89 protein-coding genes, 2 tRNA genes and 5 pseudogenes (1 of these 96 running past the window's edge) are annotated in these 115,343 nt (G+C 68.5%); 56 read left to right on the plus strand and 40 right to left on the minus strand.

Features of this window, described 5'->3' with window-relative positions; all coding sequences use genetic code 11:
* Window positions 1-77: 77 nt before the first annotated feature.
* The 6 genes from OV427_RS35435 to OV427_RS35460 form a co-directional block, all read right to left on the minus strand.
* Window positions 78-932 (minus strand): transporter, encoded by an 855-nt coding sequence (locus tag OV427_RS35435; protein WP_267860643.1) that lies wholly within the window; start codon window positions 930-932, stop codon window positions 78-80.
* A gap of 542 nt (window positions 933-1,474) precedes the next feature.
* Complete coding sequence (locus OV427_RS35440) at window positions 1,475-1,897, minus strand: acyl-CoA thioesterase (RefSeq protein WP_267860644.1); 423 nt, start codon at window positions 1,895-1,897, stop codon at window positions 1,475-1,477.
* Window positions 1,884-7,724 (minus strand): type I polyketide synthase, encoded by a 5,841-nt coding sequence (locus OV427_RS35445; protein ID WP_267860645.1) that lies wholly within the window; start codon window positions 7,722-7,724, stop codon window positions 1,884-1,886. The genes OV427_RS35440 and OV427_RS35445 overlap by 14 nt, the downstream gene beginning before the upstream one ends.
* On the minus strand, window positions 7,721-8,656 hold the full coding sequence (locus OV427_RS35450) for an RnfABCDGE type electron transport complex subunit D (protein WP_267860646.1): 936 nt from the start codon (window positions 8,654-8,656) through the stop codon (window positions 7,721-7,723). The genes OV427_RS35445 and OV427_RS35450 overlap by 4 nt, the downstream gene beginning before the upstream one ends.
* A complete protein-coding gene (locus OV427_RS35455) occupies window positions 8,653-10,653 on the minus strand; it encodes a CRTAC1 family protein (RefSeq protein WP_267860647.1) in 2,001 nt (666 codons plus the stop codon). The genes OV427_RS35450 and OV427_RS35455 overlap by 4 nt, the downstream gene beginning before the upstream one ends.
* The gene (locus OV427_RS35460; protein ID WP_267860648.1) at window positions 10,650-11,585 is read right to left on the minus strand and encodes a DUF1702 family protein; all 936 of its coding nucleotides are present in this window, start codon (window positions 11,583-11,585) and stop codon (window positions 10,650-10,652) included. The genes OV427_RS35455 and OV427_RS35460 overlap by 4 nt, the downstream gene beginning before the upstream one ends.
* A gap of 442 nt (window positions 11,586-12,027) precedes the next feature.
* Here OV427_RS35460 and OV427_RS35465 point away from each other — a divergent pair.
* From OV427_RS35465 to OV427_RS35495, 7 genes and pseudogenes are all read left to right on the plus strand, one after another.
* Window positions 12,028-12,942, plus strand: a pseudogene (locus tag OV427_RS35465) (ABC transporter substrate-binding protein); the annotation flags it as partial.
* The gene (locus tag OV427_RS35470; RefSeq protein ID WP_267860649.1) at window positions 12,942-13,712 is read left to right on the plus strand and encodes an ABC transporter permease; all 771 of its coding nucleotides are present in this window, start codon (window positions 12,942-12,944) and stop codon (window positions 13,710-13,712) included. The pseudogene OV427_RS35465 and the gene OV427_RS35470, both read left to right, overlap by 1 nt.
* A gap of 10 nt (window positions 13,713-13,722) precedes the next feature.
* A complete protein-coding gene (locus tag OV427_RS35475) occupies window positions 13,723-14,469 on the plus strand; it encodes an ABC transporter ATP-binding protein (protein WP_267860650.1) in 747 nt (248 codons plus the stop codon).
* Window positions 14,470-14,523: 54 nt separating this feature from the next.
* The gene (locus OV427_RS35480) at window positions 14,524-16,860 is read left to right on the plus strand and encodes an efflux RND transporter permease subunit (RefSeq protein WP_267860651.1); all 2,337 of its coding nucleotides are present in this window, start codon (window positions 14,524-14,526) and stop codon (window positions 16,858-16,860) included.
* A 105-nt stretch (window positions 16,861-16,965) separates the two neighbouring features.
* Window positions 16,966-17,724 (plus strand): hypothetical protein, encoded by a 759-nt coding sequence (locus tag OV427_RS35485; protein WP_267860652.1) that lies wholly within the window; start codon window positions 16,966-16,968, stop codon window positions 17,722-17,724.
* Window positions 17,725-17,733: 9 nt separating this feature from the next.
* A complete protein-coding gene (locus OV427_RS35490) occupies window positions 17,734-19,149 on the plus strand; it encodes a DUF6265 family protein (RefSeq protein WP_267860653.1) in 1,416 nt (471 codons plus the stop codon).
* 188 nt (window positions 19,150-19,337) lie between these two features.
* Entirely contained in the window at window positions 19,338-20,099 is a 762-nt protein-coding gene (locus tag OV427_RS35495) for a hypothetical protein (protein ID WP_267860654.1), read from the plus strand.
* 254 nt (window positions 20,100-20,353) lie between these two features.
* Here the strand turns inward: OV427_RS35495 and OV427_RS35500 are convergent, their stop codons facing one another.
* The 5 genes and pseudogenes from OV427_RS35500 to OV427_RS35510 form a co-directional block, all read right to left on the minus strand.
* Window positions 20,354-20,596 (minus strand): hypothetical protein, encoded by a 243-nt coding sequence (locus OV427_RS35500; RefSeq protein ID WP_267860655.1) that lies wholly within the window; start codon window positions 20,594-20,596, stop codon window positions 20,354-20,356.
* A gap of 31 nt (window positions 20,597-20,627) precedes the next feature.
* Window positions 20,628-20,906 (minus strand): annotated as a pseudogene (locus OV427_RS50875) (hypothetical protein); the annotation flags it as partial.
* 239 nt (window positions 20,907-21,145) lie between these two features.
* Window positions 21,146-21,307 (minus strand): annotated as a pseudogene (locus tag OV427_RS50880) (phosphopantetheine-binding protein); the annotation flags it as partial.
* Window positions 21,229-22,211 (minus strand): annotated as a pseudogene (locus tag OV427_RS50885) (AMP-binding protein). The pseudogenes OV427_RS50880 and OV427_RS50885, both read right to left, overlap by 79 nt.
* Window positions 22,106-23,032, minus strand: a complete 927-nt coding sequence (locus OV427_RS35510) for an aminoglycoside phosphotransferase family protein (RefSeq protein WP_267860657.1) — start codon at window positions 23,030-23,032, stop codon at window positions 22,106-22,108. Before OV427_RS35510 ends, OV427_RS50885 begins: the two are co-directional and overlap by 106 nt.
* A gap of 263 nt (window positions 23,033-23,295) precedes the next feature.
* Here OV427_RS35510 and OV427_RS35515 point away from each other — a divergent pair, with 263 nt between their 5' ends.
* The 5 genes from OV427_RS35515 (at window position 23,296) to OV427_RS35535 (ending at window position 27,584) form a co-directional block, all read left to right on the plus strand.
* Window positions 23,296-23,841, plus strand: a complete 546-nt coding sequence (locus OV427_RS35515) for a peptidase M23 (protein ID WP_267860658.1) — start codon at window positions 23,296-23,298, stop codon at window positions 23,839-23,841.
* A gap of 119 nt (window positions 23,842-23,960) precedes the next feature.
* Window positions 23,961-25,136: a HEAT repeat domain-containing protein gene (locus OV427_RS35520; protein ID WP_267860659.1), complete on the plus strand. Its 1,176-nt coding sequence runs from the start codon at window positions 23,961-23,963 to the stop codon at window positions 25,134-25,136.
* The gene (locus OV427_RS35525) at window positions 25,133-26,164 is read left to right on the plus strand and encodes a HEAT repeat domain-containing protein (RefSeq protein WP_267860660.1); all 1,032 of its coding nucleotides are present in this window, start codon (window positions 25,133-25,135) and stop codon (window positions 26,162-26,164) included. The genes OV427_RS35520 and OV427_RS35525 overlap by 4 nt, the downstream gene beginning before the upstream one ends.
* Before the next feature lie 49 nt (window positions 26,165-26,213).
* Complete coding sequence (locus tag OV427_RS35530; protein WP_267860661.1) at window positions 26,214-26,900, plus strand: hypothetical protein; 687 nt, start codon at window positions 26,214-26,216, stop codon at window positions 26,898-26,900.
* 12 nt (window positions 26,901-26,912) lie between these two features.
* Window positions 26,913-27,584, plus strand: a complete 672-nt coding sequence (locus tag OV427_RS35535) for a hypothetical protein (RefSeq protein WP_267860662.1) — start codon at window positions 26,913-26,915, stop codon at window positions 27,582-27,584.
* A 101-nt stretch (window positions 27,585-27,685) separates the two neighbouring features.
* Here the strand turns inward: OV427_RS35535 and OV427_RS35540 are convergent.
* The 3 genes from OV427_RS35540 to OV427_RS35550 all read right to left on the minus strand — a co-directional run bounded on the left by OV427_RS35540 (window position 27,686) and on the right by OV427_RS35550 (window position 28,635).
* A tRNA-Asp gene (locus OV427_RS35540) sits at window positions 27,686-27,762 on the minus strand.
* 7 nt (window positions 27,763-27,769) lie between these two features.
* Window positions 27,770-27,841 (minus strand) — tRNA-Val (locus OV427_RS35545).
* A gap of 182 nt (window positions 27,842-28,023) precedes the next feature.
* Window positions 28,024-28,635, minus strand: coding sequence for a TetR/AcrR family transcriptional regulator (locus OV427_RS35550; RefSeq protein ID WP_267860663.1), 612 nt, complete (start codon window positions 28,633-28,635; stop codon window positions 28,024-28,026).
* Between the two features lie 91 nt (window positions 28,636-28,726).
* On the opposite strand from OV427_RS35550, the gene OV427_RS35555 reads away from it, so the two are divergent.
* Window positions 28,727-29,635 (plus strand): oxidoreductase, encoded by a 909-nt coding sequence (locus OV427_RS35555; RefSeq protein WP_267860664.1) that lies wholly within the window; start codon window positions 28,727-28,729, stop codon window positions 29,633-29,635.
* Window positions 29,636-29,727: 92 nt separating this feature from the next.
* On the opposite strand, the gene OV427_RS35560 is transcribed toward OV427_RS35555, so the two are convergent.
* Window positions 29,728-30,633: a hypothetical protein gene (locus tag OV427_RS35560; RefSeq protein WP_267860665.1), complete on the minus strand. Its 906-nt coding sequence runs from the start codon at window positions 30,631-30,633 to the stop codon at window positions 29,728-29,730.
* 117 nt (window positions 30,634-30,750) lie between these two features.
* Here OV427_RS35560 and OV427_RS35565 point away from each other — a divergent pair, with 117 nt between their 5' ends.
* From OV427_RS35565 to OV427_RS35575, 3 genes are all read left to right on the plus strand, one after another.
* Window positions 30,751-30,888, plus strand: coding sequence for a hypothetical protein (locus tag OV427_RS35565; protein ID WP_267860666.1), 138 nt, complete (start codon window positions 30,751-30,753; stop codon window positions 30,886-30,888).
* A 623-nt stretch (window positions 30,889-31,511) separates the two neighbouring features.
* The gene (locus OV427_RS35570; RefSeq protein WP_267860667.1) at window positions 31,512-32,012 is read left to right on the plus strand and encodes a hypothetical protein; all 501 of its coding nucleotides are present in this window, start codon (window positions 31,512-31,514) and stop codon (window positions 32,010-32,012) included.
* Window positions 32,013-32,182: 170 nt separating this feature from the next.
* Entirely contained in the window at window positions 32,183-32,425 is a 243-nt protein-coding gene (locus tag OV427_RS35575) for a hypothetical protein (RefSeq protein ID WP_267860668.1), read from the plus strand.
* A 200-nt stretch (window positions 32,426-32,625) separates the two neighbouring features.
* Here OV427_RS35575 and OV427_RS35580 read toward each other — a convergent pair whose 3' ends face one another.
* Window positions 32,626-33,105: a LysR substrate-binding domain-containing protein gene (locus tag OV427_RS35580; protein ID WP_267860669.1), complete on the minus strand. Its 480-nt coding sequence runs from the start codon at window positions 33,103-33,105 to the stop codon at window positions 32,626-32,628.
* Between the two features lie 121 nt (window positions 33,106-33,226).
* Between OV427_RS35580 and OV427_RS35585 the strand changes: the two genes are divergently transcribed.
* A complete protein-coding gene (locus OV427_RS35585) occupies window positions 33,227-34,015 on the plus strand; it encodes a DUF4261 domain-containing protein (protein WP_267860670.1) in 789 nt (262 codons plus the stop codon).
* A gap of 99 nt (window positions 34,016-34,114) precedes the next feature.
* Window positions 34,115-35,263, plus strand: coding sequence for a DNA gyrase subunit B (locus OV427_RS35590; protein WP_267860671.1), 1,149 nt, complete (start codon window positions 34,115-34,117; stop codon window positions 35,261-35,263).
* Window positions 35,264-35,335: 72 nt separating this feature from the next.
* Here the strand turns inward: OV427_RS35590 and OV427_RS35595 are convergent, their stop codons facing one another.
* A complete protein-coding gene (locus OV427_RS35595) occupies window positions 35,336-35,914 on the minus strand; it encodes a TMEM175 family protein (RefSeq protein ID WP_267860672.1) in 579 nt (192 codons plus the stop codon).
* Between the two features lie 307 nt (window positions 35,915-36,221).
* Between OV427_RS35595 and OV427_RS35600 the strand changes: the two genes are divergently transcribed.
* Window positions 36,222-36,650 (plus strand): hypothetical protein, encoded by a 429-nt coding sequence (locus tag OV427_RS35600; protein WP_267860673.1) that lies wholly within the window; start codon window positions 36,222-36,224, stop codon window positions 36,648-36,650.
* A gap of 140 nt (window positions 36,651-36,790) precedes the next feature.
* On the opposite strand, the gene OV427_RS35605 is transcribed toward OV427_RS35600, so the two are convergent.
* The 3 genes from OV427_RS35605 to OV427_RS35615 all read right to left on the minus strand — a co-directional run bounded on the left by OV427_RS35605 (window position 36,791) and on the right by OV427_RS35615 (window position 41,177).
* Window positions 36,791-38,152: an MIR domain-containing protein gene (locus OV427_RS35605; protein ID WP_267860674.1), complete on the minus strand. Its 1,362-nt coding sequence runs from the start codon at window positions 38,150-38,152 to the stop codon at window positions 36,791-36,793.
* A gap of 146 nt (window positions 38,153-38,298) precedes the next feature.
* A complete protein-coding gene (locus tag OV427_RS35610; protein ID WP_267860675.1) occupies window positions 38,299-40,290 on the minus strand; it encodes a PAS domain S-box protein in 1,992 nt (663 codons plus the stop codon).
* Between the two features lie 317 nt (window positions 40,291-40,607).
* A complete protein-coding gene (locus OV427_RS35615; RefSeq protein ID WP_267860676.1) occupies window positions 40,608-41,177 on the minus strand; it encodes a cysteine hydrolase family protein in 570 nt (189 codons plus the stop codon).
* A 112-nt stretch (window positions 41,178-41,289) separates the two neighbouring features.
* On the opposite strand from OV427_RS35615, the gene OV427_RS35620 reads away from it, so the two are divergent.
* The 3 genes from OV427_RS35620 to OV427_RS35630 all read left to right on the plus strand — a co-directional run bounded on the left by OV427_RS35620 (window position 41,290) and on the right by OV427_RS35630 (window position 45,603).
* The gene (locus OV427_RS35620; protein ID WP_267860677.1) at window positions 41,290-42,273 is read left to right on the plus strand and encodes a GlxA family transcriptional regulator; all 984 of its coding nucleotides are present in this window, start codon (window positions 41,290-41,292) and stop codon (window positions 42,271-42,273) included.
* A 139-nt stretch (window positions 42,274-42,412) separates the two neighbouring features.
* A complete protein-coding gene (locus OV427_RS35625; RefSeq protein ID WP_267860678.1) occupies window positions 42,413-43,192 on the plus strand; it encodes a hypothetical protein in 780 nt (259 codons plus the stop codon).
* A gap of 968 nt (window positions 43,193-44,160) precedes the next feature.
* A complete protein-coding gene (locus OV427_RS35630; RefSeq protein ID WP_267860679.1) occupies window positions 44,161-45,603 on the plus strand; it encodes a serine/threonine protein kinase in 1,443 nt (480 codons plus the stop codon).
* 147 nt (window positions 45,604-45,750) lie between these two features.
* On the opposite strand, the gene OV427_RS35635 is transcribed toward OV427_RS35630, so the two are convergent.
* Both OV427_RS35635 and OV427_RS35640 read right to left on the minus strand, forming a co-directional pair.
* Window positions 45,751-46,629 (minus strand): glycoside hydrolase family 25 protein, encoded by an 879-nt coding sequence (locus OV427_RS35635; protein WP_267860680.1) that lies wholly within the window; start codon window positions 46,627-46,629, stop codon window positions 45,751-45,753.
* Between the two features lie 11 nt (window positions 46,630-46,640).
* Window positions 46,641-47,651: a hypothetical protein gene (locus tag OV427_RS35640; RefSeq protein ID WP_267860681.1), complete on the minus strand. Its 1,011-nt coding sequence runs from the start codon at window positions 47,649-47,651 to the stop codon at window positions 46,641-46,643.
* 452 nt (window positions 47,652-48,103) lie between these two features.
* On the opposite strand from OV427_RS35640, the gene OV427_RS35645 reads away from it, so the two are divergent.
* The 5 genes from OV427_RS35645 (at window position 48,104) to OV427_RS35665 (ending at window position 52,512) form a co-directional block, all read left to right on the plus strand.
* Window positions 48,104-48,889, plus strand: a complete 786-nt coding sequence (locus OV427_RS35645) for an endonuclease/exonuclease/phosphatase family protein (protein WP_267860682.1) — start codon at window positions 48,104-48,106, stop codon at window positions 48,887-48,889.
* 222 nt (window positions 48,890-49,111) lie between these two features.
* Complete coding sequence (locus tag OV427_RS35650; protein ID WP_267860683.1) at window positions 49,112-49,885, plus strand: SDR family NAD(P)-dependent oxidoreductase; 774 nt, start codon at window positions 49,112-49,114, stop codon at window positions 49,883-49,885.
* A 28-nt stretch (window positions 49,886-49,913) separates the two neighbouring features.
* Window positions 49,914-51,113: an acyl-CoA dehydrogenase family protein gene (locus OV427_RS35655; protein ID WP_267860684.1), complete on the plus strand. Its 1,200-nt coding sequence runs from the start codon at window positions 49,914-49,916 to the stop codon at window positions 51,111-51,113.
* Window positions 51,114-51,116: 3 nt separating this feature from the next.
* Window positions 51,117-52,133 (plus strand): phosphotransferase family protein, encoded by a 1,017-nt coding sequence (locus OV427_RS35660; RefSeq protein WP_267860685.1) that lies wholly within the window; start codon window positions 51,117-51,119, stop codon window positions 52,131-52,133.
* A complete protein-coding gene (locus OV427_RS35665; protein ID WP_267860686.1) occupies window positions 52,126-52,512 on the plus strand; it encodes a DUF6285 domain-containing protein in 387 nt (128 codons plus the stop codon). The genes OV427_RS35660 and OV427_RS35665 overlap by 8 nt, the downstream gene beginning before the upstream one ends.
* Window positions 52,513-52,726: 214 nt before the next feature.
* Here the strand turns inward: OV427_RS35665 and OV427_RS35670 are convergent, their stop codons facing one another.
* Genes OV427_RS35670 through OV427_RS35685 form a run of 4 tightly spaced genes read right to left on the minus strand, consistent with a single transcriptional unit; the run spans window position 52,727 to window position 61,451 of the window.
* Window positions 52,727-57,334, minus strand: coding sequence for an IPT/TIG domain-containing protein (locus OV427_RS35670; RefSeq protein WP_267860687.1), 4,608 nt, complete (start codon window positions 57,332-57,334; stop codon window positions 52,727-52,729).
* 6 nt (window positions 57,335-57,340) lie between these two features.
* Window positions 57,341-58,189: a sugar ABC transporter permease gene (locus tag OV427_RS35675; RefSeq protein ID WP_267860688.1), complete on the minus strand. Its 849-nt coding sequence runs from the start codon at window positions 58,187-58,189 to the stop codon at window positions 57,341-57,343.
* Window positions 58,186-60,366 (minus strand): extracellular solute-binding protein, encoded by a 2,181-nt coding sequence (locus OV427_RS35680; protein ID WP_267860689.1) that lies wholly within the window; start codon window positions 60,364-60,366, stop codon window positions 58,186-58,188. The genes OV427_RS35675 and OV427_RS35680 overlap by 4 nt, the downstream gene beginning before the upstream one ends.
* Entirely contained in the window at window positions 60,363-61,451 is a 1,089-nt protein-coding gene (locus OV427_RS35685) for an ABC transporter ATP-binding protein (protein WP_267860690.1), read from the minus strand. Before OV427_RS35685 ends, OV427_RS35680 begins: the two co-directional genes overlap by 4 nt.
* Window positions 61,452-61,704: 253 nt before the next feature.
* Between OV427_RS35685 and OV427_RS35690 the strand changes: the two genes are divergently transcribed.
* The 4 genes from OV427_RS35690 to hemE are packed head-to-tail and all read left to right on the plus strand — an operon-like array spanning window position 61,705 to window position 69,147.
* Window positions 61,705-64,134, plus strand: coding sequence for a glycogen debranching protein (locus tag OV427_RS35690; RefSeq protein WP_267860691.1), 2,430 nt, complete (start codon window positions 61,705-61,707; stop codon window positions 64,132-64,134).
* A gap of 39 nt (window positions 64,135-64,173) precedes the next feature.
* A complete protein-coding gene (locus OV427_RS35695) occupies window positions 64,174-65,673 on the plus strand; it encodes a hypothetical protein (protein WP_267860692.1) in 1,500 nt (499 codons plus the stop codon).
* Window positions 65,664-68,045, plus strand: a complete 2,382-nt coding sequence (locus tag OV427_RS35700) for an alpha-amylase family glycosyl hydrolase (protein ID WP_267860693.1) — start codon at window positions 65,664-65,666, stop codon at window positions 68,043-68,045. Before OV427_RS35695 ends, OV427_RS35700 begins: the two co-directional genes overlap by 10 nt.
* Window positions 68,046-68,100: 55 nt before the next feature.
* A complete protein-coding gene (gene hemE / locus OV427_RS35705) occupies window positions 68,101-69,147 on the plus strand; it encodes a uroporphyrinogen decarboxylase (protein WP_267860694.1) in 1,047 nt (348 codons plus the stop codon).
* A 4-nt stretch (window positions 69,148-69,151) separates the two neighbouring features.
* Here the strand turns inward: hemE and OV427_RS35710 are convergent, their stop codons facing one another.
* Window positions 69,152-69,511 carry a hypothetical protein gene (locus OV427_RS35710; protein WP_267860695.1) on the minus strand — a complete coding sequence of 120 codons (360 nt, stop codon included), beginning with the start codon at window positions 69,509-69,511 and terminating at the stop codon, window positions 69,152-69,154.
* A gap of 179 nt (window positions 69,512-69,690) precedes the next feature.
* On the opposite strand from OV427_RS35710, the gene OV427_RS35715 reads away from it, so the two are divergent.
* The 8 genes and pseudogenes from OV427_RS35715 (at window position 69,691) to OV427_RS35745 (ending at window position 77,750) form a co-directional block, all read left to right on the plus strand.
* A complete protein-coding gene (locus OV427_RS35715) occupies window positions 69,691-70,929 on the plus strand; it encodes a radical SAM/SPASM domain-containing protein (protein ID WP_267863524.1) in 1,239 nt (412 codons plus the stop codon).
* Window positions 70,930-71,065: 136 nt separating this feature from the next.
* Complete coding sequence (locus OV427_RS35720; protein ID WP_267860696.1) at window positions 71,066-71,572, plus strand: hypothetical protein; 507 nt, start codon at window positions 71,066-71,068, stop codon at window positions 71,570-71,572.
* Between the two features lie 12 nt (window positions 71,573-71,584).
* The gene (locus OV427_RS35725; RefSeq protein ID WP_267860697.1) at window positions 71,585-72,160 is read left to right on the plus strand and encodes a hypothetical protein; all 576 of its coding nucleotides are present in this window, start codon (window positions 71,585-71,587) and stop codon (window positions 72,158-72,160) included.
* 153 nt (window positions 72,161-72,313) lie between these two features.
* Entirely contained in the window at window positions 72,314-73,615 is a 1,302-nt protein-coding gene (gene fadI / locus OV427_RS35730; protein WP_267860698.1) for an acetyl-CoA C-acyltransferase FadI, read from the plus strand.
* A pseudogene (locus OV427_RS35735) lies at window positions 73,615-75,431 on the plus strand (3-hydroxyacyl-CoA dehydrogenase NAD-binding domain-containing protein); the annotation flags it as partial. The gene fadI and the pseudogene OV427_RS35735, both read left to right, overlap by 1 nt.
* Window positions 75,432-75,512: 81 nt before the next feature.
* A complete protein-coding gene (locus tag OV427_RS50890) occupies window positions 75,513-75,854 on the plus strand; it encodes a 3-hydroxyacyl-CoA dehydrogenase family protein (RefSeq protein WP_420718378.1) in 342 nt (113 codons plus the stop codon).
* Between the two features lie 94 nt (window positions 75,855-75,948).
* The gene (locus OV427_RS35740) at window positions 75,949-77,082 is read left to right on the plus strand and encodes a mannosyltransferase family protein (protein WP_267860699.1); all 1,134 of its coding nucleotides are present in this window, start codon (window positions 75,949-75,951) and stop codon (window positions 77,080-77,082) included.
* Window positions 77,079-77,750 (plus strand): class I SAM-dependent methyltransferase, encoded by a 672-nt coding sequence (locus OV427_RS35745; RefSeq protein ID WP_267860700.1) that lies wholly within the window; start codon window positions 77,079-77,081, stop codon window positions 77,748-77,750. Before OV427_RS35740 ends, OV427_RS35745 begins: the two co-directional genes overlap by 4 nt.
* Window positions 77,751-77,761: 11 nt before the next feature.
* Here OV427_RS35745 and OV427_RS35750 read toward each other — a convergent pair whose 3' ends face one another.
* A complete protein-coding gene (locus tag OV427_RS35750) occupies window positions 77,762-78,610 on the minus strand; it encodes a carbohydrate deacetylase (protein ID WP_267860701.1) in 849 nt (282 codons plus the stop codon).
* 11 nt (window positions 78,611-78,621) lie between these two features.
* Window positions 78,622-79,416, minus strand: a complete 795-nt coding sequence (locus tag OV427_RS35755) for a glycosyltransferase family 2 protein (protein WP_267860702.1) — start codon at window positions 79,414-79,416, stop codon at window positions 78,622-78,624.
* A gap of 132 nt (window positions 79,417-79,548) precedes the next feature.
* On the opposite strand from OV427_RS35755, the gene OV427_RS35760 reads away from it, so the two are divergent.
* From OV427_RS35760 to OV427_RS35770, 3 genes are all read left to right on the plus strand, one after another.
* Window positions 79,549-80,481 carry a diguanylate cyclase gene (locus tag OV427_RS35760; protein ID WP_267860703.1) on the plus strand — a complete coding sequence of 311 codons (933 nt, stop codon included), beginning with the start codon at window positions 79,549-79,551 and terminating at the stop codon, window positions 80,479-80,481.
* Window positions 80,482-80,663: 182 nt separating this feature from the next.
* A complete protein-coding gene (locus OV427_RS35765; protein ID WP_267860704.1) occupies window positions 80,664-82,244 on the plus strand; it encodes an ATP-binding protein in 1,581 nt (526 codons plus the stop codon).
* Window positions 82,241-83,698, plus strand: a complete 1,458-nt coding sequence (locus tag OV427_RS35770) for a sigma-54-dependent transcriptional regulator (RefSeq protein WP_267860705.1) — start codon at window positions 82,241-82,243, stop codon at window positions 83,696-83,698. Before OV427_RS35765 ends, OV427_RS35770 begins: the two co-directional genes overlap by 4 nt.
* Before the next feature lies 1 nt (window position 83,699).
* Here OV427_RS35770 and OV427_RS35775 read toward each other — a convergent pair whose 3' ends face one another.
* A complete protein-coding gene (locus tag OV427_RS35775; protein WP_267860706.1) occupies window positions 83,700-85,037 on the minus strand; it encodes a replication-associated recombination protein A in 1,338 nt (445 codons plus the stop codon).
* A gap of 114 nt (window positions 85,038-85,151) precedes the next feature.
* Here OV427_RS35775 and OV427_RS35780 point away from each other — a divergent pair, with 114 nt between their 5' ends.
* The 3 genes from OV427_RS35780 to OV427_RS35790 are packed head-to-tail and all read left to right on the plus strand — an operon-like array spanning window position 85,152 to window position 89,487.
* Window positions 85,152-85,997 (plus strand): NAD(+)/NADH kinase, encoded by an 846-nt coding sequence (locus tag OV427_RS35780; protein ID WP_267860707.1) that lies wholly within the window; start codon window positions 85,152-85,154, stop codon window positions 85,995-85,997.
* Window positions 85,998-86,046: 49 nt separating this feature from the next.
* Window positions 86,047-88,704, plus strand: a complete 2,658-nt coding sequence (locus OV427_RS35785; protein ID WP_267860708.1) for a protein kinase domain-containing protein — start codon at window positions 86,047-86,049, stop codon at window positions 88,702-88,704.
* A gap of 9 nt (window positions 88,705-88,713) precedes the next feature.
* Complete coding sequence (locus OV427_RS35790) at window positions 88,714-89,487, plus strand: YdcF family protein (RefSeq protein WP_267860709.1); 774 nt, start codon at window positions 88,714-88,716, stop codon at window positions 89,485-89,487.
* A 3-nt stretch (window positions 89,488-89,490) separates the two neighbouring features.
* Here OV427_RS35790 and OV427_RS35795 read toward each other — a convergent pair whose 3' ends face one another.
* Window positions 89,491-91,110, minus strand: a complete 1,620-nt coding sequence (locus tag OV427_RS35795) for a bifunctional metallophosphatase/5'-nucleotidase (protein WP_267860710.1) — start codon at window positions 91,108-91,110, stop codon at window positions 89,491-89,493.
* A gap of 238 nt (window positions 91,111-91,348) precedes the next feature.
* On the opposite strand from OV427_RS35795, the gene OV427_RS35800 reads away from it, so the two are divergent.
* Window positions 91,349-93,283, plus strand: a complete 1,935-nt coding sequence (locus OV427_RS35800; protein ID WP_267860711.1) for an alpha-amylase family glycosyl hydrolase — start codon at window positions 91,349-91,351, stop codon at window positions 93,281-93,283.
* A 54-nt stretch (window positions 93,284-93,337) separates the two neighbouring features.
* On the opposite strand, the gene OV427_RS35805 is transcribed toward OV427_RS35800, so the two are convergent.
* The 7 genes from OV427_RS35805 to OV427_RS35835 all read right to left on the minus strand — a co-directional run bounded on the left by OV427_RS35805 (window position 93,338) and on the right by OV427_RS35835 (window position 99,033).
* On the minus strand, window positions 93,338-94,084 hold the full coding sequence (locus OV427_RS35805; protein WP_267860712.1) for an MBL fold metallo-hydrolase: 747 nt from the start codon (window positions 94,082-94,084) through the stop codon (window positions 93,338-93,340).
* On the minus strand, window positions 94,081-94,578 hold the full coding sequence (gene coaD, locus OV427_RS35810; protein WP_267860713.1) for a pantetheine-phosphate adenylyltransferase: 498 nt from the start codon (window positions 94,576-94,578) through the stop codon (window positions 94,081-94,083). The genes OV427_RS35805 and coaD overlap by 4 nt, the downstream gene beginning before the upstream one ends.
* Window positions 94,575-95,789 carry an MFS transporter gene (locus OV427_RS35815; RefSeq protein ID WP_267860714.1) on the minus strand — a complete coding sequence of 405 codons (1,215 nt, stop codon included), beginning with the start codon at window positions 95,787-95,789 and terminating at the stop codon, window positions 94,575-94,577. The genes coaD and OV427_RS35815 overlap by 4 nt, the downstream gene beginning before the upstream one ends.
* The gene (locus tag OV427_RS35820) at window positions 95,786-96,394 is read right to left on the minus strand and encodes a TetR family transcriptional regulator (RefSeq protein WP_267860715.1); all 609 of its coding nucleotides are present in this window, start codon (window positions 96,392-96,394) and stop codon (window positions 95,786-95,788) included. The genes OV427_RS35815 and OV427_RS35820 overlap by 4 nt, the downstream gene beginning before the upstream one ends.
* 128 nt (window positions 96,395-96,522) lie before the next feature.
* The gene (locus tag OV427_RS35825; RefSeq protein ID WP_267860716.1) at window positions 96,523-97,368 is read right to left on the minus strand and encodes an alpha/beta fold hydrolase; all 846 of its coding nucleotides are present in this window, start codon (window positions 97,366-97,368) and stop codon (window positions 96,523-96,525) included.
* A gap of 127 nt (window positions 97,369-97,495) precedes the next feature.
* Window positions 97,496-98,050: an adenine phosphoribosyltransferase gene (locus tag OV427_RS35830; protein WP_164000122.1), complete on the minus strand. Its 555-nt coding sequence runs from the start codon at window positions 98,048-98,050 to the stop codon at window positions 97,496-97,498.
* Window positions 98,047-99,033, minus strand: coding sequence for a 2-hydroxyacid dehydrogenase (locus tag OV427_RS35835; RefSeq protein ID WP_267860717.1), 987 nt, complete (start codon window positions 99,031-99,033; stop codon window positions 98,047-98,049). Before OV427_RS35835 ends, OV427_RS35830 begins: the two co-directional genes overlap by 4 nt.
* A gap of 145 nt (window positions 99,034-99,178) precedes the next feature.
* On the opposite strand from OV427_RS35835, the gene OV427_RS35840 reads away from it, so the two are divergent.
* The 4 genes from OV427_RS35840 to OV427_RS35855 all read left to right on the plus strand — a co-directional run bounded on the left by OV427_RS35840 (window position 99,179) and on the right by OV427_RS35855 (window position 106,330).
* The gene (locus OV427_RS35840; protein ID WP_267860718.1) at window positions 99,179-102,433 is read left to right on the plus strand and encodes an SNF2-related protein; all 3,255 of its coding nucleotides are present in this window, start codon (window positions 99,179-99,181) and stop codon (window positions 102,431-102,433) included.
* Between the two features lie 144 nt (window positions 102,434-102,577).
* Window positions 102,578-104,326, plus strand: a complete 1,749-nt coding sequence (gene recN / locus OV427_RS35845; RefSeq protein ID WP_267860719.1) for a DNA repair protein RecN — start codon at window positions 102,578-102,580, stop codon at window positions 104,324-104,326.
* A 67-nt stretch (window positions 104,327-104,393) separates the two neighbouring features.
* Window positions 104,394-105,191, plus strand: a complete 798-nt coding sequence (locus OV427_RS35850; protein ID WP_267860720.1) for a Stp1/IreP family PP2C-type Ser/Thr phosphatase — start codon at window positions 104,394-104,396, stop codon at window positions 105,189-105,191.
* A gap of 221 nt (window positions 105,192-105,412) precedes the next feature.
* Window positions 105,413-106,330 (plus strand): M23 family metallopeptidase, encoded by a 918-nt coding sequence (locus tag OV427_RS35855; RefSeq protein WP_267860721.1) that lies wholly within the window; start codon window positions 105,413-105,415, stop codon window positions 106,328-106,330.
* Window positions 106,331-106,429: 99 nt separating this feature from the next.
* Here OV427_RS35855 and OV427_RS35860 read toward each other — a convergent pair whose 3' ends face one another.
* Together OV427_RS35860 and rlmM are read right to left on the minus strand one after the other, a co-directional pair.
* Window positions 106,430-107,134 carry a GGDEF domain-containing protein gene (locus tag OV427_RS35860; protein ID WP_267860722.1) on the minus strand — a complete coding sequence of 235 codons (705 nt, stop codon included), beginning with the start codon at window positions 107,132-107,134 and terminating at the stop codon, window positions 106,430-106,432.
* A 43-nt stretch (window positions 107,135-107,177) separates the two neighbouring features.
* Window positions 107,178-108,200 carry a 23S rRNA (cytidine(2498)-2'-O)-methyltransferase RlmM gene (gene rlmM / locus OV427_RS35865; RefSeq protein WP_267860723.1) on the minus strand — a complete coding sequence of 341 codons (1,023 nt, stop codon included), beginning with the start codon at window positions 108,198-108,200 and terminating at the stop codon, window positions 107,178-107,180.
* Between the two features lie 503 nt (window positions 108,201-108,703).
* Here rlmM and secA point away from each other — a divergent pair.
* The 6 genes from secA to OV427_RS35895 all read left to right on the plus strand — a co-directional run.
* A complete protein-coding gene (gene secA / locus OV427_RS35870) occupies window positions 108,704-111,535 on the plus strand; it encodes a preprotein translocase subunit SecA (protein WP_267860724.1) in 2,832 nt (943 codons plus the stop codon).
* 388 nt (window positions 111,536-111,923) lie between these two features.
* Complete coding sequence (gene rpsB / locus OV427_RS35875) at window positions 111,924-112,919, plus strand: 30S ribosomal protein S2 (protein WP_267860725.1); 996 nt, start codon at window positions 111,924-111,926, stop codon at window positions 112,917-112,919.
* Between the two features lie 151 nt (window positions 112,920-113,070).
* Entirely contained in the window at window positions 113,071-113,724 is a 654-nt protein-coding gene (gene tsf, locus OV427_RS35880) for a translation elongation factor Ts (protein ID WP_267860726.1), read from the plus strand.
* A gap of 199 nt (window positions 113,725-113,923) precedes the next feature.
* A complete protein-coding gene (gene pyrH, locus OV427_RS35885) occupies window positions 113,924-114,676 on the plus strand; it encodes a UMP kinase (protein ID WP_267860727.1) in 753 nt (250 codons plus the stop codon).
* 44 nt (window positions 114,677-114,720) lie between these two features.
* Window positions 114,721-115,278, plus strand: a complete 558-nt coding sequence (gene frr / locus OV427_RS35890; protein ID WP_267860728.1) for a ribosome recycling factor — start codon at window positions 114,721-114,723, stop codon at window positions 115,276-115,278.
* On the plus strand, window positions 115,278-115,343 hold the 5' end (the start) of the coding sequence (locus OV427_RS35895; RefSeq protein ID WP_267860729.1) for a diguanylate cyclase. The gene runs 1,191 nt beyond the window's last position; 66 of the gene's 1,257 nt are visible here — the first part of the coding sequence; the start codon lies at window positions 115,278-115,280; its stop codon lies beyond the right edge, outside the window. The genes frr and OV427_RS35895 overlap by 1 nt, the downstream gene beginning before the upstream one ends.

The raw sequence follows: 115,343 nt of genomic DNA on the forward strand, positions 1-115,343 counted from the left end.
CTTGCTACAGCTGAGACCCAGGAAGGCGAGGAGCCCAGCCGTCAACAACACCACCGACCGGAGAGTAGATTGTGGTTTCATGGCGAACCCGGGTTGCCAGCGTTTGAGGAGAGATGGAAGGTGTAGAGAAGTCCGGCCGTCAGCGCGGTCGAGGCACCGACATTTCGTCCCGACACGGTAAGGTCCGCGCCGCCGCGCAACGCGAGGCCCGACAGCCCAGGCAGGAAATAGGAGATCATGGCGCCGACCTTCGAAAAGTTCATGCGGTTGGAGACGAACGGCATGTCCTGCCGACGGATGTCTCCCCCACCCAGGGTGTTCTGCCGTAGGTAGTGAAGCTCCACCTGCAAGCCATTCTGGAGGTATCCAACGCTGGCAACGAAATCGACCATGTCAGGCATCTGCACGTCGTCGGTCAGGAAGAGTTGGCCGTCGGTGTAGTATGCGGCCCGGTCGAGCGAGGTGTTGCTGCGCCACGTGTACGCCCCCGAGCCCGTCAGATACCAGCCCTGAGCAAGTCTAAGGCTCGCGGTCAGTCGCCCCGACAGGTTGTATGTACTCGTGCCAAGCGACAACGGGTAGAAGTCGGGCGCGTAATCACTCATGGGCATGGAGAATGCCGCACCGGCGAATGCGTTGAACCAGCCCCCCTCGAACTGCTGTTTGAAGAAGTTGCCCTTCACCGCCAGCGAGAAGTCCTGAAGTCCCTCCATACCGTGGAGCGTGCCCTGGCTGGCCCTTGTCCATACATACGGTACCGCGGCGATGACGTTGACGCGGTCATGAAGGCCATAGTTGCCGATCCACATCAGGTTTCGGGTAGTGAGCCGGCCGATATTTTCATTGTCGCGCTTGAGCTCCCCTTCCCAGTAGCTGCTCCACTGTTCGTGCGTGTACATGAAGCCCGTACAGAAATCGTTCTTGGGCATCATGATGCCGTCTGAAATTGTCTGGGAGAGCGCCGCAGTTGGCAGTAGGAGTGTGAATATTGTGAAAATTGTTTTCATGAGACCGTATTGGGTTGCGGGGGGCGAAAACAGTTTCAGGAGCGGCGGGCGCCGCGTTCCAATGCATTCATAGTCCTTCACGGAGAGTGAGATCAAGTCCGGGCGATGGGCTCTGTGCGTGGAGCCCGGACGCGTCGCGGTTCTACGCTGGCGTGCCCTTGGGAGGCACTGCTTCAGCGTTGCCGGTGCGTCACCAAATCGCGCGTTGCTCCTCTGAGAGCCTCTCGCCGAAGCGGCCAGGCCTGCGCCAGCGGCGCGGCCTGCCATCGTCTTTGCGTCGGGAATGGCGATGGACTCATGAATCCACCTGCCGCTATTCAAATATTCCTGTGGACGGGGCATTCAAGATGCACTCGCCGTGAAGATAGAAGGCGACGGACGCATGGCTTCCACGCTGCCGCTTCTCATAAGCGTGCGGCAGGGTCGCGGCGCGCGGTGCTTCGCGTGCGCGCTGGAGGGGCCAGCCGTCAGCCCGCGTAGGCCTCGAAGGCCTTGCGCAGCGCGAGAGGGAAGGGCTCGGGAACCATTCCCTCCTCCTTTTTAGCCATGCACGCTATCTGCTGTTCACCTCGGGCGACCAGCTCGCGGCGTCCGTCCTTGAGCCGGTAGTAGTCGAAGCGCATGGCCACGCGGTTCTGTGAGAGTCCGCCCAGGCGCATCTCGATGAGCAGGTCGTCAAAGGCGCGCAATTCGTCGAGGTACTCGCACGAGCAACGTGTCGTCACCAGGGAGAGGCTCCGCCCTAGTTCCTCAATGATGGAGGGCACGTGCTCGCGCAGGAACATCTCCCGGCAGCGGCCCTGCCAGCGCAGATGGTTCACGTAATAGACATTGCCCACGAGATTCGTCTCCTCGAACCCCACGGTGTGCTTGAACTCAAACGCCTGCATCCGTCACCCCCGGCAGTGCCGCGAGCACCAAGGAGGTCCCGGCACCCCGCACGTCCACCCGCAGGGTGGTCAGCTTTCTTCCCCCGGCCCGGAAGAGCCCCCAGTCACCTTCCAGCGCGGCGCCCAGCATCAGGGGAGTCGTCTCCGGAAGGCCCGCCTTCTTGAGACACTCCAGCGCGGCCCATACCCGCGTGGCGGCGATGTCCAATGGCTCGCCATGCTCGCGGGCCACCAACTCCGCCAGCGCCGCGCGGTCCGCCCCGAGCAGTTGCTGCCAGAGGGCGGGCGGGCGAGGCTCCACGGCCTGTAGATCGCACCCCACTTGACCTGGCCCGGTGATGGCGAGCGTCAGGTCCCCAGCATGCGCCGCCGACACGCCGACCCCGTCCTGCACGGGCTTGCCGTCAGGCCGACGTGGGACCTCTCCTGTTCCGCCTAGCAGCATGCGCAGCGCGCGGTCGCTGCGCGCCCGGCGGTCCGCCCTGGCATCCTGGTCGACCGCCACATGGAGTCTGGCCCCCTTGAGCAGCTCGCCGAGGCGCCGCTCCGTATAGGGTGCGAGCAAGGATGCGGGCCAGGCTTCGAGCTTCGGTGCGGCCTCCATCACCTGGAGCCGGAGCCCTTCCCAGCGTTCAATGAGTCCCCCCTCCGTGCCACGGATCTCCACGTCGTAAACGAAGGCCCGCTCCGTCCGACTTCGCTCCTTCGCAACGATGAAGCGTGGCGTGCCGGGCGTTCCGGGGCGCACGGAATCGACGCCGCTCGGGATGAGCACTTCATGCGGGATGCACGCCTGAATGCCATGGATCGCCGCGTCCCGGGCGGACGGGTCACCCATCACCATTTGCTGCGGAAGGAATCGGGCGAACCAGGGCGCGTTATTGGCCGGGGTCAGCTCGGCAATGCACTCGGTGGCACGAAGCCGGTGGTAGTGGCCGATGCGGCGGAAGCGGCCTCCGTGGAAGAAGAGACCGCCATAGAAGTCGCCCAGCGGCTCAGGTGGCTGGGGCGCAGCGAGGTCCACGCCGAGCGGCAGTAGAGGCGCGCTATCTGCAGGGAGGGGCGCGGTGTCAACGCGACAGGTCGCCCGGAAGTGGTCCACCTGGAACCCGGTCTCGTCAGAGCGCAGTGCCACGTCCACGATGCCGGGCCCTCGTACGAGCGCGGCCACGCGGATGAGCCGCTTCCGGCCGGGAGGCACCACCACGGGGCGCTCGAAGGCGGCGCGCTCGAAGGCGGGGGGCGCGTCCACGCCCGTCAGTGCCATCACCGCCTGGGCCATGGCCTCCAGTCCGAGCACGGCCGGCAGCAGTCGCGCACCCCGGAAGATGTGGTCGTCCAGCGAGAGGTCCGCTTCCGAGGCCAGTTCCGCCTCCACCACCAGCTCAATGCCCGGGTAGTGGACGCGCGCTCGTTCCAGGAAGCGCAGGAAGGGCAGGGGCGGGCTCTCCACGGTGAGCGGGAGGTGCTCACCCACGCGCCCGCTGACCACCACCGCTACGGGGAGTGACGGGCGCGCCAGCAGGTCGCGAAGCACGGCGAGGCCCTGGTCTGGAGGGATGGCGCTGATTCCCTGCCGAGCGAGCGCCTCCACACGGCCTAGCTTCTCGCCCATTCCCACACCGGACCAGATGGACCACTCCATCGACACGCACCGGCATGCCGGGCTCACCGCGCTCAGGTGCTCGGTGAGCCGCGTCAGCCACTCGTTGGAGAGCGCATAGTCCGCCTCGCCCGCCATGCCCAGGCGCCCGATGATGGAGCCGAACGCGACGAAGAGGCGCAGTCGCTCCGGTACCACCGCCGCGAGGACGTTGCGCGCTCCGAGGTACTTGGGGTTGAGCGTTGCCAGCAAAGCCCGTTCGTCCAGTTGTGCGACCAGTCGGGGCACGTTGGTGCCCGCGCCGTGGAGGATGGCGGTCACCGGACCCAGCTCGGCCTCCACCGTCAGCACGGCCTGCTTTACCGCCTTCGCATCAGTGACGTCTGTAGACACGTAGCGGACCTTCACCCCGGCCTTCTGGATGCGGGCGAGGTTGGCGGACAGCTCCGCGTCTTTCTCGGGGCGAGAGCGTCCGAGCAGGCCCAGGCTTGTGCCCGTGCGCTGGGCGAGGTCTAGGGCGCACTCGGCGGCAATCCCCTTGCCGCCGCCCGTGACAAGCAGCACGTCGTCCGGGCCCAGGGGAAGGTCTCCCCCCATATGGGGAGGGATGAGTCGCAGCCGGGGAACTCGGCGCACGCCGGCAGAGTCGTAGCGGCACTCGATGAAGCCCCGGGTGGCTGCCACGGCTTCGGCGTGGATCCACTCCTCGGCGCGAGGATGCTCCGGTGGAACGTCCACCACAGCTACCGCGAGGTGCGGGGCCTCCTGATGCAGCGTCCGGGCGAAGGCTGAGCCACCCCCGCCGTGTTGCACCACGAGGAACCTCGGTGCCCCCGGCGCAGCGAGTGCCGCGTGCGTGGCCTTCAGCAGAAGTAGCGCGTGCTCGGGGTTGAGCTCGGCGGGCAGGCATACCGCGATGCCTCCACCTTCCACGGTGGGCGGCTTCGCGCGGAGCGCGTCGGCCAGTGGGTGGCCTCGGGGTGCAAAGACGTGCCACGCGCCTTCGGTCGGGGTGGATCGGCTGCACGGCGCCGGTTGCTCCACCCAATCGATGGCGAAGGGACGTACCCAGGCGTCGATCCCTGGGGGCAGTAACGGCTCCGGCGTGGCCACCACACGGCTCGTGGCGCGCAGTTCCTCCAGCGCCTGGGCGACGGTGCGGACCCGCGCGTGGGCGTACTCCAGGGGGGCCGTATGGGTGGACATGCCCAGACGCCGTGCGGCCTCCATGACAATCTGTCCTACGCTGATGGAGTTGAGGTGCAGGTCGCCCAGCAGCCGGTCCTCATCACCGATGGCACTCGCGGGCAACTCGGCCCGGGCTGCGACGAGCTCGCGGACGATGGCGAGCGCCGACTCCTCCATCGCACCCTCTGGGACCGTCCCGGACGTGCCTGCCGACGGGGCCACCGTGGCGATGCCGGACTCGGGGCGGGGGGCGGCCAGGGCCGACTCGGGGCGGATTCGGGGCGAGGCGGCAATATTTTCCCCGGGCAGGTCAGGCACCAGCTCACAGGGGTTCTCGAAGAAGGAGGGTTTGCGCTCGAGCGACAGCGAGCGGGTAAAGCGGCCCGTGAAGAGGGCCTCGGGCTGACAGGGCGCGCCGAGCGTGTAGGCCACGGCCACGGCGTGGAGCAGACCCCGGAGCGAGTCTCCACCTGCATCGAGCGGCACCACGGGCGTGCCCGAGCCCTCGCTCACGAGCCCCGACAGCACGTGGCCCGGCCCTACCTCAATCCACAGGTCCACCCGCGGCGAGGCGGCGAGCGCATCCGTGAAGCGCACGGGCGAGGTCACTTGCCTCGATAGCAGCGCGCGCAGATCCTCGTCCGCTCCCAGCATGCCTCCGGAGACGCTGGAGGCCACCGGGCGCAGCACGGGCCCTGGCGCGTGTTTCTCGAGGTGCTCTTCCAGCAGCACGGCGGCGCGTGCCACCAGCGGGGAGTGGAAGGCGTGAGAGACCTCCAGGCGAACCCCCGCGAGCCCTGCCGCGCGGGCGCGAGCAAGCACCGTGTTCACTGCGGGTGACTCGCCGGATACCACCGTCTGCCGCCGCGAGTTGCACGCTGCCACCACGACGGGGAGCCCCGCTAGCAGCGGCTCCACTTCGGCGGACCCGGTCCCGATGCTCGCCATGGCCCCGCTCGAGGCCCCCAGGTCGGCCATCGCCTGGCCCCGCACGCGCGCCAGCCGCTGCAGCCCCGCCTCGTCGAACGCGCCGGCCCAGTGCAGGGAAACCAGCTCGCCCAGGCTATGGCCTAGGGCTACCGAGGCCTCGATGCCCACCTCCGCGAGCATTCGGAGCCCCGCCAGCGAGGCCTGGACGATGGCCCTCTGGGCTACGTCCGTGGATACCAAGTTCGCCCCCTCGGGGATGGGATTGGAGGTGTAAAGCTCACTCACTGGAGTGAAGCGGCGCTGCCAGGCCCCGCCGGTCCGGCGCGAGGGAGAGCCCTGCCCGGGGAAGAGGAATCCCACGCGGGGAGGCCGCATGCCCATGCCCAGGCACACGCCTTTCTCCAGGTCCAACCGGGCCGTGACGCCCTCATCGAGCCATGCGGCGAGCATGTCCAGCCGCTCTACGAGTTCCGCGGGGGTGGAGGCCACGAGCGAGGCGCGCGTGCGGCCACCGGAGAGCCGGCGCTGCACCTCGAAGGCCGCGTCCCCCAGCTCCGCTCGCGACAGGGTGCGGGCCACCTCGCGGAGCCGCCGTGCCTCGCCGGCCAATGCCTCGCCACTGGAGGCGGCCAGCAGGAACAACTCGCAGTCCTGTGCGGAGGATGCCAGCCGCCGCTCCCGGTCCGCAAGTCCCTGCCTCCGCGCACCCGGGGCGCCCTCGAGCACGACGTGAGTATTGATGCCGCCAAAGCCCATGGCACTCACCGAGGCGCGCAGGGGGCGGCCCGCGGGCCACAGCTCCGCCTCCGAGAGGACGCGCAGCATGGCGTTGTCCCCAGTGAGCAATGCGTGGGGCCGGGAGGTGCCGGTGGTGGGCGGCAGCGTCTGCGCCCGGAGCGCCTGCACTGCCTTGATGATGCCGGCGATGCCTGCGGCGGCCTTGGTGTGGCCGATGTTGGCCTTCACCGAGCCGATTGCGGTGGGGGTTGCGCGAGGGCCCGCCTCGCGTAGGGCGGTGGACAAGGCTTCCAGTTCCGTGGTGTCGCCCACGGTGGTTCCCGTCCCGTGTCCCTCGAAGTAGCCGACTGTATCGATGCCAAAGCCCGCACGCTGGTACGCGCGGCGCAGTGCCAGCAGCTGGCCGGCCACCTCGGGGCGGGTGATGCCGCCATGGCCATCCGACGATACGCCCCAGCCACGTACGAGCGCATGGATGCGGAGGTCTCGGGCGCGTGCATCCTCGGCGCGCATGAGCACCACGAAGCCGCAGCCCTCACCTGGCCAGAATCCGGCCGAGCGCTGGTCATAGACGCGCATTTCCTCTGGAGCCAGCGCGCCCGTCTTAGCGAAGCCCACCAACTCGAACGGGTCCAGGCTGAGGTCCACACCGCCCGCGAGGGCGACGTCCAGGTCGCCTGACACGAGAGCAGCGCAGGCCTGAGTGACGGCGAGAAGGGACGAGGCGCACGCGCCATCCACCGTGAAGCCGCCGCCCTTCAGGTCGAAGTAGTTGCAGATGCGCCCGGCAATGGTGTTGGACAGGCCACCCGCTAGCGTTTCCTCACCCACGGGCGCAAAGGGCGCCTTGTAGCGCTCCTCCAGCTCCCCAAGAAAAAGCGCAACTCGCTGGGTGTCCCATCCAGAGCGTCGCAGCGAGTCCTCCACCATTCGGCGCACGTAGGGCCAGCGCAACCGCATCAACTGCGCGCGCGAGAACTCGCCGGTGAGGGTGTTGCCAAGGACCACGCCCGTCGTCTCGCGAGGCAGCCCCTCACCCTCGTCGAAGCCCGCGTCCCGCAGCGCTTCTGAGGCCATGTCCAGGGCCAGCCAGTGCGTCAGGTCCGCAGACCGGTAGGTGCTGCCCGCCACCCGGAAGCGGACGCGGTCAAAGGCATATCCCTCGATGACGGCTGCCTCCTCGACGTAGGTCAGGTCCCGAGCGGTCCTGTCGCGCGAGGCGTAGTCCTCCAGGCGCAGGCGGACGGAAGGAATGCGCCTGAAGGCCCGGCGCTGAGCCATGACCGTCTCCCAGAGCTCCGCCGGGGACCTCGCGTCCGGATACTGGCACGCGAGCCCCACGACGGCGAGGACAGTCTCTCGACTCATGTACGCGGCTCTCCCTGCACGGAGAGGGTGGTAACCCCAGGCAGGGGCTCGGCTCGGCGGGCTAGCATTGCCTGAACGTACAAGGCCCCTCCGCGTGCGGCGCAGATGAGCGTAAGTGAGAAGAATAGGTCGAAGACAACATGCACGGCGACCAACATCCCGTAGGCCGCAGCCACACCCGCGCCGAAGCACACCTGCATGGCGGGGCGCTGCGGCGTCGTTCCCGGGTCCGTCACCATGTAGAAGGTGTAGAGGACGAAGGCCACACCCGTCATCGGTACCAGGGCCGCTGTCAGCGGAGTGCCCGCCACCGCACTGCGCACCGCCGCCTGCACCAAGAAGCCTCCCAGCCACCCCAGGATGAGCGGGATGCGACGGGTGAACCGCGCGTTGAGAAACGTGCCTGTGCACACGATGATGGCAGGAAGGACCCAATCAGCCGGGCCGCGCAGGTTCTCCGTGAAGTGATAGGGCGGCGCGATGCCGATGTGCGGGAACAGCAGGAGTGTTGCCGTGATGCCGAAGTTGGACGGGTTGAGGTAGTGACGCGGCTGGCCCCCTACCGGGACTCGGAAGAGGGTCTTCGAAGCGATTGCCGTTGCCGATGCGAATGCCACCGGCAAGAGCTGCGCGTTGGCGTACAGCAGCATGGCCACCGCTAAGCCGGTGATGTGAGCCGGCAGCAGAAAGTCGATGAATGTGCCCGCGCCGCCGAGAAAGCGCGGCGCCCGGCCCTGGCTGCGTGCCCCCGCCCACTCCAACAGCAGTTCTGCGGAGTAGGCCGCCAGGAGCGAGACGAGCGGATGCGCCCAGGCCTGCTCAAAGCCCAGCACCGTGTGACCCAGCACGTTGAGGAGCGTGATGGCCACAGCAAAGCGTCGAAGACCCGCCACTCGCAGATCACCACTCCACGTCTTCATCGCTTCATTCATCGCGAAGCCTCCGTGACGCCTTCGTCGCCCAGCACGATGGTGTGCCAGCCAAGGGTGAGGTTCAGGCTCTGGTGGTGGGGGCGGCCGGTACCATCACGCCAAGCCACTTCCACATTCAACTTCGCGCTCGCGTCCTGCCGGCCCAGTCCGAAATGCAGCTCTGGGCTGCGCTTACCGGAGTGGCCGTTTCCGCCGTCCACCTGGCCCACCAGATGACGTCCGCCAGGCAGGCGCACCTTCACCGAGGCGCCCAGGGCGGGGGTTCCCTTGCCGCCATAGGGCGCGCGCCCCGCCTCCACTCGTAGCGGGGAGGCGGGCGTGCCAGCCACCGGATGCAGCAAGCGCAGGCCCAGGAAGGCGCCCGGAGACGCCGCGCGGTTGCGGTAGGCGAAAGAAGGCTCCCACTGATTGCCCACCGCGAAGTCGAGAGCGCCGTCCCCGTCCACGTCGGCGGTGGCGATGCCGCGCGTCACTTCGGGCGTGGCGATGCCCAGTTCGGGGGCCAGGTCATGAAAGCGTCCGCTCGAGTCCTGCACCCAGAAGGGATTGTGCTGATGGCCGCTCAGGTCGTCACCGCCCTGGAAGCGGGGCCAGCTCTCCGGGAGGGACAGCATCTGGTCATTGCCGGTGGCCAGTTCCTGCAATTCCGGCCAGCTATTGCGGTTGCCCTTGAGGAAGCCGGTGGCCTGCAATGCCTCCAGCACGCCGTCATTGTCGAAGTCGGCCAGCCGGGCCTCCCAACCCCAGCCACTGCGCGCCACGCCACGCGGCTCACTGCGGTCCACGTACGGGGCCACGCCGTCCTTCATTCGGGCCACCTCACCGGTGCTCTCCCAGAGAAAGTGGCTCTCCAGCAACGAGTACTCTGCCGAGATGTTGCTTACGTAGAGGTCCAGCAGCCCATCTCCATTGACGTCCCCGAAGTCCACGCCCATTCCCTTGAAGGAATCGCGGCCGAGCACCTTCGAGTTGGGCGTGGCCAGGCCCTTCTCGCCGGACAGCGACGCAAAGCGGAACCGTCCCCGCTCGGAGCGGTTGTGCAGCATCCGGTCGGGACCGAAGTCATTGGCGAAGTACACCTCCGGCAGCAGGTCCCCATCCAGGTCCGCCGCGCCCACCGCCAGCGTCCATCCGTGCTCGATCTGCTCCTCCAGCGCAGGGTCCTCCAGCACGCTGCGCATTTCCTGGAAGGTGACGGAAGGTGCAGCGCCGGAGGTGGCGCCCGTCCAGCGCAGCCAGCGGTTGCGCCCGCCATTGAAGGCGCGCGTCATGGAATCCTGCATCCCATCTGGCACTGGCGCGTTCTCGTCGATGATGTGCGAGCCGTCCGGGAAGTAGTTGGTGATGATGAAGTCTGGATGGCCGTCACCGTCCACGTCCGCGAAGGTGGCCGCGTTGCTGTACCAGCGCTCCACCACCGGGTTCACCTCCTGGCGCGTGAATGCGTCCGCGCCCAGGGCCACGGATTGCCCCGGCATGCCCGGCTTCTGGAGGAAGGCCACCGGCGTGCGGCCCCAGTAGTAGACGACCACGTCCGCCCAACCGTCCTCGTTAAGGTCCCTCGGGAGACACCCCATGGGAGCCATGGTGGCGCCATCCCATGGCAGCGGCGATGCGTCCAAGGTGAAGGGCGCATAGCGCGAGGGAGTGCCTGGCACGGGGGCCACGATGACCTGGTCCGTGCGCGTTTCCACGTAGCACACGTCATTGGGCAGGCCATCCGAATCCAGGTCGTGCAGCGCCACCGCGCCGCCGACCGCGGATATCCACCCCTGGATGTGCTTCAGTGACGGATTGACAGGCCGCAGTGATCGAGGAGGGGGCCCGGCCACCGAGGGAAGCTCGTGCCGCTCGAAGCCGAACCGCGAAGCCATGGCCGCGCGCGCTGCCTCATCCTTCGCGGGTGGCCGTGCGAAGCCGTAGAGGCCCAGGACCATGGTGGCCGCCAGGATTTGCGGCAGATAGGCCTGGAACCACATCCTCTTCTGTTCACTCATGCTGCTCCCGAAATAGCGGCGGTCAGCCGCTGGATGTGCTGTCTCCAGAGCTCAAAGCGCGGAGTGTCGCCCTGCGCTCCGGTCACCGCCCGTTCCGCCTGGTCCGCTAGCGGCGCAACCACCGACGCGGGCTTCCCGAAGAGGACATCGCAGGCCAGTTCCACGTGGGGTGCCAGGTTGCCCGCGCGCTCCCGGGCCCGCGCCGCGAACACACTGCCTTGGCGCAACTGCGGGAGGTGCGGGCCCGTGGCGCGCGCGAGCTCCTCCAGGGCCTCACGGTCCACACCGCCCGCGTACGTGCAAGCCAGGCCCACGCCCGCCCAAAGGTCCGGCCACCGCGCCTCCGGGAACGAGCGCACCCGGTCGATGATGCGCCCGACGCCCGCGCCCTCTACGAACCAGAGGCTGCGGCCGAGCCCCTGATCGAACACTCGGGCCGCGTAGCCGGAAAGGGGCTGCTGCCGCCGCTGCTCCACGTAGCGCGCGCCGTGGAAGAAGCCCTCGTGGAAGCCGTAGCCGTCCACCGCGAGCCAGCCGAGCAGCGGGTCCACCCGCATCAGTTTCGGCTCCACGCTTCGCCCCAGGCGTGCCCACGCCCAGCCCATGCCCACGTATGTCATATAGACATGGCGGTAATCGCTACCTTCCAGGAAGCGCTGCACCCGAGAGCGGTCCCACGGTGCCAGCATGTCCAGCAGGGCGAGTGCCATGGCTGCGCCCTCGTACGCGAAGCCGCGGACCTCCGTGTCCACTGCCTCCACTGCCGGCAACAGCGATTCGGGCTCTGGGTCGTCCAGCGCAGCCATGTAGCCGACGATGAACGTGGAGCCGATGCGCTCCAACCGCGCCTGCGCGGGCTCGCCCGCCCCTCGGAAACCACGCTTCGTGAAGCTCGCCTCATCTGGAGCCAGCCCGAAGATGCGCCTGCGCACGGAACGCGCCAGTCCTCGCGGCGCGGCGTTGCGTTGCGTCAGGCGTGCTCTCGCCTTGCCAGTCGATGACCAAAACATGGAGTGGATATCTATACCACAACCTGTGTAGGCTCTAAATGCCGGACGTTGAGGTTTCTTCGTGAGAGGCGGAACAGCGGAATCTCCGGCTCTTTTCTTTGTCTGGGGTCGCCGCCATGAGCGGTGGGGAGCGACAATGATGAGCAGCGCCATGCGCGGTGGACGCACGGGACTGGCGGTATTGACCGTCGTCTGGGTAGCGGTACTGGCGTTGGTGAGCGGGCTCCACCTGGGCCTGAATCGCCAGGAGTTGCTGGCCCGACGCGCCAAGCTACAGGTAGGGCACCTACCCGTCACGTGACACCTCACGTGTCCGGTCACCAGTTGGGCGACCCGAAATTCGAATAGGGGCACCGTCTTCGAGTCGAGACGGTTCACGAACTTCGCTGCCATCACGGAGGCATTCCAGGCTGGCGAGCTCCAGGCGTCCTTCATCCTCGCTCCGCTGGCGATGACGATGAAGCGCCGGGGCCTGCCCATCCGCATCGTTTACTTGGGACATCGTGACGGCACGGTGCTCATGGTGCGCAAGGACGCGCCCATCCAGTCTTTCGCGGACCTGCGCGGCAAGCGCATCGCCATCCCGCATCGCTATTCCAACCAGCGGATCCTCATCCAGAAGTTGATGGACCGGTTCGCCATGACGGACGACGACGTGACGCTCATCGAGTTCCCTCCGCCGGAGATGCCAGCCGGACTGCGCACCGGACAGTTCGACGCGTACATCGTGGGGGAGCCGTTCGGTGCGGCAGCGGAGCTGTCGGACATCGCGCGACCGCTCTATTTCACCAAGGACGTGTGGCCGGACTTCATCTCCTGCGTGCTGGCGGTCCATGAAAAGCTCATCGCCGACCGGCCGGACTTGGTGCAGGAACTGGTGAATGGCATTGCGGCCTCTGGCGAGTGGATCGACTCACCCGGCGAGGACCTGGCTCCGGGGGTGGCGGTGGAAGGAGAGGGGCCCGCAGACCCGTCCCTGGCCATGGTGCCAAAAGGTTGGCCCCGCACGCACCGCATGCAGGCGGCGGCCATCGCCGCGAGACCCGAGCACTTCAATCAGCGCGTCGAGCTGCTTCGCTACGTGCTTACGCAACCGCCAGACCGGGTGCGCTACGTGGACCTGGAACCGGCGCGCGCGGACTTCGAGGAGATTCAGCGCTACGCCGAGCGTCTGGGCTTCTTTCCTCCGTCCTCGCCGGAGAGCCCGTTCGGGTTCGACGACTATACGGATACGCGCTTTGCCCGGCGCAAGCCGGCGGTGGGAGACGTCGCGCCGTGATGCGCAAGGTGCGGTTCGAACAGGTAGCGCTGGGGGTGGTGGGCACGGCCGTGTTCCTGCTAGCGTGGGAGCTGGCCACCCACGACGCGCCGCGCGGGGGAATGCCGGGTCCCCTGGGGACGGCACAGGGCCTCTTTGAACTGGCCGGCACCGGCGCGCTGCTACGCAACGTGGTGGCCTCGGTGTTCCGTGTCTCCTACGGCTTCACACTGGCGGTCATCATCGGCATTCCGCTAGGCGTTTGGGTCGGCTGGTACGCGCGCGCGCACTACGCGCTCAACCCATTCCTGCAGCTCCTGAGGCCCATCTCGCCCATTGCCTGGCTGCCTGTCGCGACGCTGTGGTTCGGCAGTGGGGACGTGTCAGCCGTCTTCCTCATCTTCATGGCGGCGTTCTTCCCCATGGTGGTGTCCACGTCCTCGGCGGTGCGGGCCATCGAGAACCGCTACCTGAAGGCGGCTGAGAACTTCGAAGTGCGCGGAGTGAGGCTGGCCACGCGCGTTATCTTCCCGGCCATCCTCCCGCAGGTCGTCTCCGGCATGCGGCTGGCGCTGGGCATCGCCTGGGTGGTGGTCGTGGCGGCGGAGATGCTCGGCGTGCGCTCCGGGTTGGGCTACCAGGTCAACGACGCACGCAACAACCTGCGCTTCGAACTGGTCACCGCGGCCATGGTGGTCATCGGGGTGATTGGCTTCGGGCTGGATGGAATCTTCCGCGCACTCGAGCGGCAGCAGGTGCTTCAGAGAGGAGCGCGCCCTGGCGACTTCTGAGAATGCGGTGGTGAAGATCCGGCTGAAGCAGGCGCTGAAGCAATTCGGCGCCGGGGCGAAAGCCCTGACGGTTCTGGACCACGTGGACCTGGAGGTGCGCGAGCACGAGTTCGTCGTGCTGGTCGGGCCCTCGGGCTGTGGCAAGACGACGTTGCTGGGCGCCATCGCTGGCTTCGTGGCGTTGGATGCGGGCACGCTGGAGATCGACGGACAGCGCGTGCGGGGCCCGTCCCGGCGGCGCATCTATGTGTCCCAGGAGCCCAGCGTCTTCCCCTGGTTGACGGTGGAGGAGAATGTCGCCTTCCCGCTGGCGGACCTGCCCGCCGAGGCCCGTGAGGCCGAGGTGGCGCGCCAGCTATCGCGCGTGGGGCTCGCGGATTTCCGCAATCACTATCCAGTGCAGCTGTCCGGCGGAATGAAGCAGCGGCTGGAGTTCGCAAGGGCCCTGGCTGCCGAGCCAGAGATGCTCCTGCTGGACGAGCCCTTCGGCGCGCTCGACCCGTTCACGCGACATGAGCACTGCCGCGAGCTGGCTCGCCTGTGGCTGGAGACTCGCAAGACGTGTGTCATGGTGACGCACGACATCGAGGAGGCTTGCGCATTGGCCACGCGCATCGTGGTGATGTCCACGCGGCCCGCGCGCATCATCGACATCTTGGACAACCCGCTGCCCCGGCCAAGGGACCTCACCGGCGATGGCTTCCATGCGCTCAAGACGCGCATCCACAGGCTGCTCCAGCTCGTGCCGAGCATCTGAGCCGCTTCCAGCAAGAACGGTACAAAACACATTCGTCCTTCGTGGAGTCAATAGATGCCGGTGCTGGAACGATTGACGCAGGCCTGCCTGGCCAGGCCGAGACTCGTGTTGCTGGCTGGCCTCTTGGTGACGCTGTTCTTCGTGAGCGGCATCCCGCGACTCAACCTTCGTACGGACGGAATGGCCATCTACCCGTCCGATAATCCAGTCGTCGAACAGTCCGAGGTTGATGCGGAGACCTTCCGGGACCCCGATCAGGTCATCGTCCTGGTGAACTCCCGTGTGGCCGGGCCGCGCGTCGCCAGCCTCGCCGGCCTGCGTTTCCTGAGGGAGCTGGACCGCCAGGTTCGTCGGCTCCCCATCGCGGATGCTGACAAGGTTCGTTCCCTGGCCAGTCTGGTAGACCCCGACCCGAACCTGTCTGCCCTGCAGTACGCCAGGGAGTATCTGGAAGAAGCCCCAACGTCGGAAGCGGAGGCCACGGCGCTACTTGAGCGTGTCGACCGCCATCCACTGGCCCGAGGCCTGTTCCTTTCCCGGGACGGCTCCGCCGCGGCCCTCTACGTTCCCCTGGCCAGGGGCATCGAGCGCCGAGATGCCGTCAGTGTTCTGGAGCGCTGGCTCGCCACCTACTCAGGCTCGGAATTCGAACTGCGGGTCACCGGCCCGGTGGTGGCGGAGGTCCTGCTCGGCCGGCTCGTCCTGCGCGACCTGTTCTGGATGGTTCCCATCATGGTCACGGTGATGGTCCTGCTGCTGTACTGGTACATGCGCACCGTGGCGGCCGTGGTCGCCGTCATGACGGAGGTCCTGGTCGTCATGGCGTGCGTGCTGGGGACCATGGGGTACCTGGGAATCCCGGTCACGCTGATTACCACCATCCTCCCCATCGTCCTGATGGTCATGGGGGCCGCGGATGAGATCCACTTCATGGAGCGGCTGCAGACCCTTCATGACTCGAACCCGGCGGCTTCGCCCGAGCAGCGTCGGGCGCATGTGCGGGCGGCGCTGAGGGAAATAGGGGCTCCGCTGGTGCTCACTTCCCTGGCCACCGCAGCCGGATTCCTGGCCTATCCCTCATCCACCATCCTGCCCCTCCGCGACTTCGGGGTGCTCGCGGCCATGGGGATGGTTCTGGCGATGCTGTCGAGCTTCACCCTCATCCCCGCCTTGGTCGTCGCCATGCCCGGCGCATGGTGGAGGAGGCGACAGCCGAAGCAAGCTCCGGAGCTTTCACCCCTGTCCTCGTTCGAGGCATGGATATGCCGTCACGAAACGGCCTCGTTCCGCCTCGGCGTATTTCTCATCGCTGTGATGCTCCCTGGCAGCTTCTTCCTCTCCATCCAGGACTCATGGCTCGAGAACTTTGACAGGGCGTCGCCGGTCGTGGCCGCGGATGAAATCTTCAATTCCCAGTTCTGGGGGACGTACCGCTTCGACGTCGTCCTCGAGAGCCCGGAGCCGCATTTCTTTCGCCATGCCGACGGACTGGCCTTGGTGGAGGAGGTCTCCCGGCTTGCATCAACCGCGCCTCATGCCGCAGGGGTCATCAGCCATCTGACCCCGCTGGGTGTGCTCGCAAGGATGACGGGCAAGTCGGACGAGGTCTCGCGGTTGCCAGGGGAGGCCCTCCGGACCCTGAGCGCGCTGTCCATACTCCTCAGGAGCCGTATCGACCTGGACCAGTATCAGACGCGGGATGCACAGATGGCTCGCGTGCGCATCATGGTCAGGGCTCCCGACTTCCTCCAGGGCACCGAGCTGCGGGAGCATCTTGAGCGAAGCCTCCCGCGCATCCTGGAAGCTCGCGGAGTGAAGGCTCATTTCAGCGGGGAACTGCCGATCGCCGTCGAGGTCGTTCGAGCCATCATCTCAAGCCAGCTCTACTCCATCGTCTGGAGCCTGATAGGCATCGGCCTGATTCTCTTGATAGGCCTCAGGAACCTCATCCAGGCCGTCGTCGTACTGGTCCCCGTGCTGGCTGGCTCGATACTCGTGTTCGGTGTGCTCGGCTACCTTGGGCTGCCGCTGGGAATCGCCAGCAGCATGTTCCTGGCGCTCTCCGTCGGTTGCGGCACTGACTTCGCCCTGCACTTCGTCCACGCACACAAGGAGGGCCAGAGAGCCGGCCTGGCTCATGCCGACGCTGTTCGCAACAGCTTCGCCTCCGCTGGGAAGGCGGCCCGCTGGAACGCCATGGTCCTGGGGCTCGGTTTCCTGAGTCTGACCTTGTCCTCGTTGAGACCCAATCGCGTCCTGGGCCTGCTGTTGGGAATGGCCATGTTCTCCGCGTACCTCATGACCCTCCTGCTGCTTCCCCGGCTTCTGGGGCTGGCGCGAAGACTGCGCCCAAACCCAATCTCAGATCAGAAAATCGCAGTAAACGTTTGACCCGCACTTCTAGAGCTTGGTACTCTCTGGGTTGTTGTCTGTTTCGCCGTCGGTGAAGTGTGCCCGGCGGCTTACCGGCGTGTTCTCACGTCAAGGGAGAAGCGAATGAACCACAAATCAGGTCTGCGCATCATCGGGGCACTCTTGGGGCTTCTCCTGTCAGGTGGCGCAACGCAAGCCCATGCCGGTGATGTGCAGACCGGCTTTCCCGAGTACGCGGAAGTGGAGTTCGAGCACTCCATCATCACCATCCCCATCATCCTGAAGGGGGAGACCGTCCCAGCGGAGGTGCTCAAGGTCGATGCATTCATGAGGTTGAACCGGGAGAAGCCGGCCCGCAACGGCCTCGGGTATCGCCAGTTCGAGTTCATTATTGATGCGTGGGAACTCTATGGCTACAGCAAGGTCCTGGATGCGTACATCACCATCAAGCTCTCGGAGACAATCAAGCCGAAGAGCCTGGGTGTGTCTCTGCAGAAGGACAAAGACTACCCGGCGATGATTGTCTACAACGCCATCTACGATATCTATGTGAATGAGGTTCGAGTGGGGCAGGGGCGCGCCGGTGTCGCCTTCGCGACCGGCGTGATGGAGATTCCGCCCCGGAACATCACGGTGGCCTTCCACAAGCCGTATTCTTTCTCCCGTACGGGCGGGTCCGTTCCCGATGGCTCTATCTGTGTGACCGAGCCGTGCCCCTGTTCGGGCAACTTCTGCTTCGGGGACGGGACGTGCGAGGATATGGAGCAGATCCCCGAGGCGACCTTCAATGAGGGCGTGGCCAAGGCCGCGAGCTATCGGGTAGCCGCCGCGCTGCAGCCCAAGACGCCCCCGCCCGCTCCGACCAAGAAGAAGGGCAACTGAGGGATGGTCATGCTTTCGAGATTCTTGATTGTGTTGTGCGGCGTGTGCGTGGGAGTGGTGAACGAGGCCCAGGCCCAGCCTCAGGCGAAGTCGTTATCCGAGTTGTCGTTCATGGCCGGTTGCTGGCGTGGTGGAGAGACCGGGAAGAACGAGATTCTCGAGGAGCGCTTCAGCCCACCTGCTGGCGACCTGATGCTGGGAACGTCTCAGGTCGTCGCCAGCGGGAAGACGGCTTTCTTCGAGTTCATCAAGATCGAAGCCTCGGCAGATGGCATCACCATGACTCCCTCGCCGATGGGGAAGCCCTCGGTAGCCTTCAAGATGGTGAGCCTCGACGGGAAGAAGGCCGTCTTCGAGAATCTCAAGCATGACTTCCCGAAGCGGATCATCTACGAGCTTCGGGACGACGGCTCGCTGGCCGCCAGGATCGAGGGCGACAAGCCGAAGCAGACGCAGGAGTTCGCGATGAAGCCCATTCCCTGCGGAACGGGAAGCCTCGCGAACTACCGGCTGAAGTGGGGCATGCCAGGCCGGGGCGTGGGCCAGTATTCGAACCCCACGGCCATTGCCCAATTCAAGGACCCGTTCGGCATGTCGACGCTCGTCTTCGCGGACACGAACAATCACCGGGTCCGTTTGTCAACCTGGAATGGGATGTTCATCGAGAAGTGGGGAGAGGAGGGGAGCGGCCCCGGGCAGTTCCGATACCCACAGGGAGTCGCCGTCAACAACCAGGGTGACATCGTCATCGCGGACTCCGGCAACAACCGCATCCAGGTTACCGCCGGGGCTCCGGAGAACATGCGTGAGCTGCCCGGAAAGTTCCGGTTCACGTTCGGCCGCCGGGGCACCGGGAAGGGCGAGTTCGAGGAGCCTTCCGGTGTCGCTGTGGATCAGGATGGAAACATCTATGTCTCTGATGCAGGCAACCATCGAATTCAGAAATTCGATGACCAGGGACGCTTCCTCGCCACCTGGGGGGCGCGGGGGCGCAAGACGGGGGAGTTCGACCGTCCCATGGGGTTGGCCGTCGACCGTGCCAACAAGTGGCTCTACGTCACGGATACGGACAATGGCCGCGTCCAGAAGTTCGATCTGGGCGGGAAGTTCCTGCACGCCTGGGGCGATTCAGGCGTGAAGCTTGGTCAGATGTACCGGCCGAAGGGAATCACCGTCGACCCGCGCAGCAGCAATGTCTACGTGGTGGATTCAAACAATCACCGCATTCAGAAGTTCACCTCTGACGGGGCCTCGCTGGGCATCTTTGGACGCAACGGCACCGCGGATGGTGAATTGTGGTTCCCGTTTGGCGTGGCCGTAGACGAGAAGGGACAGATTTTCATCACCGACTCCGAGAACGGTCGCATCCAGATGTTCCAGGAGAACCACAAGGTCGCTGAGCTCTACACCCAGAGGGTCAAGTGACCAATGCCTTCAAGCTATACGGAGCCGCCGTGCTGGTCTCGACGGTGGCAATGGCTGCCCCGCCTTCAACAGAGCGTTCTCTCGTAGTGGAGGTTGATGGCTCCAACCCGAGATGCGCCAAGGGGGGGAGTTCACCTCAATGTAGCTTGAGGGCAGCGCTCGAGGCGGTGAACGGGGCGGGTGGAGGTGTGATCCGGCTGCGCCGGGAAAGCCTCCACTCGCTGACCAGCATTGCCACCGTTAATGGGCTCGAAGGCGGAAGCGGGTTGCCGACTGTGACGGCAGCAGTCGTCATCGAAGGTAATGGCGCCATCGTTGAGCGGAGTACGGCTCCCAACACACCCGCATTCCGCCTCTTCCACATCGCATCGCAGGGACAGCTGACGGTGCGCGACCTCACCATTCGTAATGGAGCGACTGAGGGCTATACGGATGGAGCAGGCCTTTGGAACACCGGGACACTCGTGCTTGAGCGTGTGACGGTCACGGGAAACTCCGCTGGCGACGATGGTGGTGGTATTCGCAACGACGGCGTCCTGAAGCTCGTGAGCAGCAACGTGGTTGGCAATCGTGCCCGTGGAGAGGGAGGGGTGGGGGGAGGGGTGTATAATCTGCCGGTCGCGGGTGCCGGAGAGGCCACACTCATCGACACCAACATTCGTGACAACCAAGCGGGAGACCGTGGTGGAGGGCTCTGGAACAACGGCACCCTCGTCGCGGAGACCTCGACCTTCAAGGGAAACACCGCGCGCGTCGAGGGAGGCGCCATCCGCAACAATGGGGTGATGCGTCTGTCTCAATGCCAAGTGGTGGGAAACCGCTCCGAGGGCCGGGCCGGTGGCATTAGCGCCTTGCGCACCGTAGAGATGACCAAGACGACCGTGTCTGGCAACACTGCCCCAGTCAAGCCGGACGTCGAAGGCACGCTCGTGATGGGGGGCTCGCGCTGAGTCCCCGTTCGGGGAACTGAAGTTGGCTCGTTCTAGCTGCACTCTCGTAGCTCGCGCGGTTCTAAGGGACGGGGTGAGGCGTCCACGGGCGCGGCGACCCCTGCTCCACATCGAACCCACGGCCGAGTTCTCGGGTGCCGAGGCCGGGTGGGCGATGGACTTCGACGAGAGCCGAAAGCGCCCATCCTGCCCCCGGATGTAGCTCTGCTGCATCGTGGTCGCTCGCTCGAAGGTCGTCCGCAGGAACTCGTCGTTCAGCTGCTGCTCCGTCTTGCGTGGGGCCCGCGCGTCCTGGGGTGGCGCTTGGCGACCGCGTAGTCGTTGGACGACAGCCCCTGCGTCATGAGCCGGATGGCCTTCTGGAAGGCGCTGGTGATGCTCAGGTGGAAGCTGTTGTAGACGAGGTGCGCCATCAAGCCGTCGCGCTTGAGGGCCCGGGACAGCCTCGCCAGTGCATGGGCCGGCTCGTAGGTGTGGTGAATCCCCCGTGCACACAATGAAGTCGAACTGCTCCACGTAGGGCGCGTCGTTGATGCTCTCCATCTTCAACTTGAGGTGCTTCACGCCGAGGTCGGCGGCATTGGCCGCGCAGATTTCAGTCGACTTCGTCGAGAGGTCCGTGCCGAGCACCTTCGCGTTCGGGAACAGCAGCGCCGTGAGGAGGGCTTGGTTCGTTCCACAGCCCGCCACCCAGATGTTGGCCTCACGGGGGGCACAGCCGTGTGGCTGAAGTCTTCCACCTCCTGGCTCACCAGCGTGCGCTCGAAGTCGGGGTCCTGGAGCGAGGCGAACATGGAGGAGTTCCACGGCCAGGGGAAGCGGCTGTGGAACTCGCCGATCTTCTCATCCATGGAGGTGATGGACTCCGCCAGGACGAGGTTCTCCTCGTCGCTCTTCTTGGAGACGGCTCCGGGTGTGGGCTGCACCTCGCAGGCCGTGGCGAGCCCGGGAATGAACCGGGGAAGCGGCACGTTCTTGGTCCTCGCTCCCGTGGCCACGCGCAGCTTCGCGCTGGCCCTTGCCTGCTCGATGCTCCGGGCCAGCGTCGCGACGGTCCGGTGCTCGAAGATGCTGCGCATGTTCAGGTCCACCCCGAGGGCCTCGCGAGGCCTCAGGATGATTTGATTGGTTAGCAGCGAGTGGCCGGCAATCTCGAAGAAGTCATCGTCGACGCCAACCTCCGAGAGCTCAATTGACTTGCGCCAGATGGCCGCGAGCTCCAACTTCGTGGGCGTGCGAGGCGGAGCCGACATGCTCCGCATCCGCCCCTTCGCCTCCTCCATCCGGGGCAGCGCCTTCGTATCGACCTTGCATTTGGGCGTGAGCGGAAGCTGGGGGAGGGGAACGAAGTACTGGGGAAGCAGTTCCTGGACGCGGTGGCCGTTGAACTTGAGCTGCGTGTCGTTCCGGCCCTCGAAGCCCAGGAGCCCGCCGGGCAGCCAGCGCGCGAGGTCTCCCGTCCGGTACACCACTTCGCCCTTCGCGAAGGGGCTGGGATGAACCGCTCCCGGGTCGCCTCCGGATTGTCGAGATAGTCCAGCGCCAGGCACTCTCCGCCCAGGTACAGCTCGCCCGTGACGCCCTCGGCCACCGGAGCCAGTCGCTCATCCAGCACGTGGACCCGTGCGTTCGGCGCAGGCCGGCCGATGGGAACGAAGTCCTGGACGTCCTTGCGAGCGTCGAACCGGTGCACGAGGCACCACACCGTCGCCTCCGTGGGCCGTACTCGTTGAAGAGCTCCAAGTGGGGGCCGAAGGTCTCCAGCGCTCGCAGCGCTCGTCGGGTCTCCAGGCCCTCTCCGCCAACGATGAGCCGCCGCACCTTGCTGCCGGTATGCTTGCGCGAGACGAGGAGGGGCAGGTGGCTCGGCGTGAGCGGCACGCTGTCGACGCGGTTGTCTTCGAGGGCATCCATCAGCGCCGCGCCCGCAGAGGAACCCGTGTAGGCGACAATCCTCCCGCCCGAGAGCAGCGGCACGAAGATGGACGTCACCGCGTGCCCATGGCTCAATCGAGAATCAACTCGGCGGTCACGAGATGGGGCCGCCCGAGTTCCTCGGCGCCGAAGGCCAACGCGTAGAGGCCACTCGAAACGCGCTCGAGGAAGCCCCACTCCCAGATGGCCTGCTCATCGACGCCGGTGTGGCTCGCCAGCAGATGGCAATACCGCCGGGCCACTGTGACGGCGTCTCCCGCGAGTAGCTCGGAACACCAGCTGCGCAGGACCACACCCAGGTCGTACGCCGGCTCGGCGAGAAAACCGTCCGGGTCGACGAAGACGAAGCCCGTTTCCGCGCCTGCTCTCGGCGTCAGTACCTGCAGCGCGTTGGCGGGGTGCGGATCGCCGTGGACGAGCACGGCCCGCCCAGGCTCAGCCGCGGCAGCCCGTCGCTCGGCGAACCGCAGCGCCTGGCTGAACACCGCGTGCTGGCAGGGCCGGTCGAGCTCCACCCACAGCCGGCTCACCAGCGCGTACAGCTCGCGCGCCTTCGCTTCCACGGCCGTCTGCGTCGGCTCCACCAGGGGCGGCACTTCCCACGCCCGCGTGAGCAGGGTGCCCAGCGTTTCGAGCTGACGCTCCACCGGCATCCCGAGCTGCTCCATCGAAGGCCCCAGGGCCTCGAGCAGGATTGCGTACTGCTCGAGGTCTGCCCCGAGCAGACGCGCGTAGCCACGGCCTTGCGCGCGTTCGAGCACCTGCGCCTGTATCCGGAAGAGCGGGTCGGGAAGCGCGACCTTGAGGACGACGTCTCCACCGTCGGCCGTCCGCGCCCGCGCGACGAATGCCGCGGTCCCGCCCTCGAGCGCTTCGCCGACCGTCATCGACCATCGCTTCTCGAGGCCGGCGATGACCTCGGGCAGTCCCGCCAACCACGCTTCGCCAGCCTGGCCGAGGCTGGCGGCCTTCTGTCGAACCAACGCCGGCACCTTCATCGCTCGGTCCCTGCCGTCGACACGCTCGCCTCACTGTGCCGGATGGGCCATCGCGTCGAGGGTATCGCGGGGCCACCCCTCCGCCGAGTCTCTTTTCTTGACTATTGATAATTCAAGACTCTAAAGAGGATTTTCAGGTATTCTCGTTTGCCATGTTTCACCTGGGTTCAAGAATGCCCCTGTCGCGCGGGGCCGCAGGGAGTCGCGCGGGCAGGAGCTGGCAGCAGCAGTCCACGCAGCGCAACCCCCGGAGGAAGCACCGCATGAATCGGAAGTCCTTGATGTTCGCCGTGGTGGCAATGGTGGCGGCAGGCTGGGCCAGCACGGTCACCGCCGCGACCGCGAACGGGCCCATCTGTGAGACGTCGGCCTGGGTGAATTCGACTACGTATTACAACTGCAACGGCGGCAGTCACACCGCGCTCGACATCGGCAACGCGAGCTGCAACGAGTGGAACCACCGCGGCATGCTGGTGGGCAACTACTACTACTCGTACGCGGGCGGCTGTGCGGCCGCGTGCAACGGCTCTACCTGCAACGGCGGCGCCGGCAACTACTACACGGTGACGGGCGGCAGCGGCTGGAACTTCCGCCAGCTGCACTTCATCAACAACGTGAGCTCCGGCTCGAAGACGTGCGACCGCTGCGCGCTGGGTCTGGTGGGCGGCACGGGCAGCGCCACCGGCCCGCACTCGCACTCCGACAACCGCAACGGCACCACGCGCCACTCGGCCTGGTACACCAGCGTCGGCACCACCTGCGGCAGCAGCGGCTACTGCAACAACCGGGTGGGCGTCCCCACGCTGTGATTCGTTGAGCTGTTCCCCTCCCGCCCTGGGCTCCAGGGCGGGAGTCGGGATTCCCTCTTCCCCTTCCATCCCGTCTTCGAGCCCGGGGCAGACGCGTCCCGGAGTGGGCTCCTTCCGACATGACTTCCCGTCACCTTCCCAGAGCCGCCATCGCGGGCTTCGTCCTCGCCGTCCTCGTCGCGGCTGGCGTGGTGCTGCTGCGGCGCGATGCCTCCTCGTCCCAGGACGCCCCACCCATGGCGGTCTCCGGTGCCTCGGCCCAGGCCGTGTCCCCGGCGCCTGGCGGCCCGGGCCAGCCCGCTCCGTCCGCGAAGAAGGACGGGCCCCGGGAGCAGATTCCCATGCCGGGGTGCTGGGAGGGACTGCTGGAGCTCGACAAGACCGCCTCGCTGGACTCGCTGCGCGCTGCACTGGCGGAAGCCATCTCGGCCAATGACCGCTTCCTGGCCGAGTACCTGAAGGAGCGGCTCACCGAGGTGGTGGGCAATGACGCCGAGCGCGGCCTCAAGCTGGTGGAGTGGGCGGCCCAGGCCAACGGGCCGGAGACGACCCTGTACCTGGAGGCCCTCAAGGCCGCGCCGGCCGTGCGCAACCCCGCGGTCTCCGAGCGCCTGCTGAAGCTGGGCGAGGACAAGAGCGCCCAGATTGCCACCCGCGCCGCGGCCCTGGACACCCTGGAGACGCAGCACCGCTTCACACCCGAGAGCATCCAGCGGCTCAAGGCCATCGCCATGGACGTCGACGCGGACTCCGCTGCGTGGCTGGCGACCCGCACCATGGGCCGGGTGATGAAGGAGGACTACGAGCGCACCGGCTCCTATTCCTCCTATTGGAAGGAACTGCTCGACATTGGCCAGACGTCCAAGGACCTGGCGGTGCGGCAGCTCGCGCTGGAGATGCCCTCGTACTCCAACCCGCTGCTGGACAGCGCTTCCATTGACCAGTTGGCCGAGCTGATGAAGACGGACCCGGACCGGCAGGTGCGGGAGATGTCCGCCTTCCGGCTGGCGCGGACCGAGGACCCGAAGAGGGCACTGGAGGCCTACCGCGCGGCCTTCGACGGAGAGTCCAGCATCTGCGTGCGCTTCGCGATGATGCTCTACGCGCTGCGGGCCGCCGGGGCGGACGCGCTCCCCCTGGCGGCGGAGTTCGCGAAGAAGGACCCGCGGCTCCAGCAGGACTACCTGGACTTCAAGGAGCTGTACGCGGCGGGCACGGTGGACTGGAGCCGCATCTGGATGAACAAGAAGGAGTACCACGAGTGTGTCGTCGAGGAAGGAGCGCCGCACGAATGAGCACGCCAGGACTGAGGAGCGGAGCGGTTGGCGGAGGCGTGCGTCTGGCGACGCTGCGCGCGGCGTTGCTGGCCGTGGGGCTCGGGCTGGGGCTGACACCGGGCCTGGCCCTGGCGCAGGACGCGGCGCCCCGGCCCCGGCAGACGGCCTGCACCGTCGAGGGTATGTTGGAGGACGTCCGGCTCGCGCTGAAGGAGGGCTCTCCGGCCTACAAGCGCTACGTGCGCTTCCGGCTCAAGGAGGCGGCCATCGCCATGGCGCCGGAGCGGCTGAGCAATGCGGTCATCGAGGAGAGGGATCCTGCGGTGCTGGAGGTGGTGGGCTCGGCCCTGGCCACCAAGGCCAGCAACGCGCAGACGCCCGAGCTCATCCAGCCGTTGCTGTCGCGGGCCGTCCAGGACGCGGACCCGGGCCTGCGCGCCGCCGCGGTGAAGGCGCTGCGCGGCGCGCCCTCGGTGGAGTTCATGGCGCAGAACGGTGACGTCGTCACCTACGAGCAGCTCGTCCGCGACTCCTCCCCGGAGGTTCGCCGGGCCGGGGCGGAGAACCTGGTGACCGAGAGCGCGGAAATCTACTTCGGCCACCACAAGCCCGTCTCCGAGGCGGCGGTGAAGGCGGCGACGGCCACGAAGGACCCCGAGGTGGCCGCGAGGCTGCTGGGCGAGGTCTCCATGGAGGCCGTGGGACACGAGGCGGTGATGGACGTCACCCGGCAGCTGCGCTCGGACGACGTGGGCGTGCGCGCGGCGGCGGCTCGGGCGCTGGGTGGAGTGTCAGGGCCCGAGGCGGCGGGCGCGCGCCGCTCGTTGGTGGAGCTGTTCCGCGGGGACACGGACCCGGCGGTGCGCAAGGCGGCGCTGGAGTCGCTGGCCCGGCTGGGGCAGTCCAGCGCACGGCCGCTGCTGCAGTCCTTGCGTGGGGTGGATGCGCGCATGGACCCGGAGATCGACGCCTGGCTGGGCGCCATGCAGTACAACCTCCAGGAGTGGGACCTGCTGCTGCGCGAGAAGCAGCGGCTGCGGAGGTAGCCCGCGCTTCCGAACGCGAACACCAGGCGAATCACCCACGAGGGCGCGCATGGGGCTCGACCTGAGGTTGCAAGTCACGGAGTCCGGTGGAAGGCCCAGGCCCGATGCGCCCCCCGTCCCGGACCAGACCCATGAGGTACAGGTCCGGCTGCGGCGCGGCTGGATTGGATATCGCGAGTCCGAGATTCACGACGTCCTCCTGGACTTCGCTCGCCGGCGTCGCGTCATGGTTGATGAAGGTGCGCGGACGTACGTCGAGTCGTCGCTGTACGCCCCCGTTTGTGCGCGGCACTTCGAGCTGTCCAACATCGAGCATGTGCGCTCCGTCATCGCAGCCGGGAAGGGCGACACGTCGGACTTCGAACCCATCATCATGGAGCATCAGCTCGCGGTGTTCGACAAGGCGCGGAGACGGACGCTCACGGAGTCGGCGGCTCCGAAGAAAACCGGGCTCGGCGGACTCCTGCGGTCCGTCTTCTCCGGGTCGAAGAAGCCGGGCGACCTCACCGTGCAATCGGACTCGGGACAGACGGTGTATGCCACCGCTGAGGGACGCCGGCTGCTCGCGCACTCGACTGACGGAACCGACGTCGAGCCCGACATGGGCAGACAGTTCGTCAAGTTCCTGGGCTACCGCTACGGTGGCCATCCGCTCATCCTCGAGCGGCTCGCCTCGGCGAGCCGGGTGCCGAGCGAAATCCAATACAGCGCCCGGATGATGAGCGGCCTTCCCTGAAACAACGTCACGTTGAGGCTCCTGTCCGCCAACGTCGTGCCGGACAGCGGGACTCCACTCGACGGCTATCGCCGCGTGGTGCAAGGCGGACCGGGTCTGCCGGATGATTCCATCCTGGAGCGCGTGACTCTCGGTGCCGCCCCTGACCCCAATGCGGTACGGGAGCGGCGGCAGGCGGAGGCGGAGGCATCCGTGGACGCCGGTCGCATGCTCGAAAGCGTGCTCGCGTTCTTCGAGCTGACGCTGGAGACCGGTGAAACGATGCCGGGGCTGGGAGAGGCCGTGCAGTCCATCCCGGACGCGGACGTGCGCCGCTTCCGCGAGGTCATGTCTCAGCCTCCCAGCACCCGGGAAATCGCCAGCGCCATGGCCCCGGCGCTCGTCGAGCTCCGGACCGCGGCGGGACGCCACGCGCATGTCCTCATGAGCTTCGAGGCCGGTGCCCGCCGTGCCCTGGGGGGGGCCCAGGAGGCGCGGGCGCTCCTGCTCGAGGTCATCGAGGCCAACCCGTTCTTCACGGGAGCCTACAAGGACCTGGGAGACCTCTGCGCCGCGGACTCGGACCTGGCCGCGGCCTGGCTGTGCTGGGATGCGGCGCGCAACATCGCGCCAGGCCACAAGCTGTTGAACGACGTGAGTGCGTTGGAGGAGATGCTGGCCACCGAGCATCCCGAGTTCTTCTGAGCACGCAGTTGCTGGCTCGCTCGCCAGACCAGAGACCGCCGCTTCAGCAGTGCCCGGAAAGACGAAGGGCCCGGAACCTTTCGATTCCGGGCCCTTCAATTTGGCGAGGAGTACGGGACTTGAACCCGTGGCCTCCGGCGTGACAGGCCGGCGTTCTAACCAACTGAACTAACTCCCCACAACCTTGGGCGGAACAGGGATTGAACCTGTGACCCTCGCCTTGTAAGGGCGACGCTCTACCGCTGAGCTATCCGCCCCGAAGGCGTCCGCCGCGCTGCAACGAGGGGGGCTTTTATAGAGCGTGCTCCCCACTGTCAAGCATACGTTTTTGGGGTCCTGATCATTCCACCGCGGCTCATTCGTAGAGTGAAGACGCCCGGACAGGCCGTGGCCTGACTGACTGCCCAGCCAGGGGCCGACGGCTCCATCCGGAGCGCGTCTAGCCGCCGTCGACGAGGTCCTGGAGCATGGCGGCGAGCTTCGCGTCCGTCGCCGCGTCCAGGGTGCCCGTGAAGGGCTTGATCGGCAGCGTGCTCCGGAAGACCCAGACCCCGCAGAAGAGCGCGAGCATCAGCGCCGCGCGCGACTCCGCCCTCGGGGGCCCCAGCCACTGGGCGAGCGGTCGCGTCAGTCGCTCCTCCAGCAGCGTCGTCACGAGGTCTCGTACCTCCTCGTCACCCGCCGACAGGAGCATCATCGCCAGTGCGTCCGCCTCGGGCACGGGCTTGTTCATCAGGTACTGCACCACGTGGCGGCCGAAGTCCTTCCGACCGGCCGCGAAGAAGCCCGACAACCCCATGTCGTGCCCCAGCGCTTCCCGGAACAGCTCCTTCTTGGAGCCGAAGTACCGGACGACCAGCGCGGGCGTGACACCCGCCTCCGCGGCGATCTCCCGCATGCCCGCCTGCGCATAGCCCCGCGTCGCGAAGGCCCTTCGCGACGCTCGCAGCAGGTCCGCCCGCGTCTGCTCCGCATCCCGCTGTCTCGGCCGGCCGCTCGACGCCGGACGACGGGTAGGGGACTTGCTCGTGGGGCGACGTTTCGCGGTCATGGGGCACGAAGTAAACGAGTGTTGACAAAAAATACCCCGGTCCACAGTCTTGGCAAGTAAACCGACGTTTACTTGTCGCGAGGTCGAGACCATGAAGACGGACTGGAGCACCCGGGACATTCCCCGGCTCGAAGGGAAGAAGGCCATCGTCACAGGGGCGAACAGCGGCATCGGGTACTTCACCGCCCTGGAGTTGGGGCGGGCGGGAGTCGAGGTGCTGGTCGGATGCCGGGACGTCCAGAAGGGGCAGGCCGCGGTGGAGCGGATGCGGGCGGAGGTGCCCGGGGCGCGCTTCTCCCTGGAGGCGCTGGACCTGGCGAGCCTCGCCTCCGTGCGCGCGTTCGCCGAGCGGGCGCGGGCCGCGATGCCGACGCTCGACCTGCTGGTGAACAACGCGGGGTTGATGGCCGTGCCGAAGCGGCAGACGACGGTGGATGGCTTCGAGGTCCAGTTCGGCACCAACCACCTGGGCCACTTCGCGCTGACGGGGCTGTTGATGCCGGCACTGGGCGCCAGCCGCTCGCCCCGCGTCGTCACGGTGAGCAGCACCGCGGCGTACTGGGGGAAAGTCGACCTGACGAACCTCCAGAGCGAGAAGCGCTACTCGCCCATGGGGACGTATGGGAATTCCAAGCTGGCGAATCTCCTGTTCATGCGGGAGCTGGACCGGCGCTTCGGTGGAACGGGGCTGCTCAGCGTGGCGGCGGAGCCGGGGGCGAGCGCGACGGGATTGCAGAAGCAGGACCTCGCCGCTCGGCTCACGAAGCTCATCGGGCAGTCGGCGGCGGAGGGCGCGCTGCCCTCGCTCTACGCGGCGACGATGCCGGACGTGAAGGGAGGCGACTACTTCCACCCGGGAAGACGCTTCGGCCTGGTCGGGCCTCCGGCGCCCTCGAAGTTCCCCAAGCGCGCCCGCGACACGGAGATGGCGCGTGTGCTGTGGGAGGCGTCGGAGCGACTGACGGGCGTTTCGTATCCGGTGCTCGCGAAGGCGGCATAGGAAATGCGCCGCGCTCGTGTCATCCGGTCGGGTTGGGACGGGCGGGTCGGACCCCTTCACGAGGAGTCCGACCTCTCACTGCGACGTCGGGACTACTTCTGTGCGCCGTTGGAGTCGGTGGGGGTGGTGGTGCCGCCCGTGCCACTCCCGTTCTTCGCGAGCCGCACGAGCTCGGAGACGGAGACCTGGGCGACGCCGCGGTTCAGGTTGCTCGGGTCCTTGGGGTCCTCTGCCCAGAAGCGGAAGACGATGTGCCGCGGATCATCCGACGAGAACTGGGCGTCCACCGGGAACTCGAGGACGGACGGCGCTTCGTTGGTGCCCGAGGCCAGCTCGCCCTCGCCCCCCACCTGCTGCCACGGGAGCTGGTCCGCCAGCCCGTCCCACATCAGTTCATTGAGGGCAATGGCCTTGTCAGAGATCGCCCAGTCGAGCTGCCGGACGCGGATGGGCGTGCCGGTGTGGTTGCTCAGGTCGATGACCGGCCGGATGCCGCCGTCGGCCGCCAGCTCCACCTTCCACTTGTGACCCACCGCGATGACGTCGCCGACAGGCCGGGTGTTGCGCGTCCAGTAGAACGCGGGCAGATGGTCCGGGTTGTTGGAGTGACTCACCACACCGATGGCGGCCGAGTCGGAGCAGAAGCCGATGTGGGCGTAGTTGCCGCGAGTCACGCTCTTGCCCGGCGCCGCGAAGTTGAGCGTCGAGGTGGTGCCGTTCGTGGTGACGGTCGGCACGCCGAACGGGTTCAGCGAGCCTGTGTAGTAGCTGCAGAAGGACGTGGGGCCCTGCACCGTGACGTGCAGGTCGTTCGCGTCGAAGTTGGTGTTGTTGTAGATGTCGACGTTGTAGCAGTAGGCGGAACACGGCGGCGGATTGCCACCACCGGGGGGCACCTGCGCCTGTTGCACATACGTGGTGGCAGCTCCACCGATGCCGCTCATGACCATGGCGACGGCCAGGGTGTGCTTGACGCCAATCTGACGGAAGACGTTCATCACTGCTTCCTCTGCCTCGTGTCCGAGGCCGCTGGGGGGAGGGTTGCACTTCCCCTGAGAGCAGGATTCGAGCCGAAGGCTTCACGCCCCGTGCGACCTGCCCGGAAGCGATGGAATGTGACTCCGAACGTCACGACTCCCGAGGTCGGTGTGACGCCCGGCGCTACAACGCACCGCGCGGTACTGCCGCCGGTGCGGGGCGCGAGCCTGGGCAACGCGCTGGACGTCTGGATGAACGACGGAGAAACGTCATGACCACGTCGATTCGGAATCGCGCGAGCAATTCGCGCTCTGGCTTCTCGGCCGCGCGCACGTCTTCCGAGCCTGTCCGTCCCGGGCGCGACAATCACACGCACCGGGGTGCCGGCCAGCTCGCCCCGGCGTCGCAGGCCCGCCGCTTCCGACCGGTCGATGACTTCACCCGGCAGGGCTGCAAGCCCCAGACTCCTTGATGTGGCACTGGTGGTGCCCAGAGGGGCGCGTCGCCGGACGTCACGTTCAACACGAACTACAACCCGGACGACATGGGCTCCAGGTTCACGCGCGGTTGAGTCTCCGGCCGGGGATCGAGGGGGCCCTCCCGCCGTCCGTGAAGCTGGCATCATCCCGGACCGAGCCCCTCGCTCCGTCTGCACTTCCTTGTCGGTGGGACATCCGGGCCCCTGGATTCGGTGTCCCCCCTCAACATGGAGGCGCTCGGCCTGCGGCACCGCCGGGGCCATGACCTGCGCCGCTCTACGACCGAGGGCTTCTCCCCACGCCGGCCCCCCCGAAGTCGCCGAACCGGGGCCCCGTGCAGCGGAGTGCCGACGTGCCCATGCATTCAAGGCCTGACGACAGCGCACCGGGTCCGCGCCCGGCCCTGAAGGAGGAACATCATGAGCAGGCAGACCCCGCGTCTTCTGTGGGTGGGAGGGCCGCTCCTCGTCGTCCTCGCGGTCAGCAGCGGGTCGGCTGTCGCCCAGCCGACCCAGGTGACGAACCCCTCGCCGGCTGCGACCGCCACAGCTGCCGAACCGGTCAATGCATTCAAGCAGGTCTCCAGCGCGAGCAACCAGACTGACAACCATGTCTTTACAATCCCCGCCGGCAAACGCCTGGTCATTGATTACGTGTCGGCCGAGGGCGAGGTGCCAGCCGGAGACTCGGTATCAGGTATCCACATCAACAACCCGGTCGTTCACTTCTTCGTCGTGAGTGACCAGGGGACCGATATCAACGGCAAGAGCGTCTTTGCGGCCGCGCAAAGCTTCCAGGCCACGCTGGGTCCTTTTCCCCGTCCGACCGACGTCGTCATCCGAATGGAGCGGAGAACGTTCGGACCCGGGAATGAGGCCACACTTGCTGTTTCTCTCGCCGGGCGGCTGCTGACTCCATGACTTCGACGTCCCACCGCGTGGACACGGTCGAGTCCGTCCAGCCAGGCTTCAAACCATCCGTAATACGGTTGCATTCTTGAGTGTGTTCACTCCGGGTGCTGATTTTGATGGGGCGCCAAGGCCTTTCATGTTCCGCTGCCTGGCATCACCCCACCAAGGAGTGGTTATCCATGAAGCGCATCCTGCCATGCATTCTCGCCGCCTTCGCCCTGGCCTGCTCGGGCGCGGACCCCCTGGAGCCGGAGGCGGGTTCCTCCGACGGGACGTCGGCTGACACGCAGTCGGACGCTCGCGTGTACGAGGTCGACCACGGCGGCACCTACCTGGCGGCTCTGACTTGCGGTCCCTGCAACCCGGGCCTCACCTGCCGCTGTGGAGATCATTGCCGGCCCCAGGGCACGCCCTGCCCATAAAGGCGGAACAGCAGTCCCGCCGCGCCCCGGGACGTCCCGGGGCGTGTGGGGCCTCACGGACAGCTCCCGTTGCTCGGGGCGGTGCTCTCGGGCTCGCGCGGCTTCGCAGCCTCGGGCATGTGTCGTCCTCCGCAGTGGCAAGGCCGCCGACCGCCCGGGGAGGGGACACACCTTGCCCTCGTGGTCGCCCGTTGAGACGCTCAGCGCTTGCTGCGACGTTTTCGCCTGGCGGTCTTGGAGGAGCGCGTGCGGTCCGCAGCGCCTTGCAGGATCGGGCTCACTTCTCGTGCGCTCTCGATCAGCGCTCGCCCTACGGGCGCGTCGGTGTCCTCCGCGCGCCATGTGACGAACTCACTCAGATGGGTGTGGAGGTCTTCAACGGGCCGCCACGGCAACGAGGCCTGCGAAGCGGGTTCCCAGAACTTCTCCGTGAGGAAGGTGATCGCGTCGCCGATCACGACCAGGGCCAGGAGCGCCTCCAGGTCGAGCACCTCCGCCGTCACGTGCAGCGTCACGCCCTGTGTGCGCGCCGCCGTGAGGATGTCCGCGTGGAGCCGCGGATGGAGCTGACGTGGCTGGAGTAGCACGCGCCCGCTCGCGAGGTCTCGACGCCAGATCTTCACGAGCCGTGCGAGTCGATGCTCAGGGGAGAGAAGCAGCCCGAGTCGGTCACGGCTCATCCCGGGGCATTCCTCCCGCGCCGAAGTAGGAGCCGAGCAGGGTGCTGGAGGAGTTGACGGTCCTCCGCGCCAGCCCACGTTGCTCGCGTCAGCCGAGCCTGGCCGGGGTTAGAGTCGCCACATGCGTGTCTCCTTCGTCCTTCTCTCCATGGCAGTGCCCCTGGATGGCGAGGCCATCTCTCGCAGCCACCTCGAGCTGTCTTCCGAAGCCACGCGGCTCGTCCCGGAGGAGACGCTGGAGGACGGCATCACGAGCCTGCGCCTGCAGGACGGCTCGGGAGACGTCATCCTCGCGCCCGTCCCGGTCCCCATCCCGACGGGCGAGGTCGAGGCGTCAGCGGCCCTGAGCCTCGCGTCCTTCGCGTCGATGCCCGGGCTCGCGCCGCATGCCGCGCACGTCATCGTGACGTTCAGGGACGAGGCCCGGCGCGCACCGGCCGCCGAGGCGCTGGTACTTGCCCAGGTGACGGCGGCCGTGGCGCACGCCACCGGAGCGGTCGGGGTGTACTGGGGCATGGGCCACGTGGCGCATCCCGCCGAGTTCTTCATCGATGCCGTGCGTGACCTGGACCTCCCCTTGCCCGCGCTCATTGGCCTGAGCATCGTGCGCGACGGAAAGGGACTGAGCGTCCTGAGCGTGGGGATGGAGCAGTTCGAACTGCCGAACATGCTCGTGCTCGCCGACAAGGCCCAGGGCGGCGAGGTCATCAAGTTCCTTTTCGACATGCAGGGCTACGTCCTCAAGCGCGGGAAGGCGCTGCCGGATGGCGACACGGTGGGCCGCACCGCCGAGGAGCGCTTGCGGGTGCGCTATGTGCCGTCCCCCACCGACGCCTCCGCGCAGGTGGTCCAGGTGGACATGCGAAAGCCCGGGCTCTGGGCGCGCGCCCGCCAGTTCCTGCACAACTGAGATGCCGTACAGCTCCATGCCAGCATCAAGGACCTGCTGGTGCGGCACGAAGACGCCGTCCGGTACCCGTGGGTAGACTGGTGTCAGGAGCGGATACGGGTGACGGAGGGCAATGTGCTGGAACACTCCAACATTCTTTCCACCCGCATGCGGCCGGGGATGTCCGTCGGGGACACGGGCGCCCGTGGGTTGCACCAGCTCGTCCACTTCATGCTGGATGGGGTCTACTCGGACGCGCGACGAGGGACCTGCCGGGACTTCACGCTGGAGGTGGACTCGGATGGCGCCCTCTCCGTCTTCGCCACCGGCCGCTTCGCGCCCCCGGCGGAGCTGGCCGAGGTGGTGCTGGGACGCGTCGGGCAAAAGATGTTCCGATGGATGGATTGGGGCCGGGACAGCATGATTCATGACTGGGGCTGGGGCGTCGGCCTGCCCGTCGCCCTCGCGCTTTCGTCCCGCTACGAGATGGACAGTTGGGACGGAGCGCGACAGTGGCACCTGTCCGGAGTCGAGGGCCGTCCGTCGGGTGAGCCCCGGGAGGTCCAGCCGCCGGAGCCGCTGCCCATCGCCACCGAGAAGGGCGTCCGCATCCGCCTCGTCCCCGATGCCACCCTCTTCGACACGACGGTGTTCGACGCGGAGAAGCTCTCGCGCCGCTGCAGGGAGCTGGCGTTCCTGGCCCCCGGGGTGCGCGCCCGGTTCACGGACCACCGGACGGGAGAGAGCACGCGGCTGCACTATGCAGGAGGCATCTCCGAGCGGCTCCTGGAGCTCACCGCGGACGTGCCGCGCCGCCATCCCGAGCCGCTGGCCTTCGACGTCGAGTGGGAGGGTTTCCGAGTTCGGTGTTCGCTCCAGTGGTGTGAGGCCGAGAGCGGCCTGTGGTCCTACGCCAACACGGCGCGGACGCGCGGGGACGGCGTGCACGTGGACGGTGTCATCCTGGCCCTCCGGGAGGCCCTCTCCGTGCTCACGGGAGAGCCGGTCCACGTCTTCTCCCGGGCCAGACTCGAGCGCGAGCTGCGAGCCATCATCGCCGTGGATGGCTCGGAGGACCGGCTGAACTTCGAGGGGGCCACCAGGGACCGGCTGCTCGCCATCGACGGCCTGGGGGAGGCCGTGAACGACCTGCTCCGTCCCCGGATGGTGGAGGCCCTGCGGGAACACCCCCTGACATCCTGGCTCGTGACACACGGGCGGGTCCGGCCCCGGCCCGCCGTCGTGACGAAGCGCCGGCCGCGCGACTGAAGCCACGGGGATGGGACAGTCCGGCCTGCGCGCCTCGGAGCGTCGCCGCACCAGGCTCGGTGCCCGGCGGACTCATGTTCCATGGCTTGCCCTCTCGAAACGACGATCGGGCACCAGCCACATCAGTGCAACCAGCACATAGACTGCCTCGGAAAAATGTTCATTGAAGAAGGCGCTGACGATGCCGACAACATAGAGCACCGGCGAAATCTTGCCTTTGATGTCGCGCCCGACCGCCACCGCCAGGGGGGATTTCCTGTCGTGCGTTTTGACCATGGAGCGTTGCAGCAGCAACCAGGCGACGGCGCACATCAGCAGCATGAAACCGTAGAGCGCCAGCGGCACGGACGAGAAATGGTTCTCGCCCATCCAGCCGGTGGCGAAGGGAATCAGCGACAGCCAGAACAGCAGGTGCAGGTTCGCCCACAGCATGCCGCCGCTGACATGGTCGATGGTGTGCAGGAGGTGATGGTGGTTGTTCCAGTAGATGCCGACGTAGATGAAGCTGAGCACATAGCTGAAGAAGACCGGAATCAGCGGCTGCAGATCGGCCAGCTCGGTGCCGTGCGGAACCTTGAGCTCGAGCACCATGATGGTGATGATGATGGCGATGACGCCGTCGCTGAAGGCTTCGAGTCTGTTTTTGACCATGCTTTCCCATATCACGCCCAGTATTTGTTTGCTTGTGTTCAGGGGGGCATGGACCGGGTGATGTCTGTTGCTGATTACAGGGTTGGAAGGAGACAGGTTCGTGAGTCTCGTCCATCTCGGGGCTGTGCGCCCTTCATGAATTGGCTAGCGTCGCCCCATGCGCTCCTCCCTGACTCCGCTTCTCCTCGTCGCCCTCGCCGCTGGCTGCAGCTCCTCGACCCCGAAGGCCCCCGACGAAGCAGCAGGCGCCACGGCTGACGGCCCCTGCGACCCCGAGTTCAGGTCCGTCCTGGCGAAGCAAACAGACATGGACGCCGAAACCCTCGCGCGGCTCACGCTGACTGGCATTGGCGAGTCCTGCAGCGGGCTGCCCGGAGACATCCAGAAGACCCTCGAGGCGGTGACCCAGGTCGATCCCGCCGACGGAGCCACCCTCGTGATGGCCGGTCTGGACGAAGAGAGCTCCTTCGCGCGACTGGGGTGCCCGGGCTTCGAGGCGGCGAAGAGCGCGATGCTCGCGGCCCCCGGCCCGGAGCGGGCGCGAGCCTTCTTCAAGAGCTGCGAACTCGGGCGTCTGAACCTGGTGAGTGAGGCGGAGGTGGACACGGCGTGGAAGACCGGTGCCTTCGCCTCGGGTGTCCTCGCCGCTCCGTCGCTGTACGTGTGGCTCGTGGAACACCGCATGACGAAGGCCGAGGCAAGAAAGCTCACGCGCCAGCTGATGGGCCTGCGCTGAGCACGCGAAGGCGTCCGGCCTCGAGCGGCCCACTCGGAAACGCCGTCGCGACCTGGATTCGCTCGGACCCGGACACGAGCACCGCTTCCCTGGCCGCGGCCGTCTTCGAGTAGGGCCCACTCGATGCTCGCCCCCGGACTCTAGAAGGGGTCGTTGCCGTCCAGCGCGACGGCGGAGAACACCGACCACCAGTCGTTCTCGTCGCGCCCGTCGTAGCAGGTCACCTCCTGCTGGCCCCGCGTCCAGGTGGTGTGCGAGTTCCCGAAGTGCGAGTGCAGCGCGTGGTTGGTGCCCACGTGGATGAGCCGCACCCGCTTGCCGCCGGTCCACGCGCCTCCGCCCTCCACCTCGACGCGCCAGTTGTCATTCCCGTCGCCGTTGCCGTTGTCCCCGAAGCAGGTGACCTCCTGCTGCCCGGTGACGGGCGAGGGATGCCCGCTGTGGCTGTGCAGGTTGCGCCCCGTGCCCCGGTGGTTCAGCCGGATGATTTGACCATGAGACACCGGCATCGTCCGCTGGTAGTCGTTCGCGGTGCCGTGCGGCCCCCGGATGCGCCACCAGTCGTTGTCGTCGTAGCCCTCGTAGGCCGTCACCTGCTGCTGGCCCGACGTGCCCGTGTGCACGTAGTTGTACGGATGCGAGTGCAGCGCCCGGCCCCCCGCGCAATGCCGCAGCTTGACGAGGCTGCCATACGTGACGGTGAAGCCCTGCGGCGGCGACTGCAATTCCGCCAGCACATAGGGGTGGTCCGTCGGGTTGTTCGGCGGATTCCTGCGCGCCACCGTCCTCACGGAGAACGGCCCCCGGTAGTAGATGAAGTCGGGGGTGCCCGGGGCCTCGTCCTGCGGATGCGTCGCCGGGGGCCGGGGCACGGGCAGGGTGTTGGTCAGCGAGCTGTGCGCCATGAAGTGGTCGTACTGCGCCGTGTGGAAGTCATCGTTCTCTTCTGGCCACGCGTTGAAGTCGCCCCCGAAGATGATGGGGATGTTCGGGGCGCGCCCGGCCGTCATCGCGGCGGCCTGATGGTGGCCTGCGATGTTCTCCACGTGCTCCTGCTCCCACTCGAACTCCGGGTCGCCACGATGAACCGGGCTGAAGCGCGTGGAGAAGATCTGGATGTTCATGCTGTCCACGGTGAAGTGGCTCTCCACCGTCCCGAAGTGTGTCGCGTCATTACCCATCATCACCGGGTGATAGGTGGCCGCTCCGAGCGGGAAGCGCGACAGGATGCCCACCGCCTTGTGCCCTCGAAGCCCGAGCTCGGTGGTGTTCGCCCAGTGCCGGTACGGCAGCCCCGTCAGCTCCGAGAGGCGAATCACCTGGTTGACGCCATTGCCGAAGGGGAAGCCCTTCTCGTTCCGCACCTCGTTGAGGAAGACGACGTCGGGTGCCAGCGCGCGAATCTCCTCCGCCAGCCGGGGAATCGTCGCGTTGCCCTCCAGGTTGCCCGTCATGCTTCCTTCCGCGATGTTCCAGCACATCACTCGCAACAGCACTGCCATGGCCTGTCCCCCTTCTTGAATGTCGAAACCTGAGATGGATTGCGGCCGGCCCGGCCCATCAACTCCTGTCGACATCCTGGATACGAAGCCCGCCGCTGCTCCTGGCTGTTCGAGTCCGTACCCGCCCGATGGGCGCGCGGTAACGCCTAGCCCGTGGGTCGCGAGAGGGGCAGGCGCACCGTGAAGGTGGCGCCCTGGCCGGGGCTGGACTCCACCTGGATGGAGCCGTTCATCGCGTCGACTATCTGCCGGGTGATGTAGAGCCCCAGCCCGAGCCCGCCGTAGTGCCGCTCCGACACGGCGCGCTCGAACTTGCCGAAGATGCGCGACAGGTCGTCCTGGGAGATGCCGATGCCCTGGTCCTTCACCGTCACCATGGCCATGTCCCCCTCCCGCCCGAGCCGCACCTCCACCGGCGTGCCCGCGCCGTAGCGCACGGCGTTGCTCAGCAGGTTCCCCACCACCTGTTCCACCCGCAGCGGGTCCCACAACCCCACCAGCGGCTGCCCGGCGTCCCGCACGGTGAGGGTGATGCCCATCCGCTGGAACTCGTCGCGGAAGGCCTGTGAGACCTGCTCCACCAGGAGGCCCAGGTCGACCTCCCTCGGCTCCAGGGTCAGCCGCCCCGCCGTCAGCCGGGACACGTCCAGCAGCGTGTAGATGAGCCCGGCGAGCCGGCCGACCTGCCGCTCCAGGGCCTCGGAGCGGGAGGCGAGCTTCGTGGCCAGCTCGGGGCTGCCGAGGGCGAGCTGCCGCAGCAGGAGCTGCAGTTGCAGTCGCAGGCTCGTCAGCGGCGTGCGCAGCTCGTGCGCGGCCACGGTGAGGAACTCGTCCCGCACCCGCACGGCCTCCTCGGCCTCCCGCAACAGGCGCACGCGCTCGCTCTCCGCCTGCCTTGCCTCGCTGATGTCCGTGTACGCGCCAATCCACTCCCGCAGGGAGCCATCCGGGGCGAACACCGGCACGGCCCGCACCAGGAACTGGCGGTACTCGCCGTCGTGGCGGCGTACGCGGTTCTCCATCCGCAGGGGCTCCCTGCGCGCCACCGCCCGCCGCCACTGTTCCAGGGTCTGCAGCCGGTCATCGGGGTGCACGGCCTCGAGCCAGCCCAGGGGGGACGTGGCCTTCTTCGGGTCCTGCCCGGTGTAGGCCATCCAGCTCCGGGATTCCTGCCGGACCACGCCGTCGGCGTCCGTCGTCCACACCATCTGCGTGGTGGCCTCCACCAGCGAGCGGAAGCGCTGCTCGCTCAGGTAGATGCTCTGCATCACCCTCTTGAACTCGGAGACGTCGAAGAAGGAGGCGACCGCCATGGCGGGTTCCTCCTCTCCAGGGTGGTGCAGCGGCTGGGCATTGATGGAAAGCCAGATGAGCGTGCCGTCGGGCCGATGAACCCCCATGGAGACACTCCTCACCGGCTCGCCGGTGCGCAGTGCCACCATGGCCGGATGCTCGTCCCCAGCGAAGGGCGAGCCGTCCTCGTGGATGGCCCGCCACCGCGGGTCCATGGAGGTGCGGCCCGTCAGCTGGTCCAACGTCAGCCCGAGGATGCGCTCGGCGCTCGCGTTGGCGGTGATGATGTCCCCCTGCCGGCCCTGCACGACGATGCCCTCGTCGAGCGCGGCCAGGATGGCCCGGTAGCGTGCCTCGCTCTCGCCGAGCGCCTGGGCCGCGGCCTCCGCGTGAGCCCGGGCGGCGCGCTCGCTCACCAGCAGCTCCCGCTGCTGCTCCTGGAGCTGGTGCCGCTCGGTGACGTCCTCCACGAAGGAGTACAGCTCGGTGGCGGCGCCCTCACGGCGCACCGGGTGGAAGCTGATGCAGTAGATGTTCCGTCTCTCCGGCCGCGCCGGAGATTCGAAGGCCAGCACCTCGTGCTCCACGGACTGGCCCGTGTCGAGCACCTGGCGTGCGCGGCGGATGAACTGCTCGGCGGCGGGCGAGGGCCGGAGCACTTCGTGTGCGCGCCTGCCCAGGTAGGCCTTGCGAAGCTGGCCGGTGGTGGCCATCAGCTGCATGGCCACCAGCCGGTCATTGAGCTCCACGAAGCGCAGCTCCGAGTCCAGGACCGCGATGCCCAGCGGAGCCCATGACAGCAGCCCCTCGAGCCTCTCCCTGCCGTCTCGCGGTTCCAGCGACATGTGGTCAGCCTCCACCCTCGACGCGCGGGGTCCTCCCTCGAACACTTGTATAGAATTGCAATCCATGGCCCGGGGGGGAGCCGAAAGAAGCAGTAGCCAGGGGCTCGGTGCGCCTGTCCTCCGGTACACGCCAGCCCAGGCCGCGCATCGCGCGCCTGCTCAACATGCTCGGCGGTGATGAGGGACTGCCGCTTCCGGTGCTCGCGGCGCGCCTGAAGCTGTCCGCAAGACATGTCTCCACCCTGTGCCACGAGCAGTGGCGCGGAGCGGCGGGCGTGAGCCTGTCGCCCCGAGAAGTTGGGGTGTGGGCGTGCGGGTCAGTCTCCGGCCTGGGCCACGAAGTCGGCGGTGGAGACCACCTGGGCATAGGCCATGCCGAGCGCGGCGAGGAACGCGGCGTGGACCTGCGGCGCGGGCACGCTCTGGCCGTTGTGTTCCAGGCTCCGGGCCGCGCACGCATCGTGGAGCACCGTGACGGCGTAGCCCAGGTCCGCCGCCGCGCGCACCGTGGCGTCCACGCACATGAGCGTCATCATGCCCGTCACCACCAGGCGCTTCACTCCCAGCGCCCGCAGGCGCTCCTGGAGGTCCGTCTCCCGGAAGCTGTTGGGGAAGTGCTTGAGCACCACCGCCTCACCCGGCCGGGGCTCGACCCGGGGATGAATCTCCGCGCCCGGCGTTCCCGGGAGGAAGAACGTCGCCCCCGGCTGCATCGAGATGTGCTGCACGTGGATGACCGGCAGGTTTCGCTCCCGGAAGAAGTCCAGGGCCGCTCGGGCCTGGACCGCCGCGGCGTCGGAGCGGTCCAGCTCGAACCGCCCTCCCGGGAAGTAGTCATTCTGGATGTCGATGAGCAGCAGCGCGGTGTTCTCCAAGGTCTTCTCCATGGGGGCTCCTCCAAGTGCGCCGGATGGGGCGGCGATGGAATGAATACCCAGGGCGGGGGCTCGGCAGGAGTGTCCGGATTGACAAAGTCCGGGCAGAAAACGACAAGCGGCCATGCCCTCGGAGCCTTCGGTGACTCGCATCGCGGTGCTGGCCCTGGACGGGTGTGTCGCCTCCAGCGTGACGGGCCCCCTGGACGTGTTCGCCATGGCGAACATGCTGAGCCGGGAGCAGGGTCAGGGGCCCCGCTTCGCCGCGGAGCTCGTGTCGCCGCGCCCCGGCCCCATCCGGAGCTTCCATGGGCTGGAGCTGGCGGCGGCGCGGGTGCCGGACCCCGCGGAGCACTTCGACGTCGTCCTCGTCCCCGCGGCGGTGGGCCACGTGGAGGGACTCGTGGCCGAGCACGCCGCCGCGAAATGGATGGTGGACCAGCACGCGCGAGGCGCGAAGCTGGCCGCCGTGTGCGCTGGGGCCTTCCTGCTCGCGGAGACGGGGCTCCTGGAGGGGCGGGAGGCCACCACCCACTGGGGCCTCGCCCAGCGATTCGTGGCGAGCTATCCGCGCGTGTCGCTCAAGCCCGAGCTGCTCCTGGTGGACCTCGGCGACGTGCTCACCGCGGGCGGAGTCACCGCCTACCTGGACCTCTGTCTTCATCTGGTTTCGAAGCAGGCCTCACCGGAGCTGGCCGCGCTCTGCGCCAAGATGCTCCTGGTGGAGCCCGGCCGCAGGTTCCAGGCGCCCGACGCGGTGCATGCCGCGCCCCGAGACCACGGAGACGCCGCCGTGCTGCGCGCGCAGGAGTGGCTGGAGTCCCACCTGGAAGGGCCGGTGACGCTGGCGGGGGCGGCAGGCGCCGCGAGCCTGGGGGAGAGGACCCTGCTGCGCCGCTTCCGCAAGGCCACCGGCGACACGCCCCTGGACTATGTCCAGCGCCTGCGAATCGAGGCCGCCCGCCGCCTGCTGGAGACCACCCCGCGCACCGTGGAGGACATCTCCCAGGCCGTAGGCTACGCGGACACCACTGCGTTCCGCCGCCGCTTCAAGGCGCGCACGGGCCTGACACCCGATGCGTACCGGCGGCGCTTCGCGCTGCGGTGAGCGCGCTCCACCGCGACGCCCCCGCTGATGCAAGGAGACCGCTGAAGGAGCCCACCGCACCCGGGGGCTTTCGTGGGCGGCCCGGCCCCTTTATAGGCTCTTTCGTCGACGCTTCACCCCGCTGTCCTCGGAGCCGCCCATGCGCCTGGGATTCACCGGAGTCGTCTCCCTTTGCGTCCTCGTGACTGGCTGTGCGACCTCGCCGAAGCACACCGCGCTCCTCCAGCGCCGGGAAGACATCCGGGAAGCGCAGGCGGGCCGCGACGCGCAATTCTACGAGCGCTACCGCAGCGACGACGGCTTCCAGTCGACGCGGTGGGGCATGACGGTGGACGAGGTGCGTGCCCAGGTCCCCAATGCGGTGGCCTCCGCGCGGGGAAACCTGACGGCCGCCCTCCAGGTCGCGGACCGCCCGGCGCTCGTGCACTACGTCTTCGCCCAGGGCAGGCTCGCGGCCGTCACGCTCCACTTCGTCACGCGGGCGGACGTCCGGCAGGAGCACGGCTCGCTGTCGGAGCTGCTGACGCTGAAGTACGGCAAGCCCCTGTCCCAGCAGGACACCGCCTTCGACGCGGAGCAACGGCTCGGGCTGCAGGAGTCGGTCAACTTCCTGGCGCGCGCCACCGAGAGCTACCAGGCGTCGAAGTACGGCGTTGCCGCCACGCCGAACGCCCTGGTCTACGCGGACACGCAGCGCGAGGCGCGCGCGCGGCAGGCGGCCCTGCTGGCCCAGGATGACTTCGCCCTCGTGTCCAGGTGGAAGAACACCGAGACGGAAGTCGCCCTCTTCGGACGCCAGTCCCCCGGGCACCAGGGCGTCACCCTCCACTACCTGAGCAGCACCTTCTCCCAGCGCCTGCAGCAGGAACTCCAGGCCCAGGAGCAGGAGCGCAATCAGGAGCGAGCGCGGGGGCTGTAGCGCACCGCCGGGTCCTTGACGCTCTCGGAGCGCGCGCGGGCCTCGGACGGGTGAAGGGGCGCGAGCAGCCCGGGAGTGTCGCTACGAGCGCTTGCGCTTCGCGTACTCCAGCGGCTCGGGCTGGGAGTCGCTGGTCCTCGTGCGCACCATCGCCAGTGGGGCTGGTCCGGCTCGTGGGACGGCTATGCCTTCGGGGTGGATGCGCGCGGTCGCGGGGTGCTGGTGTGGTCCGAGTTCAACAGCCCGCTCTACTACTCGCGCCAGGGGGGAGGCGGGGCCTGGAGCCAGCCTACGAGTGGCGAAGGCATGGGGGCCAGACGCCCCGAATGGCCCTGAGCGCGGATGGGACGGGCTTTGCCGGCAATGCATTCGTCATCTGGGACCAGGATGGCTCCGAGCTGTGGTCTGCCCGCTCGAGCATCAGACGGAAAGAGGCACAGCGGCAGCGGGCGCTTCATCCGCCATGCGGCCGTCCTCCGCTCGCGAGAAACGCTCCAGCGCCAACGCCTCAAGGCTCTGAAGGCAAGGGGCTCCATCCGAAGCGCGTGTTGAAGAGAATGTCGACGTCCAGTTCAGCGACCTCCCACCGACGGCCACACTCCTTGCAGCGCACGTTGTAGAAGTTGGCGTAGTGCTCGTGGTCGACCCGAGAGGACTCGGTCACCAGACCCGCCTCACGATTGTGGGCGTCATGCTTCGCATGGACCTGACACACGCCTGGTTCAGGCGTTCATGCAGCGCGACGGTGTCGTGCATCGACGAAACGCACCCCATCGTGGCAATCCGTCCGACTGCGGCCGCGCTCCCTGCGGCGGCGGTGAAACCCGCGCTTTCACCTGTGGCTGTCCGGACTCCCCACGTCAGTCGGGTGTGGATGGCTGTCGTCTACCTGCCGGATGGCGTTGGAGTCCAACTACCTCGGGAGTAGTCTGCTCGTGCGCGGTGCGGCCCGCCTCACGAGGGACCTGATGGAGTCTGAAGACCTCAATCCGGGAAGCCTGCCCCCTGGGACGCAAATCGGTCCGTGGCGACTGCTGGAGCCGCGCGGCCGGGGCACCTACGGCGTCGTCTACCGCGCCGAGCCCGCCGAACCGCGGGCCGCGGACTCCGTGGCCCTCAAGCTGGCCCTGTACCCAGGGGATGGGCGCTTCGCACGTGAGGCCGAGCTGCTCTTCCGCATCCGCCACCCCGCCGTCCCCCGCCTGATAGACAATGGCCACTGGCAGCCCCGGGAGGGCGTGACGTACGCTTGGTTCGTCATGGAGTGGGTGGAGGGCCTGCCGCTTTATGAGTGGGCCCAGGCACAGCGCCCGTCTTCACGGCAGGTGCTTCAGCTTCTTGCAAGGCTGGCTCGAGCCCTGGACGCCACTCATGCGGCCGGAGGCCTCCACCGAGATGTGAAGGGTGACAACGTCCGCGTCCGGCGGGCAGACGGCCTGGCCTTCCTCATGGACTTCGGCTCCGGACACCACCTTGGGGCCGCCACGCTGACGTGGCAGATATTTCCTCCCGGCACTCCGGCCTACCGCGCGCCCGAGGCGTGGCGCTTCGTGCTCCGCTCCGGCACGCCCCCGGCTGACCCGTATCCGCCGGGGCCCGCGGATGACCTCTTCGCCCTGGGAGTGACGGCCTATCGACTGGTGACGGGGAAGTACCCACCGTCGACGCACCCGGATGATGAGGATGCCTGGCTCTGGCGCCCCAAGGAGCTGGAGCTCTGGGCGGCGCGAGTCTGCAACCCCCGCTGCATTCCGGAACTGAGCGCGCTGGTGTCACGGATGCTCTCGCCCCGCCCGGAGGTACGAGGGAGCGCTCGGGAGATGGCGGAAGCGCTCGAACAGGCCGCGCGCAGCGCAGGACGCGAGGCGGATGAGCCTCTCTTCACAGGAGAAGAGCCGCGGCCCGCGGGCCTCATTCCCATCTTTCAGCGCGTCACGGTGCGGCGCCCGCCTCGCATGCGGAGGTGGCCCTGGTTCGCGGCAGCTGGCCTCGGAGGCACACTGGCGCTGAGCGCCGGGGGGCTGCTGAGCGTGAGTCGCCCTGAGGAGCCCGCGACGTCCCACGTTGCGGAGCAGGAAGAGTCAAAAGATGCCGGCACCGTGGCCGTCGGGGACGCGGCACTGACGGCGCCGGTGGCACCCGAGAAAGCCCCTTCCGTGTGGACATCCATCGCGGTGGACATCCCACCGAAGCCCTTCCAAGGGCAGCGGCGTCCGGACGCCAATGGCCGCTGTCCCAAAAAGGAGCAGGTCGCGATCAACGGCGGTTGTTGGAGGAAGCTGCCCACGGACGTGCAGGACTGTGCTGATGAGGACGGCTTTTTTGAATACAGAGGCGCGTGCTACATCCCAGTCATGGCCAAGCCACGCCCTGCCACCTCCGGCCCGGCGGAGCGAGACGACAGTCCATAGCCAGCTGCTCCAGCGTTCGATTCACCTCGTCGACCCGCTTCAGGAAGGCGCCAGGGTCGAGGGGGCTTCTCCAGCACGGAGAGAGGGGAGCGGACGACGAAGTCGCGCGCCTCCGTGGTCGTCACGCCCCCCGGGAACAGTCCGGGGCTAATTCGCCTTCGCCATGGCGAAGAGACCCTTGAGCTCCTCCGCGTTGCCGTTGAAGTAGCTCTGGTCGACCTGCCCGTCGATGCCCTCCACCTGGCCTTTCTCCGTGAACTGCCAGAACTGCCAGCGCGTCCACCCCTTGGGGAGCCGGGGCTCGGCCTGGTTCGTGTACGCGGCGAGCCAGAGCGGGTGGTCCACGAAGTACGGGTGGTCGCAGAAGTTGGTGCTCCACGTCACGTGGTTTGTGTAGATCATCGGCTTGCGGCCGAGCTCCTTCTCCACGCCCTGGGAGAAGTGCTGGAGCTTCTCCGCGAGCTGCGCGCAGGTGAAGCCGTCGTACTCCTTCTTGAACTCCTCCACGTCCACGACGGGAGGCAGCTCACCGGGGTCGGGCTTCAGGTGCCGCGTGAAGTTGGCCACCTGCTTGTCCACGTCCTCCTTCGGGTGGAAGAAGTGGTAGGCGCCCCGGGGCAGCCCCGCCTTCTTGGCCCCACTCCAGTGCGTCTTGAAGCGCGGGTCCACCTCGCCCGTCGTCTCCGTCGCCTTCACGAAGACGAAGGCGGCCTTGCCCTTGAGCTCGTTCCACTTCACCGTCGGCTGATAGCGGGAGACGTCGACTCCCTGCACCCAGGCCTTGGCCACCTGGCCCTTCGCGGGCTCGGCGGTGGGCGTGGCGACAAGAGCAGCGGCTTCGGGCGCCGTCGCTTCGGGAGTCTTCGCTTCAGGAGTCTTCGCTTCAGGAGCCTTCGCTTCGGGAGCCGGTGCCACGGAGGGCGCCTGCGCCTCCAGGGATTCGCGCGCGGGGGCGCTCGGTGAGGTGCAGGCCGCGAGCACCAGGGTGCTCAGCATCAGTCCCAGGGGTCTTGTCACGTGGTTCATTGCGGTGCTCCTCAGTAGACGATGAAGTTGAGGGTGAGGTTGGGGCGGATGCGCTGCGTGCCGCCCAGGGGAAGGTGGACTCCGCCGCCCAGGGCCACGCCCAGCTGCTTTCCCTTGTAGGTCGGGCTGTAGGTGACGAAGGCGTCCCCGCCGCTACCCTCCAGGGAGTCGAAGTCGGAGGAGAGGCCGCCCGCGAGGCCGACGTCTCCCAGCCGCACCACGCTGGCCGAAGCGCCGAAGCGCAGCAGGTGCTCCGAGCGGAACGAAGTCGCCATGGTGGCCATCCACCCCGGGCCCCACTTCATCCACCCGTCGCGCGGCGGCCCTTCCTGGGGAGGATTGGCGTAGGTGAAGTTCGCATCCACCAGGCTGGCCTCGGCCAGCTCGCGGTATTGCCCCGCCCCCTGGCCGTCGGCGGAGACTTCCATGAGCTGGATGCGCTCGGCCATCAGCGAGCCGTCCTTCTGCTGGACGACGGTGCCCCTCACGCGGAAGAGCTGCTTCATCTCCAGGTCCTCATCGCCCTGGACCCAGATGTCGGGGTCGTTGAGGTGGATGCGGCCGTCCTTGTCCGCGAACGCGTAGGAGATGACCGGCTTCGCGGAGGGCGTGGTGTCGCCAGGCCCGGACGGAGGCGAGGGCTCTTCGTGTGCCTCCTCCGTCCCATCCGGCGCGCGCTGCTTCAGCTCGAGGATGGAGTCGGAGAGGCTCTTCACGACGAGGGCGTGGTCGCGGCGGAACTTCTCGAAGTCCGCGTCCCTCGCGGTGAGCAGCGCGTTGTATTTCTTCTCCAGGTCCGCTGGCGTCACCAACTGGGAGCGCATCATCCCGAGCTGCGCGTTGAAGGCTTCAATCTCCTTCTCGTGCTCGGTGAGGTGGCCCGAGAGCTGGCGCTGGTACTCGGCCTCGCGCTTCTCGTAGTCCGCGTCGCGATAGCGGTGGTAGAGGTACGCGCCGCCCGCGGCAGAGCCGAGCACGAGCAGTGGCACTCCCAGCAACCATCCTGACTTGAGCAGCGACATGGGCACTCCCCCGCGGCTCCGGCTTCTCGGGGGAGAAGGCCGGGTGCGTGCGCAGGGGTATTGCGGGTCGCATGCCAGCGCCGTGTATCGCTCCCGTGAGAGGGAAGGAGGGGCGTCACCCGTGAGCCTTGGCCGGCCTCCGCGTCCCGCCAGGACGCGGGCCGATCATGGAGGGACGCAGGAGGGGCTCGCGATGGAGCCGTTACCCGCACGAGCGCTCGGATGCCAGGCCGCGAGTCGGACCAGGTGACGCCCGACCCACGTCGCGGGATGGTGCGCCCAGGGCCAGGAGCCCTGGACGGACCGTGCGCTGACGACCTACGGGGCGATGGTGTCCAGCGTGTCCGGAGACACGCCGTTGGACGAGCCGCCCGACTGGCCACGCTCGTGTCTCCCTCCGGCCACACTTCCGAGGAAATCCACCCGGCCCTGGCCTTGCACCCAGGCCGCGCATGCGACTCCAACGTCTCGCGGTGCTCCTGCTGCTCGCCGCCTGTGGGAGCCACACCCCTGCGTCCCCGCCACCGCTGAAGGCCATGGCGTACAACGTGCTCTACTCGTCCTCGGAGGAGGACGTGCGGAAGTCTCTGGACGTCATCGCGAAGGAGCAGCCGGACATCCTCTGCCTGCGCGAGCTGACGCCCCGCTTCGCCCGCGCCTTCCAGCAGCGGCTCGGGAAGGAGTACCCCCACAGCCAGCTCCTGCCCCGCAAGGGCACCTGGGGCGTGGGCATCGCCAGCCGGCACCGGTTGCTGCGCACGGAGCAGTTCTCCCAGCGGCCGCACCGCATGCCCGCCTTGGAGGCGGACGTGCGTGTCGGCAAGCAGAAGCTGAAGGTGGTGTGCGTGCACCTGATGGCGCCGGGCTCCACCCACCGCAAGGGGGACGGCCTGCTGGAGTCCATCCCGAAGAACGCGGTGCTGCGCGAGAAGCAGGGCAGGGCCCTGGTGAAGCGCTACGCCAGGGAGCAGGGACCGCTGCTGCTGCTCGGGGACATGAACGAGGACCGCTCGGGCGCGGCGATGCAGGCCCTCGCTGCGGCGGACTTCGCCCACGCCTGTGACGGGCCGGGCGCGAGCTGCGGCGCCACCTGGCCCGGAGCCACCTCCGTGCTTCCCTCCATCGTGGAGATCGACCACATCCTGGGCAGGCGGCTCACCCTGGCCGGAGCGAAGGTGCTGCGCGAGGGAGGCTCGGACCACTACCCTGTCCGCGCCTCCTTCGGCTTCGCGCCTTGAGACGCTGGAGCGCGCCACGGTGCAAGGCTTCCGGTGAGCGCGCTCCCCACGAAGCGCTTCGAGGGTGGCTCCCGACGCTGACGCCATCTTCTTCCAATCTTATTGGCGGAGTGCCAATAATGTCGTGGGCGGCCATGGATGGCTCTCCCAGGCTCCACCCACGGGTACCGGCGGGTACCGAGGCATCGCCCTGATTGGCCTGGGGGTTTCGAAAGGTCTTCCATGTCGCCGTCTGCCTTTCACCTGGAGGGCCACCGTGCGCTGATTACCGGTGCCTCCGGAGGCCTGGGGTTGCACTTCGCGGAGGTGTTGGCCCGGGCGGGCGCCGAGGTCGTCCTGGCGGCTCGCCGCGCGGACAAGCTGGCCGCCGAGGTCGACCGGCTGCGGAGCCTGGGTGCGCGGGCCCACGCCGTGGCGCTGGACGTGACGAGCGCCGGCTCGGTGCGCACGGCGGTGGCCGAGGCCGAGTCGCTGGCGGGCGGCGTGGTGGACGTGCTGGTGAACAACGCAGGCGTGTCCGGGCAGAGCTTCTTCCTCCAACTGGAAGAGGCCGAGTGGGACCTGGTGATGGACACCAACCTCAAGGGGGCCTACCTGGTGGCGCGCGAGGTGGCTCGCCGGCTGACGGAGCGCAAGACGCGCGGCAGCATCATCAACATCGCGTCCATCCTGGGCCTGCGCGTGAGTGGCTCGGTGTCGCCGTACTGCGCGTCCAAGGCGGGCCTGATTCAGCTCACCAAGGCCATGGCGCTGGAGCTGGCGCGCCATGGAATTCGCGTGAATGCCCTGGCGCCGGGCTACATCGAGACCGACTTCAACCGCGAGTTCTTCGAGGGGGAGGCCGCGAAGAAGCTGGTGGCGCGCATCCCCTTCCGCCGGCTGGGGCACCTGCGGGAGCTGGACGGTCCATTGCTGCTCCTGGCCTCGGAGGCAGGCAGCTACATGAGTGGCAGCGTGCTGGAGGTGGACGGCGGCCACCTCTGCTCCACGTTGTGAATCCCACGCCGTTTCCCTGGAGCTCGAATTGGATTTCTCCCTGTCGCCCGAGGTCGAGGACTATCGCCTGCGCGTGAGGGCCTTCGTCGAGCAGCACGTGCTGCCGCTCGAGAAGCAGCCCGACGCTTTCGACGCGCACGAGAACATCCGCGAGGACGTGGTGGCCCGGGTGCGCGCCCGCGCACGAGCGGAAGGGCTGTGGGCCCTCCAGATGCCGAAGTCACGGGGAGGGCAGGGCCTGGGCGTGGTGGGCATGGCGGCCTGCTACGAGGAAGCGGCGCGCTCGCCCTTCGGGCCGGTGATGTTCAACGCCGCGCCGCCCGATGACGGCAACATGATTGTCCTGGAGAAGGTCCTCCGGACCGAGGACCTGAAGCAGCGCTGGCTGCAGCCCATCATCGACGGCAAGGTCCGTTCGGCCTTCGCCATGACGGAGCCGCGGGGTTGTGGCTCCGACCCGTCCCTCACGTACACGAAGGCCACACGGCGTGGCGACACGTGGGTCATCACCGGGCGCAAGTGGTTCATCACGGGCGCGGAAGGGGCCCAGCACTTCATCCTGATTGCGCGCACGTCCGACGACGAGCGCAAGGGCCTCAGCGCCTTCCTGTTCGACGCGAGCCAGCCGGGTTGGCGCATCGAGCGGCGCATTCCCATCATGGGGCCGGAGGAGCACGGTGGGCACTGTGAAATCGTGTTCGATGGCCTGGAGATTCCGGACGCCCACCGGCTGCTGGAGCTGGGGGACGGCCTCAAGGTGACGCAGATTCGCCTGGGCACGGCGCGCCTCACGCATTGCATGCGCTGGCTGGGACTGGCGAAGCGGTGCCTGGAAGAAGCGGGCGGGTACGTGTCGGAGCGCATGAGCTTCGGTTCGACGCTGGCGCAGCATGAAGGCGTGCAGTGGATGCTGGGCGACGCCGCCAAGGACATCCATATCGGCCGGCTGCTCACCATGAGCGCCGCGTGGAAGCTGGACCAGGGCGACTTCGCCCGTACGGACATCTCCATCGCGAAGATTCACGTCGCGGACACGCTGCACAAGGCGGCGGACACGGCCATCCAGTTGCTGGGAGCGCGTGGCTACTCCAAGGACACGTTGGTCGAGTGGATATACCGCTACGCCCGGCAGGCCCGGCTGGTGGACGGCGCCAGCGAGGTGCACAAGCAGGTGCTGTCGCGCGCGTACCTGGCGGAGGGGCCGGGCTTCTTCAAGTGGGGCGTGTGAGCCATGCAAGACGCGCAGCGAACGGCACTGGAGCGCTTCCTGGCGGAGAGGTCCGGCGCCCGCGCGGTGCGAATCGACGGTGCGCGCCTGCTCTCGGGAGGCGCCATCCAGGAGAACTGGCTGCTCGAGGCCACCATCACCGGCGGCGTGCATGATGGCGTACTGGAGTGCGTCCTGCGCGCGGACGCGCCCTCTGGCGTCTCGGTATCGCACAGCCGCGCCCGGGAGTTCGCGCTGCTCCAGGAGGCCTTTCGCGTGGGAGTGACGGTTCCCGAGCCCCTGTGGCTGGGCGACACCGCTGTGTTCGGCCGGGACTTCTTCGTGATGCGCAAGGCCCGCGGCACGGCCGCGGCGCACCGACTGATGAAGGAGCCGGGTCTGGGCGGGGACCGCGAGCGGCTGACGGAGCGTATCGGTGAGGAGATGGCGCGGCTGCACACCCTTCGTCCGCCGTCGGAGCGGTTGTCCTTCCTGCCACCGCCGGTGCGCTCGCCCGCGCTGAAGGGCGTGGAGGAGTTCAGGGCCTTCCTGGACGGACACCACACGCCCTTCCCGGCGCTGGAGTGGGGCATCCGCTGGTTGGAGCTGCACGCGCCACGGACGCGGGAATGGGTGCTGGCGCATCGTGACTTCCGCACGGGCAATTACATGGTGGATGAGGCGGGGCTCACGGCCGTGCTGGACTGGGAGTTCGCGGCGTGGTCGGACCCGCTGGAGGACCTGGGCTGGTTCTGCGCGCGCTGCTGGCGCTTTGGCCAGTTCGACAAGGAGGCGGGCGGCATCGGCTCCCGCGAGGCGCTGTTCCGGGGCTACGAGCGCGTGAGTGGTCTCCGGCTCGAGCGCGAGGCGGTGTTCTACTGGGAAGTGTATGCCCACGTGCGGTGGGCGGTGATTGCGCTCCAACAGGGGGAGCGCCATGTGTCCGGTCAGGAGCCCTCCCTGGAGCTGGCGCTGACGGCGCACATCGTGCCGGAGCTGGAGCTGGAGCTTCTCCGGATGACGGGGGTGGGCAATGCGTGAGCGTCCCGATGGCGCCGATTTGCTGGCGATTGCCCGTGAGGTGCTGCGCAAGGAGTTGCTGCCCCTGCTGCCCGAGGACAAGGCCTATGGCGCGCTGATGATTGCCAACGCCATGGGCATCGCCGAGCGCCAGCTTCGCAACGGCACGGAGCCTCAAGAAGCGGAGCGGCGGGCGTTGTCCATGTTGCTCCAGCGTGACGGTGAGCTGATGGCGCTGAACCGTGAGCTCGCGGCGCGAATTCGCCAGGGTGTGCTCGACGACAGCGCCGAGGCCCGCGGGCTGCTGTGGGCAGCGACGGTGCAGCGGGTACGGGAGAGTGCGCCGAAAGCGCTGGCAGGGGGAGCGGGCGGCAGCCGAACGAGAGGTGAGGGCCGCTGACGGCTACCCGATGAGCCCCAGCCCCAGGGCGGCTGCGCGCGGCGCGACACCTGTGGTGGTTTCTTCGCGTCGGCGGCCTTGAAGCGGAGCCGGGGCATCCAGCCGTTCCGTGACTGAGCCCCTTCGGCTCCGCCCCGCTCGAGGGAACAAGAATGGCCGAGGACCGGCCGCCCGGGGTCAGGAACCCCGGGCGGTCACGAGTCCAGCGCTGCGCTCAGGGAGCGACGACGGTGCCCATGTTGCCGCCGGAGAAGCCGTCGCCGAACCTACCGCCGCCACCGCGGTCGTTGCGGTCGCCGTAGCAGTACGGCCCACCATTGAGCGAGTACCGGTAGATGTAGGACGTGCCGACGGGCAGGTCCGGCAGGTTCACGGAGAACTGGTCGTTGCTGCCCTCATCGCTGAGGAACGGCGCTGAGACCCAGGTCCACCCCGAGACGCCCGGGTCGTTGCTCGCGCTGCCATGGCCGAACTCCGCGACGATGCCCGTGCCCGCGCCACCCTGGTTGGTGACGCCATCCTCGTACACCTGACCGTAGACGATCCGGGCATCGCCGGTGTCACTCGTCTTGATGGAGAACGGCCACTGCAGGTTGCAGTAGTCGATGTCCATGTGCTTGCCCACGGTGAGGGCATGCTGCTGCCCCATCGTGTAGCCGCCCACGTCGTTGCCGTCCTTGTCGCAGTACGTCCACGTGGAGCCGTCCGTCGTGTAGCGCAGGCTCACCGCGCGGTTGCCCTCATAGGCCGGGTGGACGGTCGTGCCGAACTCGTCCGTGTTCGCCTCGCCTGACGCCTCGCCCGTGTACGGCGCGACCTTCCAGGTGAAGGCCGCCGGATTGGCCGAGGCATCCACATCGCTGGCCCCCACGCCCACCTGCACCTGGAGGTTGCCGGCCGGAGCGCCCGAGCCGTCGGTGACACCCGCGATGCGCACGCGACCCGTGGCCGTGACGGCATCACCGCTGCCCACCGTGGTGCCGCTCACGCTCTGCAGACGGCAGACCGCGGCGGGAGCGGGAGGCGCCTCGACCACCAGCGTGCCCGTCTTCGTCGCATCGAAGTCCGTGGCGCTGCTGCCGCCGTCCGCATCGCAGTACAGGAACGCGCCGCCGTTCACCTGGAAGCGGTAGGCGAAGCGGTAGGTGCCCACCACGCCCGGGTTGGGCAGCGTGGCGTCGTACTCGTCGTTGTTGCCGATGTCGCCCTTGAACTGGGCGGCCGACCAGCTCCAGTTGGCGGAGGTGGTGGGGTCCTCACCTGTCGGGCCCCAGCCGAGCTGCCCCACGACTCCGGCGCCCGCGCCCGTCCCGGCCGTCACGCCATCCACCCACAACTGCCCGACCACCTTGCGGTCGGCCGTCGCGGTGGTGATGTACGTCACCGACTCCGGCGTGGTGTTCCCATCCGGCCCCAGCTTGCAGTAGCCGACGGTGGTGGGGGCCTGCGGCGCGCTCACGGTGAGCGTGCCCATCTTCGCCGTGTCGAAGCCCGAGGCGCCGCTGTTGCCGTCCGCGTCGCAGTACAGGAACGCGCCGCCATTGACCTGGAAGCGGTAGGCGAAGCCGAAGCTGCCCACCGCGCCCGGGTTGGGCAGGGTGGCCTCGTACTCGTCGTTGTCTCCGATGTCGCCCTTGTACGCGGCCGACGTCGCCCAGCTCCAGTTCGCCGAGGTGGTCGGGTTCTCTCCCGCCGGTCCCCAGCCGAGCTGGGCCACGACGTTGTCGCCCTTGCCCGTGCCAGCGGTCACGCTCGCCACGTACACCTGTCCCACCACCTTGCGGTCGCCCGTCGCGGTGGTGACGTACGTCACCGTCTCCGGCGTGGTGTTCCCATCCGGCCCCAGCTTGCAGTAGCCGATGGTGGTGGGAGGCTGCGGCGCGCTCACGGTGAGCGTCCCGAGCTTCGCCGTGTCGAAGTCCGTGGCGCTGCCGCCGCCGTCCGCGTCGCAGTAGAGGAGCGCGCCGCCGTTCACCTGGAAGCGGTACGCGAAGCGGTAGCTGCCCGCCACGCCCGGGTTGGGCAGCGTGGCGTCGTACTCGTCGTTGTTGCCGATGTCGCCCTTGAACTGGGCGGCCGACCAGCTCCAGTTCGCCGAGGTCGTCGGGTCCTCTCCCGTGGGGCCCCAGCCGAGCTGGGCGACGACTCCGGTGCCCGCGCCCGTCCCGGCCGTCACACCGTCCACCCAGACCTGGCCAACCACCTTCCGGTCTCCCGTCGCGGTGGTGGTGTACGTCACCGTCTCCGGCGTGGAGTTCCCATCCGGCCCCAGCTTGCAGTAGCCGATGACCTTGGGCACCACGACCTCACTGGCGACATGGAGCGTGCCCAACTGGTTCAGCTCGAACTCCTGGCCACCGTCATCGACGCCGTTGCCGTCGCACACGCGCACCGGGCCACCGTTGGCGCTGAAGCGCACCGCGTAGCGGTACTCGCCATTGACGCCGGGGTTGGGGAGCGTGGCCTTCCACTCGTCGTTGACCCCGAACTGGTCCTTGTTGAACGCCAGGTTCGTGGACCAGTTCCAGTTCGTCGAGGTGCGCGGGTCCTCGCCCGCGGGCCCCCAGCCGAGCTGGCCGGAGAGACCCGCGCCCGCGCCCACGCTGTCCGTGACGCCCGGCATGTTGACCTGGGCGAACACCGTCTTCAGGTCGGTCGTCTGCGGGGTCAGGTAGCTGATGGTCTCCGGAGCCTTCTGGTCCTCGCCCAGCTTGCACCACGTCACCGGCAGCTTCACCGGCTCGGTGCTCACGGTGAGGGTACCCATCTTGGCCAGGCTGAAGGTCAGGTTGCCCTCGGTGCTGTCGTTGACGCCGTCCGAGTCGCAGTAGCGGAACGCGCCGCCATTCACCTGGAAGCGGTACACGAAGCTGTAGTTGCCCGTCACGCCCGGGTTGGGCAGCGAGACTTCGTGCTGGTCGTTGTCGGAGAGGTCGCTCTTGTACGGCGCATCCGTCCAGCTCCACCCCGCGGCGGTCCTCGGGTCCGAGCCCGTCGGGCCCCAGCCCAACTGCCCCACGACTCCGGCGCCCGCGCCCGTCCCGGACGTCACGCCGTTCACCCAGACCTGCGCAATCACCTTCCGGTCGCCGGCCGCGCTGGGGGTGTACGCCACCGTCTCCGGCGCGGCGTTCCCATCCGGCCCCAGCTTGCAGTAGCCGATGACCTTGGGCACGACGACTTCACCGGTGACGTTGAGCGTGCCCAACTGGTTCAGCTCGAAGTCCTGGCCGCCGTCGTCGACGCCGTTGCCGTCACACACGCGCACCGGACCGCCGTTGGCGGCGAAGCGCACCGCGTAGCGGTACTCGCCATTGACGCCCGGGTTGGGGAGCGTGGCCTTCCACTCGTCGTTGACGGTGAAGTTGTCCTTGTTCCACGCCAGATTCGTCGACCAGTTCCACAGCGCCGAGGTGCGCGGGTCCTCGTTCGCGGGACCCCAGCCGAGCTGGCCGGTGAGGCCCGGGCCCGCGCCGACCTTGTCCGTCACGCCCGTCATGAAGACCTGGGCGTAGACAGTCTTCTGTCCGGACGTCTGCGTGGTCAGGTAGTTGATGGTCTCCGGAGCCTTCTGGTCCTCGCCAATCTTGCACCAGCCCACCTGCGGCTTCGGCGCCTCGTTGCCCACGGTGAGGGTGCCCAGCTTGCCCAGGCTGAAGGTCAGGTTGCCCTCGGTGCTGTCATTGACGCCGTCCGCGTCGCACACGCGCCAGGCGTTCTCACTGATGCTGAAGCGGAAGGCGACGCGGTACTTGCCCTCGGTGCCCGGGTTGGGCAGGTCCGCTTCAAACTCGTCGTTGTTGCCGTGCTCGGCCTTGTACGTGGCGTTGATCCACGTCCACCCGGTGGCGTCGCGCGGGTCCGAGTCCGCCGGGCCGATGCCCAGCTGCGCCACCACGCCCGAGCCCGCACCGGCGCCCTGGGTGATGCCCGCCGCGTACACCTGGCCCGCGACCTTGATGAGCGTCGTATCCGTCGGCCTGTAGAACAGCTCCGGGTTGGCGCCATTACCGTCCGGGCCCAGCTTGCAGTAGTCCACGCGCGGCCGGGCGATGAACACCCGACGCATCATCTGCGCGCTGACGCCGTTGGCGATGCCGTCGCCGTCCGCCATCACCCACGTCTTCCCGCCGTCGATGGAGAAGCGGATGCTGACGACCCACTCGCGGTTCTCGCCACCAATCGGCGGCTGCAGGAGCACGTTGCCCTTGTAGACGTCCGCCTCGCCGCTGTCCGAGTCCGTCTCGTAGGTGGCCGCCTCCCAGGTGTAGCTGTCCATCTTGAGCAGCTCCGAGTCGCCCGGAGCGAAGCCCACCTCGGCGCGCACGCCGCCGGCCTGGCCCACGCCGCGCGTGAGGCCGGCCACGGTGATGGCGCCTCTCACGGTGATGCCCACCGGCTGCCCGCCGCTCACCGCGTCGGTGTTGCCGTTGAGCACCTCGGCCTGGTCGATGTTGGGCGCCGGCGGGCCCTCGTAGGTGAAGCCCTTCACGAGCACGCCGTACGCGCCATCCGGGTTCACCACCCGCACGTCCACCTGCGCCGACGTGGCCGTGGGCGTGTAGCCGTAGATGCGGAAGGCGTTGACCACCACCGTGCGCTGCAGCTCCGTTTCGCCCAGGAACACCTTCGCGCCGTCCTGGAAGCCGGAGCCATAGACGTTGAGGAGGGTGTTGCCGGCGATGGGGCCGCCCGTGGGCTGGATTTCGCGCACGGTGGGCGGCGTCAGCTCGGGCGGGGTGCCTCCATCGGAGTCGTCACCACACGCCACGGCGAGCAACGGCAATACGAGCAGCAGGGTCCTGAGACAACGCGACGACATCGGCCATCACCCCTTGACGCCGCCAGCGGTGAGACCGCCGACGAGGTGCTTCTGGAGAGCGAAGAACAAAGCCATGACCGGTGCGGAAATCACGAGTGCACCGGCGGCGAACTTGCCCCACTCCACCTTGTATTCGCCCACGTACCGCTGGAGGGCGACGGGCAGGGTGAAGCGGGTCGGGTCATTGAGCAGCGTGGCGGCGAGGATGAACTCGTTCCACGCCGTCATGAAGGAAAACAGCGCCGTCACGGCCAGCGCGGGGCGGGCCAGCGGCAGCACCACCTTGATGAACACCTGGGCGGGGGAGGCCCCGTCCATCACCGCCGCCTCCTCCAATTCGCGCGGCAGCGTGTCGAAGTAGCCCTTCAGGTTCCAGATGCAGAAGGGCAGGGCGGTGGTGGCGTACACGAGGACCAGCCCCGTGAGGCTGTCCAGCAGGTGGAGCTTCTCGAGGATGCCGTAGATGGGCACCAGCATCAGCGTCGCCGGGAACATCTGCGTAATCAGCAGCGTCTGCATTCCGCCTTCCTTGCCGGGAAAGCGGAACCGGGACAGCGCGTACGCCGCGGACACCGCCAGCGCCAGGCCCACCAGCGTGGTGGCGCCGGACACGACGAGGCTCGACAGGAGCTGCCGGCCGAACAGCCAGCGCCCGGAGGCGTCCGTGCCCAGCAGCACCTCGCGGAAGTGCTCCAGGGTGATGGACTCCGGGAAGGGGTTCACGGTGAGCGTCAGGCTGTCGGAGGGCGACAGCGCCATCTTCACCACCCACAGCACCGGGTAGAGCGTGGCCATGCACGTGAGCATCAGCCCGGCGTGGATGGCGGCCATCTTCAGCTTCGACGGGCGGTTCATCCCATCACCTCCGACGACGCACGCATCAGGCGCTTGGTGAAGCTGGACCAGGCCAGCAGCACCACGAAGATGAGGACCGAGTACGCCGCGGCGAAGCCATACTGCTGGTTGCGCTGGAAGGCCCAGCGGAAGGCCTCGGACACCAGGATGTCCGTGCCACCGCCCGGCTCACCGCCGGAGACCAGGTAGATGATGTTGAACATGTTGAACGTCCACACGCTGCCCAGGATGACGGCGGGCAGCATGGCGGGCCTGAGCAGCGGCAGGGTGATGTGCCGGAACTGCGTCCACTTGCTCGCGCCGTCCACCTCCGCCGCCTCGTAGAGCTCCTGGGGGATGGACTGGAGCGCGCCCAGCGCCACCACCATCATGAAGGGGAAGCCCAGCCAGGTGTTGGTGGCCACGTTGGCCGCGAAGGCGGTGGAGAACTTCGTGAACCAGCTCACCGGCTCCATCCCCAGCGCCACCAGCAGGCCGTTGATGGCGCCGAACTGCTGGTGGAACATGCCCTTCCACATCAGCGCGGTGATGTAGTTGGGCACCGCCCACGGGATGATGAGCAGCACCCGGTACACGCCCTTGAGCTTCAGGAGCGGGTCCTTGAGCAAGAGCGCCAGGAACAGGCCGATGCTCACGTGGAGCACCACGTTGACCAGCGCCCACAGCAGCGTCACCGCCAGCGTGAAGTAGAACGACAGCGGCTCGCTGATGCTGTAGCCGCGGCTGGCCAGGATGTCGACGAAGTTGGCCAGGCCCACGAAGGAGTACTGGCCCGGCTCGTAGTGGAAGAGCGACAGGCTCAGGCCCACCACGAAGGGGATGAACACCAGCACCAGGATGCCGGCCGACGCGGGCGCGAGGTACGTCGCCGCCAGCGCCACGTCCGGGTAGCGCCGCTTGAAGGGCAGCGCCGGCGCGGGCCGGCGCATCACCCACACCGTGCCGCCCAGCGCCATGACGCCCACCAGCCCCAGCCAGGGCAGGGGGCTCGCGTCGGGAGGACGCTCGCGGTGCAGCGCGCGGTAGCGGCGGTCGGCGAGCGCGCCCACGTCCTGGGGCTCGGTGCCACCCTGGAGCACCGCGCGCAACGCGAGCTTCATGGGCTCCCAGACCCGGAGCATCTCCAGGGTGTTGGGCATGGGCGTGGCGTTCTTCGCGGCCTCGCGGAAGGAGGAGATGAGCACGTCGTCCTTCACCGCCTGCAGCTGGTACGCGGCCACGTCCGCCGGAATCTGCCGGCCCACCATGGTACGCACGAGCGACGCCTCGCCCAGGGACAGGAAGCGCGCCAGCGCCTGTGCCTGCCCGGCATGCTTCGACTGGGATGAAACGAAGGCCGCCTCCACGCCGAGGAAGGGCTTCAGGGGGATGCCCGTCTCGCTCACCACCGGCAGCGCCACCACGCGGTAGTTCACGTTCGGCGCCACCTCCCCCGCGAACCAGGGGCCGCTGATGATCATGGCCGCACGGTCGTCGTTGAAGAGGCTCTTCACCAGGGCGCCGGTGATTTCCTGCGGGATGAAGCGGTCGTCCTGCAGCTTCTTCACGAAGGCCAGCGAGCGCGCCATGCCCTCCGTGTTGAAGCTCGCCTTGCCGGACGCGTCGAACAGCTCGCCGCCGAAGCCGAAGAGGAAGGGCGCATGGAAGTAGAAGTCGCCGTTCTCGTAGGCGAGCCCGAAGCGGCCTGCGTTCGCGTCCGACAGGGCCGGCAGCATCGCCAGGAGCTCCGCCGTGGTGGTCGGCGGGGTGGGCACCAGCTTCGTGTTGACGTAGAGCGCCAGGGACTTCAGCGACATGGGATAGCCGTACACTTGGCCATCCACCTCCAGCGCTTCCAGGGCGTTGGGGAAGTAGTCGTCGCGCGCGAGCGTGCTGGCGGGGGCCAGCAGGCGCTGGGCGTGGAAGTTGCGCAGCCGCTCGTGGTTGAAGATGAAGACGTCCGGGCCCGCGCCGTGCGGAATCCCGTTGGTCAGCTTGTCGGCGTACGCGTTGTACGGCACGGCGAGCAATTCCACCGGGACGCCCGTCTTCGCGGTGAACTGCTGCGTCACCTGGATCAGCGCGGTCTCTTCACCGCCGCGGTACGCATGCCACAGCTTCAAAGGCACGGCCGCGTCGCCGGCCGCCTGCGCGCTCCACGCCGTGGCGAGGAGCACGAGCGCCAGCCACTTCCTCACGACGCCACCTCCAGCGAGTCGCGGTCCACCGGGTGCCGCAGCGCGCGCGAGCCGTCCTCGGTGAAGACGTGCAGCGAGTCCGCGACGGGCGCGAGGGAGACCCTGTCCCCGACGGTGACGTTCGTCCCCTTCTCGAAGCGCGCCGCCACCGGGCCCGCCTCGGTGGTGAGGAAGGCGTACCCGTCGAAGCCCAGCCGCTCCACCGCGTCCACCGTGCCCGCCAGCGGCCCCTGTGCCGCGACGCGCAGGTCTTGAGGCCGCAGGCCCACCAGCACCTTCCCGGCGTCCGCCGGCACGTCCACGGGGCAGGGCAGGGTGAAGCCCCTGCCCGCGAAGCCGGTGCCCTCGCGCCGCGCCTCCAGGAAGTTCATCGCCGGGGAGCCGAGGAACCCCGCCACGAAGCGGTTCGCCGGGCGGTTGTAGAGCTCCAGCGGCGGCCCCACCTGCTGGAGGATGCCCCCGTTGAAGACGGCCACGCGGGTGGCCAGCGTCATCGCCTCCACCTGGTCGTGGGTGACGTAGATCATCGTGGCGCTCAGCCGCCGGTGCAGCCGCGCCAATTCGCCGCGCATCTGCACGCGCAGGGCGGTGTCCAGGTTGGACAGGGGCTCGTCGAAGAGGAACACCTTGGGGCGCCGGACGATGGCGCGGCCCATGGCCACGCGCTGCCGTTGGCCACCGGACAGCGCCTTGGGCTTGCGATCCAACAGGTGGCCCAGCTCCAGCATCCCCGCGACTTCCTGCACCCGCGAGGCGATCTCCGCCTCCGGGAACTTCCGCAGCGTCAGGCCGAAGGCCAGGTTCTCCCGCACCGTCATGTGCGGGTAGAGCGCGTACGACTGGAACACCATCGCCACGTCGCGATCACGCGGGGGGACGTCGTTCACCCGCGCTCCGCCAATCTTCACCTCTCCCGAGTCCACCTGCTCCAGCCCCGCGATGAGGCGCAGCAGCGTGGTCTTTCCGCAGCCGGAGGGCCCCACCATGACGAGGAATTCGCCTTCCCTCACCTGAAGGTCCACGCCCTTCACGATGAGGTTCTGGCCAAACGACTTCTTGATCCCGCTCAGGATGACTTCGGACAAGACGCGCTCGGAAAATGTGTGGGTAGGACGGCGGCGAACCTTACCCTTCCGGCGTCATTTACCTCAAACCTGCGAGGTTGGGCGCACTGCGTCATGCACGAGCCACCCATCCAGGCGAGGATGCGGGCCGTATGGGCTTCCTGGGGCTGCCTTGTCAGCGCTGGAAGCCGCTTGTTATGGAAGCGTGGTTCGTTCCCGGGCCGAAGTCCGTCCGGAATGCCGAGGGCAGCCTACCCGTATGAGCACTCCCCGTATGACCCGCCTCAAGGGCGCGGCCCTGGCCAGCGTCCTGTTCGCCTTCGGCTGCAGTGAGAGCGATTACGTCCGGCTCTACCACAGCGAAGCGAGGGCCCCGAGCTACTCGGTCGACGACGTGGAGACCATGAAGCACATGGGTGCCACCTTCGCGGACCGCGGCGTCAACTTCGCCCTCTACTCGGAGAACGCCACCCGGCTGGAGCTGCTGCTCTTCGACGACCCGGAAGTGAATCGCCCCACGCGCACGTACGAGATGACGCGCTACGGGGACGTGTGGAGCGTCTACGTGGAGGGCGTGGGGCTGGGCCAGCACTACGGCTTCCGCGCCTGGGGCCCCAACTGGGAGTACGACCCCGCGTGGTTCCCCGGCGCCATCCACGGCTTCAAGGCGGACGTGGACGCCTACGGCAACCGCTTCAACCCCAACAAGCTGTTGACGGACCCGTACTCGAAGGCGCTCCACCGCGATCACGACTGGGGCAAGGGCAGCACCGCCAGCGGGCCGGCGCGCACGGAAGTGACGTACGCGGCCTCGGCCAAGAGCGTCATCGTCCAGAGCGGCTATCAGTGGGGCGAGGTGGAAGAGCAGTGGCGCGCCAACCGCCAGGACGAGAACTGGAAGGGCCACTCCTGGAATGACCTCGTCGTCTACGAGGTCCACGCCAAGGGCTTCACCGCGGACCCCGCCAGCGGCGTGCGCTTCCCGGGCACCTACCGCGGCATGGGCGAGAAGGCGGACTACTTCAAGGACCTGGGCATCACCGCCGTGGAGCTGCTGCCCATCCACGAGAAGCCGCTGGACGGTGGCTACTGGGGCTACCAGACCATCAACTTCTTCGCGCCCGAGCTGTCCTACGCGGCCATGAAGCGGCCGCACGAGGTGGTGGACGAGTTCAAGTGGATGGTGGAGGAGTTCCACAAGCGCGGCATCGAGGTCATCGTCGACGTGGTCTTCAACCACACCGGCGAGGGCGGCCTGTGGCGCGAGAAGCTGGAGACGGACGACGTCCTGCCCGGTGAGCCGCTGGAGTCCCTGGACCCGGCGGAAGTCGCGGGCCTCTACTCGTTCCGCGGCATCGACAATCAGGCGTACTACGCGCTCAACCCGGACCGCCGCACGTACTGGAACAACACCGGCGTGGGCAACCAGACGCGGCCCAACCACCGGCCCATGCGCAAGCTCACCATCGACAGCCTCCGCTTCTACGCGGAGGAGCTGCACGTGGACGGCTTCCGCTTCGACCTGGCGCCCATCCTGGGAGAGCGCGACGGCGACTTCAACCGCTGGGACGACCCGCGCAACACGGTGCTCCAGGAGATTGTCGACGACCCCGTCCTCCAGAAGTACAACACCCGCATCATCGCCGAGCCCTGGAGCGCGGGCGGCTGGTACTGCCTGCCCATGGGCGAGTTCCCCAACTCGCTCACCCAGCCGGGCGCCGGCTGGTACGAGTGGAACGGCCGCTTCCGCGACTGGTGGCGCGCCTTCATCAACCGCGACGACTGGAAGCTCAACTCCAACGAGGGCTCGCTGTGCGGCAAGCCCGGCGCGGCGGATGGCCCCTTCCTGATGTACGGCAGCCGGGACTGGTACGCGCGCAATGACCGGCGCCCGTACCACTCGATGAACTTCATCACCGTGCACGACGGCTTCACGATGTACGACCTGTTCGCCTACGACAAGAAGGAGAACAAGTGCGGGCCGCTCAACCCGGTGTGCTGCGACACGCCCAACAGCCCCTTCTGCGACAAGGTCAGCGGCGAGGACAACAACCGCTCGCGCAACTGGGGCGCGGTGGGGGATGCCCGCGGTGAGAGCCTGCGCCGGCAGATGATGCGCAACGCCTTCATGTCGCTGATGATCAGCCACGGCACGCCGATGATTCTCGGCGGCGACGAGTGGATGCGCACGCAGCTGGGCAACAACAACGCCTACTCCACGCGCGCTGACAACCCGTTCAACTGGTACCAGTGGGGCGCGTACCTGGCGCGGGACGAGCGGCACCGCATGCACGACTTCGTCAAGGCGGCCATCCGCCTGCGCAAGGAGCACTCCTACGCCTTCGCCCCTTCGGACTACGAGAAGGGCGCGCCGCTGGCCTGGAAGAGCGCCCAGAACACCGAGGCGGTCTGGGACAGCAAGCAGCTGATGATCCACTACTACGACGTATCCTTCGGGCCGGAGCTGGTGGTGCTCATCAACATGGAGCCCCGCGCGGTGGAGTTCACCCTGCCGCAGGTGCCGGGCCGGACGTGGAAGCGGCTCATCGACACGCAGGCCTACTTCGACAGCCCCGAGTACCTCACGGCCACGGGACTGAGCAGCCGCGCCACGGGCAACTCGTGGCTGAACGCGCCGTCACCCGTGACGGGCACGACGTACGGCGTCCCGGAGCGCACCATCGTCGTCCTGCGCGCGGAGTAGGGCAGGCAGCCAGAGGTGCGCTATAAGCGGGGCTCGCCCATGCGAGTCCCGCCCGCGCGCCTCGGCGCATTCCTGCTGCTTCTCCTCAGCCCGCTCCTGGCCCTGGCCGACGCTCCCCGAGACCGTTTCGGGGCCGCGGGTTACTTCCGCATCATGACCCGCCCGGACTTCTCGGGTGGCTCCGGCCAGCTGGGCTACTACTGGCTCTACGGCCGGCTCCTCAACGAGAGCCCCTACGCCGAGCTCAACCTGAAGCTGGACGTGCTCCAGGCCACGCCGGGCTCCGACGAGGTCTGGGCGGAGGTGCACACGCGCTTCTCCGGCACCTCCATCCGCTCGGCGGACCCGGGCAACGGCTCGTTCGTCAACTTCCGTGCGGACTACCTCTTCGTGCGCGCCGGCAACATCCTGCTCGACAGGGTGACGTGGCAGCTGGGCACGCTGGAGAACCGCTGGAACGACCTGCACATCTACGACCAGCGGCCCGGCACGCTGCTCTACAACACGGTGGGCCTGTCCGGCACGTACCAGGGTGACCGTTACGACGTGCTCCTGGCCGTGGGTGACAGCGGCTACTCGCTGCGGCCGCAGAAGTACAACACCGTGCTCACCGGCGCCGCGCACTTCCGCTACCGGCTGATTCCGGGGCACCTGGAGGCCGGCGTGCGCGGGCAGTTGGGCTACGAGCCCTCCGTGCGCGGCAACCGCAACGCGCTCTACGCGTCGCCCGGCATCAACTACGAGGACTACGTCCGCCGCCAGGTGGTGCAGCGCTACTTCGAGGCCAACCCCGGCCTGGAGGACCTGGTGCCCGACCTGAAGCCGCGCAGCGCGGTGTCCTATATGGCCGCCGGCTACCTGGGCTTCGGCAACTGGGGCCCGCTCATCTGGGACAACTTCTACGTCACCTTCGAGCGCAAGCACCCGGACCAGTCGTACACGGAGAACTACCGGGGCCGCGATTGGACGGTCTACATCGCGGACCAGACGGACCAGCGCTACGAGGCGAACCTCGGCAACGAGGCGTACATCAAGATCATCCCCGACAAGCTGGAGGCGCTCTGGGGCGTCTGGGTGGGCTACGCCTTCAACAAGGACAACGCCATCAAGCCGGGGGAGGACGACCGCTTCGTGGCCTCCACGGTGCTGCGGCTCCAGTACTTCCTCACCGAGCGGGTCCACCTGCTGGCGGAGACGAGCATCGCCCGGGAGAAGAGCGAGAACGGCAACCTCTTCCGCAACCACGTGGACTCGGTGTTCACCAACACGGGTGGCATGCCGGACGCGCGCGGGCTGGAGTTCGGCGACAGCGACACGCGCGACACGTGGCAGGGCAAGGTGGGCGTGGTGCTCAACCCCACGGGCAGGGGCATCTACGCGCGCCCCAGCCTGCGCCTGCTCTACGGCATCCAGTACTCCTCGCAGCACGCGGCGTTCGGCAACTCCTTCGTGGATAGCCTGGACCAGTACAACCTGTACGTCGGCCCCGAGCGCCACTGGCACTCGGTGGTCGCCATCGAGGCCGAAGGATGGTTCTGAGACAGCGGTGGGCCCTGGCGGCCCTCTTCCTCGCGGTGGGCGCGGCGGGATGTCTGCTGAAGCAGTCCACCGCGCCCGTGCTGGCGCCCAACGGCACGGTGGTGGCGGTGGCCTACGTGCGCGACGACAAGCTCAAGCGCGGCGTCGTGGCGGACGTGCCGCAGGGCGTGAAGCAGCGCGTGGCGGAGGCGCTGGCGAAGCGCAACCTCCAGGTGCAGGAGGTGCCGTACGAGCAGTACGCGGCCGAGTTCGCGAGGGTGTCGGAGTCACAGCGCCGCTACGCCATGCTGAAGGCCCATGCGCCGAACGCGCCGCTGTACCTGCTGGTGGAGACGCGCGTCTCCTTCTTCGGCGAGGTGAGCGGGCGCTTCTCGTGGGAGGTCTACGTCCGCACGACGGCGGGGCGCGCCGAATCCACGCTGGAGCCCACGAGCGTCAGCCAGGACTACTCCGCCGCGCTCCAGTACGACCAGCAGCGGGAGAACGACGCGCAACTGGAGGTGTCGCGTCAGATTGCGGGGCAGGCCGCGGGCCTGTTCGACTCGTTCCTCGCGTCGCCCCTCTCGGTGCCCGTGACGGACGGGGGCCCGTCCGTGGTGCCCGGCCTGAGCGCGCCGGCCGGCGAGGGCATCGAGCCCGGGACGAGCACGCCGTCCCGGCCTCCCAAGCCACCGGAGGATGGTGCGGCGGACGGCGGCACGTCGTGGGTGCCGCCCGCGGGGGACGCCATCTACTTCGTGATGGTGGACCGCTTCGCCAATGGCGACGCGCGCAATGACGGGAAGGTGGACCTGAAGGATGCGCAGGCGTTCCATGGGGGCGACCTGCAGGGTGTCATCTCGCGGTTGGACGGGCTGAAGCAGCTCGGTGTCCGCACGGTGTGGCTTTCACCCGTCTTCCAGATGCGGACGGAGAAGTTCTACGGGTACGGCGCCTTCCACGGTTACTGGGTAGAGGACTTCGGGAAGGTGGAGCCGCGCTTCGGTGACGAGGCGCTGCTGGCGAAGCTGTCGGAGGAGTTGCGCCGCCGGGACATGCGGCTGGTGCTGGACGTGGTGCTCAACCACGTGGGCCCCGAGACGAAGCTGGTGCGCGAGAAGCCCCAGTGGTTCCACGGCCTGGGCCCCATCGACAACTGGAACGACACGCGCGAGTTGGTGATGCGCGACGTGCACGGGCTGCCGGACCTGGCGGTGGAGAAGGACGAGGTCTACGAGCATCTGCTGTCGCACTCGGAGCGGTGGGTGGACGCGGTGAAGCCCGCGGGCTTCCGGCTGGACGCGGTGAAGCACATGCCGCTGAAGTTCTGGGCCCGCTACAACGACGACCTGCGGGCCCACGCGGGGAAGGACTTCCTGCTGCTGGGGGAGATGCTGGACGGGGACCCGGTGCTGCTGGCGGACACGATGACGAAGGGCCACTTCGGGACGATGTTCGACTTCCCGCTGGCCTTCGCGCTGGTGGACGTCTTCTGCCGTGACAGGTCGCCCTCTCACCTGGGCGCGGTGCTGTCCAATGACAGGCTGTACCCGGCGCCGGGCTCGTTGGTGACGCTGGTGGACAATCACGATTTGCCCCGGGTGATGAGCGAGTGCGGCGGGGACGTGGAGCGGGTGAAGCGGGCCCTGGCGGTGCAGCTCACCGCGCGCGGGGTGCCGGCGCTCACGTACGGGACGGAGGAGGGGCTGGCGGGGAAGAAGGAGCCGGAGAATCGCGGGGACATGCGCTTCACGGAGGACCATCCGCTGCGCGGCTGGATTTCGAAGCTGCTGGAGCTGCGGCGGGGCAGTGAGGCCCTCCAGGGTGGCGAGACGCTCGTGCTCGCCGCCCGGGAGGACCTCTTTGCCTACGCCCGCGTGACGCCGGACGAGGCCGTGGTGATTGCCGTGAATCGGGGCAGGGGGCTTGTGGACGTGGCGCTTCCGGCGGGGCTCGCGGGAGCACGCGTCTCCGAGCTGTTCGCGGGCACCCCGTTTCCGGGCACCGTTTCCATTCCCGTGCTGCCCGGCCCGGTGACGCTCTTCCGGCTCAAGCCGAGCGAGGCCGGCGGATTCGGCGCGCTGGTGACGCAGGCCCGTACGCGGTGGCGGGGGCAGGGCGAGCGGCGCACGGTGGAGTTGATGGTGGACGACGCGGCCGCGCGACTGGTGGGCAGTGGACCGGAGCTGGGTGGCTGGAAGCCGGAGCGCTCGCTGCGTCCGGAATCGGGCGGATTCAAGCTGTCGCTGCCCGTGGGCGCCGTCTTCGAGTACAAGCTCGTGCGCGACGGCACCCCGGGGAAGTTCGACTGGGAAGGCGGGGACAACCGCCTGTTGTACGTGCCCGAAGGCCGCGAGCCCCTGCGCCTGAGTCTGGCGTGGGGCAAACGCTGAAGGACATCCTCCACTTGCCCCCTCGCCATGAGCGGGGCCGACACCGAGGCCTGAAGTGAACGACCGACTCCTCCGCGCGGCGCGCCGCCAGCCCACCGACACGACGCCCGTGTGGCTGATGCGCCAGGCCGGCCGCTACCTGCCCGAGTACCGGGCCATCCGCGGCAACATCGCCTTCCTGGACCTCTGCAAGCACCCGGACCTGGCGGCCGAGGTGACGGTGCAGCCGGTGACACGCCTGGGCGTGGATGCGGCCATCATCTTCTCGGACATCCTCATCCCCGTGGAGGCCATGGGGATTACGTTGGAGCTGGGCGACAAGGGGCCGCACTTCCCCACCCCGGTGCGCACCGCGGCGGACATCGACAAGCTCGGCGTGCCGGACCCGGTGCAGGGCACGGGCTTCGTGGCCGAGGCCATCCGCCGCACGCGCACGGCGCTGAATGACTCGGTGCCCGTCATCGGCTTCGCGGGCGCGCCCTTCACGCTGGCCGCGTACATGGTCGAGGGCGGCGGCTCGAAGAGCTACATCCTCATCAAGCGGCTGATGTTCGAGCAGCCCGAGCTGGCGCACCGCCTCTTCGGGAAGCTCACGGACACGCTGATTCCGTACCTCAAGATGCAGGTCGAGGCGGGCGCGAGCATCGTCCAGATTTTCGACTCGTGGGGCGGCGAGCTGTCGCCGTGGGACTACGAGCGCTTCTGCATCCCGTACCTGAAGCGGATGGTGTCCGAGCTGAAGGCGACGGGCGTGCCCGTCATCGTGTTCGGCGTCGGCATGTCCACGCACCTGCCGCTCTTGAAGAGCACGGGCGCGGACGTGGTGGGGCTGGACTGGACGATGCCCATGGACGAGGGCCGCAAGGTGCTGGGCCCGGACGTGGCGGTGCAGGGCAACCTGGACCCGCTGCACCTGTTCCTGCCGCGCGAGGAGCTGGATGGGCGCGTGAGGGACATCCTCCAGCGCGCCGGGCCCGTGGGGCACATCTTCAACCTGGGCCACGGCATCCTTCCGCCCACGGACCCGGACTCGGCGAAGTTCCTCGTGGACGCCGTGCACAAGCACGGCGTCGCACTGAGGCAGGGGACGCTGGGGAAGTAGCGGCTCAGCCGCCGGTGCCGGCATCACCCAGGGTGCCGGCATCACTCTGGGTGCCGGCATCCACGGGAATGCAGTTCATGCCTCCGCCGTCCGGGCTGCCCGCATCCATGCCGCCATCCGTCAGGTCGCACTGCGGCAGGTCTTCGATGCAGTCGAACGTGCCGTCGTCGCACGGCGGCATGCCGTAGCAGGCCATCAACGTGAGGCCGACCGCGCTGGCCCCCGCGAGCGTCCACAGCGAGGCCACCCAGGACAGCGCCAGGCGTGTGGGCCCTCCGTCGAGCGGGTTGCGGCAGTGCAGGCACGCTTTGGCGGTGGGCGGGTTGAATCCCTGGCAGGACGGACAGCCGGACAGCTCGGGCACGGAGGGCATCCTTGTCGGAGTGGGGTGTGAGGACGGTGGTGACGTTGCAGGGCTCGTGCCCGAGGTAAGTGCCGGATGTCCCGAGCACGGACCCGTGCTTCGCGGACCGCTTCCCGCACGGACCTGACAGCGGTGTCGCGGGTGCTCGCGCCGGGGCACGTCCATTAGGCTCCGTGCGCATGGTGAATCGGCGCATCGACGTGAGCCCCACGGACTACCACCCCGCCTACGTGGTGTGGGAGCTGACCCTCGCGTGCGACCAGCCCTGCACGCACTGTGGCTCTCGGGCCGGCACCGCGCGTGAGGGGGAGCTGGGCACGGAGGAGGCGCTCGGGGTGGTGGCCCAGCTCGCGGCGATGCGCGCACGGGAGGTGGTGCTCATCGGCGGGGAGGCGTACCTGCACCCGGGGTTCCTCCGCATCATCCAGGCGTTGAAGGCCGCGGGAATTCGTCCGGGCCTGACGACGGGCGGGCGCGGAGTCACCGCGGAGCTGGCCTCGGAGATGGCGCGCGCGGGCCTGTACGCGGCCTCGGTGAGCATCGACGGGCTGGAGCCCACGCACGACATCATGCGCGCAGCCCGGGGCAGCTTCGCTTCCGCCACCGCGGCCCTCGGGCATCTGAAGGCCGTGGGCGTGCGCACCGCCGCCAACACCAACCTCAACCGGCTCAACCAGGGAGACCTGGAGGCGCTCTATGCGCACTTGAGGGCGCAGGGCATTGGCGCGTGGCAGGTGCAGATTACGGCGCCGCTCGGGCGCGCGGCGGACCGTCCGGACCTGCTGCTGCAGCCGTGGGACTTGATGGACCTGATGCCGCGCATCGCCCGGCTGAAGGAGCAGGCGCGGCAGGACCGCATCACGGTGATGCCGGGCAACAACCTGGGTTACTTCGGGCCGGAGGAGGCGCTGCTGCGCTCGGTGCACGCGGGCGGGAGGGACCACTGGCGGGGCTGTCAGGCGGGGCGCTACGTGATGGGCATCGAGTCGAATGGCGCGGTGAAGGGCTGCCCCTCGCTCCAGACGGCGCACTACGTGGGCGGCAACCTGCGCGAGCAGTCGCTGGAGACCATCTGGAAGGACACGCCTCAGCTCGCCTTCACGCGGACGCGCACGGTGGAGGACCTGTGGGGCTTCTGCCGCACGTGCCCCTTCGCGGAGACGTGCATGGCGGGGTGCAGCTTCACGGCGCATGCGCTGTTCGGCCGGCCGGGGAACAACCCCTACTGTCACTTCCGCGCGAAGACGCGCGCGGCGGAAGGGACGCGGGAGCGGCTCGTGCCGAAGGCGCCCGCGCCGGGCCGGCCGTTCGACAACGGTCTGTATGAAATCGTCGAGGAGCCCTTCGACGCGCCGGACCCCAAGCCCCAGCTTGCGCGCGAGTACGTGAAGACGAAGCGCTGGCCGAAGCCCGCTTGATGAAGGGTCCCCCGCCATCACCCCGTGTTCAATCCATGTCAGACCCGCCGGGTAGGTAGGAGTCTTGCGGGCAGCCTGTTCGTGGCGGAGGGGCGGGATGGATGAGGCGGGGAAGGCGGCAGAGTACCGAGCAAGGATGCTGGCACTCGACGCTGTGGGCATTCAGAGGATGTGGCAGGTTGTCCATGCGGGAGACAATCTGGTAGGGTGGCCTCCGGGAAAGGCGCTGGAGTACCTCATCCTGAGGGCCTTTCAGCTGGAAGGTGCGGAGGTGACCTGGCCCTACGAGGTTCGCAGGGGCGGCCTGTTGCTGGAGCAGATCGACGGAGCGGTCTACTTCGACGGGCTGGCGTGCCTGGTCGAGGCCAAGGCCTGGAGCACGCCACTCGACTTCTCGGTCATCGCCAAGATGAAGGCCCAGCTCCTTCGCCGCCCGACGATGACCTTGGGTGCGGTGTTCCTGCTTGGCGAAGCATCAGATGCGGCCATCAGCCTGACCCATCTGCTTCCGCCCCCGAACGTCCAGTTGTGGAATGGGACGGACCTTGCCTGGGCCATGGAGCGCGGAGCCCTCCGGGAGGGACTGAAGCGCAAGCTGCGCCACGCCATCGAGCAGGGCTTCGCAGACCTGATGCTCTCGTAAGGAGGAAACGGCATGAGGACGTACATCGTGACCGAGGGGAAGCTGGAGTCCGCGCTCCTGGAGCGGTTGGTGCAGTGTCACCCCGTCCTGCGGGAGCGCGTCATCCAGATGCACCCGATGGAAAACCGGACGTCGGCACACATGGCCGCGCGGACGCTGCTCATCCTTCGTCACGAGCCTGTGGCCATGATCAACAGTCCGGAGACGCTGAGCCCGCGGCTTCTGGCGGAACAGCGCGCCTTTCTGGAGTGGCGTCTGGGTGAAGCCGGTGCTCCGGAGGACTGGCTGGTGGTCCTGGTGCCTCCCAACGTGGCCGTGCTGCTCTTCCGGGACGACGCCATCATGAGCGCGGTTCTGCCGGGCAGGTTGTCAATCGAGGAGCGGATTCGTGGCCGCTACGAGCCGCGTGCGGTGTTGACCGAGCTGTTCGCCGGGGCAGGAGAGGGCCCCTTTCCGGAGGCGCTGATACAGCGCATCGCCCGCGCGGATCTGTCACCGCTCTGGCGATTGGAGGTGTTGCAAACGCTGGAGACCTTCCTGCTCCGCGTGTCCCGTGTGCAGGAGGCAGGAAGCCCCGCGACGCAGTGAATGGAGGGGCCCTCCTCCCCGCCCTGCATCCGACCTGGCAGGCAGGAGCGCCTTCCGCTCACCCGTTGACTCTAGAATCAATGGACGATTGACGCGCTGCATTGTCGGCCGTTAGATGCGCCTCACTCGACGTCGCAGAAGGGTGAGGCACACATGGCAAGCGAGAAGCGCAAGGGCCACCCGAGGGTGGCCATCGTCCGCGGATTGCGGACCCCGTTCGTGAAGGCGGGCTCGGTCTTCTCCGGGCTCACCGCGCTGGACCTCGGCCGCATGGTGGTCCAGGAGCTCGTCCAGCGGACGGAGCTGGACCCGAACGCCATCGACCAGGTGGTCTTCGGCCAGGTCATCCCCACGCTGACGGCCCCGTCCATTGCCCGCGAGGTGGTCATCGCCGCGGGACTGCCGAAGAAGATTGAGGCCTTCACCGTGGCGCGCGCCTGCGCCACCTCCATCCAGGCGATGACGACGGCCGCCAACGCGATTGCCGTGGGCGAGGCGGACATCATCATCGCCGGTGGCACCGAGTGCATGTCGGACGCCCCCATCTTCACCAGCCGGCCGCTGGCCCACGCGCTGGTGGCCGCGTCCAAGGGGCGCTCACTGCCGGAGAAGCTCAAGCCCTTCCAGAAGCTCAAGGGCAAGGACCTGATTCCCGTGCCCCCCGCCATCGCCGAGTACTCCACCGGCCTGACGATGGGCGAGAGCGCGGAGAAGATGGCCAAGGAGAACGGCATCTCCCGCGAGGAGCAGGACCGCATCGCCTACAACTCGCACCGCAACGCCGCGCGTGCGTGGAAGGACGGCCTCTTCGACAACGAGGTCATGCACGTCGCCGTGCCGCCGAAGTACGAGCAGATTGCCGCGAAGGACAACATCGTTCGCGACGACACCAGCGTGGAGGCGCTCGGCCAGCTCAAGCCCGTGTTCGACCGGAAGTACGGGACGATTACCGCCGGCAACGCCTCGCCCCTCACCGACGGCGCCGCGGCGCTGCTGCTCATGAGCGAGGAGCGCGCGAAGGCCCTGGGCTATGAGCCGCTGGGCTACCTGCGCGCGCACGCCTACGCCGCGACGGACCCGGGCGACCAGCTCCTCCAGGGCCCCGTGTACGCGGTGCCCACCGCCCTCAAGCGCGCGGGCCTCACGCTGGCGGACATCGACCTGGTGGAGATGCACGAGGCGTTCGCCGCGCAGGTGGCGAGCAACCTCCAGGCGCTGGCGTCCAGGGAGTTCGCGAAGAAGGCCGGCTGGAGCGCGCCGGTGGGTGAGGTGGACCGCGAGCGGCTCAACGTGACGGGCGGCTCCATCGCCATCGGCCATCCCTTCGGGGCCACGGGGGCGCGCATCGTCACCCAGGCCCTCAACGAGCTGAAGCGTCGGAACAAGAACACGGTGCTGTGCACCGTCTGCGCCGCCGGTGGCCTGGGTGCCGCCGTGGTCCTGGAGCGTGCGTGATGGCCATCAAGCTTGAGGAACTCGAGGTGAAGCAGGGCTTCCACTACCAGGCGGAGGACGGGGTCGCCGTCATCACGTATGACCTGCCGGACTCACCCGTGAACACGCTGTCGCCCGAGACGGGCGAGGCCTTCACCCGCCTCATGTCCCGCGCGGAGGGGGCACCCGAGGTGAAGGCCGTGGTCTTCATCTCCGGCAAGAAGGACAACTTCGTCGCCGGGGCGAAGATTGATTTCCTGCAGACCCTCAAGACGGCGGAGGAGGCCACCGCCATCAGTCGCAACGGCCAGGAGGGCTTCGACCGGCTGGACGCCTTCCCCAAGCCCGTCGTCGCGGCCATCCATGGCTCGTGTCTCGGCGGCGGCCTGGAGTGGGCGCTGGCGTGTGACTACCGCATCGCCACGGACAGCCCCAAGACGTCGCTGGGGCTGCCGGAGACGCAGCTGGGCCTGATTCCCGGCGCCGGCGGCACCCAGCGGCTGCCCGCCCTCATCGGCGTGCAGGCGGCGCTGGACCTCATCCTCACCGGCAAGAGCCTCAAGCCCTCCAAGGCGAAGAAGCTGGGCGTGGTGGATGAAGTCGTGCCGGTGCCGCTCTTGCGCAAGCTCGCGGTGCAGCGCGCGAAGGAGCTGGCCGAGGGCACGCTGAAGGTGGAGCGCACGCGCGGCCAGGGCTTCAAGTCCGTGGTCTCCGGCGGCAAGGCGAAGGGGCTGGCGGGCTTCTTCCAGGGACTGGCCAACAAGGAGCTGTGGGCGGAAGTCGCCCTGGAGGACAACCCGCTCGGCCGCAAGCTCGTGTTCGACGAGGCGCGCAAGCAGTTGCTGAAGAAGACGCGCGGCCACTACCCGGCGCAGGAGAAGGCGCTCCAGGTGATTCGCACGGGCCTGGAGTCCGGACACAAGGCGGGCCAGGAGGCCGAGGCGAAGGCGTTCGGCGAGCTCGTGGTGTCGGACGTCTCCAAGCGACTGGTGGAAATCTTCTTCGCGACGACGGCGCTGAAGAAGGAGAACGGCACCGCCAACCCCAGCGTGAAGCCGCGCGAGGTGAAGAAGGTGGCGGTGCTGGGCGGCGGCCTCATGGGCGGCGGCATCGCCTACGTGGCCAGCGCGCTGCAGGGCGTGCCCGTGCGCGTGAAGGACAAGGACGACGCGGGCGTGGGCCGCGCGCTGAAGCAGGTGCAGTCCATCCTGGATGAGCGCACGAAGAAGCGCTCGCTGACGCCGCGCGAGGCGGCGGCGAAGATGGCGCTCATCACCGCGGGCACGGACTACAGCGGCTTCAAGGCCGCGGACCTCGTCATCGAGGCGGTGTTCGAGGACCTGAAGCTCAAGCACCGCATCATCGCCGAGGTGGAGGCCGTCACCGGAGACCACTGCATCTTCGCGTCCAACACCTCCAGCATTCCGATTACGGACCTGGCGAAGGGCAGCCGCCGGCCGGCGCAGGTCATCGGGATGCACTACTTCAGCCCGGTGAACAAGATGCCGCTGCTGGAGATCATCACCCACCCGGGCACCGCCGAGTGGGTGACGGCCACCTGCGTGGAGGTGGGCCGCAAGCAGGGCAAGACGGTCATCGTCGTCAACGACGGGCCGGGCTTCTACACCTCGCGCATCCTCGCGCCGTACATGAACGAGGCGGCGTACCTCCTGGCGGAGGGCGCGGACATCGCGGAGCTGGACAGGGCGCTCGTGGACTTCGGCTTCCCGGTGGGCCGATTACGCTCCTGGACGAGGTGGGCATCGACGTGGCGCAGAAGGTGGGCCCCATCATGGAGGCCGCGTTCGGCAAGCGCATGGCGGCACCCAAGGCGCTGGAGAACGTCGTCACCGACGGCCGCCTGGGCCGCAAGACGCAGAAGGGCTTCTACCTGTACGAGGACGGGAAGAAGAAGGAGGTGGACCCGACCATCTACGCGCTGCTGCCGCATGGGAAGGACCGCAAGTCCTTCGACCGTGAGGAGATGGCGGAGCGGCTGGTGCTGCAGATGGTGAACGAGGCCGTGCGCTGCATGGGCGAGGGAATCCTCCGCAGCGCGCGCGACGGCGACGTGGGCGCCATCTTCGGCCTGGGCTTCCCGCCGTTCCTGGGCGGCCCGCTGCGCTACGTGGACAGCCGCGGCCCCGCCGAGGTGCTGCGCAAGCTGGAGCACTACCACGACAAGCTCGGGGAGCGTTTCACCCCCGCCCCGCACCTCGTGGAGATGGTGAAGGCGGGCAAGACGTTCTACCCGCGCTGACCGTCGCTGAAGGCTTCACCGGCTCGGGAGTCCGCGTCTTCGCGGGCTCCCGGGCTTGACCGGGGCGGCGTTCTGGACCAAGCCTGCCGGCCGCATGGCCCGCTCCGCGTCCCGCACCATCGCCCTCGTCGCCCTCGTCGCTGTCGTGCTGTGCGGCGCCGCCGCCGGACTGGGGGCTCATCGCTACTTCCACAAGAACAAGCAGAACCCCGTCGTCCGCGTGGACGAGTACGTCACCATGGGCTGGGTGGCGTGGGACTCGAGCTGGTACATGCGCATTGCGCAGGAGGGCTACCAGTTCACTCCGGGCCAGCAGAGCTCGGTGGCCTTCTTCCCGCTCTATCCGCTGGTCATCCGCGCCGTGCAGACGCTCGGGCCGGACGTGTACCAGTCCGGTGTCCTCATCACCCTGCTGTGCGGCCCGCTGGCGCTGATTCTCTTCACGCTCTGGGCGCGCCGGTTCACGGACGAGGCCACCGCGCTGCGAGCGGGCCTCTTGATGGCCTGCTACCCGTTCGCCTTCTATTTCTACGGCGCCATGTACTCGGACGCGCTGTTCGTCCTGCTGGTGATTTCCGCCTTCCTGTTGCTGGAGCGCGGGCTGCTGCTGCCGGCGGTGCTGGTGGCGGCGGTGGCCACGGCGGCGCGGCCGGTGGCGCCCGCGGTGGTGGTGGGCCTGCTGGTGCGCCGGCTGGAGTGGAAGCACGCGCGCGGCGAGAAGTGGACCGCGGTGGACTTCCTCCCGGTGCTCGCCGGGCTGGGCTTCGGTTGCTACATGCTCTTTCTCTGGCACAAGTTCGGAGACCCCTTCGCCTTCGTGAAGGTGCAGGGCGCTCCCGGTTGGGACCAGCAGCCCGGCTGGCACTCGTGGCTGAAGGTGAGCTGGTTCGAGCGCGTCATCCTCCATCCCACGGACAAGCGTGAGGCGTTCCGCCTGGCCGCGCATGCCTTCTTCACGCTGCTCGCGCTGGCGCTGGTGTGGCCCACGCGGAAGCTCCTGGGGTGGGGTTACGCCGTCTACGTGCTGGCGATTGTCGGCCTGCCCGCGTGGTCCACGAAAGACTTCATGGGTATGGGGCGGTATCTCTTGTCCTCGTTCCCCGTGTTCCTCACAGGCGCGCTGCTGTTACGCCAGCGGCCGCTGCTGCTGCGGGGCGCGCTCACGGTGGGCGCAATCTCCGTGGTCGTTCTCTCGTGGGCCTTTGGCGCCGATTATTACATCTCATGAGCGCACTCCTCGAGCAGGCCCTCTCCCTCTACGCCTCGCTGCCCGCAGCTGAGCGCTTTCACGTCCACGCGCGCGCGTTGTCCGCGCCGCTCTTGGCCGTGGCCTCGCGGATTCCGGGCGGCGGCACCGTGGCGGACATCGGCTGTGGACATGGGTTGCTGTCCGCGCTGCTGGCGCTGGCGGACCCGCGCCGCATCGTGCGGGGCGTGGACCCGGACCCGCGCAAGGTGGCGTGGGCGCGGCAGGCGCTCGTGGGGCTGCCCAACGTCACGCTCGCGGAGGGCACCGTGGAGGAGACGTTCGCCAGCGAGACGGCGGGGGACTTCGACGCGGCGGTGGTGTGCGACGTGCTGTACCTGCTGCCCGAGTCGAAGTGGCCCGACTTCCTGCGCACCGTGCACGGGCTGCTCAAGCCCGGCGGGCGCTTCCTGCTGAAGGAAGTGGAGGGCGACGGCTCCTGGAAGCATCGCAAGGCGCTGTTGCAGGAGTGGGTGATGGTGTCGCTGCTCGGGCGCACGAAGGCCAGCGGCGGCATGGCGCTCAAGCCTCGCGCGGAGATGACACGGTTGCTGAAGGACGCGGGCTTCGGCGTGCTCGAGGTGGTGGACCTGGGCCGCGGCTACACCACGCCGCACGTGCTCTACGTCGCGGAGGCGTGGCTGCCGTAGGGGAGGGGAGACTACGCGGCCGCGGCGAGGCTTCCGTAGGTGTGCAGCTCGATGCCGCGCTCGCGCAGCACGGCCTTCACCCTCGGGCTCGTGAGCGCGTCCAGCTCCGCCTGCCAGCCATAGCGCCACGCCGGGTCCTCCGGCACGTGCGGCGCGCCTTCACCGGGGTGGCAGCCAATCTCGAAGTCACCCGCCGGCAGCGCATCCAGCGCGTCCATCAGCGCGCGCTCATCCAGCCGGCCCGCCTCGAACACGCCGCCCGCGCTCACCCGGCGCACGCCTGGCGTGCTCCACGGCGGTACCCGCGCCAGCGCCGCCAGCACCGTCGCCTTCAGCGCGGGGCCCGGTGCCCGCAGCCACAGCGTCCTCGGCAGCGCATCCGGCCACCTCAGCGGCAGCCCCTCGCGCGCGGCCAGCGCCTCCACCACGCCGCGCACCCCTGGTAACAGGTGCAGGTGCTGGTGCCCGTCCAGGTGGTCCACCGCCACGCCCAGCTCCCGCGCGCGCTTCAGTTGCGCGGCCAGCTCCACCTCCACCTCTTCACGCCGCACGGCCCCGGCGAGCCACGCCTTCGCGAAGTCCGCCCAGCTCCCGCGCATCCGCCCGCCCGGCGCCACCGAGGGCACCGCATGCACGGGCGCCGCCGGAGGCAGCCGGGTGGACAGCGCCAGGTGCAGGCCCACTGCCAGCCCCTGCTCCCGCGCGTGATTGGCGGCCTCGGGCGCCGTGGGGCCCATGGCCAGCAGGGTGGCGCTGGTGACGATGCCTTCGCGGTGTGCCCGGAGGATGCCCGCGTCCAGCGAGGGGTGCAGCCCCAGGTCGTCCGCGTTCACCACCAGGCGCGTGAGGGAGCGCGCCACGTCCGAAGTCCTCAGCCCCGCGCCGCGCGGCCCGTGGGCGGCACCGCGTGGAGCTGCTGCACCGACGGCGGCAGCCGCACCGGCTGCACCGGAGGCTGCGGCGAGCGCGTCTGCGGGTACAGCCGCACCAGCTCCTTCACCATCTTCACGATGACCGAAGGCGAGGCCAGCGTGGAGATGCCGCGCGTGCGCGGGAAGTAGTCCACGCCCATCTGGAACACGCGGAAGCCCTTGCGGATGGCCTTCACCACCAGCTCGGCATCGATGAACGAGCCCTGGCTGTGCAGCTCCATGGACTCCAGCACCCGCCGGTGCATCACCTTGAAGCTGAAGTTGACGTCCTTGATCTGGATGTCGAACAGCGCGCGGATGAGCAGGTTGTAGACGAACGAGTAGACGATGCGCTTGGGGCCCTCGCTCGTGCGGTCGAACCGGAAGGCGCAGATCATGTCCGCCTCCAGGTACTCCATCAGGTGCAGCGAGCGCTCCAGCTCCCGCATGTCCCACGGCAGGTCCACGTCCGAATACACGACGATGTCCTTCGTCGACGCCGCCAGCCCCGTGCGCATCGCCCCGCCCAGCTTGAGATTCACGGGGTGGTGGATGACCCGCAACTGGGGCACCTTCTGCGCCAGCGCCTCGCAGATTTCGCGCGTCCGGTCCGTGGAGGCGTCGTTGACGATGATGATTTCGAAGTCGTCCGTCAGCTTGGGAAGTACGTCCAGGGCGCGACTCACGGCGCGCTCGACGTAGTCCTCCTCGTTCCATGCGGGAAAGAAGAGGCTGATACTGGGGTACTTGCCCACGAAGGACCTCGACGGAGAGACGTGCGGGAGTGAACGGGCTCGGTACCAGAGCACCTCAGCCAAATCAACGAGAGGGGTCGCACTCCGACTTACCGTCGTGATACCGTATGAGTATCAATTTGCGGGTACACTGTGACCTCCAGGCCCTACACCCTGCTCGTGGTGGATGACTCGCAGTCAACGCTGCCCCGGCTGGCCCGAGCCCTGGGGCCGGAGGACTTCGCGCTCCGGCTGACACCGCACGGGCCGGACGTCCCCCGGCTGGCCCGGGGTACGGCCCTGGTGGTGCTCTGCCCGGGCGAGGACGCCGCGGGGCTGCTCACGCTCCTGGACCGGTTGATTCCTCCGGAAGGTGGACCGGGGACGCCCGTCCTGGTGCTTGCCCCCCCGGAGCCGCGCACCCTCTGGCTGGAGGCGCTCCGCAGGGGCGCTGAGGTCGTTCTTGACCCATGGGACCCCGAGGAATTGGTCGCCCGGGTGCACCGGTGCCTGTCCACGCAGGCCCGGATGGAGGCGCTCGCCTTGCAGGTCGGCGAGCTGCAGCGGCTGTCGTCGACGGACGGCCTCACGGGCGTCCACAACCACCGGCATTTCCAGGAGCGGCTGCGCGAGGAGTTCCGCCGCGCCCAGCGCTACGACGACGCGCTGTCGCTCATCCTCCTGGACCTGGACCACTTCAAGAACGTGAATGACCAGTTCGGCCACACAGCCGGAGACGGGGTGCTGCGCGAGGTGGCCGCGGCGCTCCAGCGCGGCGTGCGCGAGACGGACCTGGTGGCCCGCTACGGAGGGGAGGAGTTCGCGGTGCTGCTGCCTCGCACCCACCTCACCGGGGCCCTCACCGTGGCGGAGCGCGTGCGCCGCGAGTTGTGCGCCCTGCGCCTGGGCACCGAGGGCACCTTGCGCGTGACGGCCTCGCTCGGCGTCTCCAGCTTCCCCCACCGCTCCGTCCTCTCCCCGGAGCAGCTCCTCCTCACCGCCGACGAGGCCCTCTACCGGGCCAAGCACGAGGGGAGAGACCGCATCTGCCTGCACGCCCAGCTCCCCCCGTTTCCGCCCCCTTAGTCGCCCGGCGGCGGACCCGGGTCAAAGACTCTGGGTAGATATTGACCCGTTTAGTGGGGGAGGGTCTACTCTGACTCACGCACTCTTGGGTCACGAGAGAGTTAAATCTCGTGATTCCAGGAGTTTACCGTGCAACGGCCTCTGGCAGGGCCATTGCAATTGTCGTGAGGCAGAAAGAATCCATGGGTCCTCAAGCCGCACAGCTCGCGAAGCAGGATGCAGCGCCCCGGGGGCGGCTGCTGCTGGTGGACGACGAGGAGAACATCCTCAAGTCCATCCGCCGGGTGCTGCGCCGGGGGGACTGGGACATCGAGACGGCGACGGACGCCGAGCAGGGGCTGCGGACGCTGGAGCAGTTCCGCCCCGAGGTCGTCATCTCCGACTTCCGGATGCCGGGGATGAACGGGGTGGAGTTCCTCACCCAGGTGAAGCAGCAGGCGCCGCGCGCCCAGCGCATCATGCTGACGGGCCAGGCGGACCAGCAGGCGATTGAAGAGGCCATCAACCGCTCGGAAATCTTCCGCTTCATCTCCAAGCCGTGGAACGACAGCCACCTGGTGCTGACGGTGAAGAGCGCCTTCGAGCAGTACGCGCTCCAGACGGAGAACGAGCGGCTGCACCAGATGACGCAGGGGCAGAACGCCGAGCTCAAGCTGCTCAACGCGGACCTGGAGGAGCGCGTCGCCCAGCGCACGCGCATGCTCAGCCAGGCCAAGCGCGAGTGGGAGCTGTCGTTCGACTGCATGGAGACGCCGCTGTGCGTGGTGCGCGCGCGCGACTTCGCCGTGCGCCGCGCCAACCTCGCGTACGCCCGCGTCGCCGGCCGCGAGATTGAAGAGATTCCCTCCGAGACGGCCTGCTACCGCTACCTCTTCGGCCGCAACGAGCCGTGCACGGGCTGCCCGCTGCCGGCGGCGGTGGAGAGCGGCAAGGGCGCGCGCGGCGAGGTGCAGCAGTCCGGCCGCACCTACGTGGTGTCCGCGTACCCGATGGCGGGCGACGACCGGGTGGTGTGCACCTACCGGGACGTCACCGAGGAGCAGTCGATTACGCGCCGCCTCATCGAGACGGAGAAGATGGCCGCGGTGGGCCAGCTCGCCGGCGGTGTGGCGCACGAAATCAACAACCCGCTGGGCGGCATCCTCGCCTTCGCGCAGCTCATGTCGCGCGACGCGGGCCGCACCGCGCCGGACCTCGAGTCGCTCAAGCTGATTGAAGAGAGCGCGCTGCGCTGCAAGCGGATTGTCGAGAGCCTCCTCAAGTTCAGCCGCCACAGCCGCGTGGAGGACCGGCGGCTGTTCGACTTGTCCAAGTGCGTGGAGGACGCGGCGGTGCTCTTCCGCGCGCAGCTCAAGTCGACGCCCCGGGTGGAGCTGTCGCTGGGGCTGACGGAGGGGCTGCCCAAGGTGTACGGCGACCCCGGCCAGCTCGCGCAGGTGGTGCTCAACCTGCTGCAGAACGGCCTCCAGGCGCTGCCTGCTCCCGAAGGCCGCCTGTCCCTGGTGACGGGCCGCGAGGGGGACCGCTGCTACTTCGCCGTGGCCGACACCGGCAGCGGCATCGAAGAGCGCCACCTGCCGCGCATCTTCGAGCCCTCCTTCACGACCAAGGCCCCCGGTGAAGGTACCGGCCTGGGGCTGTCCATCGCCTACCGCATCGTCCAGGACCACGGGGGCAGCTTCCACGTGGACACCCAGGTCAACGCGGGCTCCCGCTTCACCGTCTTCCTGCCCATCCCCCTGCAGCTCGAGAGGTTGCCGTGATTCCAGTCAAGCGCGCCAAAGTCCTCGTCGTTGATGATGACTCGGTCGTCCTCAAGGCCGTGACGCAGATTCTCCAGCGCGAGGGCCACCCGGTGGTGGCCATTGACGACGCGGTGGAAGGCCTGACGGCAGCCAAGGACCCGTCCATCGACGTGGTCGTCCTCGACATCAAGATGCCCAACCTGTCCGGCATGGACCTGCTCCGCGGAATCAAGGCGGACCGCCCGGACGTGGAGGTCATCATGATGACGGCCTTCGCCACCGTGGAGACGGCGGTGGAGGCGGTGAAGGCGGGCGCGTACGACTACCTCACCAAGCCCTTCGAGAACATCGACGAGGTGAGCCTCACGGTGGCCAAGGCGGCCGAGCGCAAGGCGCTCAAGGACCGCACCCGCGCGCTGGAGGAGGCGCTCACCGCGCGCAGCCAGTTCGAGGACCTCATCGGCCAGTCCACGCAGATGCGCTCCGTCTTCAAGCTGGTGGAGACGGTGAGCCACTCCACGGCCACCGTCCTCATCCAGGGCGAGAGCGGCACGGGCAAGGAATTGGTGGCGCGCGCCATCCACTACCGCAGCTCGCGCAAGGACAAGCCCTTCGTCGCCGTCAACTGCTCGGCGCTCACGGAGACGCTGCTGGAGAGCGAGCTGTTCGGCCACGTGAAGGGCAGCTTCACCGGCGCCACCGGCAACAAGAAGGGCCTCTTCGAGGCAGCCGACGGCGGCACCATCTTCCTGGACGAGATTGGCGACGTGCCTCCCGCCACCCAGGTCCGCCTGCTGCGCGTGCTGCAGGAGGGCGAGGTCAAGCGCGTGGGCGCCAACGAGCCCGTCAAGGTGGACGTGCGCGTCATCGCCGCCACCCACGTGGACCTGTCCCGCGCCAAGGAGCAGGGCAAGTTCCGCGAGGACCTCTTCTACCGCCTGAACGTCATCACCATTGATCTGCCGCCCCTGCGAGATCGCCCCGAGGACGTGCCGCTGCTCGCGCACCACTTCCTGAAGGTGTACTCGGGCAAGGCGGACAAGAAGGTGACGGGCATCTCCCCGCGCGCCATGGAGGCCCTCACCTGCAACCGGTGGACGGGCAACGTGCGCGAGCTGGAGAACGTCATCGAGCGCGCGGTGGTGCTGACGGCCAACGACATCATCGACGTGGAGGACCTGCCGCCCGGCTTCCAGGCCGCGCCGCAGGCCGACTCGACGGTGGAGGTGTTCAGCCTGGCGCACCTGCCGTACGCCCAGGCCAAGCGCCTGGCGATGCGCGCCTTCGAGCGCCGCTACCTCTCCGCGCTGCTGGAGAAGAACAACCAGAACGTCTCCAGCGCCGCTCGCGCGGCGGGTGTGGACCGCTCCAACTTCCGCCGCCTGCTCAAGCAGTACGAGGTGGCCGGCCGCTCCATGAAGCCGCGCCAGCCCAAGGCCGACGAGGCCGAGGCCCTGGAAGTCGCTTCCTGAGTCAGCCCTCTTCACCCGGCTCGCGGGGCGGCTTTCGCTCCGCGAGCTGGCGTTGGATGGCCTCGTAGCGGTCCGCCAGCTCCGCCTCCTCGCCGTTGCGCGTGGGGGTGTAGAAGCGGCGGGCGCGCAGGGCCTCCGGCAGGTAGTCCTCGGGGACGTAGTTGCCCTCGAAGTTGTGGGGGTACTTGTAGCCGCCCCCGTACCCCAGTGACTTCATCAGCTTCGTGGGCGCGTTGCGCAGGTGCATGGGCACCGGCAGCGCGCCTTCCGTCTTCACGGCCTCGCGCGCGGCCATGTACGCGGTAATCACCGTGTTCGCCTTGGGGGCCAGCGCCAGGTACGTCACGGCCTGCGTCATGGGCAGGGTGCCCTCGGGCAGGCCCATGAGCTGGAAGGCGTTGAGCGCGTCCACCGCCACGCCCAGCGCGCGCGGGTCCGCGTTGCCGATGTCCTCCGAGGCGAAGATGACCATGCGCCGGAGGAGGAAGACCGGGTCTTCCCCCGCCTCCAGCATCCGCACCATCCAGTACAGCGCCGCGTCCACGTCGCTGCCGCGCATGGATTTGATGAAGGCGCTGATGACGTTGTAGTGCTCCTCGCCGCCCTTGTCGTAGAGCAGCATCTTCTGCTGCAGGGCCTCTTCCGCGGACTGTCGGTCCACGTGTGTGCCACCATGGGCCGCGGCCACCTCCAGCGCGGTGAGGGCCTTTCGCGCGTCGCCGCCGGCCGTGCTGGCGAGGAAGTCCAGGGCCTCGTCGTCCACCGTCACGCGCCCGCCCAGGCCGCGCTCGTCCGCCAGGGCGCGGCGGAGCAGGGGAATCAACTCGTCCTCCTCCAGCCCGCGCAGGGTGACGACGCGGCAGCGGGACAGGAGCGCGGCGTTGACCTCGAAGGAGGGGTTCTCCGTGGTGGCGCCGATGAGCGTCAGCGTGCCCTTCTCCACGTGGGGCAGGAGCGCGTCCTGCTGGGCCTTGTTGAAGCGGTGGATTTCGTCCACGAAGAGGAAGGTGCGCTTCCCGTGCAGCTTCCAGCGGTCCTGCGCGCGGGCCACCGTCTCGCGGATGTCCTTCACGCCGGAGAGGACGGCGGACACCGACTCGAAGGCGGCGCCGGTGGAGCGGGCGACGATTTGCGCCAGCGTCGTCTTGCCGGTGCCGGGCGGGCCCCAGAGGATGAGGCTGGGCACCTTGTCCGCCTCAATCGCGCGGCGCAGGAAGCGGCCCTCGCCGGTGACGTGCTCCTGGCCCACGAACTCGGAGAGCGAGCGGGGGCGCATGCGCTCGGCCAGGGGGGCCTGGCTGGCCTGGTCCTTCTGGCCGGCATGTTCGAAGAGGTCCATGGGCCCTGAAAATAGCGACCGGGGGGCCTGTGTGCCGAAGCCTGTGTCGGCGGGCGGGCACCCCGGCATTTCGGGGGAGCGCCCGGGCGCCCGCCTGGACTAGAACCCACACGTGTGCAGACCCTGGCAATCGTCGCGAAGAAGGACAAGCCCGAGGCGGCCGCGCTCGCGGCTCAAATCCGCGAGCGCTACCCGCAGCTGACCATCCTCGGGGACCGCTCCCTGGCGCATGTGCTGGGCTGGCCGCGGGTGGAAGACCGGGAGCTGGCGGCCCAGGCGGACCTGGTGGTGGTGCTGGGCGGGGACGGTACGCTCATCTACGCGGCCCGGATGCTGGGAGGCCGCGGGGTGCCCATCCTCGGCGTCAACCTGGGCAGCCTCGGCTTCATGACGGAAGTGCCCGTGGAGGAGCTCTTCACCACCCTGGACGGGGTGCTGACGGGGCGCTTCCAGGTGGACTCGCGGATGAAGCTCACCTGCCGGCTCATTCGCGGGGGGCGCACCCTCATCGAGGATGAAATCCTCAACGACGTGGTCATCAACAAGGGCGCGCTGGCGCGCATCGCCGACCACGAGACGTCCATCGATGGGGTGCCGATTACGACGTACAAGGCGGACGGCGTCATCCTCGCCACGCCCACCGGCTCCACGGCGTACTCGCTGTCCGCGGGCGGGCCCATCGTCCACCCGTCGGTGGACTGCACGGTGCTGTCGCCCATCTGCTCGCACGCGCTCACCCAGCGCTCCATCGTCGTGCCGGCGGATCGGGTCATCCGCGTCACGCTGCGCAGCGAGACGGCGGACACGTACCTCACGTTGGATGGGCAGACGGGCCACGGGCTGCAAGGCGGAGACTGCATCGAGGTGGTGCGCTCGCCCAACCGCGTCAACCTGGTGCGCAACCCGAGGGTGGCCTACTTCTCCATCCTCCGGCAGAAGCTGCACTGGGGAGAGCGCTGAAGGGGCACGTGCCTGCGAAGGAAGGACTTGCGGTGTTAGTCTCCTCGACATGAGCGAGGCTTCCGCGACCCTTTTCGGCAAGTATGAATTGCTGGAGCGGCTTGGCACCGGTGGCATGGCTGTCGTTTTTCGCGCTCGGTACACGGCGGCGCCTGGCGTCAGCAAGTTCGTCGTCATCAAGAGGGTCCTGGCCCACTACGCGGAAGACCCCGAGTTTGCCGCCATGTTCCTCAACGAGGCGCGCATCTCCATCGGACTCAGCCACGGCAACATCGTTCAGGTCTTCGACTTCGGGCAGGTGGATGGCGAGTATTTCCTCGCGATGGAGTTGGTGGACGGGCAGCCATTGTCGCGAGTCCTGAAGACGGCTCGGATGCAGGGCCTGCCGTCGCTTCCGGCTCCGCTCGCGGTAGGGATTGCCATCGAGATGTGCCGTGGACTGCACCACGCTCATGAGCGTGCGGACGAGCAGGGGCGCCCCCTGGGGTTGGTACATCGTGACATCTCTCCTGACAACGTGCTGATCAGCTACGAGGGGGAGGTGAAGATTTCCGACTTTGGTATCGCCAAGGCCCGAATGGTCGGACGTCAGGAGACGGACGCGGGCGTGGTGAAGGGCAAATATCCCTATTTCTCTCCGGAGCAGGCACGCGGCCATGCACTGGACGCTCGCTCGGACGTCTATGCGGTGGGCGTGGTGCTCTACCAGATGCTCTGCGGCCGTCGTCCGACGGAGGGTAACGAGCTCGAGGTCATGCAGTGCATCGTGGAGGGCCGCATCAAGCCTCTGGGCACCGTCAATGAGAAGCTGGACTCGCGGCTGGTCGAGATTGTCCATCAGGCGCTGGCGGTCGACCTCAGGGTCCGGTTTTCGACCGCGGAGGCGCTACAGCAAGCATTGTCCGACTGGATGGGACTGGAAGCTCCACTCTTTCGCTCGACGACGCGCAAGCATCTGATGGGGTGGCTCTTCCAGACGGAGCTCGCCTCCGTGGGCAGGGTCATGCGTGTCCCGGCGGAGCTTCTGCGTCAGGTGGAGGCGTGGCGCGAGAGAATGGCTGTCGCTCCTCTCCCGATGCCCAGAGAAGGTGCGGGTCTCGAGACGCCACGCCGACAGCGATGGGAGATGGAGTCCGTACTTCCAAGTCCGCTGACACAACAACGGCAGGGCGGTCAGCCCGGAGCGGAAGTTCTCCGGCCAGTTCCGCGAGATGCAGAGAGGTTGCCGGAGCCGTTGCCGCAAACGCCTCCCCACGAAGGAGGCACTGGGGACTCCTCACGCTTGAACAGCTCCGTCCCAGCTCCGGCATCCATGGGAGGAGGTGCAAGCGCTCTGCGGGTATTGGGCATCTGCATGGGAGTGGTCGGCCTGGTCGTGATAGGGGTGTTCTGGTTGAAGGACATGCGGCCGGCCGCATTGTGGCGCGTGGTCATCAATTCCAGTCCGGCGGGTGCATATGTCGTCATTGATGGAGTCGTGAAGGGGACGACGCCCTTGACGGTGGAGTCCGGGTTGCCGAGCGGGCCGCAACGACTGGTCCTGGTGGCCAGTGGAACGAAGTCCTGGGTTCGCACCTTGGCGGCGACGGAACTCGATGAGTCGGTGGATGCGAGATTGGAGCCACTGAACTTGCAGGTTCCTACTTCGACCGTCCCGGGGGCGGATGGCATGCTGCCTTTGGGAGGCCCCGAAATTCCTTTCCAGATGACCGATTCGCTTCCCGCGCGGATGCTTTTGGAAGAGGGGAAGAAGCCTTCGCGACCGAAGGCGCGTGCGAGGTGGATGGTGCTCGACCCCAAGCACACCTACACGGCCTGGATAGCCAGGACGGGGAATGCCTTACCCGTATCCGATCAGGTGCCAGATCATTTGATGGAACAGCGCCTGTTGATGGCGGTGCCTGATGATGTGGGCCTGCCTCAGTCCTCGGTCGCCCAGGTTCTCACCGACAAGCCGAGCGCCTTGCCGCCCGCAGAGGTGGTCTATTTCTTCTTCCTGGAGAACTCCGGTGATGGGCTGGGTGGATCTGAGTTCGTCGTGATCAACGTTCGAGATGAAGTCACCAGGGAGACTGTCTCGCTGGGAGTCGACGCGGAGCTGCACTCGCAGGAGGCTCTCCCGAGTTCGCAGGCGCTGATTCGCAATCTCCTCGAAGAGCGGCGCTATGTCGTAGAGGTCAGGAACCTCGGTGAGGACAAGGGGGAGTTGATCATGATCACGCCACCCGGGGGCCGGGTGTCTGGCAGGGAGGCCTGGAAGTTGGTGCAGGGTCTTGAGGCGGGGCGGTATGAGGTGTCTGGCGTTCAGCAGATGGAATTTGCAATGCCTCGCAGGAAAGGTGCTGAGACGACGGCAAGGTTGGAAGTGACGGTTGACGTCGTCGACGATGTTCAAGTGCCTTCGGATGGTGCTGCATCAGCGGAGGATTCCTCCGTGTCTCGTGAGTGGACGCCCTTGCAGCAAGGGCGGGACTTGATTCGCCGCAATCAGTTGCGTGCGGCGCAGCAGCAGTTCATGGAATGTGTGAGCTGGAAGCCGTATTCGCATTGGTGTCATCTGGAGTTGGGGCGGGTGAGCAGCCGTCTTGGAGACATTGAGTTGGCGGAGAAGAGCTACTCGCGCTATCTGCAACTGGAACCCTCCGGAACGGGGGCCTCCGAGGCTCTCAAGTTCGTTGCTGGCATGTTGAAGAGCCGCCAGCGGTAGCGCTCCACGATGTTCCTCTTCCTGTCGAAGGTGCTCGACCTCTTCCTGGCGCCGCTGACCTGGGCGCTGCTGTTCCTGCTGGCCGGGGCGCTGCTGCGCAGGCGCGTGCGCGTGGCGAGGCTGCTCACCGCGCTGGGGCTCCTGATGCTCTACGCCTTCTCCACGGAGCCGGTGTCGTCGGCGCTGATGCGGGCGACGGAGGCTGGCGCCGTGTCCACCTTCCGTCCCGACGTGACGTATGACGCCGTCATCGTCCTGGGCGGCGGGTTGGACCCCGTGGCCACCGAGCGCTCCGGTCGGCCCGAGTACAACGCCGCCCCCGAGCGCCTGCTGCGCGGCTTCGAGCTCCTGCTCGAGGGGCGGGCGCGAAGGGTGCTCATCTCCGGAGGCTCGCTGGACCCGAGGCCCCAGGCGGTGGTGGAGGCGGACGTGCTGTCGAAGCAGCTCCAGGCGTGGGGCATTCCCTCGGAGCGCATCTTCACTGAGGGCCGCAGCCGCAACACGCGGGAGAACGCGGTGGGGTCCGAGCGCATCATCCGCGAGCAGGGGTGGAAGACGCTGCTCCTGGTGACGAGCGCCGCGCACATGCCGCGTGCGGCCGGCTGCTTCGCGGCGGTGGGCCTGCGGCCGGACACGCTGCCGGTGGACATCCGCACGTCGTCCACGCCCCTGCGGCGGATGAGCTGGCTGCCCCGCGCGGGCAACCTCAACCAGAGCACGGACGCGCTGCGCGAGCTGGCGGGGCGCGTCGTCTACGCGCGGCGCGGGTGGACGGTACGCTGAGCGCTACTTGCCCGGCTGCGCCGGCCGGCGAGCGTCCTTCGTCGGTGTGCTTGTGCCAACGCGGGCAATCCGGCCATCTCCCTTTGCGCGCGGCGCGGGCCTGCCGGTGCGGAACGCCTCGGCCAGCACGTCCAGCGGGGTGCGCCCGTCCTTCATCGCGGGGGTGGTGGGCTGGCCCTTCAGCATCTCGTAGCCGTCCTTGCCGCTGGCGAGGAAGCTCAGCGTGGCGAGCCGGTACGTGCCTTCCGCGTCCAGCGGCTTGCCGCCCACCTTCACGTCCACCACGCGCGCTCCCGCGGGGCGGGCCGGGTCGTACGTGAAGCGCAGGCCGGAGACCTGAAGGAAGCGGCCGGGCTTCGCGTCCTCGCGGCTCAGGCTGACGCCGTTCTCCAACGCCGCCTTCAGCGTGGCCCCCTTCACCTCCACCACCACCAGCGCGTCCTCGTACGGGAGGATGGCGTGCAATTCGCGCCGCGTCACCACGCCCGCCGGCAGCACCGCGTCCGCGCGCAGGGCGCCTCCATTCACCAGGGCCACGTCCGCGCCGGACGCCGCGCGGAAGGCATCCGCGACGAAGGAGCCCAGGTTCGTCTCGCGCGTGCGAACCTCCGAGGCGCGCGCCTCCAGCGCCACCGGCGTGCGGCCCACGCGCTCCGAGAGCCGGGCGAAGAGCGGCTCGTAGGCCTTCATGGCCGCGTTGAACTCCGCGTCCTCCGGCACCTTGCGCGTGACGGGCATCCGCTTCCACGTGGCCTTGCGCAGCACGCCCGTCGTCGCATCCACGTCCAGCGTGAGCCGGCCCAGCTCCACCGCGTCCGCGGGCACCTTGAAGATGGGCGTCCCGGTGGTGCGGTCCTCCGCGCCCACGTGGTCATGCCCGCCGAGGATGGCATCCACCTTCACGCACTTCGCGAGCGCGCGGTCCTGCTCCAGCGTCAGGTGCGTCAGCCCCACCACCACGCTGGCGCCCGCCTCGCGCAGCTTCGTCACCGCGGCCCGCGACGCCTCGCAGGAGTCCCCGAAGTTCGTATCCGGCCCGGCCTTGGAGGTCGTCTTCGTCTCGGTCACCACCACGCCGAACAGGCCCAGCTTGATGCCGCCCACCTCGCGCACGTCGTACGCCTTCACGCCCGCGAACAGCTCGCCCGTCTTCGCGTCCGTCACGTTGGCGCCCAGCCAGGTGAAGCGCGACTCCTGGATGCGCTCGCGCAGCGTCTCGTCGCCGAAGTCGAACTCGTGGTTGCCCAGCACCGCGTAGTCCAGGCCGAGCGCGTTCCACGCATCAATCATCTGCCGGCCCTTGAGCGCCTTGCCGTCCACCACCAGGAGCGACTCCACGGACGGAGAGAGCGTGTCGCCGCCCAGCACCGTCAGCACGTCCGGCGTCTCCTTCAGCACCTGCTTGCGCAGCGTGGCCACCCGCGCCAGCCCGCCCCGGCGTCCCTCCTCCACCGGTTGCACCTGGTACACGTCCGCCAGGTGGAGCAGCGTCACCTTCCGCGAGGCAGGGGCGGCCGGCGCGGAGGGCTGCGCCCCCGAGGCACGGCCCGCGGCCAGCACCATGGCCAACGCGAGCGGCAGGAGCATGGCCCCGCGTCGGGCCGGCGCTGTCGTCTTGGTCATCTCGTCTCCAGGGGGCGCCCCCGGGCGCCGCGCAGTCCGCCGGGAGTAGCGCAGTCGGCTTTCGAACGCGAGCACCCCCGCCTTCACCCCGCGTGCGAGACAAGCGCAACGCGGTGAAGTGACGGCAACGATTGATGCGGCGCGTCATCGTGGAAAGTTACAGGAAAGCGACTTCCCGCATTTGCCGAGACTTCACGGCGATTGCTAGGACGCCCGGTAACCAAGGGAGGTCGTCATCATGCGGGACCGCATCAGGTGGAGTGCACTGCTACTGGCCGGCTTGCTGGGCTGTGGCGAACCGGCGCTCGAGACGCAGCAGCGCTCCAGTCCGGAGACAGCGCAGGTCGTCCAGCAGCTCGCCGCTTCGACGCGCCCCGGCATGGGCGCCTCCGTCTACTGGGTGAACAACGCGATTGCCGGCACCACGTTCCGCACCTGGGCGCCCCTGGCGCAGAAGGTCTGGGTGAAGGGCGATTTCAGCAGTTGGGGCCTCCTCGAGCTGAGCAAGGAGTTCGTCAACGGCACCTGGAACGGCAACTGGTCCGGTGACGTGGCCGCTGGGAGGCCGGGCCACAAGTACAAGTACGTCACGCGCAACGCATGGGGCGGCGACGCGGAGCACGCGGACCCTCGCTCGGCGTGGCAGGAGAACTCATCCGGCGCGAGCATCATCTACAACCAGAGCGAGTACTTCTGGAACTCGCAGCAGTTCAGCACCCCCGCCTTCAACCAGATGGTCATCTACGAGATGCACGTCGGTACGTTCTACGACTCGCCCGGTGGCGGCCCGGGCAACTGGACCAGCGCGATTGCGAAGCTCGACTACCTGCGCGACCTGGGCATCAACATGATTGAAGTCATGCCGCCGTACGAGTTCGCCGGTGACTTCTCCTGGGGCTACAACGCGGCCTATCCCTTCGCGCCGGAGAGCGCGTACGGCAGCCCCAACGACATGAAGCGCTTCGTGGACGAGGCGCACTACCGCGGCATCGGCGTCATCTTCGACGTGGTGCACAACCACTACGGCCCGAGCGACCTGCCCATGTGGTGCTTCAGCGGCGACTGCCTGGGCTCGGGTGGCGAGTACTTCTACAACGACTGGCGCAAGAACACGCCGTGGGGCAGCACGCGTCCGGACTACGGCCGCCCCGAGGTCCGTGCGTACATCCGCGACTCGATGATGAGCCTGACGAACGCCTACCGCGCCGACGGCCTGCGCTGGGACGCCACCAAGTTCATGCGCACCTCGGACGGCAATGACGCCAACGGCATTCCGGATGCCTGGAAGGTGTTCCGCTCCATCAACCGCGAAATCAACGCGACGCAGCCCTGGAAGATCAGCATCGCCGAGGACTTCGGCGCGGGTGACTCCATCACCAATGACTCCACGTCCGACGACTCGGGTGGCGGCAGCTTCGACGCGCAGTGGGCGGGCGAGTTCGTGCACCCGGTCCGCCAGGCCGTCATCGAGATGAACGACAGCAACCGCGACATGAACGCGGTGAAGAACGCCATCACCCAGGGCTTCAGCGGGCGGCACACCGCGCGCATCATCTACACGGAGAGCCACGACGAGGTCGCCAACGGCCACGCCCGAGTGCCGGAGGAGATCTGGCCGGGGCAGGCGGGCAGCTGGGCGGCGAAGAAGCGCTCCACGCTGGCGGCGGGCATCGCCTTCACCTCGCCCGGCATCCCCCTCATGTTCCAGGGCCAGGAGATTCTGGAGGACGGCTACTTCTCCGACGGCGACCCGGTGGACTGGAACAAGCTGAACTCCTACGGCGGCATCAAGACGATGTACCGCGACATGATCCGCCTGCGCCGCAACTGGTTCAACAACACCCGCGGCCTGCGCGGCGGCAACGTGAACGTCTACCACGTCAACAACACCGGCAAGGTGATTGCCTACCACCGCTGGGAGAACGGTGGCCCGGGCGATGACGTGGTCATCGTCGCCAACTTCAGCGGCACCTGGTTCCAGAACTACAACGTCGGCTTCCCGCGCGGGGGCCTCTGGTACGCGCGCTTCAACAGCGACTGGAACGGGTACTCGTCCGACTTCGGCAACACGGCGACGGTGGACACCAACGCCAACGGCAGCGCCAAGGATGGCCTGCCCAACAGCGCCAACATCGCCCTTGGCCCCTACTCGCTGGTCATCTTCTCGCAGTAACGCGTGACGGTGGAGCAGGGCGCCCGGCTCATGCTGGAGCCAGGGCGCCCCTGCTCACACGTGGTAGCGGCGGCCCTGCGCGAGCGGTTCGATGACGCTCGCGCCGGTGTCGAAGTCGTCCGGGTAGTGGATGAGCCGCATCCGGGCGCGCAACTCCGCGGGCAGCGCCGCGAGCTTCTCGTAGGGCGTGTGCACGCCGTAGTTCGTCTCGTGAATCATCAGGTCCGCCTCCGAGAGCCAGTCGATGAGGCCCTCGTCGAAGGCGGTGTCCGCGCTGTAGCCCAGGCACCGGCCCCCCGCGTGGATGCGCAGCGCGGTGGTGGGCACGTGGTGGTACGTCATGCGGCTCTCGATGAGGAATGGCCCGTGCCGCACGGTGGACTCGGTGGAGAGCGGCGTGTGCTCGTAGTAGTCCTCGAAGTGCTTCTCATTGGGGGCGGCGCCGTGGCGCTCGATGAGGCACTCCATGCCGGCGGCGAGGTGGCCCTCCCAGAGGCGGTCCGCCACGGCGGGGTGGGCGAGCACCTCCAGCTTCTTCTTCAGCACGAAGAAGGAGAAGTAGCCCAGGCCCTCCAGGCCCGACGCGTGGTCGGCGTGCAGGTGGGTGAGGGCCACGGCGCTGACGCGGTCCGCGTCCAGGGCCACGCCGGAGGACTCGGAGGCCTCGCGCATCATCTTCCGGATGGGGTGCGGGCAGTCCACGAGCAGCACCTGTCCGTCGGCCTCGACGGCGATGCACGAGGAGTAGCGCAGGGCGGAGAAGGCGTCACCGACGCCGAGGGTGACGAAGGACAGGCTCATGGCTGGCTCCGGGCAGAGGGGGCGAGGCGTTCTCTCAGCTTGGCCGCGACGGCGGGCGGGCAGAAGGCGGAAACGTCCTCGCCGCGCGCGACGCGCTCCTTCAGTCCGCTGCTGCTCACCTCGGCCAGGTGCGCCTCGGCGGGAAGGAAGAGGGTGGACAGCTCCGGTGCGAGGGCGCGGTTGTTCTGCGCCAGCTCCGTCTCGAACTGGGCATCGGTGGCGCCGCGCACCCCGCGCAGGAGCACGCTGGCGCCAATCTCGCGCGCGAAGTCCACGATGAGGCCTTCCGTGCGCGCCACGGTGACGTTGGGGTGCAGCCGCACGGCCTCGCGCACCAGGGCCATGCGCTCGTCGGCGGACAGCAGGGAGTGCTTGTTGGGATTGACGGCCACCACGACGACGACGTGACCGAAGAGGCGCGCGGCCTGGCGGACGACGGACAGGTGCCCGGCGGTGACGGGGTCGAAGCTGCCGGCGTAGACGGCGATGGTCATGACGACACCTCGGGCGCCGCCCCGGACGACACCGCCGGGGGCGGATGGAAGGTGAGGGCGGCGTAGAGCGTGCCGGCGACGCACAGGGCGGCGGACAGGGCGAAGTGCATGGAGTAGCCGAGCGCGGCGGCGCTGAAGCCACTCACCGCGGCCGCGGCGCCGGTGGCCAGCACCACCAGCGAGGCCTGCACGGTGTAGTCCGTGGCGGCGTGCTCGGGGCGGCAGGCGTCCATCATCGCGGTGAAGACGGCGGCGGTGGCCATGCCGCTCGCCACGTGCTCCACCGCGCAGACGGCGGTGAGCAGGGACAGGGACGCGGGGCCGCGCGCGGCGAGGGCATACAGCAGCACCGCGCCGGCCTGGGTGGCGCCGAAGAGGAGCAGCGCGCGGCGCCGGCCCAGCCGCACCACGAGGCCGCCGCCGAGGAGCGCGCCCAGCAGCCCCGCGGTGAAGCCCACGCCGCCGAGCATCCAGCCGATGTCCGTGAGCGTCAGCCCCGAGTCCACGAGGAACGTGCGCAGCATGCCCGTGGCCAGGGACTCGCCCGCCTTGTAGACGACGAGCAGCGTGAGCCACGCCGTCGCGCCCGGCCGCCGCAGCCACCAGGACAGGCCGAGGCTCTGCGCGGGAGGAGGCTCGGAAGGGGGCTCGCGGTAGAGGGCAATGGGCACCGTGGCGGCGAGCAGCAGGCCGCCCAGCGCGAGGAACGTGGGGCGCCAGCCCACCGCGTCGAAGACGGCGAGCATCAGTCCACCGCCGAGAATCATGCCCACGCGGTAGGCGGCCACCTGCACGCCGTTGCCCCAGCCGCGCTCGGCGGGCGCGAGCAGGTCCACCGCGAGCCCGTCCGTGGCCACGTCCTGCGTGGCGGCCAGGAGATTCACGCCCAGCACCGCGGCCATCAGCACGTGGGTGTCCAGGCCCGCCGAGGGCAGCGCGAGCGACAGGAGCAGCGCCGCGGACAGGACCTGCAAGGGGAGGATGTAGCCGCGCCGCCGTCCCCACCTCGCGGAGCCGTGGCGGTCCATGGGCGGCGCCCAGAGGAACTTGAGCGCCCACGGCAGGGCCAGCAGGTGGGCGAGGCCGATGGCGGGCAGCGACAGGCCCTGCTTGCGCAGCAGCACCGGCAGCGCCTGGGTGAAGAAGCCGAACGGCAGGCCCTGCGACAGGTAGAGGCTGGAGAGCAGCCCCAGCTTCGTCGACGTCTTCATGCGTCCTCCCGGGCTTCCACCGTGTCCAGCAGTCCCGCGGCCATGCGCTTCACGGTGACCGCCGCGGAGCCCGGAGGCACCAGGTCCGGGGCGCTCGCGGAGAGCACGAAGTAGCCCTGCACCGCGGCGAAGAGGCCCGCGGCGATGGTGCGCGCGCGGCGCTTCCCCGTCACCGCGGCGACGAGGAACTCCAGGTGCTCCAGGTCCGTGCTCACCACCTTGTCGTAGGCGGCGCGGACCTCGGGCTGGCGGATGGCCTCCGCGCTGATGGTGACCCAGCTCGCCACGGCGGAGGGGGCCGAGTCCCCGCCCGTGGCGAGGAAGGCGTCGATGAAGGCATCCACCTTCGCCCGTGCGTCGTCGCCCTTCACCCGCGCCAGCCGCGTCGTCACCCGGATGCGGGCGCGCGACGCGAGCTGCTCCACCAGCGTGAGCAGAATCTCCTGCTTGTCGCTGAAGTGGTAGTGCACGAGCCCCGGGCTCAGCCCCGCCGCCTTCGCGATTTCGCCCACGGAGGCGCGCTCGTAGCCGCGCTCCGCCATGACCTTCAGCAGCCCGTCGACAATCTGCTGGCGGCGCTCTTCGGTGTTGGAGGGACGGGGCATGGCGGGCTTGTTTGTTGGTTGTGTGACCAACTTATAAACAGGGGCCGTGAAAACGTCAACCCGACGGCCTGGAGCAGGGCCGTCGGGTGGTCAGGTGGGCGGCGAGGTGGGGGCGCCGGGAATGAGTCTCAGCCAGGCACGGCGCCCGGCATGATGATGCCGGTGTTCATGTACGTCTCCTGCGCGGAGACGAGCGCCTCGATTCCCGCGGCCACGAGGTCGGGCACCTCGAGCATGGGGAAGTGGCTGACGGCGGGCAGCTTCATCACGTGGAACCACGGGTGCTGCGCGCCGAAGGCCACCTGGGCCTCGAGGTAGTCGTGCGAGTCCGGCTGCGAGTACAGGTGCAGCGTCGGGGTGGTCGGGCTCAGTCCGGAGAGGGCCCGCAGCGGCGAGCCCTCGCGGGCGTACGCGGAGGCAATCTCCCGCGCGGCGCGGGCCCACATGTCCTCGCCGAAGCCGCCCATGACCTCGCGGGCGTAGCGGATGATGTTCGGGTCCTCCACGCCGGCCACCCACATGTCCAGCAGCCCGTCACGGGTGCTCATCCACCGCTCGGACATCAGCCCCCGGAGGGCCTCGGTGAAGGCGAGGGGTGGCTCGGAGACAATCCAGTCCAGCAGCACCAGCTTCGGGACGCGCTCGGCGCCCAGCTCGCGGCGCAATTCCAGCGCCCACCAACCCGCATGGGACAGGGCCACGGGCACCACCTGGCGCGCGCCGCTGGCCTCCACCACCGCGAGCAGGTCGTCGAGCACGGTGGCGCTGTCGAAGTCGGTGCCTCCGCCCCCGGACTGCCCATGGCCCCGCAGGTCCACGGAGAGCACCCGGCGCCGCGCGGCGCAGCGGGGCAGCAGGTCCCGGAAGGCGTCCCGGGTGGTGTTCCAGCCCGGGATGAAGAGCAGCGCGGGTTCTCCCCGGCCCACGTCGTCGTAGTGGATGCGAGTGTCGCCGCTGGTGCGCACCTCGGGCATGGTCGTCCCCTCCGTGGAACGGTGGTTCCTCCAGAGGTGCTCAGGCCCGGCCCGCACGGCAGCAGGCGGGCAGGGGAGGGCGCGGACGCCCGAAGTGCCCGGAGGGCTGTGGCGTCCGCCAGTGTCCTCAGAACGACAGCAGCGACGTCACCTTGTCGGGGCCGAGCCGCTTCACGCCGTCGAGGAAGGCGAGGTGGATGAGGAAGCTGAAGCCCACCAGCTCACCGCCGAGCTTGTGGACGAGCCGCGCGGTGGCCTCCGCCGTGCCGCCGGTGGCGAGCACGTCGTCCACCACGAGCACGCGCTCCCCCTTGTGGAGGGCGTCCTCGTGCATCTCCAGCCCGTCGGCGCCGTACTCCAGCGAGTACTTCTCCACGACGGAGCGGTAGGGCAGCTTGCCCGGCTTGCGCGCGGGGACGAAGCCCGCGTGGAGCGCGAGGGCGATGGGCGCGCCCAGCAGGAAGCCACGGGCCTCCACGCCCACCACCTTGGTGATGTGCTGCCCGCGAAAAGGGGCGGCCATGGCGTTGATGACGCGGCCGAAGAGGCGCGGGTCCGCCAGCACGGGGGTGATGTCCTTGAAGACGATGCCCGGCTTGGGGAAGTTCGGCACGTCGCGCAGCATGGCGCTCACGTCGGCGACGAGGGTGGTGTCGGTCAGGCTGGTGGCGGGCAGGTTCATGGGAAGAGCTCCGGATTGACGCAGTGAGGAGGCCGCCGTCCCTCGAGCGCGGCCAGAAGGTTGTCCACCGCCATGGAGGCCATGCGGCCCCGGGTGGCATGTGAGGCACTGGCGATGTGCGGCGCCAGCAGCACGTTGGGCAGGGTCATCAGCGGGCTGGCCGCGGGCAGCGGCTCCGGGTCCATGACGTCCAGCGCGGCGCCGCCCAGCCGTCCGTCCCGGAGCGCTTCGATGAGCGCCTCCTGGTCCACCACGCCGCCGCGCGCGGTGTTGACGAGCAGCGCTCCCGGCTTCATCGCCGCCAATTCCGCGCGCCCCAGCCAGTGCCGCGTCTCGGGCGACAGCGGGACGTGCAGGCTCACCACGTCCGACTCCGCCAGCAGCGTGGCCTTGTCCACGCGCCGCGCGCCCAGTTCCGCCTCCAGCTCGGGCCTCGGGTTGCGGCCCACGTACAGCACGCGCATGCCGAAGCCGCGCGCCCGCCGCGCCACCGCCGCGCCGATGGCGCCCAGGCCGACGATGCCCAGCGTGGCCCCGTGGATGTCGGTGCCCAGCAGCAGGGTGGGGCTCCACGTCCGCCACTTCCCCGCGCGGACGAAGGCGTCCGCCTCCGCCACCCGGCGCGCCAGCCCCATCAACAGGGCGAAGGCGAAGTCCGCGGTGGTGTCCGTCAGCACACCAGGAGTATGACCCACTGGAATCCGCCGTGCGGTACAGGCCGGCACGTCGATGTTGTCGTAGCCCACGGCCACGTTGCTCACCGCCCGCAGGCTGGGAGCGGCGGCGAGCAGGCGGGCGTCCACCGGGTCTGTCAGCAGGGTGACAAGCCCCTCGGCGAGCGCCGCCTCGGCCAGCAGCGCGTCACGGGAGGGTGGCAGTTCCTCCTCCCAGACGCGCAGCTCCACGTGCCTGCCCAGTCGGCCGAGGGCCTCTCCAGGGAGCTGGCGGGTCACGAAGACGCGGGGGCGGACGGTCCGGGCCATGGCGCGGGTTGATGCTCTCACAGCCTGATGCCAGCGGGCGGGTTCCGCTGGCGGACGCATCGTTTTTTCCCGTGAGCGTGAGCGCCGTTGGTGTGGTAGTCCAGCGCGTTCCCCGCGGCCATTTGAGCCTGGGGCCTTTCCAGCCGTGCAATCCACCGCCGACATCCGAGACGCCCTCCCCCCTCAGGACACCGTGTGGCTGCGGGCCCTGAAGGCTGAAGTCCAACCCACCACCTTCAAGAAGGGGCGGGAGGTGGCGGAGACACGCCGCGTCTTCGGCCTCCAGCGAGAAGGCAACCGCATCACCGCCCAGGTCGCCGGCTCGACCGGCGAGCGCTACCAGGTCGCCATGGAGCTGGGGGACGGGAAGGCCACGTCCACCTGCACCTGCCAGTCCTGGAACGTGTACGGGCCGCACTGCAAGCACGTGGTCGCCGCCGCGCTCATCTACGCCGCGCGCTTCCGTCCGCCCGGCCCGCCGCCTCCACGGCCGGAGCCCGTGGCTCCTCCCACCGTGGAGACCCCCGAGGTCGCCGCGGCCGACGACGAGCCTCAAGTGGAGCCCGTCTCCACGCCGGGCATCGACCCGGTGAACCTGCCGGCGCTCGCCAAGGTGGAGAGCTGGCTCGGTCTGTCTTCGCAACCGGATTACGAATTCTTCTACCGCCTGACGCCCTCCAGCACCGGTAACGGGGGACGGCACTGGGTGGTGGACGTGCGCCGTCAGGACGCGCAGACCAAGGGCCCCATCCACGTCAAGCGCCTGCTCCAGACGGGCGGCCGGATTGCGCCCGCGGACGAGCGCGTCTTCATGATGCTGTCGCGTCATGAGCACCGCTACGACTCGCGCATCGTCCTCTCCGACGAGGACCTGAGCGAGGTGCTGGAGCTGCTGCGCTTCCGCCGCGTCATCTACCGGGGCACGCAGCTCATCAACACGGAAACCCCCGTGCGCCCGCAGATCCGCCTGGAGTCGCGTCCGGACGGCGCCACCGCGCGCATCGAGCTGCTCTTCCCGGACAGCGCCAGCTACTCCCTCAAGGACGTCATCCTCCTGTCGGGGAAGAAGACCTGGGTCATCCAGGCGCAGAACCTCCACGCGGTGGAGCCGGACTTCCCGCCCCGCCTGCTGCGCAAGTGGCTCTTGGAGCCGAGCATGTCGTTCCCGGCCGGGCAGCTGGACCGGGTGCTGACCTTCTTCGCCGCGCACCTGCCGCGCTTCCGCATGGCGCTGAAGGCGGACGACATCGACGTGGACGAGTCGGTGGAGCCGCGCTTCATGCTCACGCTGGAGGGCAACCCGGAGAAGGTGAAGGTGCAGCTCGCCGCCCGCTACGGGCAGACCACCGTGCCGGTGTCCCCCACGGCCACGCACCTGGGCTACGCCAGCGGCGTGGGCGCGGACAGCCGCAAGCTGTACCGCCGCCGCGAAGAGGTGGAGCGCGCCGCCGGCAAGCTGCTGCTCGACCTGGGCCTGCGCTTCGAGCCGCAGAGCTCCGTCTTCGACGCCACCGCCGACATCGCGCTGGAGTTCTGGGCGCGCGGCCTGGCGTCGCTCCCCGCCGAGTGGGAGCGCTTCGGCGTGCAGGCCCCCAAGGTGCGCCTGCGTCCCAAGCTCAAGCCGCGCATCCGCGTGGGCATGAGCGGCGTGCAGTGGTTCGACCTGGACGCGGAGTTCGTCACCGACGACCAGGCGGTGGACCTGGGTGCGGTGCGCATGTGGCTGGACTCCGGCCGCAAGTTCGTCCCCCTGAAGGACGGCTCCTTCGCGGAGGCGGACCCCGCCGAAATCAAGCGCGTGGCCGACCTGCTGGAAGAGGCGGGCGCCATGCCGGGCCGCTCCCGCACGCGACTGCCGCTGCACCAGGCCGTCGCGCTGGACCTGCTGGCGGACCTGGGCGAGTTCACCGAGGTGGAGGCCAAGGCGCGGCAGGCCATGCTGGAGCTGCGCGAGACGGCCGGCGTGCCGAAGGTCGCCGTGCCCGAAGGGCTGCAGGCCACGCTGCGCCACTACCAGGAGGCGGGCCTGTCCTGGCTCTGGTTCCTGCGCCGCCACGGCCTGTCCGGCATCCTCGCGGACGACATGGGTCTGGGAAAGACTGTTCAGTCGCTGAGCCTCATGCAGAAGGTGGCCAACGACGAGGGGCGCAAGCCGTCGCTCGTGGTGGCTCCCACCAGCGTGCTCGCCAACTGGGAGCGCGAGGCCGAGCGCTTCACCCCGGGCCTCAAGGTCATGGTGTGGCACGGCCAGGACCGCAAGGAGCGCGCGGAGGACCTCAAGGGGATGGACCTGGTCCTCACCTCGTACGCCCTGGTGCGTAGAGACCTGGACCAGCTCTCCCAGGTGGGCTTCCGCTACGTCATCCTGGACGAGGCGCAGAACATCAAGAACGCGGACAGCGCCACGGCGCAGGCGTGCAAGTCGCTGCCGAGCGAGACGCGCCTGGCGCTCACCGGTACGCCACTGGAGAACCGCCTGTCGGAGCTGTGGAGCATCTTCGACTTCCTCATGCCGGGCTTCCTCGGCAGCGCGGATGGCTTCAGCGACAGGTACGAGCAGCCCATCCAGGTGGCCAACGACCCCATCGCGAAGGACCGGCTGCGCCGCCGCATCCAGCCCTTCATCCTCCGTCGTCTGAAGACGGAGGTGGCCAAGGACCTGCCGCCGAAGACGGAGTCCATCGCCTGGTGCGAGATGGAGCCCGGTCAGGCCGCCCTCTACCGCGAGGTGCTGGAGGAGAGCCGCCGCAAGGTGCACGAGTCGATTGAGAAGGTGGGCTTCAAGCGCAGCCGCGTGTCCATCCTCGCCGCGCTGATGCGCCTGCGGCAGGTGTGCTGCGACCCGCGCCTCCTGAAGATGCCGCCCGGCACGCTGCTGCCGTCCAGCGCCAAGGTGGAGCGGTTCCTCCAATTGGTGGAGGACCTGGTGGCGGAAGGCCACCGCGCGCTCGTCTTCAGCCAGTTCACGGAGATGCTGGAGCTGCTGAAGAACGAGGCCGACAAGAAGGGCCTGAGCTACCTCTACCTGGACGGTCGCACCAAGGACCGCATGGGCAAGGTGGACGAGTACAACCAGCCCGACGGGCCGCCGCTGTTCTTCATCTCCCTGAAGGCGGGCGGCACCGGCCTCAACCTCACCGCGGCGGACTACGTCATCCACTTCGACCCGTGGTGGAACCCCGCCGTGGAGGACCAGGCCACGGACCGTACGCACCGCATCGGCCAGACGCGCGCGGTCATCAGCTACAAGCTGATTACCCGCGGGACGGTGGAGGAGAAGATCCTCGCGCTCCAGCGCCGCAAGCGCGACCTGGCCGCCGGAGTGCTCGGCAATGACGGCGACGAGTTGGGCAGGACGCTCACCGAACAGGACATCCAGGAGCTGTTCACCGAAATCTGAGGGGTTGTGAGGTGGGGGCTCCAACGAGCCTCCTCTCCCACCCGCGCGCCAGACGTGCGCACGACCCGAACGCCTGTGCAGTGTCAGAGGTACCTGCTAGGGTGTTCAGTCACCAGTGCCGTCGTATGACCACGGAGGGCGCGCGTGCTGCTGGGTCTTCGGATTTCGAACGTGGCGGTGATCGAGGAGGTGGAGGTGGCGTTCGGAGCCGGCCTCACCGTCCTCACGGGTGAGACAGGTGCGGGCAAGTCCATCCTCGTGGATGCACTGGGCCTGCTGCTGGGCGGGCGGGCCGACGCGGACGTCATCCGTGCCGGCTGCGAGGAGGCGTCCGTCGAGGGCGTCTTCGTCCGTACCCCGGCCTTGGGGCACCGGCTGGAGGAGCTCGGCCTGCCGGACCTGGGAGAGGAGGTGTTGGTGCGCCGGGTGCTCGGCCGGACGGGCCGGGGCAAGGTGTACGTCAACGGCGCCCTGGTGACGGTGGGCATGCTGGCGAAGCTCACGCGGGGCGCGGTGGACATCGCCGGCCAGCACGAGCACGTCAGCCTCTTCGACTCCGGCCTGCACCGCGTGCTGCTGGACCGCTATGGCACCCTGGATGAGCCGCTGGCGGCCTACTTCGGTGAGTACACGGCCCTGCGCGAGGTCGACGCGCGCATGGACGCGCTGGGCGGTGACGAGGCGAAGGTGCGCGAGCGCGCCGAGTTCCTGCGCTTCCAGCTCGACGAGATTTCGCGCCTGGACCCCGAGGCGGGCGAGGACGCCCGGCTGGACACGGAGCGCAAGCGGCTGGGGAGCGCGGAGAAGCTCAAGCGGCACGCGTCCGAGGCCGAGCTGCTCGTCTCCGGCGAGGAGCAGTCCGCCGTGGAGACGGTGGGCCGCGCGCTGGGGCTGGTGCACGACGCGGTGAAGACGGACGCCACGCTGGCGCCGGTTGCGCAGTCGCTCAGCACGGCCCTGTCGGAATTGGAGGAGGCGCAGCGCCGGCTCAACCGCTATGTGGAGGGGCTGGAATCGGACCCCTCGCGGCTGGCGGACGTGGAGGAGCGGCTGGACGCGCTCAAGCGGCTGTGCCGCAAGCACGGCACGCACCTGGACGGTCTCCTCAAGAAGCGCGGTGAGCTCGAGACCGAGCTGGGCACGCTGGAGAACCGGAAGGAAATCCTCGAGGAGCTGGCGGCGGAGCGGCGCCGGGTGGAGGAGCGGACGCGCAAGGCCGCGGCGGCGCTGTCGCGTCAGCGCACGGCGAGCGCGGTGGCGTTCTCCGCCCAGGTCCGCGAGGGGCTGGGGGGGCTGGCCATGGGCAAGGCGGCCTTCGAGGTGCGCGTGACGCCGGGCGAGACGCTGCGGCCGGACGGCGCGGACGAGGTGGAGTTCTTCTTCAGCGCCAACCCCGGCGAGCCGCCGCGCCCGCTGGCAAAGGTGGCCTCCGGCGGTGAGGCGAGCCGCCTGCTCTTGGCCCTCAAACGTGCACTGGCCGACAGTGACGGCTGCGGCTCGTACATCCTCGACGAGGCGGACGCGGGCGTCAGCGGCGCGATTGCCGACGTCGTGGGGCGGATGATCAAGGAGGTGAGCAGCCACCGTCAGGTGCTCTGCATCACCCACCTGCCGCAGGTGGCCGCCTATGCGGACGCGCACCTGCTCATCCGCAAGAGCCTCAAGGGAGAGCGCACCGTCTCCGAGGTGGCCGTCCTGGAGGCCGGCACGGAGCGCACGCGCGAGCTGGCGCGGATGATGTCCGGCGTGGAGGTGACGCGCGAGGCGCTCGGGGCCGCCGAGGCCCTGGTGCGTTCCGCCAACCGGGCCCTGGGGACGCCGACGCCGAGGGCCCGCAGCCGGGAGACCGGCCCGGAAGGCACCCCGCGGGGTCGGCTCCGACGCACTGCGTAGGACCAAGTGAGGGGCAGGTGCATTCGTGTCCTTGCCCCATCCGTGGGCCTCACATAGCATCCCACCTGTGTCCAGCACCGCAGGGCAGACCGCGGCCTCCCGCCTCAAAATTGTCTCCGCAGGCCTGACGGACGTCGGGCGCAAGCGCAATCACAATGAGGACAGCTTCCTTATTGATGATGAGCTGCAGCTCTATGTCGTGGCGGACGGAATGGGCGGTCACGCGGGTGGCGGTACCGCGTCGCGCATCGCCGTCGAGACCATCGACAAGGAGATGCGCCGGGCGCGAGAGGGGAAGGACAACCCCTTCCTCTCCGTCCCCAACCTGCAGGACTCACCCATCCCCGAGTCCCTTCGCACGGCGGTAGAGAAGGCCTGCCTGGCCATCTTCACCGCCGCCCAGGAGGACGCGCGGCTGTCCGGCATGGGCACCACCGTCATCTCCCTGGTGGTCCGGGACGAGCACGCCTTCTTCGCCCACGTCGGCGACAGTCGCGCGTACCTCATCCGGGGGGACCTCATCCAGCAGATCTCCGAGGACCACTCGCTGGTCAACGAGCAGATCAAGGCCGGGATGATTACCCCCGAGGAGGCCAAGCACTCCCGGTACAAGAACATCATCACCCGCTCCGTCGGCTTCGAGGAGGAGGTGCAGGTGGACGTCATGGGGCTGGTGTCGGAGCCCGGGGACGTCTTCCTCCTCTGCTCGGACGGCCTGGCCAACATGCTCGAGGACCGTGAAATCCACGAGGTGGTGTCCAAGGCCCGCTCACTGGACGAAGTGCCCAAGCGTCTCGTCGACCTCGCGAACGAGCGGGGCGGGGACGACAACATCACCGTCATCGTGGTGCGCGTGGAGGCTTGAGTCGGCTGCTGTGACGTGCAGTGGCCGCCGACCCTCCCCATGGGTCTGTTGACCTTGATACTCTTCAGGTAAGAATGGTATCTGCCCCAACGTTTCCAGCGGCGGCGAAATGCCGCTGGGCGACGGAGGCAGGCTGGGGATTGGCTGGGGGAGGTGTTGCGCGAGAACGAGCGACTTAGCTTGTCGCGCCTGAAGTCCCACGCAAAGCAGGGAGCGGTCCCGTGGCGAAAAAGTCCTTCACACTGATGGTGATCCCGGACCACGACGCGCCGGTGAAGCGGTACACCATCCAGCGGTCCTTCCTCATGCAGGTGGGGATGGGGCTGATGTTGGTGGTGGGACTGGCGGCCGGGGCAAGTGTCCACTACTTCCAGGTCGCCGCCGACGCGTCGGAGAACCGCATCCTCCGCGAGGAGAACCTGACGCTCCGCTCGCAGCTCAAGTCGGTGCGCGAGCGCATCGAGCACATCGGCTCCACGCTGGACCGGGTGGAGCGGTTCGACCAGAAGCTGCGCGCGATTACGCTCCTGTCCGACCCGCAGCGCAACTTGGCCATGGGCCCGACGGAGCCCGAGGCGGGCACCACGGCGCCGGCCACCGACACCCAGTTCACCCAGCTCACCACCACGGTGTCGCCCAACGCGCTGCTGGGGCGGCTGGACAAGCTGAGCGCGGAGGCCACCCGCCAGGAGCAGAGCCTCCAGGAACTGCAGGCGTACTTCCAGGACCAGAAGTCGATGCTCGCGTCGACGCCGTCCGTGTGGCCCGCGCGCGGTTGGGTGACGAGCGACTTCGGCCAGCGCCTGGACCCGTACACCGCGGACCGGGTGATGCACGCCGGTCTCGACATCGCGGCGCCGCACGGCAAGGAAGTCTATTCGCCGTCGGACGGCACGGTGGTCTTCGCCGGCCTCGAGGGGGGGTACGGCAACGTGCTCGTCATCGACCACGGCTACGGCATCAAGACGCGCTACGGCCACCTGTCGAAGATGCTGGTGAAGGCCGGCGACCGGGTGAAGCGCGGGGCGCTCATCGCGGCGGTGGGCAACACCGGCCGCTCCACCGGCCCGCACCTGCACTACGAGGTTCGCGTCAACGGGATTCCCCAGAACCCGCGCAAGTTCATCCTCGAGGAGTAGCGAGGGGCTGCGCTCCAGCGCTGGAGCCTCGGGCTCGCGCTGGAGGGGGAAGTGGCACTCCGGCGCTGGAGCCTCGGGCTCGCGCTGGAGCCCAGGGGCTCACGGCGTGCCGGGCCCCGGGACGAACCCATCCAGCCGGAGTCGCCGACGCTGCAGTCCGCTCGCGCGTCCACTTCGCACCATGACGTGGGTGCGCTCCAGCTCGGCCCACACCAGCGGCCCCAGCACCTGCCAGTGCGAGGGCGCGTCCACCGTCAACTCCAGCAGGCTCACCGTCCACGCCGGGACGTCCGCGTCGGGCGTTGCCTCGGGCAGCACGCGACGCACGTCGCTCGCGAGCCGCTCCCTCGTGGGGCCGTCCAAATCCTCGCGCACGGTGAGCTGTGAGGTGGGCACCAGCAGCGCGGCGAAGCAGTCCGCGTGCAGGCGCAGCACCCTGGCGCCCGGGTACTGAGCGGCGAGGGACTCGGCGGTGGCGCGCAGCACCGCGTCCCCGGTGGGAAAGCCGAAGCGGGCATTGACGTGAATCATCCCCTGCACGTCGGCGATGACGGCGCCCACGCGCCACCCGTCATGGTGGGCGTGGGTGGACAAGTCGTATTCCTCCTTGAGGAGGTTGCCCTGGGTGAGGGCGGGCACCTGGAGCGCGCCCGTCTTCGCGTCCGGGTGGCCGCGGCGGGCCTGCTCGGCCTGGAGGAGCAGCTCCACGGCGGCCTGCACGGGCGCGTCCCGGTGGCGCTGGAGCACCCACGGATTCAGGGCGATGAGGGCGGTGGCGGTGGCGTCGTCGAGCGGGTAGGGCATCGCGCCCCTTCTGTAGCGCGTCCCGCGTCGCGGCGCAGGCGCCTTACTTCATGCGGTGGGCCGTCACCGTCACCTCGTCCCGGTCATGGTAGAGCTGCCGGACGGTGAGGCCCTCCCAGGCTCCCTCCTGCGTCAGCGTCTGGCGCACGCGCAGCAGCATGGGGTTCTTGTCCTTCATCGGCAGCTTGATGTTGGCCACCAGGTGGCGGGCCCAGTTGCGCCGGCCCCACTTGGCGAGCAGCTGCGCCACCTCGAGCGGGCGCCACGCCATGTCGCAGAAGAGCCAGTCCACCGGCTCCTCGGGCGCGTAGGCGAAGGCGCTCTCCTGCACGTGCTGCACGCGCTTGTTGGCGGCCAGCTCCGGCATCAGCCGCGCCGGGTCCACCGCCACCACCCGCGCCCCCCGCGCCACCAGCCGCTGCGTCCACCCGCCAGGCGCCGCGCCCAGGTCCACGCAGACGTCCCCGCGCCCGGGCTCGAAGGCCAGCCCGTCCAGTGCCTCCTCCAGCTTCATGGCCGCCCGCGAGGGGGACTCGCCCGCGCGCTTCATGCGCCGCCGCCCGCCTGCCGCCAGCGACAGCGCCTCGCGAGCGGGCACCGCGCCCACCACGGTCAGCCCGTCCGGCGCCACGCACAGCCCCACCATCACCGCGCCTGCATCGCGTGCCCGCTGCGCGTCGTCCACCAGACGCTCCGCGGGGAGTCGCGCGCGCACCGCCGCTTCCAGCGCCTCCGCGGGCGCCGTCAGCGTGTTGCCGCGCGGCGTGTCCGGCGTGAAGGCCTGCACCACCCAGGGCGCTCCGCGCGGCAGCGAGCTCACGACCTTCGCCGCCGCCTCGGCCACCGCGTCAGGGGTGTTGGCCGTCAGCGAGACGAGCACCCGGTAGCCGGCCCGGGCGAAGGCGGGCGACAGTCCGGTGACGGCCTCGCTTTCCACCAGCGCCTCGCCCAGCAGGCGGGGATGGGCACCTGCCCACTCCAGCTCCTCGTAGAGGTGGGGCTCGAAGCCCGCGCGGCAGGTCCACAGCCAGTGCCCCGGCCGGGCGGCCAGCGTTTGTGCGGGCATGGCGGGGACGCGGGCCCGGGGTGGGACCCGGGGGGCAGGCGCCGCGGCGTTTGCAGGCGGCCCGACGTTGGCGCCCGGGCCCTGGGAGCCGCGGGAGCCCGGGCCCTGCTGGGGGCCGCGGGAGCCCGGGCCCTGCTGGGGGCTGCGGGAGCCCGGGCCCTGCTGGGGGCTGCGGGAGCCTGAACCCTGGGCGCCTCGGGAGCCCGTGCCCTGGGGGCCCCGGGGGGCAGGCCCCTGGCGTCCCCCGGACGGACCCGGCCGGGCGGGGCGGCGGGATTTGCCTGCGGGTGAAGGTTGGCCCTGGCCGCGGCGTTGATTTCGTGTGGGGGACATTGCGTGTGCTCGGTTCCGCTTTACTGTGAGCCGCTGCGTGTACGGCGACCGGCCGAGTGGAAGTTTCGGGGGTCGCTCGTGGTTTTCAACCGGTTCTCCCTTACACCTCCTGGGATTTCCCTTCACTCGCCGCCGTCCTTCGAGGATTCTCCGGCGAGAGAGTCGACCGAATGATCGAATGGACGCTGAAGAAACTCATCGGGACCAAGAATGAGCGCGAGCTCAAGAAGTCCCAGGGGAAGGTAGCCCGGGTCAACGAACTCGAGACCCGCATGCGGGCCCTCAAGGACGAGGACTTCGCGGCGGAGACGGCCCGCATGCGGCAGGAGATCCAGAACGGCCGGTCGCTCGACGACCTGCTGTTCGAGGCCTTCGCCCTCACCCGCGAGGCGGCGCGCCGCGTCATCGGGCAGCGCCACTACGACGTGCAGCTCATCGGCGGCATGTTCCTCCACGAGGGGTGCATCGCGGAGATGCGCACCGGTGAAGGCAAGACGCTGACCGCGACGCTGCCCACGTACCTCAACGCGCTGTCCGGCCGTGGCGTGCACGTGGTGACGGTGAACGACTACCTCGCCCGCCGCGACGCGGAGTGGATGGGGCGCGTCTACAAGTTCCTGGGCATGACCACCGGCTGCGTCCTGCACGAGCTGACGGACAAGCAGCGGCAGGAGGCGTACCGCTCGGACATCACCTACGGGCAGAACAACGAGTTCGGCTTCGACTACCTGCGCGACAACATGAAGTTCCGTCTGCAGGACTACGTCCAGCGCGAGCTGAACTACGCCATCGTCGACGAGGTGGACTCCATCCTCATCGACGAGGCCCGCACGCCGCTCATCATCTCGGGTCCCACCGAGGACAGCACGGACAAGTACTACCGGGTGGACCAGGTCATCCCCGGGATGGTGCCGGACCAGGACTACACCCTGGACGAGAAGCACCGCTCCGTGTCGCTCACCGACGACGGCATCGAGAAGCTCCAGAAGCGGCTGGGCGTGGGCAACCTGTACGACCCGGGCGAGATTGAAACGCTCCACCACGTCGAGCAGGCCCTGCGCGCGCACACCCTCTACAAGCGCGACAAGGACTACGTCGTGAAGGAGGGTGAGGTCGTCATCGTCGACGAGTTCACCGGCCGCCAGATGCCGGGGCGCCGCTGGTCCGACGGCCTCCACCAGGCCATCGAGGCCAAGGAGGGCGTGAAGATCGAGAACGAGAACCAGACGCTGGCGACCATCTCGTTCCAGAACTACTTCCGCATGTACTCCAAGCTGTCCGGCATGACGGGCACCGCGGACACCGAGGCGGAGGAGTTCGCGAAGATCTACAACCTCGACGTGCGCGTCATCCCCACCAACCGCGCCAACATCCGCAAGGACCAGCAGGACGTGGTCTACAAGACGGAGCGCGAGAAGTTCGAGGCGGTGGCGGAGCAGATCGCCGAGCTGCACCAGAAGGGGCAGCCGGTGCTGGTGGGCACGGTGTCCATCGCGAAGAGCGAGGTGGTGGGCAGCTTCCTCAAGAAGCGCGGCATCCCCCACAACGTCCTCAACGCCAAGCAGCACCAGCGCGAGGCGGACATCGTCGCGCAGGCGGGCCGCAAGGGCGCCGTCACCATCTCCACCAACATGGCCGGCCGCGGCACGGACATCCTCCTGGGCGGCAACGCGGAGGTCCTGGCCAAGGCGGCCATGGGCCCGCCGCCGGAGCCGCCCACCACGCCCGCCGTGGAGGGGCAGCCCATCGACCTGACGGGCTACCAGCAGGCGCTGGCGGACTGGGAGAAGCAGCTCACCGACACCAAGGTGAAGCTGGAGGAGCAGACGAAGAAGGAGCGCGAGGAGGTGATGGCGGCCGGAGGCCTGTTCATCATCGGCACCGAGCGCCACGAGTCGCGCCGCGTGGACAACCAGCTGCGTGGCCGCGCCGGCCGCCAGGGTGACCCGGGCGCCAGCCGCTTCTTCCTGTCGCTCGAGGACGACCTGATGCGCATCTTCGGGTCCGAGCGCATCCAGGGCCTGATGGAGCGGCTGGGCATGGAGGAGGGCGAGGTCATCGAGCACGTGTGGCTGTCGCGTGCCATTGAAGGCGCCCAGAAGCGGGTCGAAGGCCACAACTTCGACATCCGCAAGAACCTGCTCGAGTACGACGACGTGATGAACCAGCAGCGGCGCACCATCTACAAGCTGCGCCGCCAGGTGCTGGCCGCCGGCGCGGGCGTGCCGCTCATCGAGTACACCGAGGACCCGAAGACGCGCGTGAAGTCGCGCTCCGAGCAGACGGTGAGCTGGGCGGACTTCCGCGAGCTGATCCTGGACTCCATGGAGGACGTCATCGTGTCCCTCACGGACACGTACGCGCCCACCAAGGGCGTGGACGGCTGGGACATGGAGGCGCTCACCAACGGGGTGAAGGAGACCTTCAACCTGGAGATGGGCTTCGAGGGCGTGGGCAGCCGCGAGGAGCTGCAGGAGCACATCTACAAGGCGGCGGAGAAGGTCTTCCAGGCGCGCGAGGAGGAGTTCGGCGAGAACTTCATGCGCTTCCTCCAGTACAACTACCTGGCGACCATCGACCGGCTCTGGAAGGACCACCTGCTCGCCATGGACCACCTGCGCCAGGGCATCGGCCTGCGTGGCTACGGCCAGAAGGACCCGAAGCAGGAGTACAAGAAGGAGGGCTACCAGGGCTTCATCCAGATGCTCTCCGCCATCAAGGCGCAGTTCGTCACCCAGCTCATGCACGTGCAGCCCCGGTCCGCCTCCAACGCGGCGGAGGAAGCCGCCCGCATCCAGCGCCAGCTCGCCCAGCAGCAGAAGAAGGCGGTGGAGGGACGCGGCACGGCGGACGGCAAGCTGGACGAGGCCTCGGTCGCCGCCACGGCCCGGCCCCAGGCCGCCCGCTCGGACAAGCCCGCCGTGGGCCGCAACGACCCCTGCCCCTGCGGCAGCGGCCGCAAGTACAAGAAGTGCCATGGGGCCGCGGAGGCCAACGTCTAGTCGGGGATTCCTGCCACGGCCCGGCCAGGGCAGCAGGACACCGGCGCGGCTGGCGCTCCCTTCCCGGGGCGGCCACCGCGCCGGTCGTCTTTCTGGAGACGGGCGGGGGGGCTGGAGGTCAACCGGGCAGGCACGGGCCGTCCAGGACGGTACGGACGATGCAGTGAAGCTTGCGCCGCCCGGAAGGGTTCTGTTAAGGACCCCCGGCCCCTGGGTATGGGGTCGGGGAGCAGTCGAGCCCTGGTAGCAAGGCAGCAACCACTACACACACGCTCGTGCCGGTCGCCGGTGCCTCCGTGAATGGGCCTCTGGAGAAGGGGCTCCTCTTCACGGTCGTCACGACCGGGCTTCGCGAGCGTGGCGGATCACCAACCGGAGAGAGAATCACATGGAGACGCAGGACACGCAGACTCAGGGCCAGGCGATGGCCGCCGCCAGCGGCATCACGATGAGGCAGCTCCTGGAGGCCGGTGTTCACTTCGGCCACCAGACGAAGCGCTGGAACCCGAAGATGAAGCCCTACATCTTCGGCGCCCGCAACGGCATCTACATCATCGACCTGCAGAAGACGGTCACGATGGCCCGTTCCGCGTTCCGCTTCGTGGCGGACATCACGGCGCGGGGCGGCTCGGTGCTGTTCGTCGGCACCAAGAAGCAGGCGCAGGACGTCATCCGCGAGGAGGCCGCGCGCGCCGGTCAGTTCTTCGTCACCAGCCGCTGGCTGGGCGGCACGCTGACCAACTTCAAGACCATCAAGCAGGGCATCGACCGCCTGAAGACGCTGGAGAAGATGGCCGAGGACGGCACCTTCGAGCGGCTCCCGAAGAAGGAAGTCGCCCAGCTCGAGCGTGAGCGCGAGAAGCTGGAGAAGAACCTGGGCGGCGTGAAGGAGATGTCGAAGCTGCCCCGCTGCGTCTTCGTCATCGACCCGAAGAAGGAGCACATCGCCATCCACGAGGCGAGCCGCCTGGGCATCCCGGTGATTGGCCTGGTGGACACCAACTGCGACCCGGACGGCATCGACTTCGTCATCCCGGGCAACGACGACGCCATCCGCTCCATCAAGCTCTTCACCTCGAAGATCGCCGAGGCCTGCCTCGAGGGTGCCGCGCGTTACCGCGCCTCTGGCGCCGCCGAGCGCGACGAGCAGGAGGAGCGTGAGGGCCGTGACGACCGCGGCGACCGCCGTGACGACCGCCGGGGCCCGCGCCGTGGCGACCGCCGTGACGACCGCGGTGGCCGGGGTGGTGACCGTGGCGGTGACCGCGGCGGCGAGCGCCGTGGCCCCCTCGTGGAGATGAAGGGCGCCCCCGTCGCCGCCGAGCAGCCGGCCGCCGAGGGCGCTGCTGAGGCTGGCGGCGAGGAGCCGGCGGCGGCCGAGTAGCCGTCCCTTCCTCTCGTTGGTTTCAAGGCGGCCGGGTGGCGCAGCAGCGACCCGGCCGCCCCTGTTTCCCGTGTACCGCAGTACCCCTTTTCAACCCTGATGCTCCGCCCGGCGCTTCGCGCCCATGGAGAGGCGGAGGCTGGAGACGAACATGGCCGAGGTCAGCGCCCAGATGGTGAAGGAGCTCCGCGAGCGGACCGGCGCGGGCATGATGGACTGCAAGAAGGCGCTCGCCGAGAGCGCCGGCGACTTCGCGAAGGCCGAGGAGTGGCTGCGCAAGAAGGGCATCGCCAAGGCGGCCGGCAAGGAAGGCCGCGTGGCCGCCGAAGGCCTCATCGGCACCTACCTCCACGGTGGCCGCATCGGCGTCATCGTCGAGGTCAACTGCGAGACGGACTTCGTCGCCCGCAACCCGGACTTCCAGGAGCTGGTGAAGGACGTGGCCATGCAGATCGCCGCGGCCAGCCCCAAGTACGTCCGCCGCGAGGAGGTCCCCACGGACAACCTCGACAAGGAGAAGGAAATCCAGCGCGACCTGCTCAAGCAGCAGGGCAAGCCCGAGGCGATGCTGGACAAGATTCTCGTCGGGAAGATGGAGAAGTACTACGAGGGCGTGTGCCTCGTGGACCAGCTCTGGGTGAAGGACGACAAGAAGAAGGTCGGTGAGATGATCACCGAGCGCGCCGCGAAGATTGGCGAGAAGGTCTCCGTCCGCCGCTTCGTCCGGTACGAGGTGGGTGAGGGCATCCAGAAGCAGAAGGACGACCTCGCCGCCGAGGTCGCCAAGACGCTGGGCCAGGCGTAATTCCCAGGGGCCCCCTCAGGGGCTGCTTGAAGGAACTGAGGGCCGCGCGCACGGGCTTCCCCTGGAAGGGGGACCGGGCGGCGCGGCCCTCGTCCTTGCGGGCTCCCCCCTCCCTTGCGACAGACAGCGGACGATGCGGGCTGGACAGTCCGACTCGGGCGTTGATCAGTCGCGGGACGGGGGATAGAAGCGGACGCGCATGTCCTCCGACACGACGAGCCCCCTCCGTTACAAGCGCATTCTCCTCAAGCTCTCGGGCGAGGCCCTGATGGGCGAAGGCAAGTACGGCATCCATCCGCCCACACTGATGGCCATCGCCGAGGAGGTCATCGAGGTGGCGCAGGCCGGCGTGGAGGTGGCCCTCGTCATCGGCGGAGGCAACATCTTCCGCGGCGTGGCGGGCGCCACCGAGGGCATGGACCGCGCGAGCGCGGACTACATGGGGATGCTGGCCACCTGCATCAACTCCATGGCCATGCAGGACGCGCTGGAGAAGAAGGGCGTCCACACGCGCGTGCTGTCCGCCATCAAGATGGAGCAGATTGCCGAGCCCTACATCCGCCGGCGCGCGGTGCGTCACCTGGAGAAGGGCCGCATCGTCATCTTCGCCGCGGGCACCGGCAACCCGTACTTCACGACGGACACCGCCGCTTCGCTGCGCGCCATGGAAATCAACGCGCAGGTCATCCTGAAGGCGACGAAGGTGGATGGCATCTACAACGCGGACCCGAAGAAGGACCCCACCGCGCGCCGCTACCGGACGCTGACGTACATGGACGTGCTGCGGCAGAACCTCAGTGTGATGGACTCCACGGCCATCTCGCTGTGCATGGACAACAAGCTGCCCATCATCGTCTTCGACCTGACGGTGCGTGGGAACATCCGCCGCGCGGTGCTCGGGGGCGGGGAGATTGGTACGCTGGTGGGCGGGACGGAGACGGCCTGGGCCTAGCGTCCGGGCGCTCCCCGCCGGCAAGCACTCAAGGAGAGACTGCAATGAGTGGAGACGTCGTCGCCGAACTGAAGACTCGCATCGACAAGTCGCTCGAGGACCTCAAGAGGGAGCTGACGAAGGTGCGCACCGGGCGCGCCAGCATCTCCATCCTGGATGGCATCCGGGTGGACTACTACGGCACGCCCACGCCGCTGTCCGGCGTGGCCAGCGTCAACGCGCCCGAGCCCCGGCTCATCACCATCAAGCCGTGGGAGAAGAGCGTCCTCAAGGAGATCGAGAAGGCGCTGCGCGAGGCGAACCTGGGCATCAACCCGATGAACGACGGGGAGATGATTCGCCTGCCCTTCCCGCCGCTCACCGAGGAGCGCCGCAAGGACATCGCCAAGCAGGTGAAGACGAAGGGTGAGGACCACAAGGTCGCCATCCGCAACGTCCGCCGCGACGCGAACGAGGCGCTCAAGGTCCAGCTCAAGGACAAGAAGATCACCGAGGACGACCACAAGCGCATCACCGAGACGGTGCAGAAGCAGACCGACGCGGGCATCGCCCAGGTGGACGACATCGTGAAGAAGAAGGAGAAGGAGGTCATGGAGGTCTGATGGCCTCCGTGCTCCTGGCCGAGCCCTCCGTGCCGGTGGCGGGCGCTCTGCGCCGCTACCTGGAG

Origin of the sequence: Pyxidicoccus sp. MSG2 (assembly GCF_026626705.1) — a bacterium.
GTDB lineage: Bacteria > Myxococcota > Myxococcia > Myxococcales > Myxococcaceae > Myxococcus.

Coding starts and splice junctions, on each gene's coding strand:
- OV427_RS35485 (WP_267860652.1), top strand. CDS start 16,966: ATGAACCACAAATCAGGTCTGCGCATCATCGGGGCACTCTTGGGGCTT.
- OV427_RS35675 (WP_267860688.1), bottom strand. CDS start 58,189: ATGAACCGCCCGTCGAAGCTGAAGATGGCCGCCATCCACGCCGGGCTG.
- OV427_RS35615 (WP_267860676.1), bottom strand. CDS start 41,177: ATGGAGAAGACCTTGGAGAACACCGCGCTGCTGCTCATCGACATCCAG.
- OV427_RS35715 (WP_267863524.1), top strand. CDS start 69,691: ATGGTGAATCGGCGCATCGACGTGAGCCCCACGGACTACCACCCCGCC.
- OV427_RS35665 (WP_267860686.1), top strand. CDS start 52,126: ATGCGTGAGCGTCCCGATGGCGCCGATTTGCTGGCGATTGCCCGTGAG.
- OV427_RS35450 (WP_267860646.1), bottom strand. CDS start 8,656: ATGAATGAAGCGATGAAGACGTGGAGTGGTGATCTGCGAGTGGCGGGT.
- OV427_RS35785 (WP_267860708.1), top strand. CDS start 86,047: ATGAGCGAGGCTTCCGCGACCCTTTTCGGCAAGTATGAATTGCTGGAG.
- OV427_RS35560 (WP_267860665.1), bottom strand. CDS start 30,633: ATGAACGTCTTCCGTCAGATTGGCGTCAAGCACACCCTGGCCGTCGCC.
- OV427_RS35790 (WP_267860709.1), top strand. CDS start 88,714: ATGTTCCTCTTCCTGTCGAAGGTGCTCGACCTCTTCCTGGCGCCGCTG.
- OV427_RS35605 (WP_267860674.1), bottom strand. CDS start 38,152: ATGGCAGTGCTGTTGCGAGTGATGTGCTGGAACATCGCGGAAGGAAGC.
- OV427_RS35860 (WP_267860722.1), bottom strand. CDS start 107,134: ATGCCCTACCCGCTCGACGACGCCACCGCCACCGCCCTCATCGCCCTG.
- OV427_RS35600 (WP_267860673.1), top strand. CDS start 36,222: ATGGACGCCGAAACCCTCGCGCGGCTCACGCTGACTGGCATTGGCGAG.
- OV427_RS35580 (WP_267860669.1), bottom strand. CDS start 33,105: ATGAGCCGTGACCGACTCGGGCTGCTTCTCTCCCCTGAGCATCGACTC.
- OV427_RS35435 (WP_267860643.1), bottom strand. CDS start 932: ATGATGCCCAAGAACGATTTCTGTACGGGCTTCATGTACACGCACGAA.
- OV427_RS35725 (WP_267860697.1), top strand. CDS start 71,585: ATGAGGACGTACATCGTGACCGAGGGGAAGCTGGAGTCCGCGCTCCTG.
- OV427_RS35635 (WP_267860680.1), bottom strand. CDS start 46,629: ATGAACCACGTGACAAGACCCCTGGGACTGATGCTGAGCACCCTGGTG.
- pyrH (WP_267860727.1), top strand. CDS start 113,924: ATGTCCTCCGACACGACGAGCCCCCTCCGTTACAAGCGCATTCTCCTC.
- OV427_RS35480 (WP_267860651.1), top strand. CDS start 14,524: ATGCCGGTGCTGGAACGATTGACGCAGGCCTGCCTGGCCAGGCCGAGA.
- OV427_RS35440 (WP_267860644.1), bottom strand. CDS start 1,897: ATGCAGGCGTTTGAGTTCAAGCACACCGTGGGGTTCGAGGAGACGAAT.
- OV427_RS35585 (WP_267860670.1), top strand. CDS start 33,227: ATGCGTGTCTCCTTCGTCCTTCTCTCCATGGCAGTGCCCCTGGATGGC.
- OV427_RS35820 (WP_267860715.1), bottom strand. CDS start 96,394: ATGCCCCGTCCCTCCAACACCGAAGAGCGCCGCCAGCAGATTGTCGAC.
- OV427_RS35700 (WP_267860693.1), top strand. CDS start 65,664: ATGGTTCTGAGACAGCGGTGGGCCCTGGCGGCCCTCTTCCTCGCGGTG.
- OV427_RS35695 (WP_267860692.1), top strand. CDS start 64,174: ATGCGAGTCCCGCCCGCGCGCCTCGGCGCATTCCTGCTGCTTCTCCTC.
- OV427_RS35470 (WP_267860649.1), top strand. CDS start 12,942: ATGCGCAAGGTGCGGTTCGAACAGGTAGCGCTGGGGGTGGTGGGCACG.
- OV427_RS35575 (WP_267860668.1), top strand. CDS start 32,183: ATGAAGCGCATCCTGCCATGCATTCTCGCCGCCTTCGCCCTGGCCTGC.
- OV427_RS35835 (WP_267860717.1), bottom strand. CDS start 99,033: ATGGCCCGGACCGTCCGCCCCCGCGTCTTCGTGACCCGCCAGCTCCCT.
- OV427_RS35765 (WP_267860704.1), top strand. CDS start 80,664: ATGGGTCCTCAAGCCGCACAGCTCGCGAAGCAGGATGCAGCGCCCCGG.
- OV427_RS35660 (WP_267860685.1), top strand. CDS start 51,117: ATGCAAGACGCGCAGCGAACGGCACTGGAGCGCTTCCTGGCGGAGAGG.
- OV427_RS35595 (WP_267860672.1), bottom strand. CDS start 35,914: ATGGTCAAAAACAGACTCGAAGCCTTCAGCGACGGCGTCATCGCCATC.
- OV427_RS35670 (WP_267860687.1), bottom strand. CDS start 57,334: ATGTCGTCGCGTTGTCTCAGGACCCTGCTGCTCGTATTGCCGTTGCTC.
- OV427_RS35555 (WP_267860664.1), top strand. CDS start 28,727: ATGAAGACGGACTGGAGCACCCGGGACATTCCCCGGCTCGAAGGGAAG.
- OV427_RS35625 (WP_267860678.1), top strand. CDS start 42,413: ATGCGCCTGGGATTCACCGGAGTCGTCTCCCTTTGCGTCCTCGTGACT.
- OV427_RS35610 (WP_267860675.1), bottom strand. CDS start 40,290: ATGTCGCTGGAACCGCGAGACGGCAGGGAGAGGCTCGAGGGGCTGCTG.
- OV427_RS35630 (WP_267860679.1), top strand. CDS start 44,161: ATGGAGTCTGAAGACCTCAATCCGGGAAGCCTGCCCCCTGGGACGCAA.
- frr (WP_267860728.1), top strand. CDS start 114,721: ATGAGTGGAGACGTCGTCGCCGAACTGAAGACTCGCATCGACAAGTCG.
- OV427_RS35720 (WP_267860696.1), top strand. CDS start 71,066: ATGCTGGCACTCGACGCTGTGGGCATTCAGAGGATGTGGCAGGTTGTC.
- OV427_RS35650 (WP_267860683.1), top strand. CDS start 49,112: ATGTCGCCGTCTGCCTTTCACCTGGAGGGCCACCGTGCGCTGATTACC.
- OV427_RS35745 (WP_267860700.1), top strand. CDS start 77,079: ATGAGCGCACTCCTCGAGCAGGCCCTCTCCCTCTACGCCTCGCTGCCC.
- OV427_RS35515 (WP_267860658.1), top strand. CDS start 23,296: ATGAATCGGAAGTCCTTGATGTTCGCCGTGGTGGCAATGGTGGCGGCA.
- OV427_RS35620 (WP_267860677.1), top strand. CDS start 41,290: ATGCCCTCGGAGCCTTCGGTGACTCGCATCGCGGTGCTGGCCCTGGAC.
- OV427_RS35825 (WP_267860716.1), bottom strand. CDS start 97,368: ATGCCCGAGGTGCGCACCAGCGGCGACACTCGCATCCACTACGACGAC.
- OV427_RS35740 (WP_267860699.1), top strand. CDS start 75,949: ATGGCCCGCTCCGCGTCCCGCACCATCGCCCTCGTCGCCCTCGTCGCT.
- OV427_RS35510 (WP_267860657.1), bottom strand. CDS start 23,032: ATGAAGGTGCCGGCGTTGGTTCGACAGAAGGCCGCCAGCCTCGGCCAG.
- coaD (WP_267860713.1), bottom strand. CDS start 94,578: ATGACCATCGCCGTCTACGCCGGCAGCTTCGACCCCGTCACCGCCGGG.
- rlmM (WP_267860723.1), bottom strand. CDS start 108,200: ATGCCCGCACAAACGCTGGCCGCCCGGCCGGGGCACTGGCTGTGGACC.
- OV427_RS35640 (WP_267860681.1), bottom strand. CDS start 47,651: ATGTCGCTGCTCAAGTCAGGATGGTTGCTGGGAGTGCCACTGCTCGTG.
- OV427_RS35490 (WP_267860653.1), top strand. CDS start 17,734: ATGCTTTCGAGATTCTTGATTGTGTTGTGCGGCGTGTGCGTGGGAGTG.
- rpsB (WP_267860725.1), top strand. CDS start 111,924: ATGGAGACGCAGGACACGCAGACTCAGGGCCAGGCGATGGCCGCCGCC.
- OV427_RS35795 (WP_267860710.1), bottom strand. CDS start 91,110: ATGACCAAGACGACAGCGCCGGCCCGACGCGGGGCCATGCTCCTGCCG.
- OV427_RS35525 (WP_267860660.1), top strand. CDS start 25,133: ATGAGCACGCCAGGACTGAGGAGCGGAGCGGTTGGCGGAGGCGTGCGT.
- fadI (WP_267860698.1), top strand. CDS start 72,314: ATGGCAAGCGAGAAGCGCAAGGGCCACCCGAGGGTGGCCATCGTCCGC.
- OV427_RS35570 (WP_267860667.1), top strand. CDS start 31,512: ATGAGCAGGCAGACCCCGCGTCTTCTGTGGGTGGGAGGGCCGCTCCTC.
- OV427_RS35645 (WP_267860682.1), top strand. CDS start 48,104: ATGCGACTCCAACGTCTCGCGGTGCTCCTGCTGCTCGCCGCCTGTGGG.
- OV427_RS35830 (WP_164000122.1), bottom strand. CDS start 98,050: ATGAACCTGCCCGCCACCAGCCTGACCGACACCACCCTCGTCGCCGAC.
- OV427_RS35805 (WP_267860712.1), bottom strand. CDS start 94,084: ATGAGCCTGTCCTTCGTCACCCTCGGCGTCGGTGACGCCTTCTCCGCC.
- OV427_RS35800 (WP_267860711.1), top strand. CDS start 91,349: ATGCGGGACCGCATCAGGTGGAGTGCACTGCTACTGGCCGGCTTGCTG.
- tsf (WP_267860726.1), top strand. CDS start 113,071: ATGGCCGAGGTCAGCGCCCAGATGGTGAAGGAGCTCCGCGAGCGGACC.
- OV427_RS35815 (WP_267860714.1), bottom strand. CDS start 95,789: ATGAAGACGTCGACGAAGCTGGGGCTGCTCTCCAGCCTCTACCTGTCG.
- OV427_RS35530 (WP_267860661.1), top strand. CDS start 26,214: ATGGGGCTCGACCTGAGGTTGCAAGTCACGGAGTCCGGTGGAAGGCCC.
- OV427_RS35445 (WP_267860645.1), bottom strand. CDS start 7,724: ATGAGTCGAGAGACTGTCCTCGCCGTCGTGGGGCTCGCGTGCCAGTAT.
- OV427_RS35455 (WP_267860647.1), bottom strand. CDS start 10,653: ATGAGTGAACAGAAGAGGATGTGGTTCCAGGCCTATCTGCCGCAAATC.
- OV427_RS35550 (WP_267860663.1), bottom strand. CDS start 28,635: ATGACCGCGAAACGTCGCCCCACGAGCAAGTCCCCTACCCGTCGTCCG.
- secA (WP_267860724.1), top strand. CDS start 108,704: ATGATCGAATGGACGCTGAAGAAACTCATCGGGACCAAGAATGAGCGC.
- OV427_RS35690 (WP_267860691.1), top strand. CDS start 61,705: ATGACCCGCCTCAAGGGCGCGGCCCTGGCCAGCGTCCTGTTCGCCTTC.
- OV427_RS35520 (WP_267860659.1), top strand. CDS start 23,961: ATGACTTCCCGTCACCTTCCCAGAGCCGCCATCGCGGGCTTCGTCCTC.
- OV427_RS35775 (WP_267860706.1), bottom strand. CDS start 85,037: ATGGACCTCTTCGAACATGCCGGCCAGAAGGACCAGGCCAGCCAGGCC.